The organism is Chryseobacterium sp. UNC8MFCol, assembly GCF_000482305.1.
GTDB lineage: Bacteria > Bacteroidota > Bacteroidia > Flavobacteriales > Weeksellaceae > Chryseobacterium > Chryseobacterium indologenes.
In genome coordinates this window covers 173,014-257,395 of the sequence record NZ_AXUZ01000013.1, presented here as the reverse complement: position 1 = coordinate 257,395, position 84,382 = coordinate 173,014, and the positions used below count along the sequence as shown (strand labels likewise).

Annotated in this window: 74 protein-coding genes, 2 pseudogenes and 2 riboswitches (1 of these 78 cut by a window edge); of the genes and pseudogenes, 25 read left to right on the top strand and 51 right to left on the bottom strand. The window is 37.8% G+C overall.

Annotated elements, in window-relative coordinates; all coding sequences use genetic code 11:
* Positions 1 to 189 (top strand): annotated as a pseudogene (locus tag M030_RS25875) (DUF2062 domain-containing protein); the annotation flags it as partial.
* A gap of 48 nt (positions 190 to 237) precedes the next feature.
* Here M030_RS25875 and M030_RS0108235 read toward each other — a convergent pair.
* From M030_RS0108235 to hutH, 8 genes and pseudogenes are all read right to left on the bottom strand, one after another.
* Complete coding sequence (locus M030_RS0108235) at positions 238 to 603, bottom strand: hypothetical protein (RefSeq protein WP_027373074.1); 366 nt, start codon at positions 601 to 603, stop codon at positions 238 to 240.
* Complete coding sequence (locus M030_RS0108230; protein WP_081806306.1) at positions 600 to 2,285, bottom strand: C45 family autoproteolytic acyltransferase/hydolase; 1,686 nt, start codon at positions 2,283 to 2,285, stop codon at positions 600 to 602. The genes M030_RS0108235 and M030_RS0108230 overlap by 4 nt, the downstream gene beginning before the upstream one ends.
* Before the next feature lie 12 nt (positions 2,286 to 2,297).
* Complete coding sequence (locus M030_RS0108225; RefSeq protein ID WP_027373072.1) at positions 2,298 to 3,815, bottom strand: phytoene desaturase family protein; 1,518 nt, start codon at positions 3,813 to 3,815, stop codon at positions 2,298 to 2,300.
* A 154-nt stretch (positions 3,816 to 3,969) separates the two neighbouring features.
* Complete coding sequence (locus tag M030_RS0108220; RefSeq protein ID WP_027373071.1) at positions 3,970 to 4,854, bottom strand: lipid A biosynthesis acyltransferase; 885 nt, start codon at positions 4,852 to 4,854, stop codon at positions 3,970 to 3,972.
* A 111-nt stretch (positions 4,855 to 4,965) separates the two neighbouring features.
* Entirely contained in the window at positions 4,966 to 5,220 is a 255-nt protein-coding gene (locus M030_RS0108215) for an acyl carrier protein (protein ID WP_027373070.1), read from the bottom strand.
* Positions 5,221 to 5,224: 4 nt separating this feature from the next.
* Positions 5,225 to 6,445 (bottom strand): beta-ketoacyl-[acyl-carrier-protein] synthase family protein, encoded by a 1,221-nt coding sequence (locus tag M030_RS0108210; RefSeq protein WP_027373069.1) that lies wholly within the window; start codon positions 6,443 to 6,445, stop codon positions 5,225 to 5,227.
* A 2-nt stretch (positions 6,446 to 6,447) separates the two neighbouring features.
* Positions 6,448 to 7,179: a 3-oxoacyl-ACP reductase FabG gene (gene fabG / locus M030_RS0108205; RefSeq protein WP_027373068.1), complete on the bottom strand. Its 732-nt coding sequence runs from the start codon at positions 7,177 to 7,179 to the stop codon at positions 6,448 to 6,450.
* Between the two features lie 83 nt (positions 7,180 to 7,262).
* A pseudogene (gene hutH, locus M030_RS23870) lies at positions 7,263 to 8,783 on the bottom strand (HAL/PAL/TAL family ammonia-lyase).
* Between the two features lie 98 nt (positions 8,784 to 8,881).
* Here hutH and M030_RS0108195 point away from each other — a divergent pair.
* Positions 8,882 to 10,135 (top strand): NAD(P)/FAD-dependent oxidoreductase, encoded by a 1,254-nt coding sequence (locus M030_RS0108195; RefSeq protein WP_027373067.1) that lies wholly within the window; start codon positions 8,882 to 8,884, stop codon positions 10,133 to 10,135.
* A 31-nt stretch (positions 10,136 to 10,166) separates the two neighbouring features.
* On the opposite strand, the gene M030_RS0108190 is transcribed toward M030_RS0108195, so the two are convergent.
* The 4 genes from M030_RS0108190 to M030_RS26005 form a co-directional block, all read right to left on the bottom strand.
* Positions 10,167 to 10,769, bottom strand: a complete 603-nt coding sequence (locus tag M030_RS0108190; protein ID WP_123861772.1) for a hypothetical protein — start codon at positions 10,767 to 10,769, stop codon at positions 10,167 to 10,169.
* A 33-nt stretch (positions 10,770 to 10,802) separates the two neighbouring features.
* Positions 10,803 to 11,402, bottom strand: coding sequence for a hypothetical protein (locus M030_RS0108185; protein WP_027373065.1), 600 nt, complete (start codon positions 11,400 to 11,402; stop codon positions 10,803 to 10,805).
* 14 nt (positions 11,403 to 11,416) lie between these two features.
* The gene (locus tag M030_RS0108180) at positions 11,417 to 12,709 is read right to left on the bottom strand and encodes a phenylacetate--CoA ligase family protein (protein ID WP_027373064.1); all 1,293 of its coding nucleotides are present in this window, start codon (positions 12,707 to 12,709) and stop codon (positions 11,417 to 11,419) included.
* Between the two features lie 74 nt (positions 12,710 to 12,783).
* Positions 12,784 to 14,469 (bottom strand): M23 family metallopeptidase, encoded by a 1,686-nt coding sequence (locus tag M030_RS26005; protein ID WP_027373063.1) that lies wholly within the window; start codon positions 14,467 to 14,469, stop codon positions 12,784 to 12,786.
* Between the two features lie 316 nt (positions 14,470 to 14,785).
* On the opposite strand from M030_RS26005, the gene ileS reads away from it, so the two are divergent.
* From ileS to trpS, 7 genes are all read left to right on the top strand, one after another.
* Positions 14,786 to 18,181 carry an isoleucine--tRNA ligase gene (gene ileS, locus M030_RS0108170; RefSeq protein ID WP_027373062.1) on the top strand — a complete coding sequence of 1,132 codons (3,396 nt, stop codon included), beginning with the start codon at positions 14,786 to 14,788 and terminating at the stop codon, positions 18,179 to 18,181.
* Positions 18,182 to 18,240: 59 nt separating this feature from the next.
* A complete protein-coding gene (locus tag M030_RS0108165) occupies positions 18,241 to 18,621 on the top strand; it encodes a TraR/DksA family transcriptional regulator (protein ID WP_027373061.1) in 381 nt (126 codons plus the stop codon).
* A 79-nt stretch (positions 18,622 to 18,700) separates the two neighbouring features.
* Positions 18,701 to 18,946 carry a DUF6576 domain-containing protein gene (locus M030_RS0108160; RefSeq protein ID WP_027373060.1) on the top strand — a complete coding sequence of 82 codons (246 nt, stop codon included), beginning with the start codon at positions 18,701 to 18,703 and terminating at the stop codon, positions 18,944 to 18,946.
* A gap of 17 nt (positions 18,947 to 18,963) precedes the next feature.
* Positions 18,964 to 19,158: a DUF2683 family protein gene (locus M030_RS0108155; protein ID WP_027373059.1), complete on the top strand. Its 195-nt coding sequence runs from the start codon at positions 18,964 to 18,966 to the stop codon at positions 19,156 to 19,158.
* The gene (locus tag M030_RS0108150) at positions 19,158 to 19,796 is read left to right on the top strand and encodes a lipoprotein signal peptidase (protein ID WP_027373058.1); all 639 of its coding nucleotides are present in this window, start codon (positions 19,158 to 19,160) and stop codon (positions 19,794 to 19,796) included. The genes M030_RS0108155 and M030_RS0108150 overlap by 1 nt, the downstream gene beginning before the upstream one ends.
* Positions 19,797 to 19,812: 16 nt before the next feature.
* The gene (locus M030_RS0108145; RefSeq protein WP_027373057.1) at positions 19,813 to 20,457 is read left to right on the top strand and encodes a vancomycin high temperature exclusion protein; all 645 of its coding nucleotides are present in this window, start codon (positions 19,813 to 19,815) and stop codon (positions 20,455 to 20,457) included.
* Between the two features lie 245 nt (positions 20,458 to 20,702).
* On the top strand, positions 20,703 to 21,671 hold the full coding sequence (trpS, locus tag M030_RS0108140) for a tryptophan--tRNA ligase (protein WP_027373056.1): 969 nt from the start codon (positions 20,703 to 20,705) through the stop codon (positions 21,669 to 21,671).
* Positions 21,672 to 21,768: 97 nt separating this feature from the next.
* Here trpS and M030_RS0108135 read toward each other — a convergent pair whose 3' ends face one another.
* From M030_RS0108135 to M030_RS0108090, 9 genes are all read right to left on the bottom strand, one after another.
* Positions 21,769 to 23,052: a sensor histidine kinase gene (locus M030_RS0108135; RefSeq protein ID WP_027373055.1), complete on the bottom strand. Its 1,284-nt coding sequence runs from the start codon at positions 23,050 to 23,052 to the stop codon at positions 21,769 to 21,771.
* Positions 23,052 to 23,723, bottom strand: coding sequence for a response regulator transcription factor (locus M030_RS0108130; protein WP_027373054.1), 672 nt, complete (start codon positions 23,721 to 23,723; stop codon positions 23,052 to 23,054). Before M030_RS0108130 ends, M030_RS0108135 begins: the two co-directional genes overlap by 1 nt.
* Before the next feature lie 181 nt (positions 23,724 to 23,904).
* Positions 23,905 to 24,111 (bottom strand): PepSY-like domain-containing protein, encoded by a 207-nt coding sequence (locus M030_RS0108125; RefSeq protein WP_027373053.1) that lies wholly within the window; start codon positions 24,109 to 24,111, stop codon positions 23,905 to 23,907.
* A gap of 34 nt (positions 24,112 to 24,145) precedes the next feature.
* Complete coding sequence (locus M030_RS0108120; RefSeq protein ID WP_027373052.1) at positions 24,146 to 24,595, bottom strand: PepSY-like domain-containing protein; 450 nt, start codon at positions 24,593 to 24,595, stop codon at positions 24,146 to 24,148.
* A gap of 223 nt (positions 24,596 to 24,818) precedes the next feature.
* Positions 24,819 to 25,514 carry a YjjG family noncanonical pyrimidine nucleotidase gene (locus M030_RS0108115; protein WP_027373051.1) on the bottom strand — a complete coding sequence of 232 codons (696 nt, stop codon included), beginning with the start codon at positions 25,512 to 25,514 and terminating at the stop codon, positions 24,819 to 24,821.
* Positions 25,515 to 25,716: 202 nt separating this feature from the next.
* On the bottom strand, positions 25,717 to 26,307 hold the full coding sequence (locus M030_RS0108105) for an RNA polymerase sigma factor (protein ID WP_027373050.1): 591 nt from the start codon (positions 26,305 to 26,307) through the stop codon (positions 25,717 to 25,719).
* A 196-nt stretch (positions 26,308 to 26,503) separates the two neighbouring features.
* A complete protein-coding gene (locus M030_RS0108100) occupies positions 26,504 to 26,995 on the bottom strand; it encodes a hypothetical protein (RefSeq protein WP_027373049.1) in 492 nt (163 codons plus the stop codon).
* 80 nt (positions 26,996 to 27,075) lie between these two features.
* Positions 27,076 to 28,356 carry a methionine adenosyltransferase gene (gene metK / locus M030_RS0108095; RefSeq protein WP_027373048.1) on the bottom strand — a complete coding sequence of 427 codons (1,281 nt, stop codon included), beginning with the start codon at positions 28,354 to 28,356 and terminating at the stop codon, positions 27,076 to 27,078.
* A 233-nt stretch (positions 28,357 to 28,589) separates the two neighbouring features.
* Positions 28,590 to 29,540 (bottom strand): LysR substrate-binding domain-containing protein, encoded by a 951-nt coding sequence (locus M030_RS0108090; protein WP_027373047.1) that lies wholly within the window; start codon positions 29,538 to 29,540, stop codon positions 28,590 to 28,592.
* A 131-nt stretch (positions 29,541 to 29,671) separates the two neighbouring features.
* Between M030_RS0108090 and M030_RS0108085 the strand changes: the two genes are divergently transcribed.
* The 5 genes from M030_RS0108085 to M030_RS0108065 all read left to right on the top strand — a co-directional run bounded on the left by M030_RS0108085 (position 29,672) and on the right by M030_RS0108065 (position 33,942).
* Positions 29,672 to 31,159, top strand: coding sequence for a catalase (locus M030_RS0108085; RefSeq protein WP_027373046.1), 1,488 nt, complete (start codon positions 29,672 to 29,674; stop codon positions 31,157 to 31,159).
* A 105-nt stretch (positions 31,160 to 31,264) separates the two neighbouring features.
* Positions 31,265 to 32,032, top strand: a complete 768-nt coding sequence (locus tag M030_RS0108080; protein WP_027373045.1) for an enoyl-CoA hydratase-related protein — start codon at positions 31,265 to 31,267, stop codon at positions 32,030 to 32,032.
* A 50-nt stretch (positions 32,033 to 32,082) separates the two neighbouring features.
* Complete coding sequence (locus M030_RS0108075) at positions 32,083 to 32,505, top strand: deoxycytidylate deaminase (protein ID WP_027373044.1); 423 nt, start codon at positions 32,083 to 32,085, stop codon at positions 32,503 to 32,505.
* A 6-nt stretch (positions 32,506 to 32,511) separates the two neighbouring features.
* Positions 32,512 to 33,426 carry a site-specific tyrosine recombinase XerD gene (gene xerD / locus M030_RS0108070; protein WP_027373043.1) on the top strand — a complete coding sequence of 305 codons (915 nt, stop codon included), beginning with the start codon at positions 32,512 to 32,514 and terminating at the stop codon, positions 33,424 to 33,426.
* Positions 33,427 to 33,429: 3 nt separating this feature from the next.
* Complete coding sequence (locus M030_RS0108065) at positions 33,430 to 33,942, top strand: NUDIX hydrolase (RefSeq protein WP_027373042.1); 513 nt, start codon at positions 33,430 to 33,432, stop codon at positions 33,940 to 33,942.
* Positions 33,943 to 34,115: 173 nt separating this feature from the next.
* Here the strand turns inward: M030_RS0108065 and M030_RS0108060 are convergent, their stop codons facing one another.
* From M030_RS0108060 to M030_RS0108025, 8 genes are all read right to left on the bottom strand, one after another.
* On the bottom strand, positions 34,116 to 34,574 hold the full coding sequence (locus tag M030_RS0108060) for a heme-binding domain-containing protein (protein ID WP_027373041.1): 459 nt from the start codon (positions 34,572 to 34,574) through the stop codon (positions 34,116 to 34,118).
* Positions 34,575 to 34,577: 3 nt separating this feature from the next.
* Entirely contained in the window at positions 34,578 to 36,356 is a 1,779-nt protein-coding gene (locus M030_RS0108055) for an Ig-like domain-containing protein (protein ID WP_027373040.1), read from the bottom strand.
* 25 nt (positions 36,357 to 36,381) lie between these two features.
* A complete protein-coding gene (locus tag M030_RS0108050) occupies positions 36,382 to 37,644 on the bottom strand; it encodes a serine hydrolase domain-containing protein (RefSeq protein WP_027373039.1) in 1,263 nt (420 codons plus the stop codon).
* Positions 37,645 to 37,872: 228 nt separating this feature from the next.
* Positions 37,873 to 38,802 carry a 2-hydroxyacid dehydrogenase gene (locus tag M030_RS0108045; protein ID WP_027373038.1) on the bottom strand — a complete coding sequence of 310 codons (930 nt, stop codon included), beginning with the start codon at positions 38,800 to 38,802 and terminating at the stop codon, positions 37,873 to 37,875.
* Positions 38,803 to 38,948: 146 nt separating this feature from the next.
* Positions 38,949 to 39,500, bottom strand: coding sequence for an acyl-CoA thioesterase (locus M030_RS0108040; RefSeq protein ID WP_027373037.1), 552 nt, complete (start codon positions 39,498 to 39,500; stop codon positions 38,949 to 38,951).
* A complete protein-coding gene (locus M030_RS0108035) occupies positions 39,488 to 40,240 on the bottom strand; it encodes a hypothetical protein (protein ID WP_027373036.1) in 753 nt (250 codons plus the stop codon). Before M030_RS0108035 ends, M030_RS0108040 begins: the two co-directional genes overlap by 13 nt.
* Before the next feature lie 173 nt (positions 40,241 to 40,413).
* The gene (locus M030_RS0108030; protein WP_027373035.1) at positions 40,414 to 42,549 is read right to left on the bottom strand and encodes a TonB-dependent receptor; all 2,136 of its coding nucleotides are present in this window, start codon (positions 42,547 to 42,549) and stop codon (positions 40,414 to 40,416) included.
* A 220-nt stretch (positions 42,550 to 42,769) separates the two neighbouring features.
* Positions 42,770 to 43,540, bottom strand: coding sequence for a WG repeat-containing protein (locus tag M030_RS0108025; RefSeq protein WP_027373034.1), 771 nt, complete (start codon positions 43,538 to 43,540; stop codon positions 42,770 to 42,772).
* Between the two features lie 315 nt (positions 43,541 to 43,855).
* On the opposite strand from M030_RS0108025, the gene M030_RS0108020 reads away from it, so the two are divergent.
* On the top strand, positions 43,856 to 46,636 hold the full coding sequence (locus tag M030_RS0108020) for a bifunctional aconitate hydratase 2/2-methylisocitrate dehydratase (RefSeq protein ID WP_027373033.1): 2,781 nt from the start codon (positions 43,856 to 43,858) through the stop codon (positions 46,634 to 46,636).
* Between the two features lie 314 nt (positions 46,637 to 46,950).
* Positions 46,951 to 49,218: an aconitate hydratase gene (locus M030_RS0108015; RefSeq protein WP_027373032.1), complete on the top strand. Its 2,268-nt coding sequence runs from the start codon at positions 46,951 to 46,953 to the stop codon at positions 49,216 to 49,218.
* A 73-nt stretch (positions 49,219 to 49,291) separates the two neighbouring features.
* Here the strand turns inward: M030_RS0108015 and M030_RS0108010 are convergent, their stop codons facing one another.
* Positions 49,292 to 52,042, bottom strand: coding sequence for a TonB-dependent receptor plug domain-containing protein (locus M030_RS0108010; protein ID WP_027373031.1), 2,751 nt, complete (start codon positions 52,040 to 52,042; stop codon positions 49,292 to 49,294).
* A 283-nt stretch (positions 52,043 to 52,325) separates the two neighbouring features.
* Positions 52,326 to 52,423, bottom strand: a riboswitch (SAM-I-IV-variant riboswitch).
* Between the two features lie 118 nt (positions 52,424 to 52,541).
* Here M030_RS0108010 and M030_RS0108005 point away from each other — a divergent pair.
* Positions 52,542 to 54,758: an outer membrane beta-barrel family protein gene (locus tag M030_RS0108005; RefSeq protein WP_027373030.1), complete on the top strand. Its 2,217-nt coding sequence runs from the start codon at positions 52,542 to 52,544 to the stop codon at positions 54,756 to 54,758.
* Between the two features lie 150 nt (positions 54,759 to 54,908).
* Here M030_RS0108005 and M030_RS0108000 read toward each other — a convergent pair whose 3' ends face one another.
* The 11 genes from M030_RS0108000 to M030_RS0107945 all read right to left on the bottom strand — a co-directional run bounded on the left by M030_RS0108000 (position 54,909) and on the right by M030_RS0107945 (position 64,110).
* Positions 54,909 to 55,619 (bottom strand): HesA/MoeB/ThiF family protein, encoded by a 711-nt coding sequence (locus tag M030_RS0108000; RefSeq protein WP_027373029.1) that lies wholly within the window; start codon positions 55,617 to 55,619, stop codon positions 54,909 to 54,911.
* Between the two features lie 15 nt (positions 55,620 to 55,634).
* Positions 55,635 to 56,753, bottom strand: coding sequence for a 2-iminoacetate synthase ThiH (gene thiH / locus M030_RS0107995; RefSeq protein ID WP_027373028.1), 1,119 nt, complete (start codon positions 56,751 to 56,753; stop codon positions 55,635 to 55,637).
* A gap of 90 nt (positions 56,754 to 56,843) precedes the next feature.
* On the bottom strand, positions 56,844 to 57,623 hold the full coding sequence (locus M030_RS0107990) for a thiazole synthase (protein ID WP_027373027.1): 780 nt from the start codon (positions 57,621 to 57,623) through the stop codon (positions 56,844 to 56,846).
* The gene (locus tag M030_RS0107985) at positions 57,620 to 58,234 is read right to left on the bottom strand and encodes a thiamine phosphate synthase (RefSeq protein WP_027373026.1); all 615 of its coding nucleotides are present in this window, start codon (positions 58,232 to 58,234) and stop codon (positions 57,620 to 57,622) included. The genes M030_RS0107990 and M030_RS0107985 overlap by 4 nt, the downstream gene beginning before the upstream one ends.
* Before the next feature lie 15 nt (positions 58,235 to 58,249).
* Entirely contained in the window at positions 58,250 to 58,837 is a 588-nt protein-coding gene (locus tag M030_RS0107980; protein WP_027373025.1) for a thiamine phosphate synthase, read from the bottom strand.
* Positions 58,834 to 60,645: a phosphomethylpyrimidine synthase ThiC gene (gene thiC, locus M030_RS0107975; RefSeq protein ID WP_027373024.1), complete on the bottom strand. Its 1,812-nt coding sequence runs from the start codon at positions 60,643 to 60,645 to the stop codon at positions 58,834 to 58,836. Before thiC ends, M030_RS0107980 begins: the two co-directional genes overlap by 4 nt.
* A gap of 23 nt (positions 60,646 to 60,668) precedes the next feature.
* The gene (gene thiS, locus M030_RS0107970; RefSeq protein WP_027373023.1) at positions 60,669 to 60,875 is read right to left on the bottom strand and encodes a sulfur carrier protein ThiS; all 207 of its coding nucleotides are present in this window, start codon (positions 60,873 to 60,875) and stop codon (positions 60,669 to 60,671) included.
* Positions 60,876 to 60,931: 56 nt separating this feature from the next.
* A riboswitch (TPP riboswitch) is annotated at positions 60,932 to 61,028 on the bottom strand.
* A 228-nt stretch (positions 61,029 to 61,256) separates the two neighbouring features.
* The gene (locus M030_RS0107960) at positions 61,257 to 61,937 is read right to left on the bottom strand and encodes an RluA family pseudouridine synthase (RefSeq protein ID WP_027373022.1); all 681 of its coding nucleotides are present in this window, start codon (positions 61,935 to 61,937) and stop codon (positions 61,257 to 61,259) included.
* A 5-nt stretch (positions 61,938 to 61,942) separates the two neighbouring features.
* Positions 61,943 to 62,260 (bottom strand): hypothetical protein, encoded by a 318-nt coding sequence (locus M030_RS0107955; protein WP_027373021.1) that lies wholly within the window; start codon positions 62,258 to 62,260, stop codon positions 61,943 to 61,945.
* Between the two features lie 3 nt (positions 62,261 to 62,263).
* Positions 62,264 to 63,079 (bottom strand): 3-methyl-2-oxobutanoate hydroxymethyltransferase, encoded by an 816-nt coding sequence (gene panB / locus M030_RS0107950; RefSeq protein WP_027373020.1) that lies wholly within the window; start codon positions 63,077 to 63,079, stop codon positions 62,264 to 62,266.
* A gap of 317 nt (positions 63,080 to 63,396) precedes the next feature.
* A complete protein-coding gene (locus M030_RS0107945; RefSeq protein WP_027373019.1) occupies positions 63,397 to 64,110 on the bottom strand; it encodes a Crp/Fnr family transcriptional regulator in 714 nt (237 codons plus the stop codon).
* A gap of 89 nt (positions 64,111 to 64,199) precedes the next feature.
* Here M030_RS0107945 and M030_RS0107940 point away from each other — a divergent pair, with 89 nt between their 5' ends.
* The 8 genes from M030_RS0107940 to M030_RS0107905 all read left to right on the top strand — a co-directional run bounded on the left by M030_RS0107940 (position 64,200) and on the right by M030_RS0107905 (position 73,054).
* Positions 64,200 to 66,578, top strand: a complete 2,379-nt coding sequence (locus M030_RS0107940) for a heavy metal translocating P-type ATPase (RefSeq protein ID WP_027373018.1) — start codon at positions 64,200 to 64,202, stop codon at positions 66,576 to 66,578.
* A gap of 109 nt (positions 66,579 to 66,687) precedes the next feature.
* Positions 66,688 to 66,897, top strand: coding sequence for a cbb3-type cytochrome oxidase assembly protein CcoS (gene ccoS / locus M030_RS0107935; protein WP_027373017.1), 210 nt, complete (start codon positions 66,688 to 66,690; stop codon positions 66,895 to 66,897).
* 21 nt (positions 66,898 to 66,918) lie between these two features.
* A complete protein-coding gene (ccoN, locus tag M030_RS0107930; protein WP_027373016.1) occupies positions 66,919 to 69,180 on the top strand; it encodes a cytochrome-c oxidase, cbb3-type subunit I in 2,262 nt (753 codons plus the stop codon).
* A 20-nt stretch (positions 69,181 to 69,200) separates the two neighbouring features.
* Positions 69,201 to 69,401, top strand: a complete 201-nt coding sequence (locus tag M030_RS0107925; RefSeq protein ID WP_027373015.1) for a cbb3-type cytochrome oxidase subunit 3 — start codon at positions 69,201 to 69,203, stop codon at positions 69,399 to 69,401.
* A gap of 9 nt (positions 69,402 to 69,410) precedes the next feature.
* Complete coding sequence (locus M030_RS0107920; RefSeq protein WP_027373014.1) at positions 69,411 to 70,292, top strand: cbb3-type cytochrome c oxidase N-terminal domain-containing protein; 882 nt, start codon at positions 69,411 to 69,413, stop codon at positions 70,290 to 70,292.
* A 96-nt stretch (positions 70,293 to 70,388) separates the two neighbouring features.
* The gene (ccoG, locus tag M030_RS0107915; protein ID WP_027373013.1) at positions 70,389 to 71,843 is read left to right on the top strand and encodes a cytochrome c oxidase accessory protein CcoG; all 1,455 of its coding nucleotides are present in this window, start codon (positions 70,389 to 70,391) and stop codon (positions 71,841 to 71,843) included.
* A 9-nt stretch (positions 71,844 to 71,852) separates the two neighbouring features.
* Positions 71,853 to 72,305, top strand: a complete 453-nt coding sequence (locus tag M030_RS0107910; RefSeq protein ID WP_027373012.1) for a FixH family protein — start codon at positions 71,853 to 71,855, stop codon at positions 72,303 to 72,305.
* Positions 72,296 to 73,054, top strand: coding sequence for a sulfite exporter TauE/SafE family protein (locus M030_RS0107905; RefSeq protein ID WP_027373011.1), 759 nt, complete (start codon positions 72,296 to 72,298; stop codon positions 73,052 to 73,054). The genes M030_RS0107910 and M030_RS0107905 overlap by 10 nt, the downstream gene beginning before the upstream one ends.
* A gap of 120 nt (positions 73,055 to 73,174) precedes the next feature.
* On the opposite strand, the gene serS is transcribed toward M030_RS0107905, so the two are convergent.
* The 10 genes from serS to M030_RS0107855 all read right to left on the bottom strand — a co-directional run.
* Positions 73,175 to 74,443 carry a serine--tRNA ligase gene (gene serS, locus M030_RS0107900; RefSeq protein WP_027373010.1) on the bottom strand — a complete coding sequence of 423 codons (1,269 nt, stop codon included), beginning with the start codon at positions 74,441 to 74,443 and terminating at the stop codon, positions 73,175 to 73,177.
* A 65-nt stretch (positions 74,444 to 74,508) separates the two neighbouring features.
* A complete protein-coding gene (locus tag M030_RS0107895; protein WP_027373009.1) occupies positions 74,509 to 75,027 on the bottom strand; it encodes a hypothetical protein in 519 nt (172 codons plus the stop codon).
* A gap of 38 nt (positions 75,028 to 75,065) precedes the next feature.
* Positions 75,066 to 76,964: an asparagine synthase (glutamine-hydrolyzing) gene (asnB, locus tag M030_RS0107890; RefSeq protein WP_027373008.1), complete on the bottom strand. Its 1,899-nt coding sequence runs from the start codon at positions 76,962 to 76,964 to the stop codon at positions 75,066 to 75,068.
* A 62-nt stretch (positions 76,965 to 77,026) separates the two neighbouring features.
* Complete coding sequence (locus tag M030_RS0107885; RefSeq protein WP_027373007.1) at positions 77,027 to 78,280, bottom strand: polysaccharide biosynthesis C-terminal domain-containing protein; 1,254 nt, start codon at positions 78,278 to 78,280, stop codon at positions 77,027 to 77,029.
* Positions 78,281 to 78,285: 5 nt separating this feature from the next.
* The gene (locus M030_RS0107880) at positions 78,286 to 79,419 is read right to left on the bottom strand and encodes a glycosyltransferase (protein ID WP_027373006.1); all 1,134 of its coding nucleotides are present in this window, start codon (positions 79,417 to 79,419) and stop codon (positions 78,286 to 78,288) included.
* A 95-nt stretch (positions 79,420 to 79,514) separates the two neighbouring features.
* The gene (locus M030_RS0107875) at positions 79,515 to 80,003 is read right to left on the bottom strand and encodes a hypothetical protein (RefSeq protein WP_027373005.1); all 489 of its coding nucleotides are present in this window, start codon (positions 80,001 to 80,003) and stop codon (positions 79,515 to 79,517) included.
* A gap of 188 nt (positions 80,004 to 80,191) precedes the next feature.
* Complete coding sequence (locus M030_RS0107870; RefSeq protein ID WP_027373004.1) at positions 80,192 to 80,977, bottom strand: (Fe-S)-binding protein; 786 nt, start codon at positions 80,975 to 80,977, stop codon at positions 80,192 to 80,194.
* Between the two features lie 78 nt (positions 80,978 to 81,055).
* On the bottom strand, positions 81,056 to 82,387 hold the full coding sequence (locus tag M030_RS0107865) for a (Fe-S)-binding protein (protein ID WP_027373003.1): 1,332 nt from the start codon (positions 82,385 to 82,387) through the stop codon (positions 81,056 to 81,058).
* A 9-nt stretch (positions 82,388 to 82,396) separates the two neighbouring features.
* Positions 82,397 to 83,347, bottom strand: a complete 951-nt coding sequence (locus M030_RS0107860) for an MlaD family protein (RefSeq protein WP_027373002.1) — start codon at positions 83,345 to 83,347, stop codon at positions 82,397 to 82,399.
* 129 nt (positions 83,348 to 83,476) lie between these two features.
* Positions 83,477 to 84,382, bottom strand: the end of a protein-coding gene (locus M030_RS0107855; RefSeq protein ID WP_027373001.1) for a peptidylprolyl isomerase. It continues 1,245 nt past the right edge of the window; only the last 906 of its 2,151 coding nucleotides appear in the window; its start codon lies off the right edge, out of view — the gene reads right to left on this strand; the stop codon is at positions 83,477 to 83,479.

Here is an 84,382-nt window from a genome sequence, read left to right as displayed (position 1 = left end):
CTGTTTCTGGGCGCACCATTTGTAAGTGGCGACAGCGATATTCTCAGCCAGGATTTAAATTTTGATTTGATCAGGAATAATCTTCTCCAGTACGTTATTGGAAGTTTGATCCTAAGCACTTCACTGTCTGCTATTTGTGGGATCGCAACGTTTCTATTTTTGAATAAGCTAAATCCAGAGAATAACTAAGCTCCTATATCAATAAGATAAAAGGATTTGAAGGATTGTATCAGTAACTTATTTAAAAACAACATCTGCAAATGATAAAGGCCCCATCATTACTGTCACAAAAATAGCAAGAATCACCATTGCCAGTTGGGTAGTATGATAAACCTTTCCGTACTCCGTTTCTTTTATTTCAAATGTAAATTTGATCTTATCCGGCCTTCTGATGATCCGCCAGATGAATAGGAGAATAATAAGGTTTAAAAAGATAGGTAGAAAGAGAAATAACTTACTTCCGTAACTGTCTTTATTGTTTCCGAAACTGTGAATAGGTATTGTATCAGGTACAGACTTGTATACGGAACACAGGTATAACAAATAACAAGTGATGATAACAAACGGAACCGCAAACAGGATCTTTATGTACTTGGGAATCATTTTAATTTCTTTAAAGTTTTATGCAAATATTTTTCGACATTTTTCTTATCCGGAATGGTGGTAATTTCTTTTGTAAGTGCCATTTCAAATTCCGTTTTTGCCTTTGAAAATTCTTTTTTGTAAAAATAATACTTCCCGGCCAGAAAATATCCTTTCCAAAAATCAGGATTTAAAGATAGATACCGGCTTAGAAAATCATCCGTCAATATTCCTCTACCACGGATAGCATCACTCACTTTTATATTTATCTGCCGGTATGTTTCATAATTCCTGAATTCTTCTGAGTTTACGAATGGGTCTGTGGCAATATTTAAACCTGATTTTGCCAAATTATCTTTTTGAAGACCATGATCTGAAAAAATTTCATTGAGATCGTAGCATACGAATTCTCCCAATTGATAAGGATTAGAAGAAACCCAGACCAACCTCTTCTCAGGAGAGAAAATCACCGAATGATGGGCCAGAAGCTGGTTAAGAGCTTTTTCATTGCCATATCCTATTTTTTTATCCTTTAGACCGGACCTGTTTCTTAGAATAGCAGCTATTTTTTCCGGGTTAAGCTTTTTTTCTTCCTGCAAAAGCTCCTGAAGCTTTTCATACCGGTATGCTGAATGGCTTTCTTCGATATGTTTCTGGTTTTTCAGGTCATTTTTATAGGCATCAGACTGAAAGTGGTTGGTACAAATCACCTGGCTTGTATTCTGTACTTTATATACACCGAAATTTTTAGGGGAAACTTCAATGATCACCGCATTTTTATCTGCGGCACTTCCTACAAGAATAGATTCTGAAACGAAAACCTTTCTCTTTCCGGCAATCGCTATGGCTTCTTCTATCGTTCCGGCATATTGCAATATCTCTCGTGTTACCAGCGAAATAGGCGTTTTTGCGGTGAGTGGAATCTTAGATTTTCCGGCATTGATGGTCACTGTAATTCCCTTTTTATTCATTCCCGAGACCACTCCAATCATTCCCGGCCAGCTTACGGACATATAGGGAATTCCCGTATCGGGTTCCACAAATTCCACCACTTTGTTTTTTGCAAAATCATCGCCTACGTAAAAATCAAAATTTCTACCGATCAGCAGATCTCCGTCTTCCGTATTTTCGTTCCATACTGCCAGTGAGGTACAGCCGACCATCGCAAGATCCTGCATTGCATGTCCGATATCATGAGCGCCATGCAGATAAAGGTTTCTTAAGTATTTTGGAGCAATAAAATTATACTGATCTGAAGAATATTGTGATAAACCGAATAATTCGGCCTGATAATCTTCCCTGACATTAAGATACATTTTTCTGTTATACCATTTCAGGAAGCCTCTCAATAGTTTTTGTCGGAATTTTGACGGCACAAAACCTTCCACTTTTGAAAAGAAAATTCCTTCCTGCTTCTGCATGAGATCTTGAGTCAAGGCTCCGTTATTATATCCTAGTTGCAAAGGATTTCCATGGATATAAAGTTCCCACAGCTGCTGCTTGTTTTTGGTCAGAAAATTTTGGTTAAAACTGAATGTGGTATCGTTAACCTTAGTTACCTTAGGAATTTCCAGCGGATATTGTTTGACATCAGGGATATGGTGAACAGACTTAGAGATCCCGCATGAAATGAGGATAAAAGCAAAAAGAGAGTACAAAAACAATCTTTTATAAGGCAGATTATGGAGATTAGTTTTTTTCACATTCAGTTTGTATTAAATACCTTTGGTGAGCCGGTTATCAATTGTTTCTTTTCCCACAATTTCAGCACAGGTATTAAAGGCCCCGATGGTTACTCCCAAAATCCCGTGCATATTGACGGATTGCCCGGTGAGAAAAAGATTATCGATTTTGGTACGGGGTGAAACCATCGTTTTGAGGGGATTGTCCGAACTTTTCATGTATCCGTACATATTTCCTTCAAAACCGCCTATATAATCCCGGTAAGATAATGGTGATGAGGTATAGATCTTATGAATTGCATGTCTCAGATTCGGAATTCTCTTTTCTAAGGCATCAAGCATCTTCTCCGTCTTTTCAAGCTTAAACATCATGTACTTCTCTCCTCTCTCATGCTCATCAGCTACTGTATTAAAGGTATTTTCCCATTGTTTTACCTCATCAAAATCCATATAAGAGATTGCTGTGATACTTTCTGAAAACCCCGGATAATCTTTGGATGGTGTTGAAGAGAGCATATAAGTTTCCGGCCATGCTTCCTTATGATAACGGAATGCATTCCAGACAAGGTCTTCAGATGAATAATGATAGATATTATAATTGAAACCCGGCAAATATTGAGGTTTCAAAACCAGATATATACTGAAGCATGACGATACCGGTTTCCAGCTTAAAACACGGTTTAAAAAAGATCTTTTCAGTCTCTCCTCTCCAATCAGTTTAATAGTAGAGCGAATCTCAATATTTGAAATAAACTGTTTTGCGGCATATTGCTTTCCAGCCGTGGTTTTCACTGATTTCAGGATATTATTTTCGTTAAAAACAAATTCTGAAACTTCAGCATGTTTATGAATTTCCACTCCGTACTGACGCAGTTTTCTTATCAATAATTTGGAAATCTGGCTACCGCCTTTTACACATTTGTAGGCACTCTGAATGTATGAATTAACCGTTAAAGCATGTACATAGAAGGGAGCATTTTCAGAATCTCCGGCATACAGAAAGTTGGAGCCCAATAAAACTGACTGCAGCTTTTTGTTCTGGGTAACAGATTCTATAAACCTTTTGGTATTCAAATGCAGGATTTCTTCGTTATAAGTGTCATTTCCTACCACATTATATCTGAGAAACTGGCTGCAGACATACTGAATTTCTTCACAGTAATTTTCGAGATTCTCTTTTTCTTCAGGAAAATACTTTGTCAGCTGCTCAACAAAATTCTGATAGCCCTGTGCATGGGGATACTCTATCGGGTCATCATCAAATGAAATCCTGTCGTAACCATCTTCGTCCATTTTCTGAAGTTTCAGGTCATTCATAATTTCAAGATAAGAAAAGAATCGATGGAGATTCTGCCCTTTTGATAGTCCTCCCAAATAATGAACTCCGGTATCGAAAATGAGCTTATCTCTTGAAAAGGTTTGAAGATTACCTCCATACTGGTTATTCTTCTCCAGCACACAGACACTGAGTCCTTCCTTCGCCAAAACAAGAGCCGAAACAAGACCTCCCAATCCGCTGCCGATCACAAGTATGTCATATTCTTTTACCAAAGGAGGAATGTGTTTTTAAATTAAGAAATTAAGAAGGTTGCTCAGATCTTTGTGTTTATTACAGCGAATGTAATATTTCTACAATCTGAAATTCTCAATACATCTTAAAGGTTTTTAGTTTTTCTGTTAGCTTTCATGGGTAAAAATAGAAAAATTAATCAATATCATCCCAAAAATCGAAATAATTAAACCATTGAAGAGGGTATTTTTTAATCATGGTTTCCAGATTCCGGACATAAGAATGTAAAAGGCCTTGTGAATCCCGGTTTTTAATATTCTGTGCTACTCTTGCGTATAAGTGGTAATGAAGATTCTTTTCCTTCATTACATACACGTAGACTACGGGCACCCCAAGCCGTGAAGCAATCAGGAAAGGACCTGCCGGAAATTTAGCGCTTTTTCCCAATAGATCAGCCTCAAGATACTTTGATCCTTCAAAATACCGGTCGCCCGTGAAACAAATCAACTCATTGTTGGATAAAGCCTGATTGATCTCAAAAATATGAGACATATCTTCTTTAACGTAGATGAATTTAATATTGCTTTTTTTCACCGAAACAGTCTCCAGATATTCCTTGATCGCTGTTACTTCCTGATCTGTCGTTACCAGGTTGATCTGACAATCAAAATCAATATCTGCAAAGAAGTGTTCTGCAATCTCAAAATTCCCGATATGGGCACTGATCAGAACGCCGCCTTTTTTGGCTGCTAATAGGTTCCGGAGATTTTCGATACCATCAAATTCATACGTATATTTTTCTCTTAATCCTGCAGAAATGGCTGTTTTATCAATCAAAACCTTTCCAAAGGTAAAGTAGCTTTTAAAGATAGAACGCCTGGCTTTCCAATATCCGTAACTGAGCCTTTTTTGAAAATAATAGAGAATGTACTGATTGCTTTTTTTCTGAAAAAGAAAATAGTAAGCAGCCACAAAGTACAGTACAACATATGAACTCCTGATTCCGATATTTCTAATACACCAGACGAATATTCTGTATCCTGCTACTGTTCCTTTAGATTTACCTTTCCATTTGTTCATAAAGTGTAATTTATATAAGACTATACCAATGTAATAATATGACTAAGTATGGCCTGCACACCGTTCTATCATTACATTGGTATATTTTAATAATATAGATTGGCCTATCAACTAGGCGTTTTTCTCGGCAATCTTATTTTCAATCGTTGTATAAAAGTCGTCGAATGTTATCATTTTTTTGAAATCGGCTTCGCCTAATTTCACACCGAAATTAGATTCAATTACGACAACCATATCAATATAATCCAGGCTGTCTAAGCCTAATGTAGTTTTAAGATTTGCCTCGTTGCTGATTTCGTCTCCGTCTACTTCAAATTCGTTTACCAAAAAATCATTAACGATAGCAACAATTTTTCCCCTTTCCATGTTTTTACTCAAATTTTTTAACTATTAGTGCAGAATTGGTTCCCCCAAACCCAAAAGAATTCGACAAAAATACATCAATTTTTTGATTTTTTGTTTTTGAGACCAAATTTATCTTTTGCGCTTCATTATCAGGGTTTTCCAGATTGATATTAGGAGCTACAAAATCGTTCTGCATCATCAGAATAGAGTAGATGACTTCACTTGCTCCTGCCATCCAGCACTCATGTCCTGTCATCGACTTTGTAGAGCTTACCGGAACCTTATTTCCAAAGATTTCATAGATCGCCCGTGCTTCATTGGCATCTCCAATGGGAGTTGAGGTAGCGTGAGCATTGATATAATCGATATCTGAGGCTTTTAAACCGGACTGTTTTAAAGCTCTTTCCATTGCCAGGGCAGGGCCGTCAACATTGGGTGTTGAAATATGACCTCCGTTTGAAGAGAATCCATAGCCGATAATTTCAGCGATAATTGGAGCGCCTCTTCTTTGGGCGGATTCCAGACTTTCCACAATCAGGCTAGCTGCACCACCGCTGGGAATAAGGCCATCTCTTCTGGCATCAAAAGGTCTCGACGCTTTGGCAGGCTCATCTTCTCTTGCTGAAAAAACACCCAGTCCGTCAAAACTTGCCATGGAATATTTATTCGTTTCCTGAGCGCCTCCACAAATGATCATCTCCTGAAATCCGTTTTTGATCATCATGTAAGCCAGTCCCAAAGAATGAGAGCCGCTTGCACAGGCTGCACTGATTGTCAGATTGATCCCTTTCAGTTTGAAAATAGTAGAAAGGTTCATCGTTACGGTTGAGTTCATCGATTTAAAGATTGCCCCCGATCCCATCAATGTGGTATCTTTTTTTTCTCTTGCAATATCGATAGATTCCACAACAGCTTGAGAAACGCTGTCATTTCCGTATAAAATACCTACTTCGTGGGACTCTAAAAAAGCTTCATCAAGATTTGCCTGCTTTAATGCATCTACAGTAGCCAGATAAGCATATTCGCTTTCTTCCCCCATACTGACACGCTGGCGTCTGTTCAGAAGATTTTTAAGGTCCGGTTTTGGGACAACACCCGTCAATCCTGATCTGAAACCGAATTCTTTTCTTTCTTTGTCTAAAACAATACCCGATTTTCCGTGGAATAGGGATTCCCTGACCTCTTCTAAAGACGTCCCGATGCAGGAATAAATTCCCATTCCGGTAATTACAACCCTATTTTCCATATTTATGAATAAATTCCTCCGTTAATATTTATAACTTCTCCCGTGATATAAGAGGCTTTTTTTGAGGCTAAAAATGCGACAAGGTCAGCTACTTCTTCTGCTTCTCCAAATCTGTTTGCGGGAATCATTGCCTTCAGTTCATCTTCATTAAATTCCTGGGTCATATCTGTTTTAATGAATCCCGGAGCTACTGCATTTACGGTAATATTTCTTTTGGCAACTTCCTGCGCAAGAGCTTTTGTAGCGCCAACCAGCGCTCCTTTTGCAGCAGAATAATTGGTCTGCCCTGCTGTTCCTTTTACTCCTGAAACTGAAACCATGTTAATAATCCTTCCGTATTTGTTACGAAGTAATTTTTGAATAAAGAAGTTGGTCACATTGAAAAAGCCGTCTAAACTTGTATTGATTACAGAGTTCCAGTCTTCCTTTTGCATCCACATAAACAGACCGTCTCTTGTGATTCCGGCGTTATTTACGATCACTTCTACCACGGCATCAGAGTTTCTTTCCTGCCAGTCAGTCAGAATATGTTGCGTTTCATCTGTATTTCCTACATCAAATTTAAGAATTTCTCCTGTGGCACCCAATTCTTCTATTTTTGCCAATGTTTCTTTTGCAGCAGCTTCGTTGGAAGTGTAGTTGATCAGTATATGATAGTTTTTCTCTTCAGCCAGTTTTATACAGATGGCTCTTCCGATTCCGCGGGAGCCTCCTGTTACAATTGCACATTTCATGCGTTAGTGTTTATTTCGTTTTTAGTTTTTTTAAGTTAGCCTGTTTTCCTTATTCTTTAGAGACAATTCACTATAGCCAATAGTTACATGGTCTTTAAATATTTCTTCACTTCTTCCAGATACGGGTACATCACCATATCGTCGGAAAATGCAGGAATAATCTTTCTGATATCATCATACAATCCTTTGGTGGAAGATGATACCTTATCCTGAAAACCAAGATATTCAATAGCCTGAATAATGGTAATTGCTTCGATCGCCAATACCTCAAAAGCATTTTCAATAACTTTTCTACAGATCACTGCAGCATTGGTACCCATACTAACGATATCCTGATTGTCATTATTATTCGGAATACTGTGAACATACATAGGATTCGACAACATCTGGCTTTCTGCCGTAGTGGAAGTTGCCGTAAACTGTACACCCTGCATCCCGAAATTGAAACCTAATTTACCTAAATTTACAAAAGGAGGCAAGATTTCATTGATTTTAGCATTCAACAGGTAGTTCAGCTGTCTTTCTGCGAGCATTGTCAGCTTGGTCACCACGATTTTAAGCTTATCCATTTCCAGAGAAATGTAATCCCCGTGAAAGTTTCCTCCGTGGTAAACATGCTGATCTTCAACATTGATAATCGGATTGTCATTGGCAGAATTAATTTCATTCTCCAATACCTTCTCCGTGTATTCCAGGGTATCCAGCACGGGTCCTAAAATCTGTGGAACACATCGTAATGAATAATATTCCTGAACTTTTTCTTTAAAAACTTTCTCCTGTTCCTCAAAGTGGGTATACAAATGATCAGCTCTTTTTCTGATCAGTTTACTGTCAGCCAGGTGGGCACGCATTCTTTCTGCAACCTTCTGCTGACCGTAATGTCTTTTGGTTCCGTTTAACGCTTCTGATAAATGGTCATCATAGGCCTGAACAATCTCATTGATTGCACAAGAAAGCTTAATGGATATATCTGTTAATAAATTAGCTTTGTAAGCATTTACAATACCGATTCCGGACATCACGGAAGTTCCGTTCATCAGAGCAAGTCCTTCGCGGATTTCTACCTGTATAGGTTCCAGGCTCTCTATCTTAAAAACCTCCTGAGTAGATTTTCTTTCACCTTTGTAGAAAACTTCTCCTTCCCCAATTAATACCAATGCCAGGTGAGCCAGCTGAACAAGGTCACCACTTGCACCGACTCCTCCATGTTCAAAGATAAGAGGGGTAATATCTCTGTTAATCAATTCCTGAAGAAGATAAATAACCGACTGATGTACTCCGGAATTCCCCAATGACAGGGTATTCAACCTTGCGAGCATACAGGCTTTAACTTCTTCTGCCGGTAAAGGTATTCCGATTCCCGACGAATGGCTTCATATCAGGTTATACTGAAGCTGAAGAGTGTCTTCATCACTGATTTTAAACTGGGCCATTGGTCCGAAACCTGTGTTCACACCATATATTACTTTATTTTTTGAAAATTCCTTTAGAAACTGATAGCTCCTATCTACTTTTGATAAAAGGGATTCATCCAGTTCTATTTTTTCATTTTCAATGATTATTTTTTGAAAATCTTTCAGTTCTAAAAAGTTATTTATTTTCATCAATTAAAAGTAATAGTTGATAATTTTGTAAAATATTAATTAATTGTCACTAATTTTGCGGCAAAGATAAAAGTTATTATTAAAATAAAAAATCAAAGATGAGCAAAGAATCTGTTGACGTTCTTGTAATCGGAGCCGGGCCCTCCGGATGCGTGTCTTCTTCCTACTTAAAGAAGAACGGCGTCAACGTAAAAGTTGTTGAAAAAACAAAATTTCCAAGACTGGTAGTAGGGGAAAGCTTAATTCCAAGGGTCATGGACCACTTTGATGAGGCGGGGCTTTTTCCTGCATTAGACAAAATGGGTTTTGAAAAAAAGCTTGGGGCACGTTTCCTTCGAGGGGATGAAGTCTGCATTTTTGATTTCAGTAATAAATTTGGTGAAGGTTGGGACTGGACCTGGCAGGTTCCGAGAGCTGATTTTGATAATACCCTGGCTCAGGAGGTTATTAATAAGGGTATCGATCTTGAATTTGAAACAGAAGTTATAGATATTAAGTTTAACGGAACAGATTCTATAACTACAGTAAGAAATAATAACGGAGAAACCAAAGAGATTCATGCCAGGTTTGTAATTGACTCCAGCGGATATGGAAGGGTTTTACCACGATTATTAGATCTTGAAAAGCCGTCAAAGCTTTCTCCTCACTCGGCAATTTTCTCTCATGTGAAAGATATCAACCGGGAAGAGGGGGAAGAAGGAACTCTAATTTCTTTTGACATTATTGAAACTGAAGTATGGCTTTGGGTTATTCCTTTTTCCAATGGAAATACAAGCGTAGGAATTGTAGGACCTACCGATTATATTGAAAAACTATCTGACAACGGAGATGCTGCCGAAGCGTTAAGAAAAGCGATCTCTCTTTCCGACTATTATGTAAAACGATTTGGAGACATAGATTTCCTTTTTGAACCAAGGCATTTAAAAGATTATTCATGTTCTGTCAAAAGTCTTTTCGGAGAAGGTTTTGCCTTAACGGGTAATGCCTCTGAGTTCCTTGACCCTGTTTTCTCTTCGGGAATGGCTTTTGCCACAGAATCAGGAATGCAGGCTGCGAAACTGGCCCTCAGGCAATTAAACGGCGAAAAGATAAACTGGCAGACGGAATATGCAGATTATATTTTATATGGTGTAGATGTTTTCACTACGTATGTGAAAGAATGGTACACCGGAAATCTCCAGGAGCTGTTCTTCCATCAACCGGAAAATCCCGATGTCAAGAAAAAGATCTGTGCCGTACTGGCAGGATATGTCTGGAACAAAGACAATCCTTTTGTAAAGAAGCATGACACGGTTATTAAAAACCTCGCAAACCTCATCAAATCAGAAAAGCAAGAGCATAATCAATCATAAAAAACGGTCTGAAATTCAAACCGTTTTTGTTTTATTTTATCATTTTATTAATTTCTTTTGTCAGCTGCCTGCCTGTTTTTTCATAAGCTGCAGCTATTCTGCCATATTCCATGATATAATCTCCTTTAACTCCTATTCCTTCAATTTTATCGGTTTGAATTTTGGTGACTGCCTGAGACGGATTTTCATGATCAACAAAGGTTATCACGGTGGATAGTTTGGCTGGTTGTACCATCATTCCACCGGCCCAACCGGCATAAATCCATTTTGTTTCAACAACTAATGTGTATTTTGTTTTTAGATCTTTTCCGAATCTGATTTTCTTAGTTTTAGCATTTAATCCATCAATAAATTTATTAAAAAAAACAGATTCTCTGTACCGGTTCCACTCTCCTATCCATTTTTGCCAGGCTAGTTCATCTTTTTTGGTCAACGTCTCTGCTTTTCTCCTCTCCAGATACTGCGCTTCGGTGTAATTCTCAACTTGAAAAGCTGGGTTTTCAAATTTGAACTGAACATTTACTTCAGTTTGATCTCTAAGTAAATCGAAATTTCCAAATTCATAATTCAGTTTACTTTGGGCAAAGGAAAAATTTACAATCGCCATCAGTAATAGCAATAAGAGTTTTTTCATATTTAATTTAAAAGGTTAAAGGTTATTAATTTTTTATTTTCTGGTATAATAATCTACTTTTAAAGCGAGCATCTTTGAGGTTTTTGCAAAACACTCGGCGATACGGTCATTGTTGTTGGGAATTCCGATGACATTATCTCCAGTAGCCTTTATTCCTTCAACGACCATCACAACATGATCAGGATTATTGGTTTCTACGAAAGAAATTTTAGAATTCATTTGTGCCGGAATATTTCCCAACCCGATAAAAGCACCCTGAGATATCCAGGTAGGTTCAACAATTAAAGTATATTTGGTTATTTCAAAATTGGTAGAGGCTTCAATATCAGTGTTTTTATTCCACGAAGCCAGGAATTTATCCTGAAAAGTTTTACTTTTTGAATATTCCCAATCCTGCTTCCATTTTTCAGCATTCTCTTTACTGCTTCCCTTTTCTATCTCAGTCATTCTCTGCGTGATATATTCTTGTTCGGAAATTTTTTTCCTAGTAAAGGTTAGTCCTCCATATTTAAAAACTACTTTTATGAACTTCTGATCTTTTAAAAAGTCGTAGTTTCCGGAAATAACTTTCACTCTTTGAGCCATCAGAAAAGATGAGAAAGCGAAAAGAATCACTAACAGTATTTTTTTCATCGTTGTTTTTGTTTTTATCTTAAATCAATGAATGTAACAGGCTTTCTGCTGTTGGGATTAAACACTACTTTAGAAAGAATATCAAAATCAATGATCTCTATTTTCGGGCTCACCCTGAGCTTTGCCCTGAAATGATCTCTAACATCATTGACAAAATTCTCACTGATATCTTCCGTGCTTATTTTGATTATAATTTCATCAAGTCCAATTTCACTTGCCTGAATAACGATCTGATAGCATAAAATAGTATTAAAATCATTCAAAATATCATTGAGCGCAGGCGGATACAATGTGGTGCCTTTATACTTGATCATTTGCTGCATTCTCCCAATGACCGGGCCCAATCTCATGGTATTTCTTCCACATTGACATGGCTCATAATGCGCCTTTACAATGTCACCTGTTTTGAACCTTAATAAAGGAATTGCCTCAACGCCAAGGGTAGTAATGGTAAGCTCCCCGCTTTCACCTTCTTTCACGGGGGTTCCCAGATCATCAAGAATTTCTGTAATGATCAGCTCCGGATGATGATGCCCGCCAATCTGATACTTACATTCAGTAAAAGCAGTACTCATTTCCGTAGAAGCATAGGTTGAAAAAAGTTTAATATTCCACTTTTCCTTAATTTTCCGGGAAAGGATATTATCTGTAAAATCCTGGTTTTTGATGCTCTCTCCGATACATACCGCCCCATAAACACTGGAGTTTTTATAATCCAGACCATTCTTTTCCGCATAGTCAATCATTTTCAGTAAGAATGAAGGAACGGTAATCAGATATTTAGGCTGGTATCTGAAAATAGAATCCCATTGAAGCTCAGGTATTCCAGGGCCCATTCTCACTACACTGGCTCCCATTTTCCTTAGTCCCAGGAAATAGGCCAGCCCGGCCATAAACCGTTTGTCAATGGTTGTGATCATCTGTACGACATCTCCTTTCTGAATCCCTGCGCAGGCGAAAGATATCGCCTCGTTGTAAGCCAGTCTTTCAAGGTCATTATCAGACAATCCGAAAGTCACGGGATCGCCTAAGGTTCCTGACGTAGTACTGTAATCAACAATTTTATCCGGACTGATACAGAAAAAATCATGATTATTCTGCTGCAGATCATTTTTTGTTGTTGTAGGAATTTTCTGCAGGTCTTCCAAAGTACTGATGTCCCTGATGTCAATATGATGTTCCCGAAACAGTTTTTGATAGAACGGCGAATGATTTTCAAGATAACTCAAAAGTTCCCTAAGCTTCTCTTCCTGAAACTTTTTGATCTCCTGAATGCTAGATTTTTCGATTGACGGATGAAATTCCAATGATTTTAATTTTGAGCAAATGTATTTAATTAAATTAAAAGATTGAAGGATTAAAGCATTTAAAGACAATTCCCCTATCTCTGAAATGTAAAAGTCTGGGTATTGGTATTGCCTGCTGTGTTGATTGTGGTAACTTTCAAAGTATGGGATCCTGAACCTTTCGGGCATTTTTCATCAAAAACATATACAAAATCGTTTTTAACCCGGGCAAATCTGAGCCATTTTCCATCCATCTCAGCACGGAAGAATACAATATCGCCTATTTTTGTGCTTCCTTTCAAACGCAAAGAACCGCTATTGATAAGCCCACCTTCTTTCCATCCAGGAAAAACGGATGGCAAAGTTTTATCCAGCACAAGTTTTACTGTTCCCAGTCTGTTAAATTGTCCTTCAACTTTATCCCCGTTCCATTTTCCTTTCACGGCATCTTTATCACTGCTATAGTCAAACAAAAGAACCACCTTATCTTTTTCTTCCTTATTCAGCGGCCTGTTCGGTTTTATTTTTATGGTATAATTGTCGTGCACCGGCACATACGTACTGTGAAGACTGATGATATTGGAAATCACATCGGAATCTGCATCCGGCTTTTCATTTGCAGTAAAATTAACAGCATCGTAAACTGCATATTTACTGAAACTGACATCAGCATTTTGAGTGTTGATGGTCTTTGCCTCATTGGGATTTAAAACGGTACCTGAAGGATTAATTTTATTTCCGATGCCATCAAGCTGAACTTTCGTTGCCAACCTGCTGATATTTCCTTTGATATCTTTTAGAATAATTTCAATATTGTGAACTTCATTATCCTGCAGATTGATGATTCCTGATAAACCCGGAACGCTATAATTCTGTAATTTCATTCCCGGTAAAACGGATAAATGCTGAACGCTCATCTTATCCCTTGCAAATTTGGTATAATCTATAGAGCCATTCTCATAACGGGTATCATCATAGCTCACTTTATCTATAGAAAAACTATAGATCAATTTACCATCCATCAGTAATTCTGCATGATAAATCCCCAGATTGAACCCTTGATTGGCTTTATCCACGGCTTTTATCGCAAAGCTTACAACCGGAGAGTTTACTCTTACCACATCCGCCGTGTATATGTTTCCAATCTTTTTTACTGATACACCATTTGCTCCCGGTTCATAGGTACTAAAACGTCTGTCATACCAGTACAATCCACTGATGATGGGTGCTACACTATCAGGAATTGTAAAACCAAAAAGAAGTGGATTAAGGCACTCTTCTGTTTTGGTATCACGTATCTCAAAATGCAGATGAGGTCCTGCCGACCCTCCTGTATTTCCGCTTAAGGCTATCAATTGACCTTTGGTTACAGGAAACTGTCCCGGCTGAAAACTAATATCCTGCTCCCATTTTTCCTCTTTATATTGTCTTTCTTTTACATAGGCATCAAGTGCATCAAAATACTTATTCAGGTGAGCATATACTGTGGTGTAGCCATTCGGATGGGTTATGTATACGGCATTTCCAAAGCCATACCGTTCTACTTTTATTCTGCTTACATATCCGTCTGCTGCTGCAAGAACCGAGAGGTTTTCCTGGCTGTTGGTTCTTAAGTCCAGCCCCATATGAAAATGATTGGAACGGATAGCCCCAAAATTGGCGGCCAATTGCATGGGAATATTCAACGGATTCCGGAAATAGTTCTGTGGATAGTTTTGGGCCTTGGATATGATACCATTGATTAAACAAACAATAAGCATCAGTTTATAAAATATTTTCATGACATCATTTGGGATTAGGTTCATTTGAATATACAAAATTTCAAGCAATGATCGTGCTATTTTAATCTTACCGATATTTTTTGATATTAATTTTTATCAGCTTTTTCGTAGAAGATTCCATTAGAAAGTCCGGTCAAAATTTTGCGAAAATTCCAATTACCAATGATGTCAGATTCGCTCTTATGCGCTTCCAGTATTTATATTTCTGAAATTGAAGTTTTTAATAGAAGATATCGAAATAAAACATATATTATAAACCGACAAAATTCACTAAATTTGCAAACTTATTAATCAACGAAATATTGAGATATTTACAATGAGCCAATTTAAAGAATATAAAAACCTCAACCTTATTGACATAGCCGAGAATGTAGCGGAATTTTGGAAACTGAATAAAACTTTCAGCAAGAGTGTTGAGATTCGCGAGGGTAATCCTGAGTTTGTATTTTACGAAGGTCCGCCTTCAGCAAACGGTATGCCTGGAATTCACCACGTAATGGCAAGAGCATTGAAAGATATTTTCTGCCGTTACCAGACGCAGAACGGGAAGCAGGTTTTCCGTAAGGCAGGCTGGGATACGCATGGTCTTCCTGTGGAGCTGGGTGTGGAGAAAGAATTAGGAATCACTAAAGAAGATATTGGTAAAAAAATCTCGATTGAAGATTACAACAAAGCTTGTCGTGAAGCAGTAATGCGTTATACCGACGTTTGGAATAACCTTACCGAGAAAATCGGATATTGGGTAGACCTTAATGACCCGTATATTACCTACAAGTCAAAATATATGGAAACGGTTTGGTGGCTGTTAAAGCAATTGTATGACAAAAGCTTGTTGTACAAAGGATACACGATCCAGCCTTATTCTCCGAAAGCAGGGACAGGTCTTTCTTCACACGAACTGAACCAGCCGGGAACGTACCGTGATGTTTCGGATACTACCGTTGTTGCCCAATTTAAAGTAAAGAAGGATTCGTCTGCATTATTCAGTGATGTTGACGGAGATGTGCATATCCTGGCGTGGACGACCACTCCATGGACGTTACCATCCAATACGGCTCTTACCGTAGGAAGAGATATTGAATATGTTTTGGTTAAAACTTTCAATCAATACACTTTTGAACCGGTAACTGTCGTTTTATCCAGAGTTCTTTTACCTAAGGTTTTCGGTAAGAAATATACAGAAGGAACGGATGAGGATTTTGCAAATTACACTCCAGAGGCTAAGGTGATTCCATTTAAGGTTTTAAAAGAGTTTACCGGAGAGCAGCTTGTTGATACAAGATATGAGCAACTGGTTCCATGGTTTACACCGAATGACAATCCTGAAAACGCATTCAGAGTGATCCTGGGTGATTTCGTAACAACAGAAGATGGTACAGGTATCGTACATACCGCTCCTACTTTTGGTGCTGATGATGCAAGAGTAGCAAAAATGGCTCAGCCTGAGATCCCGCCCATGTTGGTAAAAGATGAAAATGACAATCTCGTTCCACTGGTAGATTTACAAGGGAGGTTCATCAAAGGAGAAAATGTTCCTAAAGTATTTTCAGGAAAGTATATCAAAAACGAATATTACGATGAAGGAACTGCTCCTGAGAAATCATGGGATGTAGAGCTTGCGATCTTATTGAAAACAGAGAATAAAGCCTTCAAAGTAGAAAAATATGTCCACTCGTATCCACACTGCTGGAGAACTGACAAACCGGTACTCTATTATCCGCTGGACTCATGGTTTGTGAAAATGACTGCCGTAAAAGACAGACTGGTTAATTTAAACAAAGAAATCAACTGGAAGCCTAAAGCCACCGGAGAGGGACGTTTTGCCAACTGGCTGGAGAATGTGAACGACTGGAACTTGTCCCGTTCGAGGTATTGGGGAATTCCGTTACCGATCTGGAGAACTGACGACTTAAAAGAAGAAAAGATCATTGGTTCTGTTGAAGAACTGTACAACGAGATCGAAAAGTCTGTTGCAGCAGGATTGATGACTGAAAACCCATTCAAAGGTTTCGAAATCGGAAATATGTCTGAATCGAACTATGAACTGGTTGATCTTCACAAAAATGTAGTAGACAAAGTAATTTTAGTTTCTGATTCGGGAAGAGCAATGAAGCGCGAAAGCGACCTGATCGACGTTTGGTTTGACTCAGGCTCTATGCCGTATGCTCAGCTGCACTATCCTTTTGAAAATAAAGAATTAATTGACAACCATAAAGCATTCCCGGCTGACTTCATCGCAGAAGGTGTTGATCAGACCCGTGGATGGTTCTATACGCTGCATGCCATCGGAACAGCTGTTTTTGATTCAGTAGCTTATAAAAATGTTATGAGTAACGGTCTTGTTCTGGATAAAAACGGGCAGAAAATGTCAAAACGTTTAGGAAATGCCGTGGATCCGTTTGAAACGCTTTCAGTATACGGACCGGATGCCACACGCTGGTACATGATCTCCAATGCAAATCCTTGGGAAAACCTGAAGTTTGATATCGAAGGTATTGATGAAGTAAGAAGAAAGTTCTTCGGAACATTGTACAACACCTATTCATTCTTCGCGTTATATGCAAACGTGGATGGATTTAATTACTCAGAGAAAGAAGTGGAAAACCGTCCGGAGATTGACAGATGGATCCTTTCCGAGCTGAACCTGCTGATCAAAGAAGTAAAAGCATTCTACGAGGATTACGAACCAACAAGAGTAGCAAGGGCGATCAGCACATTTGTAAATGATAATTTGAGTAACTGGTATGTAAGATTGTGCAGAAGACGTTTCTGGAAAGGAGACTATTCAGATGATAAGATCTCTGCTTACCAGACTTTGTACACTTGTCTTGAAGTGGTAGCCAAGTTATCAGCTCCTATTGCCCCGTTCTTTATGGATCAATTGTATCAGGATTTAAATAAAGTAACCGGAAAAGAGAATTGTGAATCTGTACATTTAACAGACTTCCCGGTAGCAGATGAGAGTTTAATCGATCAGGATCTGGTTGAAAAAACGCATTTGGCCCAAAACATTACCAGTATGGTGTTCTCTCTTAGAAAGAAAGAGAACGTAAAAGTGCGTCAGCCTTTACAAAAAGTATTGGTTCCTGTATTGGATTCTAAAACGGAAGAGCAGATTCTTGCTGTAGCCGACCTGATCAAACAGGAAGTCAACGTAAAAGAACTGCAGTTGATCAATGCGGAAGAAGCTTCCCATTTAATTGTAAAACAGATAAAACCTAACTTCAAAGCTCTTGGTCCTAAATTAGGAAAAGATATGAAGGTGGTAGGTGCCGAAATCAGCAATCTTACGACAGAACAAATTGCGGCTCTTGAAAAAGAAGGAAAACTTGATATCCAAGGATATGAAATCACACCGGATGATGTGGAAATTTCGACAAAAGATATCCCGGGATGGACAGTAACTTCTGACGGAAAAACAACTGTGGCATTAGATTTGACGTTAACAGATGAATTAAAATCTGAAGGTATCGCAAGAGAATTTATCAACAGAATTCAAAACCTGCGAAAAGATAAAGACTTTAACCTGACAGACAGAATTAATATCTCGATTGAGGAAACTTCTCCATTCCTTGAAGATATTAAGAAAAATGAGGAATATATTTCTTCAGAGGTCTTGTCAAGTAAAATAGAAATTGTATCTTCACTTTCAAATTTTAACGAAATCGAAATAGATGAGGTTAATTTTAAGATAAATGTCGAAAAAAATTAACATGTAGTTATTGTATTTCAAATTCCATTTCATAATTTTATTAAAAAAGAGAAAAGAATATGTCAGACGAAAGAGTTAGATACAGCGATGCTGATTTACAGGAATTTAAAGCGATCATAAAAGACAAAATAGAAAAAGCAGAAAAAGATCTTCAGCTGATCAGAGAAAGTTTCATTAATGACCAGAACAATGGTACAGATGATACTTCACCTACATTCAAAGCCTTTGAGGAGGGTGCTGAAACACTAAGCAAAGAGCAGAATTCTATTTTAGCAGGAAGACAGGAAAAATTCGTGCGTGATCTTAAGAATGCATTAATCAGAATCGAAAATAAAACGTACGGTGTTTGCCGAGTAACAGGGAAATTAATTCCTAAGGAAAGACTTTTAGCCGTTCCTCACGCGACACTAAGCATCGAAGCGAAAAATATGCAGAAATAGCCGTAAGGTTTGTAAAATAATATTGGGTTTATATCGTATTCAAAGGATACTTTATAAACCTAATTTTTAATGTATACTCATGAGCGAAGTAGTCATTTTAATAGGAATCGTCGCTGTAATTTTATTGTTTTTCAACAGGGAATGGATCAAAAACCGATTCTTTGCTGATAAACAAAAAAATTATACGATTGATGACCGATTTAATTCCGCCAAACGTGAGCGGGAGAAAGAAATTGACAGACTTTTGGGTAAGATGGGCAAAAACGGCATCAATGATCTCTCGGCAACCGACAGAAAAAGACTTGACGAATTGTCCAAAATGTAAAAAATTAAATATTAGAAATGGAATCAATCATAGTACATCCAAAAAATTCTATGGAGCTTAGCGCCCTGAAAAGTGTTTTGAAAGAAATGAACATTAAGTTTGAAAAAGCTCATGTCAAAAGTTCATTCAACGGACAAAAGGTGATTAAGAAAGCGAGTGATCATAAAACTGCAAAGCCGGGAGCAAAACCTTCAAAACCTAAAGGAGAATAATGAAAAAGATATTAGCGATAACATTTTTAGTGTTGTTAATTGATCAGGCTTCAAAAATTTATATTAAAACACATTTCAACCTCGATGACAGTATCTCTGTTTTTCCTGGATTCAAACTGACTTTTGTAGAAAACCCGGGAATGGCTTACGGTTTCCATTTCGGAGGAATCATCGGGAAATATTTTCTGGTAATTTTAAGGGTTTTCCTAATCGGTGGAATGATTTATATGTTCAAAAAGTGGTTAAAAGAAGGAGCCTCCAACTATCTTCTTATTCCCATGTCTATTATTTTTGCCGGAGCTATCGGAAATCTTATCGACGGAATGTTCTATGGGATGATCTTCGACAGCGGAACTGTTTATGATCCGAGTATCGACCGATGGATTGGCTATGGAGGAATTTCCAAGATGGTTCCTTTTGGCCATGGTTATTCTACCTTTATGAAAGGATGTGTAGTAGATATGCTCCACTTCCCGCTGGTAGACTGGTATGTTCCTGAAAGCTGGCCCGTAATCGGAGGAAAACATATTGAATTTTTCAAATATATTTTCAATGTTGCCGATTCGGCAATTACTGTAGGAGCAGCCTTCCTGCTGATCTTCAGAAAAAAAGCTTTCCCGAACGGTCTTGAATTTTAAATAACTTATTTTTCGAATGAAAAAAATCATCAACAATATTCTTACATTTTTCCTGCTTCTATTCGTTGCAGGAATTATTTTTATTGCCTGGGCCAATTACAGCATCAAAAAAGACAGTGTGGCTTTTGTTTTTTACAATATAACGGATGTGCCGGAAACCAAAACAGCATTGTTGCTCGGCACCGGAAAAACCTTAAGCAACGGAATGCCTAATGCCTATTTCTACAACAGGATAAAAGCAGCGACAGAGTTGTATAAAAGCGGAAAAATAAAGTATATTATTGTAAGTGGTGATAATAGTACAAAGGATTATAATGAACCTGAAGATATGCAGGTTGCTCTCGTTCAGGCAGGAGTTTCAAGGGATCATATTATTTTAGACCATGCAGGATTCAGAACATTGGATTCTGTGGTGAGGGCTAAGGACATTTTCAGCCAGACCAGACTGGTGATTATTTCTCAGAAATTCCATAATGAAAGAGCCGTTTTTCTGGCCAGAAAAAATGGAATGGAAGCCTTCGGTTATAATGCAGCGGATGTGAATAAATATGCGGGCTTAAAAACAAATCTGAGAGAATATCTTGCTAAAGCCAAAGTGTATTGGGATCTTCTTTTTGGAGTGGAACCGAAATTCGGAGGTGAGAAGATTGTTATTCCTTAATTCGTTTTACCACGGATTGCAAGGATATTCACAGACGATTGTGGAAAGATAGATTGATTATTTTGGATAGATTGATTTTGGCTGAAGCCAATGGATGGATGCTGAATTTTAAGCTGGCCGGACTAAAGCCACCCCTATTGATTTTTAATAGCAACATCTTTTATCTTTTATCTTTTATCTTTCGTTATTCCCCGCAAACCTCGTAAATTTGCAATTCATTAATTTTAAATATAAATTTTAAATAAATGTCAAGAATTCTTACCGGCATTCAAGCCACCGGAACACCCCATCTTGGAAATTTGCTTGGGGCAATCATTCCTGCGATCGAACTTTCCAAGCAGGAAGGAAATGAATCATTTTTATTTATTGCGAATCTTCATACGCTGACGCAGATCAAAGATGCGCAGACGTTAAGACAAAATACCTACGAGATTGCTGCGGCTTGGCTTGCTTGTGGACTAGATACTGAAAAAACATTCTTCTACAGACAAAGTGATATCGCTGAAACCTGTGAACTATCTTGGCATTTATCATGTTTTTTCCCTTATCAAAGATTAACATTGGCTCATTCATTTAAGGATAAAGCTGACCGCCTTCAGGATGTGAATGCCGGTCTGTTCACTTATCCTATTCTGATGGCTGCGGATATTTTATTATACGATGCGGAAATTGTTCCTGTAGGAAAAGATCAGCTTCAGCATCTGGAAATTGCAAGAGATGTAGCTTCCAGATTTAATAACCAAATGGGAGAAGTGCTGGTATTACCACAGGCAGAGCTTCAACAGGACACAAAATATGTACCGGGAACAGACGGGCGTAAAATGTCTAAGTCTATGGGAAATATCATCAATATTTTCTTACCTGAAAAGGAATTAAAAAAGCAGGTAATGAGTATTGAATCAGACTCCAAGTCTTTGGAAGAGCCTAAAGATCCTGAAACGGATAAGACCTTCCAGATCTATGAGCTGATTGCAACACCTGAACAAACGGAGGAGCTGAGAGCAAAATACCTTGCCGGAAACTTCGGATACGGACATGCTAAAAAAGAACTATTGGATTTGATCCTGGTTCGTTTTGCCAAAGAAAGAGAAATATTCTCCTATTACATGACACACCTGGACGAGCTGGAAGCAAAATTGCAGCAGGGAGCAGAAAAAACAAGACCAATTGCAATGGAAACTCTCAAAAGAGTAAGAACAAGCTTAGGATTTTAATTCTATGTTTTAATATAATAAATGAGGCTGTTTCAACATGAGACAGCCTCTTATTGTATCTGCTAACGGTAGTTTTATAGTAGTTCACCCCCCTGAATTACCTCTTGTTTTTTTCAAGAATAAAGTAATGCATTGCGTCTTCAAATTCGTATGAAATACTCCAGCCCGGATATTGTTTGATGATCGTCTTTATAATAGAAAGACCCAGCCCGGTAGAGCCATGATCACTACCCTGCTTATAGAAACGGTTAAATATTTTTGATGCATCTAAAGCGATTCCGGCTCCGCTGTTTTGAAAGATAATCCTGTTATCTTCAATGATGATATTGAGAATACCGTTTTCGTTATTATACTTTATTCCGTTTTTAAGAAGATTGGACAACAAAATATCTGCAAGATCCCGGTTAAAATCCGCAATAAAAAATCCTTTTCCTATAATATTGACATTCACTTTCTTAAAGGCTATGAAGTCTTCATAGTTTTCAACCAGTTTGGTGATCAAATCATTAAAATCTACCCCTGAGGTTTTATTAAACTGGCTGTTTTCTATTTTGGAAAGCATGAGTAAAGATTTATTCAGCCCCACCATTCTTCTGAGGTCATTTTTCACTTCAGAAAGAAGGTTCATGTTTTTTTCATCAAGATTTTCGTTTTGAATCTGCAGATCTATCTTATTAATAACAATTGCCAGCGGAGTCTGAAGTTCGTGGGAAGCATTTTCTATGAATTGTTTCTGCTGATAAAAAACGAGTTCGTTTCGTTCAATCATTTCATCAATTTCTACGTTCAGTTCTTCAAATTCCTTAATCGAATAACTTTGCGGATTCTGGAGGGAAGGCACCCCAAACTGATATTTTTTAAGCTTATCTAAAATTGAGTAGAAGGGCCTCATTGCTTTATTGAGGAGATAGCCATTGACAACGACAATGCTTATGACTAAAAGAATATACAACACAATAAGAGCCGTCGTGAGGTCATAGATCAATTCATCTTCCTCTACGGTCGAAGTTCTGATGACAAGTCGCTGGTGATTTTTATACTGATCAATAAAATCTGCTTCGAGCACACGATAGGGCTGGTCCTTGTCATCGTACTCCATATAATACATTTTATTATAGAGCCTGCTTTTATTTTGATAATCTCCGGAACCAATAGGATTGATTTTAAATTCATTAAATCCAAATTCATTATTCTTCAAGAGTTGGGGGTTAAGGTACACCGCTTTAATGATCTGTATTTTCCTGTCTCTCAATCCATCATCTACATTATCATGTACTTCGTCCAGGATATAAGCATAAAATAACCCTGCCCATACTGCAATGATCAGCAACAGGATCATGATAAGGTATTTTATCGTGTAGTATTTTAGTGAAACTTTCATCAGACAAATTTATATCCTATTCCGTACACGGCCTGAAAATCTGCTTCCGCATTGGATGCTTTCAGTTTTTTGCGAAGGTTTTTAATCTGTGAATAGATAAAATCAAGGCTATCTGCCTGATCGATGTAATCTCCCCAAATCGCCTCTGCAAGGGTAGTTTTCTGCAATGTTTTTTCCGGGTGAATTACAAAGTAATACAACAGATCATATTCTTTACGGTTTACAAGAAGTTCTTCGCCTGCTACCATTACTTTTCTGTTGTCCGGGTCTATGCTTATGTTTTTATAGGAAATGATATTTTCGCCATCCTGATGGTTCCTTCTGATCACAGATTTGATCCTTGCCATTAATTCTGCAAGATGGAAAGGTTTGGCAAGATAGTCATCCGCTCCAATTTCCAATCCGGCTACTTTATCATCTACTGAATCTTTTGCAGATAAGATGATCACCGGATCTTTCTTATGCATTTTTTTAATCTCTTTCAACAGGTCGATACCGTTACCATCAGGAAGCATAATGTCTAACAAAATGCAGTCATATTCATAGGAAATAATCTTTTCCAACCCGGCATGATAGGTATCGGCGTACTCCACAATGAAATGTTCCGCTTCCAGAAATTTCTGTACAACATTCTTCAATTCCGGTTCATCTTCTACTATTAAAATCTTCATAGGTAATTTGCGCCACTGAGACAGGGTTAAATTTATATCAAATATATAAAATTATAGAGCAAAGCCGGGATCATTACGAAAGCATCGTCAGAATAAGACTAGCATGGTACACTACCCATAAAATATCTAATATTCGTAAGTGATCACCGGCATTCGTCTTTAAGCCTTCTTTCATGAACAGTTAGTTTGATTTTACAAAACGTCCGTTAGCATCGAAAAACAGGCTTACTCCACTTATTAATTCGATTTTATAGGCATTATATTTTTTTTCAACGGACTGAACCACACTGCACGGATGGTGCTTTGTCATAAAAGACACAATACTTTTTCTAATCTTAGCGGAAGACAGTTTTCTTCCGTTACTTTTTATTAAGCTCCAGTTGACCATAATGCTAAATTTTTATTGTTATACGTTATCTTACTCAGTCATCAATTTTTTTAAAATTTCCGCTTCTGTCAAATTCCAGTTCTAATCCGTTGGAAAGTTCAGCCTTATAAGACCATCTCTTTTTTTCAACCTTAGTAATATAAGTATTGGGGAAATTCTTTACAGAATAATTTCTGATGGAAGCAGGAATAAAACCGTAAGGTATTTTCTGGTGTTTTCCATCAACTTCTTTCCAGTTCCCGCTACTATCGAATTCCATTTTCATTCCATTGTTCAGGTATACCTTATATTCATCAACCCCATAAATTTCTCTGTCTTCCACAGCAGAGCTTACGGGAATCCCTTTAAAATGGGCATATAAAAAGTTTTTGGCGGTCTTTGGCAACTGATTCGGCGAGATTGCTCTATCCTGTGCGGACATAGACCCTCCCATTAGTAAAAACATAAAAACAAATACTGCCGTAATTTTCTTTAAATTTTTCATAACATTAATTTTTCCGTTCTTATTATAGAGCAAAGTTCAGAATCAATTTGGGAAAGAATTAGGAAAAAAAATTCGGTAAAAGATTAAAACGGATTAAATTTAATATGATCCAAGATTTGTACAGGTGGCCGGACTTATCTGTCTTTATTTTAAAAATATATGAAGAAAAGAAAAGCCACTAAGTTGAACTTAATGGCTTCTCTATATTATCAATGTCTTACCCTTACAGGTAATCTTTAATTTGCTGCAAATGGGTAACAGCCTTTATCCCCGGCTCTTTTTTATCTTCTTTATAAACATCAAAAAAGATAGCGTCCATCCCAAAATCTGTAGCTCCCATGGCATCGGCAATCCAGTCGTCACCGATCAGAATACTCTCTTCTTTTCTGGCCTCTGAAAGTCCCAGGGAATATTCAAAAATCCTGGGATTAGGTTTTCTTACACCAATGGCATCTGCACTGGTAATCGTTTTAAAATAATGGGCAATGCCTGATAATGTACACTTTCTTTCTGTCACTTCCTGGAAGCCGTTGGAAATGATATGTAAAGTATAGTTTTTAGCTTTTAAATAATCAAGGATATCTTCTGCTCCGTCTACCAATTCATTGTGGCTTACAATATTATCCAGAAAATGTTCCTCAAAATAAAGAGAAAGTTCTTTATTTTCTACACCGAAATGTTTGAATGAGTCATAAAACCGATGTTCTCTCAAATACTCTTTGCCTATAATTCCATCTCTTATCTTTTCCCAAAGGTCTTCATTGATATCGTGGTAAACAGCGTGAAACTCTTCAAAATCGATATTATATTTTGAAGTTATTTCCTGTTTTTCGAAAAGGTCTTTGATCGTCAGATAGGCGTTTCTGCGATGATCCCAGAGCGTATTGTCCAGGTCAAAATAAACATGCTGCATTTTCATACAGCACAAAGTTAATCATTTTAATTTTTTTGAATCGGGTAATTTTTGCTCTTGCTCTTCACAATTTCAATACTTTTAGAAAAATTGAGCAAAAAATCGATGGTTTGTTTTTTAGGTTTCAAAGTTTTCACTTTTAAGGAGTCATTTTTTTTCATAAGCGAAGCATGTTTTCCTTAAAACGCGAAATTTTTCAAAATATTATTTATCTGGTTAATATTATATTATTTTCATCCATGATTTTTCTCAGGTTGATGAGTGCATATCTAACCCGGCCAAGGGTGGTATTAATACTCATATCCGTATGATCTGCAATTTCTTTAAAACTTAGTCCGTCAAAAAACCTTAATTTGATCACTTCCTGCTGATTGAGTGGAAGAAATTGCAGCATTTTCATCAAATCCTCCTGGATCTGGTTAGTAACCATCTGATCTTCAATATTTTCAGAAGGCTCCCTGATCAGGTCAAAAATAGAATACTCATCGGTTTCAAAAGTAGTTTCTGAGACTTTGATATTTTTGGCTTTTGACCGGAAATGATCGATGATTAAATTGTGAGAAATTCTTTTGGCCCAAAGAATAAATTTGCCTTCTTCGTTATAGCGTCCTTCTTTAAGCATTACAATAATTTTCATGAATGTATCCTGAAAAATATCGTTGGCTAAATCTTCATCATTAATTTTATAAAAAATGAATGTAAAAAGTTCTCTCTGATGGCGATGAATAAGGGTTGACAATGCCTCTTCGTCACCTTTCTGGTAAAGTGAAATTAGTAAACTATCCGATTTTGATTTCATAACTCTTCTCAATATAACATTTGTAGACAGGTATCCTTCCAGATATCTCATCTGGTTCTAGCTGTAAATACAAAACAGTTTTTAGAGTAGAGTCTCTTCGATAGGCTGGTACAAATTATATTATGACGTAAATATAATAATTTTTTAATAACTGTTAACCTTTTATTAATTTTTCACGATAAAAATTTAAAAAAAATCACTTAAACATATCATGAATGAAGACTGTAGGGATATTTAGTGTAAAATTAATATTTATCCCTTTCATTTCTTTACCGTTTAAACGGGTATCTCCAATGGGAAATGCATAGCCACCGGTAAGGTCCAGCATCCCGAATAATGTTACTCCGATCTTGGGAGCTATATATTTATTGGTTCCTTCCGCTCCTACCAAAAAATAGTAAGAATGGTAGAAATCCACATTCTTCTCAAAGTTAAGCAGTACGTCTGCCTGCAGCTTGGGCATGATGGCAAATTTAGAGTCTGCCACTCCCATCAGGGCAGAACCTCCCAACCTGTAAATTACATCGTCATTTTTCAGAAAAAGCAATTTACCCCCGACTTCCCCGAAACTCTGGTTCTGATAGGTATATCCTACACTTATCATTTTATGCATGGTATACTGGGCTTTTACCAATGTAGTCAGAAAAAACAGGGAAAGAATTGTAACCGCAGTTCGAAAATTCATCATCGTTCAATTAATTAAAGTGTAAAAATAAAAAAAACTGCCTTATCAGAAGATAAAGCAGCTCATTTATTCTAAAGAAAAAATTAAATTCCGAAAACAGCCTTAATTTCTTCTACTTTGTCTAGCTTTTCCCAGGTAAAGAACTCAAGGTCCTTCAAGGTAATTTCATTTTTATGGCCTTTATTGAAAGTTTTATCAGCAACATAATGATCTTTACCCATATGCCCGTAAGAAGCCGTTTCCTGATAGATCGGGTTTCTTAATTTCAGATTCTGCTCAATAGCATAAGGTCTTAAATCAAAAATAGCAGAAACTTTCTTGGCAATTTCTCCATCGTGAAGATCAACTTTTGAAGTTCCGTACGTATTAATATACAGACCACATGGCTCAGCAACCCCGATTGCATAAGAAACCTGCACTAAAACTTCGTCAGCAACTCCAGCTGCTACCAGATTCTTGGCAATATGTCTTGTTGCGTACGCAGCACTTCTGTCAACTTTTGAAGGGTCTTTTCCTGAGAAAGCACCACCACCGTGAGCCCCTTTTCCTCCATAGGTATCAACAATGATTTTTCTGCCTGTAAGACCGGTATCCCCGTGAGGACCACCGATTACAAATTTACCGGTAGGATTGATGTGATATTTGATCTGCTCGTTGAATAATGCTTTGATTTCTTCAGTCTGCTGTGCAACAACTCTTGGAACCAGAATGTTTTTGATATCCTCACGGATCTTGTTCAGCATTTCTTCTTCTGTTCCGAAGTCATCATGTTGTGTAGATACTACGATGGAATCAATTCTGATTGGTTTGTGATCATCAGAATATTCAATAGTTACCTGGCTTTTTGCATCAGGACGAAGATAAGTGATTTCTTTATTTTCTCTTCTGATCGCAGAAAGTTCCCTAAGAATAGTATGAGCCAGATCCAGTGCAAGAGGCATGTAGTTTGCCGTCTCATTAGTAGCATAACCGAACATCATTCCCTGGTCACCAGCTCCCTGTGCATTAGCTTTCGCTTCAAAAGATTCATCTGTCACAGCTCTGTCAACTCCTTGGTTGATATCAGGAGACTGCTCGTGAATCGCTGAGATCACTCCACAAGAATCTCCGTTGAACATATATTCCCCTTTTGTATATCCGATCCCATTGATTACCTCTCTTGCAATCGTCTGTACATCAAGATAAGCATCTGACTTTACTTCTCCTGCCAATACAACCTGTCCCGTAGTAACAAGCGTCTCGCATGCTACTTTAGAATCTTTATCATAGGCTAAAAAATGGTCGATTAATGCATCGGAAATCTGATCTGCAATTTTATCCGGATGTCCTTCTGAAACTGATTCAGACGTAAATAAATAAGACATATTATTCTTTGTTTTTTAGATTAAAAATATTGTCGAAGAAAAATAAGAATAAATGGCCCGAAAAAAAGAATACTGTTTTAGCATTTTTTTATAGAGGTTGCAATCAGGTCAAATTTTTCCTCGTTAATAAACGTCAGCAAATTTAAGCACTATTTTCGTAATACTCAAAAATTTTGTTTATTAATTATAATTTTCTTTAAATTAATGATTTATCTCACTTTAAAGCCTTGCGATTACTGAGGCTTTATGCTGACAAATTCTTTTGGGCTTACATGATAATTCAGTTTAAGCTCCAGAGAATTTTTGATAGAATGTGACAATTCATCAATGATTTTCTGTTTAAATGTCGGCTTATAATAAATAATACTGATCTCTCTGTAAGGGAAAGGCTTCTTGAATCTGAAAACATTCTTTTTCTGCTCTTCGGAAAGCTGGCTCAATGCCAGTTCAGGCAGAATACTGATTCCTCCTACTTTATCAACCATATGCACCAAAGTCTGAATATTGGAAGCCAGGAAATCAAGATTCTTAGGCTTTAAGGTATTTTCTTTCAGATGACAGATATTTTCAAATTGATTTCTCAGGCAATTTCCTTCTTCAAGCAACCATACTTTTTCTACATTAAGCTCTTCCGGAATGATGTAAGAATTCTTTTTATTAGCTTCTGTATTAGAGCTATAGATCATCAATTCCTCATTGAAAAGGAAATCCTGGTAAAATTCATCAGCCGTATCATATGGCGTTGAGATAATACCGGCATCCAGCTCTCCTGCTTTTAGTGCTTTAATAATATTATCTGTCGTCATTTCTTTTACATTCATCTGGATCTTCGGATTTTGTTCAAGGAACTTAAAGATCTCAGTCGGCAGAATAAAAGAGGAAACGGTAGGGATAATACCCAAATTAATCGTTCCTCCTAAAATGTTATTCAAAAGGTTGGCTTTATTTTTCAGCTCATTGACAGACTCTATGATCACCTTGGCCTGATCAATGATCTGCAAACCTACATCTGTGGTGCGGATAGGGTGTGTCGTTCTGTCGAAAACCTTCACATCCAGTTCGTCCTCAAATTTCTGTATCATGGCACTTAAAGTAGGCTGAGTAATGAAGCATGCCTGAGCTGCTTTACCAAAATGTTTATACTTATCAACAGCGATAAGATATTCCAGTTGCTGAATGTTCATCTGATTAATATTATCTATTACAAAGATATAATGTTTTTGCTATAAGCAATTAAAAATTCAAGTAAATTTGATAATCACTACCTTTACACTTATATTAAAAAGAAGAAACAATTATTCAAATCATCAATTATATGGATTCTAAAAAATTAACGTTAAGTAGCGGCGCACCTTATTTTGAACATCAGGATTCCCAGACGGTAGGTCCAAGAGGCCCGGTATTGCTGCAAGACTTTGTTCTTCAGGAGAACCTAGCCCATTTCGTTAGGGAAAGAATACCTGAAAGAATTGTGCACGCGAAAGGAAGCGGAGCGTACGGAACATTTACCGTAACGCATGATATCAGCCAATATACCAAGGCAAAATTATTCTCAAAAGTAGGAAACTCATGCAGAATGTTTGCGAGATTTTCTACAGTGGGAGGAGAAAAAGGAAGTGCGGATACGGCGAGAGACCCAAGAGGTTTTGCTTTAAAATTTTATACCGAAGACGGAAACTGGGATCTGGTTGGAAACAATACGCCAGTCTTCTTTATTAAAGACGCGAAAAAATTCCCGGACTTTATCCATACTCAAAAAAGAGTACCCAAAACTAACTTAAAAAGTGCCACCATGATGTGGGATTTCTGGAGCTTAAATCCCGAATCTCTTCATCAGGTACTTATTTTAATGTCAGACAGAGGAACTCCACATGGCTACAGACATATGCACGGTTTCGGATCTCATACTTTCTCGATGATCAATGATAAAAACGAAAGGGTATGGGTAAAATTCCATTTCAAAACGAAACAGGGTGTAAAAAACTTTACGGATGAAGATGCCGTAAAAATGGCAGGAGAGAATCCTGACTTCGCACAGGAAGATCTTTGTAATGCTATTGAAAACGGAGATTTTCCAAAATGGACAATGTATATCCAGGTAATGACCGAGGAGCAGGCAAAAGATTTCAGATGGAATCCTTTTGACGTGACCAAAGTATGGTTCCACGATGATTTCCCACTGATTGAAGTAGGGGAAATGGAACTTAATGAAGTTCCTGTAAATTACTTTGCGCACGTAGAACAATCTACCTTCTCACCAAGCAATCTTATTAACGGAATCAGCTTTTCACCGGATAAAATGCTTCAGGGAAGGCTGTTCTCTTATCCGGATGCTCACCGATACAGAGTTGGTGTGAATGCCCATCAGCTTGAAGTAAACAGATGTCCTTTTGCCGTCAATAATTACCAGAGAGACGGGTTTATGGCAGATTCAAGCCATTATCAGGACAAACCGAATTATTTCCCAAATAGTTTTGATGATACAGAGGCAGACGTATCTTACAAAAATTACGAATATGAGTTAGACAGTGCCCATGTTGCCAACTACAACAGAAACGATAATGACAGTGATCATTATACGCAACCGGGATTATTATATACAAAGGCAATGAGTGCAGAAGACAGGGATCATCTTGTTAAAAATATTATCGGAAGCATGAAAGGTATCACGGGACCTAAAAAAGATGAGATTATCAACAGACAATTATGTCATTTTTTCCGCGCCAACATTGAGCTTGGCATGAAAGTGGCTTCTCAACTAAACGTCAATATTGATGCAAATATGATGAATCACTCTAAATAATCAGATTGAACAATAAAATAAAAAAAAGGAAAAAAAAATAATATTTTTTCCTTTTTTTTGTAAAAAATTCATAATTTGCAAAGGATGATATTTTAAAGTGGAAAAATGAGTTACGAAAATATATTATTAAAAAAGGAAGATAAATTATCTATCATTACCATAAATAGACCTGAAAGTTTAAATGCATTAAATGCAAAAACAATTCAGGAGATCAGTACCGCTCTTGATGAGCTTTCTTCAGACAGTTCATGTAGAGTAATTATCCTTACAGGAAGTGGAGAAAAATCTTTTGTAGCAGGTGCTGATATCAAAGAATTCAGTGATTTCGGACAGGAAAGAGCTGAAGAATTGGCTAGAAACGGACAAAACACTTTGTTCAACAAAATAGAAAACATGCCCAAACCTGTCATTGCAGCCGTAAACGGTTTTGCACTGGGAGGAGGTTTAGAGCTTGCCATGGCATGCCACATCAGATATGCATCGGAAAACGCCAGATTGGGGCTTCCTGAAGTTACCCTGGGATTGATCCCCGGATATGGAGGAACTCAGAGGCTACCGAAGCTTGTAGGAAAAGGTATTGCCAACGAAATGATCTTCTCAGCCAAAATGATCACTGCCCAAAAAGCAAAAGAGATCGGATTGGTCAATGAAGTATACCCTATTGAAGAATTATTAACCAAAACGAAAGAATTAGCGAACATTATTGCCTACAATTCACCAATGGCAATATCCAAGGCGATAAACGCCGTGAATCTATCGGACACGGATAAAGGTTTTGAAACTGAAATCAAATATTTCGGAGAACTTTTTGAAATGAACGATAAGAAAGAAGGAGTCACAGCTTTCCTAGAGAAAAGAAAGCCGAACTTCTAAACTTTCAAAACTTTTAATCCAAATTATTTCGAAAAAACTGATGCTGCGGTATGAATAAGTTTGACAAGGCTTATCTAAAAATGGCCCAGGAATGGGCAAAACTCTCCTACTGTAAGAGAAAACAGGTAGGGGCTCTTATCGTAAAAGATAGGATGATTATTTCAGATGGTTACAACGGAACTCCTTCGGGATTCGAAAACTGCTGTGAAGATGAAGAGGGAAAAACACACTGGTATGTATTGCATGCAGAAGCTAATGCTATTTTAAAGCTGGCTGCTTCTACTCAATCTGCAAAAGGAGCAACGTTATATCTGACGCTGTCACCTTGCAAAGAATGTAGCAAGCTGATCCTGCAGGCAGGTATTACAAGACTGGTGTATATCAATGAGTATTCGGATGACGATGGGATATCGTTCCTGAGAGGCCATAATATTGAAATAGAACAAATATCGGACTGTGAACTAAAAAAATAAGCACAAATGACTTGGGATGAAAAGATCAAAGATTTTGAAATATTTCTTCGTTTCGAAAGAAATTTTTCAGACAATACTCTCGACGCTTATGTTCGGGATATTAAAAAACTAAAAGATTACGCAGAAGAAGATCTGGCAAACGTCGGCCCAGATACTATTGGTTATGAAAACCTGCAGGAGTACATTTTCAATCTTTCTAAACAGAAATTCAGTGAAAGATCTCAGGCAAGATGGATATCTTCCATAAAAGCCTTTTTCAAATTTCTGCTCGAAGATGAATTTCGTGAAGACAATCCGGCAGCGTTACTTGAAGGCCCGAAATTGGGATTGTATCTACCTGATACTTTAAGCCTACCTGATATCAACAGAATTATTGCTGCTATTGAAGTCAATACTGATCTTGGTAAGAGAAACCATTGCATCATTGAGGTATTGTATGGCTGCGGACTCCGTGTTTCTGAACTGATTGATTTGAAAATATCAAACATCAACTTTAAAGAACAGTATATTAAAATCCATGGAAAAGGAAACAAGACCCGTTTCGTTCCTTTGGCTGATTATACTGCAGAAATGCTTGAAAGTTATATCAAAGAGGTAAGATCAAAAGGTAAAATCAATAAAAAATACGAAGACACTTTATTTTTGAACAGCCGTGGAACTTCCATGTCCAGAGTGATCGTATTCCTTATTATCAAGGAACTTACAGATAAGGCAGGGGTCAACAAGAAGATATCTCCCCATACATTCAGGCATTCGTTTGCAACCCATTTATTGCAAAATGGAGCTGATTTGCGTTATATACAGGAAATGCTGGGACACTCCAGTATCACGACTACGGAAATCTACACCCACCTGAAGACTGAAGAATTGAGAGATGTTATTTTGAGTTATCACCCGAGAAATATTAACGTTACTCAATAACCTATGAAATTATTGAAATATTGCCCAAGCTGTGGCAAAGAATCTCTGCATTGGGATGGAGAAAAGAAATGGAGCTGTCCCGAATGCGGTTTTACACTTTATAATAATGTAGCAGGTGCTGTGGCCGTGGTCATCAGATGTGGCGAAGAAATCTACCTTACCAGAAGGAATAGAGACCCAAAAAAAGGAAAACTGGATCTGGCCGGAGGATTTGTAGACCCTAAAGAAAGTGCCGAAGAAACGTGTAAAAGAGAGCTTTTTGAGGAGCTTCAGCTTGATATCGATATTTCAAAACTGAAATACCTTACCAGCCTTCCTAACATTTATCAATACAAAGAAATTGATTACAATACTATTGATCTCTTTTATGAATATAATGTTTCGGAAAAGTTTGAGGTAAACCTCGAAATTTCAGAGATTTCAGAAGCGGTATGGGTTCCTCTCAGGGAACTGAACCTTGAGGATATTGCTTTCGATTCTCAAAAGAAGTTTTTTGAGGTCTACATTAAGAAATAATTTTTTCTCAATATACTCTCGCAGATTTTGCAAATGCAGCAGATCATTGGTAATTTCCAACTGCTTATTCTGTAAAATCTGCGAGTTTTTTATGTTGAATACACAAGTTATTGCAGAATGTTATACAAAACGCATCTGTGCAATTCGTGTACTCTGTGGGAAATATATTGTAATTAATAGGTTTTGGATTTCAGCATTTCTTCAAAATACTGAATAAGTAAAGTTCTTTCAGCTTCCGAAAGATTGGCCTCTTTGTGATAAACAATATATCCGGGCAGCGGCATTGTTTTGTGCTTAAGGGCCTCAACAGACCTATCCAGCATATTTTCTTTAAGCTCCTTGTTATAAGTATCCCAAACAGAGAAATTAAGGTGCTGGCGCCCATCGTTCACATGGCTTTTGACAGACCAGGAAATGGGCGCTATGTAGGCATATTTAGGATATACTGTTTCATTCGAATGACAGTCATAGCATGCATTTTTGAGCAATGCTCTTACTTTTTCCGGAGCAGCTTTTGTTTCTACAAAATTCACTCTAGAATCCACAGGTTGATTCACCCTGTCGATGGGTACAAACTGAATCAGCGCAAAAGCGACCAAAGTCCAGAAGAATATTTTTTTTGCCGTCTTCATTATTTATTTTGCTGGAGTCAAAATCGCGCTATTGGATTTTAATTCTTTTTTTACTTCTTGTTTTACGGTTTCTTTCTCGTCGGTAGCCGTAGGCGGAACAGGGTTTTCAGTGGCTGGCGGAGGCGTCGTTCCTTTCGGATTATCCAATGTCCTTGTGTCTTTCAGATCCCAGTCTTCCCTTGTTTCCCATAACCCTCTGACAATGGCTTTTTTATAGAAAACATATGCATCTTCAGCAAATGTTTCACTGGCAAAATCAGCATTGTCCCAATATTTGTTTTCATTATTGTCAACTAATATTCTTACAAAATATTCGCCGGGTTTAAGGATATCAAATTTTACCTTATCTCCCTTTATATATTTCTGGTACGCAACTTTTTCTGAAGAATCCAACAGCTGAATCCAATAGCTGGAAGCCGGTGCATTGGTAAGCGCAAATTCAAGACTTCCGAACTGATCAATTTTCTCAACATCGAAATCAAAACGTTTTGATTGTGCGTTCTTAGCATAAAAAGATGACACGGTTTCCTTTGGAACAGTAAGCTGGTATTTCTTTCCATTGACAAAATCTGATTTAACCTCTATCAGATAAGGATTGGTTTCGGAAATCTTCGCTGTAAATTCCTGAGTGGTTAAGCTATCACTTTTCAGTACCCATTTCGAAGGATCAATTTTATCAACAATATAGTTAGACAGAATTCTAAAGTCAGATTTTGGGGCTAATGAACCGCCGCCATTATCACTGTTGATATCCATCGCATTTTTCTTATTGTATTTATAAAATAAAGAAACGGTGTACAGACTATCTTTTTTCGGGCCAAGATTATGGGTAAACATAAGCTTTTCAGCGGTCTCCTGCCCTATATTATCTTTCACGGCATCAAACCAGATTCTTACAGAATCTGACTTTGGACGGTGAGTAACTTTTAAGTCTTTAAGTTTATCCGTAGCAGACTGTACTTTTACCTCATCGGGATGACCTTCGAATGTCATCAGAACTCCTCCTGCAATTTCTTTCATTTCTGCATATTTTACAGGCTTTCTGGACGGGTAAACACTTAAATTCAGTCCGGATATCGATTTTTCGATATCTATAGCTTCTTTTTTAAATCCGATTTTTTCTTTTCCGGGATCGTAAATGGAATTTCCGTTTTCGTCATCAAAAGCTATAATTCTATATTTTCCGGGTGAAAGATAATTCAGCTCATAATATCCGTCCTCATCAACTTTCGTGATATAATAAGGTTTTTGTTTGTAGTTCATGGTATCTTTTACCTGATATAATCCTACAACCAATTTATTCTCATTAGTACCGGTTTTTTTCTTTATTTCCATCGCATCTTTCACCTCACCACTCACATACAAATCATCCAATTTGTCTCCGGTGGAGAAAGCAAAGTTGAAATAGCGTAAAATGTTAGATTCGTTGTTATCTACAATAGAATTTCCGAAGTTAAAATTATAAGTAGTATTCGCTTGCAAAGTATCTGCCCACTGGATCAGGACAAATTTATTGGCGATATTCGACGGAAGTATTCTTTTAATGTTTTTAATAGGTGGGGAGATGATCAGGTTTTTATTGATATCTTTCAAGGTCACATATTCATCAAAATCGAGACGAAGTTCGTGGATATCTCTTTTTACATTGATCCTTGTCGTATCAATATTTGAGCTTAAAAATCTGGGAGCTAAAGTATCTTTAGGCCCACCTACAGGAGATCCCACCCTTGCACATGAATGTACAAGAAAACAGATAACTAATAATAAAAGAAACCTTCTCATGAAAATGTTTGAGCAAAAATAAACATTATTCTCCAAAAACTTCGTGTCCGGAGTTCAAAGTATCTTTGCTGTCATTCATAACGGTCTGAAGTTTATCTTTCTGTAAAGGGAAATCTTCAAATAATCCGGATAGTGCCAACGCAGTGTATACTTTGTTTGAATACTTATTTCCGATCGCGATAATGGTTACTTTAGATTTTAAAAGATGGGCAAACACGGAATTCGTCCCATGCCACCATCCGTTGTGATAAGTAAGTTTCTCACCGTTTTCGAATATTTTCATTCTGAAACCAAGTCCATAATTATTCATTCCTGCCTTTTCGTTGCTGTACGGTGTGAATACCATTTGCATAAGATCGGGCTTTAAGAAATCCTTTGAAAACATTGCTTTTGAGAAATTGTACAAATCTCTTGGTGTTGTGTACACATTTTTATCACCATAAATCAGATCCAATCGATCTAGAGGATACAATTTGTTACCGCCGTAATAAAAAGACTGCGAAGCGGTTGGAATATCCTTTTCCTGGAAGATATAGGTATTCTTCATTTTCAACGGTGTAAAGACCATCTCCTGCATAGCCTGAGGAAAAGGTGTTTTCGTTATTTTTTCTATCAGCAATGCCAACATTGCAAAGTTGGTATTACAGTACATAAATCCTGTATCTGTATCTCTTGCCAAATCAGGTTTGTATTTGATGATCATATTCAAAATATCCTGATTGGTAAGAAACTGCTTGGAAAGCTCTGCCGGGGCGGGCTGTATCTTGGTGATAAAATATTCGTATTTCGGAAGACCACTTCTTTGGTCTAATAAGGTCTGAACAGTTACGTTAGGATAAGGAAATCCCGGAAAATACTGAGTAAGAGGATCAGAAAGTTTTATTTTTCCTGCTTCTACCAGTTTCATCATTGCCATTGCTGTCAACGTTTTAGAGACAGAAGCAACATGCAGAGGTGTATTTTTATCGATGGGCATCTGGTTGCCCTGTCTTCCGAAACCTCTGTAATTTTCATATAGAATCTCGTCTCCTTTAGCTACCAGCACACCTCCGCTCAAATCACTCCCTTCCCACACTTTTTTATAATACTGGTCAATATACCCCACTAAAAATTGTTTATTGGAAAGAAGACCGTCAGCCTTGGTAAAGACTGTATTTAAATCAACGTTTCCGTAGTTGGGTAAGTTAGTTGTATTTTCAACCGATGCTTCTTTAGCTTCGGATTTGTTTTTACAGGAAAATAGGGATAAAAAAACAGTTACAAGGAGTACAAAGTTACACGTCTTCATGAGATTCAAAAATGAGCGGCAATTTAATAAAACTCAAAAATAAATAATAAATATGGAGGGAATATTATGAATTATTTAACACAAATAGAGGGAAAAACAGAATTCTAAGTAAGGGAAAACAGGGTGTCAGAGCTTCTCAGACCGAAAAAGAAGGCTAATATCAATAATTTTGCGTTACCGACATTAGCCTTCTTTTGTTTTATATTAAATATTTTCAGTTCTTTCTGCTTAACAGTACGAAGCAACTATCTTATCGACAATAAACTGCGCCAGCTTTTCTTTACTCTGGTGTGTCCAGCCTGCAATATGGGGAGTCACAATAGCTTTTTCTGATTCCAGAAGGTATTTTAAATCTTCATTTTCTGTTTCCAGATTTTCGAAGGATGACTTTTCATACTCCAGGACATCTAAGCATGCTCCTTTTACTTTTCCTGACTTTAAGCCTTTCACAAGATCTTTTGTTGTTACGTTCTTTCCTCTGGCCGTATTGACAAAATAAAAGTCATTTTTCATTTCTGCAATAAATTCCTCATCAATAAGACCATTTGTTTCCTGTGTAAGAGGAATATGTAAACTCAAAATCTCCGCAGACTGCTTGAGCTCTTCCAGGCTAACCTGTGTTGCGAATTCGTCGGCAAGTCCCGGAAGAATATCGTGAAAAATAACTTTGCATCCGAATCCTGAAAGTCTCTTGGCCGTGGCTTTCCCCATATTTCCATATCCGATCAGGCCAACCGTTTTTCCAAGCAGTTCGTCGCCTCTGTTTTCCTCCCGCTTCCAAATTCCTTTTTTTACTTCCTGGGAGGCAATAAACAGCCTGTTCATGATCACCAACAGCATTCCCACAACATGTTCAGCTACGGAATCCCTGTTTCCTTCCGGAGAGTTGATCAGCTGAATTCCCAATTCTTCGGCTACAGGAATATCAATATTTTCCATCCCGGCACCTACTCTGGCAATAAATTTCAAATTTTTCCCGTTTTCCAGAAATTTTTTATCCAAAGGAATACGGCTTCTGATGATAATACCGTCATAATTTTTGATTTTATCACAAACCTCCTCGTACGAAGAAGTAAAATCCTCTTCTAAAATAAAGTTCTTTGCTAAAAGCTGCTCGGTGATAAGGGGATGATTTTTATCTAAAAGAAGTACTTTCATAGTATTTAAAAACAAATGACACTAATGGTTTCACAAATAACACCACCATTCTGTTTTGAGATAAAGAGGGCCGTGTTTTTTATAATATGATTAAAAAATAAAAATGCTTTTAATTTGGAAGTCCGGCATTAAAAGCATTTATATTTTTATTTTTTATCTTTTTTAGAAGTTTGAGTTTCTGTCGGTTCCTGGAATAATTTCTTAAGTTCTACAGACTCCAATGGTTTCATTCTTCCGGAAAGGATCAAAGAAAGCTCTTTTCTGCGGAAAGCTGCCGCATATCTTTCTTTTTCCTCTTCAGTCTCCGGGATCATTTCAGGGATGGGGATAGGACGATTGAATTCATCTACCGCAACGAAGGTATAGATCCCTGAATTGGTGTGAATTTTTTTCTGATTAATCGGGTCATCTGACCATACATCAACATATACTTCCATAGACGTTGAAAATGCTCTTGAAACTTTTGATTCCAAAACCACTACACCACCCTCGGGAATCGGATGATTGAAAGAAACGTGGTTTACAGAAGCAGTTACAACTCTTCTTTCGCAGTGTCTTGCAGCAGAAATAGATGCACATCGATCCATTTTTGCTAAGAGCTCACCGCCAAAAAGATTTCTTAAAGAGTTGGTTTCGTTCGGAAGAACGATATTAGTCATAATAGTCAGAGATTCTGACGCTTTTTTTATTTTTGCCATTTATTCTTAGTGTTGTTTCGGGCAGCCGGAACCGTTTTCGATCCTTTTACGGCGGGTTGTATTAATGAATCTTTCTTCAGTGAATCAGAAACAGGAGTTCCTGGTGTATGCACCAATACTTTAACGGTATCTTTTACAATTCTGTGCGTAGACGTTTGTACTGAAACTTTATTAAAAGATTTTTTCCCAAAAATAAGTTCCTGTTGAGTAAACATCAGGTAGAGAATACCTAAAACAGGAATAATTAATAAGAAAATCCACAGAATGGATTTATTGAATTTGTAATCCTTCTCCCGTTTTTCTGAGGTTTTTACTTTTTCGCCATTATTGATATCTGAAAAGCGGATTTCTTCCAATCCGTAAAAATCAGGATGACCTGCTTCTACACGGTTTCCCTTAAAATGAGTATGCCCCTCTTCTGTAAAGATTGTACCAAGGTTCTGAATTTCAAGAACCTGCTCTGCCTGAAGTTTTTTCTTCCAAAAGTCAGTCTGGATTTTCAGATCGCTTTTTGAAGCTTCGAGAGACATCTGCTTTTGAGTGGCAATAAAAGAAGCCAGTTCATCAGCCTTTACTTCATAATCAATTGCAAATTTGATCTCACTTGCGGGAGGCAGGATGCTTCCGTTTTCAGAATTGATAATCGCCTTAGAATTTTTCAGAGAAAACACTCCAAAGCCTGGAACCGTGGCAGTTCCATATTGTTTCAAATATTCTAAAATATATGCTGAAATATTCATTTGCTGGCAAATTTATAACTTTTTCACGACTTTTGAAGACATTTCATCTGATATAAAAAAAGACTGCCGAAACAGTCTTTTGATTATTCTACAGTAAAATGGGGTTCCCATTCATTATCCTCAATCTCTTTGAAGGCAAATTTGTCAATTTCTTTATGCGTTCTGGTATGAACCTATTGAATTTTCCAGCTGATGCCAAACATAAAATTGGTTCCGGCCTGTGCAAAATAATAGGGCTCACCACCATAAACAGCTCCGTTGTTTACATATTTTTTATTGAACAGATTGTTCACCAGTAATTTCAGGGTCACATCATTATGAGCAATTTTAAACTGGTATTGTGCATTAAAATCGGTCAGGATATAATCTTTAAGCTGTACGTTTTGATTCTCCGTATTATCAAGATACTGTTTTCCGACATACTGGTTCATTAAAGCCAGCTGGAAGTTCTTGGCAGCTTTGAAGGTTAGTCCCAGGTTGGCAACGACATCCGGAGAAAATGAAATCTGTGTATTTCCCAGATTTTTAACCTCTTTCTTATTCTTCATATTAAAATCAAGGTTTCTGTTCTGGCTTAAACTTAAATTTCCTGAAACCTCCCATTGTTTAGATAGTTTGGCGAGTAATCCTATTTCTATTCCTCTTCTGTAGCTCTTTCCTGAATTTGTTCTGATAAATGCTCCCACATTATTCAGTTGCCCGTTGAGTACCAACTGATTGACATAGTACATATAATACAGGTTGGCCGTTACCGATAGGAAACCAAACTGTTTTTCCATTCCCGCTTCAAAATCATGGAGCTTTTCAGCTTTTACGGTATTATCTGCAGTCAGATCATCCCTGTTGGGTTCACGGTGTGCGTGAGCATAGGATAAAAATATTTTTCCGTTTCCGATTTTATAATTTACTCCTGCTTTAGGATTGAAAAACAACCAGTTTTTATTGATATTTCCTCCTTCCCCGTCACCGTCCAGGATGATCTTTGTATCGTAATTAATTCTTCTAAGCTGCAGATCTCCAAAGAATTCAAAATCACTTACCCTTACCAAAGCCTTAGCAAACCCGGCCACTTCAGTTTTTACCGAACGTCCCCTGTAATATTCATACTCATCAATCTGTGGAAAATACACTCCGGTTACATTGCCAAAATGTTTCCCGTAATACTGGTTGGCTACTATTCCGAAATTAAGATCCAGATTTTCAAACTTTCCGTATAATGTAGAAACTAAACCATAGAAATGATTATCCAGCCATTTTTTTCTGATAAAGTCAGTTTTCTCTACAGGAGCGCCGTTTACGATCGGAACAGTCAGATTATAATTAGAATAGTGCGTTGCATCTTCATCAGTTTCATCTACCCTGGTATAGTTTTCATAATAGCCTTTTCCCCTCGTATAGTGTAAAGTAGTTTCCAAATTCCATGTGTCATTGAACTTTTGTTCCCAAAGAAACTGGTAATGATTCTGGCGGTAGTTGTCAGTTTCACCATCATAAAATTTCTTTTCTCCGGTAAAAAGATCAGTATATTCTCCGGCAGAATTGTAAGTAGGATCCGTTTCCCATGTTTTTCTGCTGATTCCGTTCCATGCCTGATAAGTTCTTTCTTTTCCGCCGAAAGCCATTAACCGTAATCTCGTGTTTCCTTCTTCAAATAAGGCCGTGAAATTGTAGGAATGAAGATTGGTAGAAGCTCTGTCAATATACCCGTCGGAGTGAATATGAGAGTATCTACCCATGATAGAGAGCCTGTTTTTCCAGAATTTTCCTGTTCCAACTTCTGCAGAATATTTATAGGTATTGAACGATCCGTAGCTGTCGTCTGTTTTAAAATAAAATTTATCCTCCGGATCCTTTGAAATCACATTAATGCTGGCTCCAAAAGAAGAAACTCCGTTATTGGAAGTTCCCACTCCCCTCTGGATAACAATCTGAGATGCGGAACTCGTTAAGTCCGGCACATTTACGAAAAAAGCCCCCTGGCTTTCAGCATCATTGAACGGCACTCCATTCATCATGACATTTACTCCTCTTCCGGCTACCCCACGAATTCTGATCCCCGTGTATCCTACTCCGTTTCCGGCATCAGATGTAGAAATAACCGAAGTTTGGTTTTTCAAAAGGATAGGAAGATCCTGTCCCATGTTTTTACCGTCTAAATCTTTCTGAACATTGATGATTTCCTTAGCAACAGGAAGCCTTTTGGTAAAGTTGACCGCTTCAATTTCTCTGACTTTCAGAGAATCTTTGTTTTGAGCCTGGATAAAAGCTACAGAGCCTACACTAAGCCCTAAAAAAAATAAACCTTTCATTCTATAAATCTTTGACATTTAATGAATAAAAGGGGATCGATAAGATATTATACAATTCGACTCACCGTCGTCGATGTGTCCCTAAACAGCATTACCTGTTCCAGGTTCATTGGGTATCATCTCAGCCTGTTAAAGCACCCCTTTATTTCAGCTGCAAAAGTACAAAAAATTATGCGCAATACCATCATTAATCTTGGTATGCAGCCATCGCTTACTTTATCTAGTATGTTTTATTACGTGCATCGATATAATAATAATTTTTTCCGTCTTTGGTTACTTCAAACATTCGTCCCAGTTTCCAGCTGAAATTTCTTTTAATATTGGAGTATTCAAAAGGAATGATAATCTTGTTATTCACATCAATCACTCCAAATTTATCATTGTTGGAAGCTACAATCATCGGGTCTGACACATCATCTCCTTCCATGATGTATAAATATTGATATTGCGGATAAATCTGGTATTGTCTGTAATCTGCTTCATTAAAAAATTTTGACTTTTCAATGACTCCGTAAAAGCCGTTCAAAACATAGGCCTGAAACAATTGTTGCTTATACTCTTCAAATTTACATTTCCCGAAGTCTGAGTCTTTAAACTGATACACTCTTTTTCCGGATTGATCAATACGATAGGAAATCATATCTTTTTCCACCGTAGCATAATCACTTGTTCCGAACTTTCGAACTTTCTCATTGGGAGAGTTTAAAAGATTACAATCTTCAAAAAAGAACACGGCGATATGATACTCAGGCTGAATGATGAATTTCCCGTTTTGATTGACATAGCCAAATTTTCCGTCTTTCTTTTTCGGAATTAAAACCGGAAGATCTTTATGGATCAGTACGAGATCAGGATTAGGCTTCGTTATTAAATTGCCTTTTTTAATACTGGTTTTAGGCGTATTTTTCACTGTTATTTTCTTCACAGATTTGGTCTGCGAGAAAACGAAAACCGAAATAAAAATACACAAAACATTCAGGATATTTTTCATATTCACCATTTGCATGCAAAATTACGGCCAAAAATAGAAAATATCAAATTCATATTTATAAAGAATCTAAATAATTTCATCTTTATAAAATAGTAAAATTTCGTATTTTTGGGAACATTTTGAATTGTTTAATAAATTTTAAAAACTTTTAAAAAAAGACGTAGATCATACTGCCTTTAACCCGGTTCAATCAACGTATCAAAGTACGGAAACTCAAAATGTTATTTAAATTGTATTTTATACCAACCGGCAAAGGAGCAATAACAGAGTGATACCTGTTGTTTACATCTGCCTTAAAAGTGAAAGACTTCTATTATGAATTATAAGGATTACATCAAAGAGATTGAAGAAAGAAAAGACCAGGGGCTTCATCCAAAGCCAATTGATGGTGCTGAATTATTAAGCGAGATCATCGCACAAATTAAAGATTCAGGTAATGCAGATCGATCGGATTCTCTTAAATTTTTCATCTACAACACTCTGCCGGGAACAACAAGCGCTGCAGGAGTTAAAGCTAAATTTTTAAAAGAAATCATTCTCGGTGAATCCGTAGTAGAAGAAATATCTCCGGCTTTTGCCTTTGAATTATTATCCCACATGAAAGGGGGGCCTTCTATCGAAGTATTGTTGGATCTTGCCTTAGGAAACGATCCGGCCATTGCTAAAGAAGCGGCTGAAGTCCTTAAAACACAGGTTTTCCTTTATGAAGCGGACACCAACCGTTTGAAGGAAGCCTTCAACAATGGTAACGAAATCGCTCAGCAGATTATCGAAAGCTACGCAAAAGCTGAATTCTTCACCAAACTTCCTGAAGTGGCTGAAGAAATCAAAGTGGTTACTTATATTGCAGGTGAGGGAGATATTTCAACAGATTTACTTTCTCCGGGAAACCAGGCGCACTCCAGATCAGACCGTGAACTTCACGGAAAATGTATGATCACGCCTCAGGCACAGGAAGAGATCAAAGCTTTACAAGCTCAGCATCCTGATGCGAGCGTAATGCTTATTGCTGAAAAAGGAACAATGGGAGTGGGTTCTTCAAGAATGTCAGGAGTAAATAACGTTGCTCTCTGGACAGGAAAACAAGCAAGCCCATATGTACCATTCGTGAATTTTGCTCCGATAGTAGGAGGTACCAACGGTATCTCTCCAATTTTCCTAACCACGGTAGATGTTACAGGTGGTATCGGAATTGACCTTAAAAACTGGGTTAAAAAAGTTGATGAAAACGGAAACGTTGTTCGTAATGAAAATGGTGAGGTAGTTCTTGAAGAAGCGTATTCTGTAGCTACAGGAACTGTTTTAACAATCAATACAAAAACAAAAAAATTATACAATGGCGATCAGGAATTAATTGATATTTCCAGATCTTTCACGCCACAGAAAATGGAATTCATTAAAGCTGGCGGATCTTATGCAATTGTATTTGGTAAAAAACTTCAGACATTTGCTGCTGACCTTTTAGGAGTAGAAGCTCCTCAGGTTTTTGCTCCGTCAAAAGAAATTTCTAATGAAGGACAAGGACTAACGGCTGTTGAAAAAATATTCAACAGAAATGCCGTGGGTTCTACACCAGGTAAGGTACTACATGCAGGATCAGACGTTCGTGTAAAAGTGAATATCGTAGGTTCTCAGGATACGACAGGTCTTATGACCTCTCAGGAGCTTGAATCTATGGCTGCCACTGTAATTTCTCCAATCGTTGACGGTGCTTACCAATCCGGTTGTCACACTGCTTCAGTATGGGACAAAAAAGCTCAGGCCAACATACCTAAGCTGATGAAATTCATGAACGATTTCGGCTTGATCACTGCCCGTGACCCGAAAGGTGAATATCACGCCATGACAGACGTAATTCACAAAGTTCTTAACGATATTACCGTAGACGAGTGGGCGATCATCATTGGTGGTGACTCGCACACAAGAATGTCTAAAGGAGTAGCCTTTGGAGCTGACTCAGGAACCGTTGCCCTTGCATTGGCTACCGGAGAAGCATCCATGCCAATTCCTGAATCTGTAAAAGTAACTTTCAAAGGTGAAATGAAGCCTCACATGGATTTCCGTGATGTGGTTCATGCGACTCAGGCTCAGATGCTGAAGCAATTCGGAGGGGAGAACGTATTCCAGGGAAGAATCATTGAAGTTCACATCGGAACACTTCCTGCTGACCAGGCCTTTACCTTTACAGACTGGACTGCTGAAATGAAGGCTAAAGCTTCTATCAACATTTCTGAAGATAATACCTTGATCGAATCACTGGAAATCGCAAAAGGAAGAATCCAGATCATGATCGATAAAGGAATGGACAACCACAATAAGGTTCTTCAGGGATTAATTGACAAAGCAAACAAGAGAATTGAAGAAATAAGATCCGGTGAAAAACCAGCTCTTACTCCGGATTCTAATGCTAAATATTATGCTGAAGTAGTGGTAGACCTTGATGTAATCGTTGAACCGATGATTGCGGACCCGGATGTAAACAACGACGATGTTTCTAAAAGATATACTCACGATACCATCAGAGACCTTTCGTATTATGGAGGTGAGAAAAAAGTAGATCTTGGGTTCGTTGGATCTTGTATGGTTCACAAAGGAGACCTTAAGATCGTTTCTCAAATGTTGAGAAACCTTGAAAAGCAGCAAGGAAAAGTAGAATTCAATGCTCCACTTGTGGTAGCAGCACCTACGTACAACATCATTGATGAGTTAAAAGCTGAAGGAGACTGGGAATTATTAGAAAAATACTCAGGATTTGAATTCAATGATAATGCTCCGAAGGGAGAAGCCCGTACGGAATACGAAAATGTAATGTATCTTGAGCGTCCGGGATGTAACCTTTGTATGGGTAACCAGGAAAAGGCAGCAAAAGGAGATACGGTATTGGCAACTTCTACCCGTTTATTCCAGGGAAGAGTCGTTGAAGATTCTGAACGTAAAAAAGGTGAATCTTTACTGGCCTCTACTCCGGTTGTTGTTTTATCTGCAATCATTGGTAGAATTCCAAGTATTGAGGAGTACAAAGCAGCAGTTGAAGGTATTGACCTTACTACGTTTGTACCTTCTATCAAAGAATTGACTAGCACACACGCTCACTAAACAGAGCTTACCCTATAAGTCGAAAGACTTTTGAATATTTTAAATGAAAGATTTTACTTCTTCGGAAGCTAAAATCTTTCATTTTTTTGTTTAGAACGTTTCTATTTTAAGGGACATACCATTTTTTTTGTGATAAATCAAGAAAATAAATTCTATTTTTTCTTAAATTGAAAGTGATAAAATCAGTCGGTTTTATGATCATAATTATCCCTGTTTAAGGATTATAGGAACGTTTTTTGATATAAATAAAACGTCTTTTCTATCCTAAACAGGGAAGAGAAGTAATGAAAAAGAAATAAAAATTACAATTAGATATGACTTTTGATATTGATATGATCAAAAAGGTGTACGAGCGTTACCCTGAAAGAATTGCTGCGGCAAGACAAATTGTTGGAAAACCTCTTACCCTTTCAGAAAAAATCCTTTACACCCACCTTTGGGAAGGAAATGCTACACAGGAATATGAAAGAGGAAACTCTTATGTAGATTTTGCACCGGACAGAGTAGCCATGCAGGATGCCACTGCACAGATGGCACTTTTACAGTTTATGCAGGCAGGAAAAGCCAAAGTAGCCGTTCCTTCAACCGCTCACGCAGACCACCTGATCCAGGCAAAAGTGGGAGCTGATAAAGATTTGCAGGAAGGTATCAACAAAAACTCAGAGGTATTCAACTTCTTAAGTTCTGTATGTGATAAATACGGAATCGGATTCTGGAAACCGGGAGCTGGTATCATTCACCAGGTGGTATTGGAAAACTACGCTTTCCCCGGAGGAATGATGATCGGTACGGACTCGCATACGGTAAATGCCGGAGGACTTGGAATGGTCGCCATCGGTGTAGGTGGTGCTGATGCAGTAGATGTAATGGCCGGAATGGCATGGGAACTTAAAATGCCCAAGCTTATCGGGGTTAAATTAACCGGTAAAATGAGCGGATGGACTTCTGCTAAAGATGTAATTCTAAAAGTAGCAGGAATTCTTACCGTAAAAGGAGGTACAGGATGTATCGTAGAGTACTTTGGAGAAGGTGCGGAATCTCTTTCTGCAACAGGTAAAGGTACCATCTGTAACATGGGTGCTGAAATCGGAGCTACCACTTCGACTTTCGGATACGATGACTCAATGAGAAGATATTTATCTGCAACCGGAAGACAGGATGTTGTAGATGCAGCTGATAAAATTGCAGAGCACTTAACAGGTGATGCTGAAGTATATGCCAATCCGGAAAAATATTTCGATCAGTTAATTGAAATCAACCTTTCCGAGTTGACTCCGCACCTGAACGGACCTTTCACTCCGGACCTGGCAACACCTGTTTCTGAATTCAAGGCGAAAGCTGAGGCAAACGGATGGCCGCTGGAAGTTGAATGGGCTCTTATCGGGTCTTGTACCAACTCTTCTTATGAAGATTTATCACGAGCTGCTTCTATCGTAGAAGATGCTGTAGCAAAAGGAGTAAAACCGAAAGCCATCTTAGGAATCAATCCAGGTTCTGAGCAGGTGAAATTTACTGCGGAAAGAGACGGGTTCCTGAATTCATTCAGAAAATTTGAAAACGCAAGAATCTTTACCAATGCGTGCGGTCCATGTATCGGACAATGGGACAGAGAAGGTGCTGAAAAAGGAGAGAAAAACTCTATTATCCACTCTTTCAACAGAAACTTCGCAAAAAGAGCTGATGGTAACCCAAATACCCACGCTTTTGTTGCCTCACCGGAAATGGTAGCTGCTGTAGCAATTTCAGGAAGATTAGATTTCAACCCGATTTCAGATACACTTACCAATGAAGCCGGCGAGCAGGTAAAGCTGGACGAACCTAAAGGTTATGAACTTCCTGCTAAAGGTTTTGCCGTAGATGACAACGGATATCAGGCACCATCTGCAGACGGTTCTAATGTTGTGGTGAATGTAAGTCCGACTTCAGACCGACTTCAGTTGTTAGAAGAATTCCCGGCTTGGGATGGTAAAAATATTACCGGGGCTAAGGTGTTGATCAAAGCTTTCGGTAAATGTACTACTGACCACATTTCTATGGCGGGACCTTGGTTGAAATACAGAGGTCACCTTGATAATATTTCAAACAACATGTTGATCGGAGCTGTTAATGCTTACAACATGGAAACAAATAAGGTTAAAAATGAATTAACCGGTGAGTACGGTGAAGTTCCGGCTGTACAAAGAGCTTATAAAGCTGCAGGGATCCCAACCATTGTAGTAGGAGATCAAAACTACGGGGAAGGTTCTTCAAGAGAACATGCAGCTATGGAACCAAGGCACCTTGGGGTAAAAGCTGTATTGGTAAAATCATTTGCAAGAATTCACGAAACAAACCTTAAAAAACAAGGAATGTTGGGAATTACTTTTGCCAATGAAGCAGATTATGACAAAATCCAGGAAGATGACACGGTTAATTTCTTAGATCTTGACCAGTTTGCTCCGGGAAAACAATTGACTTTAGAATTCGTTCACAAAGACGGAACTAAAAATATTATCATGGCCAACCATACTTACAACGATCAGCAAATTGATTGGTTCAAAGCTGGTTCTGCCCTGAACCTGATTAAGCAACAGGAAAAATAAAAATTAATTGTTAGATCGATTAATGACAAAAGACGGCTTCTCTTGAAGCCGTCTTTTTATTTATAATAGTATTTTAGAATTTAAACTCTATTCTTGCAAAAACAAATCTTCCTCCAATACCATATTGTGATACCTGTCTGGAGTAGACAAACTGATTATCAGCAGTTAAAGAACTTATATTGGGACTCTTTGAAGGGAGTATATTGAATATATTATTACTTCCTATTGTTGCTGAAATATTTTTAGTAAAGTCATATCCAACTGATAGATCGGTAATCAGGCGGTTATTCAATACAAAATGCTCTCTGCTCCCTGTTACTCCATCAAAATTGGCATCAATAACGTCGGCATCAGTTACTTTACCAAAGAAGGAATTTCTGAGTAGAATATTCAGCCCGGCTATCTTCAGATTATTGGAAAGGGTAGCTTTCACCCGGGGAACAGCTTCTTCAAAGTAGATTCTGTTAGGCTCTGAAAAGTAATTATCAATTTGACTTACTAATTTTGGAGAAGCATGAATCTCTCCTACTCTTTTGGTTTTATTAAAATTCAGTCCTAAGTTATTTTCCAATGAAATTCCGGATGAGATTTTAGAAGTCTGAGAGATTGTAATGTCCAAACCTTTCGTTTCCGAATCTACAGCATTAGCAAAGAAATTCGCAGCACTTGCCCTTGCCAGGTCAAAGGCGCTCTGAAGAACAGCCTGGTCAGACCCGGGTGTAAAGGTTCCTGAAGGCCGGAAAAACAAATCAGTAAGCACCACTCTATCTTTAATTTTAATAAGATATGCATCAGCGGTAAACACTAAATTGATTCCAGGAACTTTAAAGGTAATTCCCGTACTGAAAGATTTTGATGTTTCCTGTTTTAATTTCGGAATACCGAGCGCCTGGGCAGCGTCTGAGTTATTTCTAAAGGTTCCTACCTGTGTTGTTTTTCCCTGTTGGATTAATGTAGATGTAGAGCTATAGTAAATCTGAGCTAATGACGGAGCCCTGAACCCTGTAGAAATAGCTCCTCTCCAGTTAAGATTAGGTGCCAGTTTCACGTTTGTTGCCAATTTATAATTAAAGGTAGAACCAAAATCAGAATAATTTTCGTAACGCAAAGCACCTTCTACCAACCATCCTTTCGTTACTTCAAGCTCAAGATCAGCATAGGCAGCGATACTGTTTCTATTTCCTGAAACAGCATTATCAGGACTAAAACCAGGAAAAACCTGTGCTCCTGCCGGCCTTATATTTCCAAAAAAATCTGTTACTTTTTCATTTTCAGGAGTCCCGGCCGTCACAAGATTCCCAAAAATATCATAGGAAGCATATGAATTCTCCTTTCCCTGATTCACTTTATAGTTTTCATGCCTGTATTCTCCTCCAAATGCCACATTTAAACCTTCTAAAACATCATATTTTCTTGAAAAATCCAGGTTAAGGGTATTCTGGGAAAATTCGGAGCCACCGGCGTCAAAATTTCTTGGTGAACGATCTGTAAGAGATGCATTGAAGGTATTGACAACACCAAATTTAAAAGCATTTTTTCCGAACGTATTACTTAAGTCAACGTTCCATCCATTCCATTTTCCTTTGACTCCGGCAGCAAGAGAATAATCATTCACAGTTGCTTCAATCTGCGGCAAATATCCGTTAGGAGTTATTGCATTGATATTCCTTTCATTATTAGGAAGCCTGTAAAAGCCGCCTGCATTTCCCAATCTGTAGCTGTATCCTCCGAAAGAATATATTTTCCAGTCATCATTCAATGGTACCTCTGAGTTGAAAAAAAGCTGGGCAGACTGTAATTTGGACTGCCCTGCTCTAAGGCTGAAATCTTTTCTTTCAAGCCCTCTGTACGCAAGTTCCTGATTTGTAAAATCTTTATTCAACAACCCTTGCAGACTGGAAATAGTATTGGCACCGGAAATCTGAGATTGGAAATCCTGTGAAAAATAATTAACTTTTGTCGCATATTGTTTAATCGTATTAATGATCTGCTGGGTATTGGAGGTATTGGTAATATTTTTATATAATCCGTCAATATCTACTCCATCCTGCAAAGCTCTGTAATTAACAGCATTGTATGCATTAAAAATATCACCTTCTCTCACTCCGGCTCTGGAATAAGGATCACGGTATTGTGCAGATGTTGTAATATTAAAAAATCCAGATTTTCCAATTTTAATCCCATAGTTAAGATCCACAGAAATTGTTTGTCCGTCAACACCACCGGAAAAATTTTTAGCAACTGATGAAGCGTATCCTCCCAAAAAGACCTGACCGGAAAGGCCTAATCTTCTTTTCAGATCCAGGTTCACAACTCCCGCAATAGCATCAGAACCATATTGAGCTGAAGCTCCGTCTCTTAACACCTCAATTTTATCCAATGCAAAAGCAGGAATGGCATTAAGGTCAGTTCCCACCGAACCTCTCCCCGGAGTTAGAGTTACATTAATCAGTGATGACTGATAACGCCTTTTACTATTGAGCAAAACCAAAACCTGATCCGGACCGAGTCCTCTTAACAGGGCAGGATCAACAAAATCTGTTCCGTCATTTACTGTATGTGATGTGGACGAAAATGAAGGGACAATATAATTTAAAGCCTGACTGATATTGTTAACAGGACTTTGTTTTAAAATTTTTGAAATGTTAATAATGTCTACAGGAACCGGTGTCTCAGTTAATGATCTTCCGGATCCTCTTGATCCAAGTATGACAATATCATCAATCTTTTTAGAAGAAATGGTATCTGATTGTGATTGCGCAAAATAGAATGTCGAAATAAATGTTGCAGAAGTGATGATACTTCTTTTTGTAAAGTTATGCATGTGTTTTTATATTATTTATTAATGAGAATATAAGACAAAGCGATCCCGGTAACCTTAAATTTAAGGTTAGCACTGAGACGTTAAAAAATGTAATGATTATTTAAAAATAAACGCTAGAAACAGCAACACATGCACATGTAGAAATGGCATGAAGAGTTATCAGTATAATGAAGAGCACCTTCACCATCTGTCGAATAAAAATTCAAATTTGTAATGTGATTTCCCTTTTCTTTAAACATTTATTTAAAATTTAAAACAAAAATTCAAGAAGGGAGATAAGAAAGATATAAACATTTTTTCCGGAAGATCCGGCTTATCTATTGTAGCACCTTGCTTGTTTTTGCAGGTTGCTATCCCCTCTGGAGATTCTTGATAATTATTTGGCAAAGATATAATTATTTCGTAAATAAAAAAATTTTTGACTTATTTTTTTGATTTTCTAAATCTTATCGTAACAAATTGACTTTTTATTCGTCTAACTAAGCAGTAGTAAAACATTATGAAAAAAACTATATTCGCTTTATCACTTGTAAGTTCTGTGTTTGTTTTTGCACAGGAAAAAAGCAATAATCAACCAAAAGAAAAACAAATTGACGGAGTTGTCATCACTAAAACTAAAAAAGCCGTTGAACAAAAAGCTGATCGTACCATTTTCGATTTTTCTGAACAGCCTCAGCTTAATAACGGAAATGTTCTGGAAGGGATTAAAAAACTTCCGGGTCTCGTAGCCACAGATATTGCAGGAATGATGTATCAGGGTAAAATGCTTGAAGTTTATCTCAACGGAAGACCTTTGAACATCACCTCTAATGAACTGAATTCTTTTCTTGAAAGCATGCCTGCCAATTCTATAGAGAGAATTGAAGTGGTAACGCAGCCGGGAGCAGAATTTCCTGCGACATCGGGAGGAGCCATTATGAATATTATTACGAATAAAAATGCTAATAAATATCTAAGCGCAACCTATTCCGGGAATTATACCTTCACCAATTACGATAAGTACAGAAGCAGAACCACCAACTCGGTAAATTTGAATGCCAGAAATAAATATTTCGGATGGCAGCTTAATGTGGGGCAAAATTATCGTGAAAGTATGATGAACAGCCAGCAGGATGTTTTATTAAACAGTAATACAGATCGATTCGCGCGAGGGTATTTTGCAAAATCCGGATTAACTTTCGATCTTGGGCAGGATAAGTTATTATTAAACTATGATATTTACCATAATAATAATGACAACTATACTGCAAGTAACGGGCTTGGAGATATTTATTACAAACCTACCGATGCATTCCGGGAAGCACAATTTGAATCTTCCGATGCTGCAAGAAGTAATACATTGAGACAGGAAGCGGTAGTAACCTATCAAAAGCGTTTTGCCGAGAAGTCCCAAAAACTTGATTTTCAATTTGGGTTTACTAAAGCGGATAGTAAGTTTTCTCAGGATAATTTCTACCGAAAAGGCAACTTTACAGATAATGGTCAGGCATTTGCAAATCCGGGACTTAATGATATTCTCAACAATAAGTCGGATATGAGGGTGGCTAATTTCAAAGTTGATTATGCCCAGCCCATCAAATTGCTGGACGGAGGAAAAGTAAGCGCCGGAGGTTTGTATGAAAGACAGGATTATAATACGGAAAGTAAAGGCCTTACAAACCTTGAATATCACAGACAAACGGCCTCCACTTATCTTGAATTCCAGGCTAAACTGAAAAAGTTTGATTTCACGTTAGGGGCAAGAGCTGAAAATTATGACATTTATGGAATTACCAGAAAGGATAGTTTGGGAACTGTTGTTCAGAAAGATCTGACACCATTTAAGAAGTTTAAACTGTTTCCTAATGCAAGTATTCAGTACAACCTGATGAACCAGGTATATATTGCGGCCAATTATAACAGAAAAATCAATCTGCCGAGTATTTCTGCCCTTAACCCGAATAACACCACATTCTCCGGGCCGAATACACAGATCAACGGTAATCCGAATCTTCAGCCGACCATTTTTGATAATTACGAATTGAAAATTTCGGCTTTTGATTATGCCTTCATCGGATACAGCGTAAGTTCGGCAAGCAATCAGGTAGCACAGATCATCAGAAAAAACGGTAAGAACCTCTACAATGAGCAGATCAACATCTCTTCTATGAAAATTCATAATTTCAATATTGGGCTTCCTGTTCCTTTCCAGATTTTCACGAAGTCGCTGGGTGAGATCATGAAATCAAACTTCAATCCTGACAAAATGAATTTCATGTACCTTTACGCAGGCTACCAGAAGCATGACATCGATAACCTCAACAATAAAGGATTCTGGATTTTCAACGTGATGACACAGCTGATTCTTCCAAAGGACATCAAGCTGACCGCAAATTACAGCTACCTTACTCCCAAAGCAGGATATTTTTACTTTACCGCAGAGAAACCATTCAATAATAATTTAGATATTACCCTGACGAAAAAGTTTATGAACAATCGCCTTACAGTCTCGGTTTTTGCGAATGATATTTTCAATGGCCAGGTAATGCAGGTTCGTTCCAATCCGCCTTCAGGAGAAAGTGTAATGCTTAGGACAAAATATGATTCAAGGAACTTCGGGATTTCCATCAACTATAAAATTCCTACTAAAAACAAGTTGGCTAAAGAGGATGCCAATATCTTAAACCAAACTAAAAAAGAAGATAACGGAGGAGTAATGCAACAGCAGGGGCAATAATCCAGCGCAACCTTAATTTTAAAAAGGCCGTAATTGAATGTTACGGTCTTTTTTGTGAAATGTTTTTAGGTTTTGGCAAAAGCCAATGGAATATATATTTAAAACGTAAACGGGCTATAGCCCGTTTCTATTGATATTTAACATTTTTCGTTAAAAATCCAAGGTCTGAAATCTCCAGTTCATTGTATCCACCAATGTTATCTGATTGATATTCACCGTTAAATCTGTAATAATTTTTAAAGCCTGAAGTGCCATCATACTACCAATGATTCCCGGCAAAGCACCCAAAACACCGAGACTGTCACAATCCGGTATATGTTCATCCAAGGGAGACTCAGGGAATATATCCCTCAGGTTTTTGCTTCCCTGACAATTAAAAACAGCGACCTGACCGGTAAATCCTAAAATACTTCCATACACCAATGTTTTACCAAGCTGTACACAGGTATCATTCACGAGATATCGTGTGGAAAAATTATCAGACCCGTCCACAACCAGATCGTACTGGGAAACAATTTCTCTCACATTTTTTTCATTAATTTTCTGATCAATAGCAACGAATTTTATCTGATGATTTAGGTTTCTTACAAAATGTCCGGCACTTTCCACCTTTTTTGACCCTACCCTATTTTCATCGTGAATCACCTGTCGGTTCAGGTTATGCAGCTCGACATGATCAAAATCTGCCACAGCCAGAGTACCTACTCCTGCAGCCGCCAGATACTGGATCACCGAGCTTCCCAAGCCCCCTGCACCGACGACAAGAACTTTTGAGGCCAAGATTTTCCTTTGTCCCTCCAGCCCTATTTCTTCAATAAAAATCTGCCGGCTGTATCTTTTAAAAGTATCGTCACTTTGCATATAAAACTACTATAATTAAACTCCGCTGTAAACAGCATCCCAGTCTTTCATTACGGGATCATATCCGGCATTTCTGATCATTTTCCTGATCTCTTCCATGCTTCTTTCATCACTGGTTTCAAATTGTTCCAGGGATTCCTTATCCACAGAATATCCACCGGGATTTGTTTTGGATCCTGCGCTCATCGCAGTAGCTCCCAACGACACAATATGATTTCTGAAGTTTTCATTTTCTCTTGTAGATATGGAGATTTCAAGGTCTTCGTTCCAGATTCTGTAGGCACAGATCAACTGAAGCAGATCTTTATCTTCCATGATAAAATTCGGTTCAATAATTCCCTCTGCCGGCCTCAATCTTGGGAAAGAAACAGAAAATTTAGTCTTCCAGTACTGTTTTTGAAGATAATCGATGTGAAGCGCATTGAAGAAGCTATCGATACGCCAATCTTCCAATCCAAGCAGTACACCCAGCCCTATTTTATGGATTCCTGCCCTGCCGATTCTGTCCGGTGTGTCCAGGCGAAAATGAAAATTCGATTTTTTACCTTTCGGATGGTATTCTTTGTACACTTCCTGGTGATAGGTTTCCTGATACACGAGTACTGAATGTACCCCTTCTTCCTTAAGAATACTGTATTCATCCTCCATTAAGGGCTGAACTTCAATAGAAATGTTCGAAAAATGTGGTTTTAATAACCGGACAGCATTTTGAAAATACGGCACTCCCACTATTTTATTCGCTTCCCCGCTTACCAACAGCACGTGGTTTACTCCCATAGATTTCAGCACTGAAGCTTCCACCATCAATTCAGTGTCAGAGAGGGTTTTTCGCTTTAAATGATTATCCAAGCTAAAACCACAATAGGTACAGATATTCTGGCATTCATTGCTCAGGTACAACGGAGCATATAGCTGAATGGTTTTTCCGAAACGTTTTTGGGTAAGAGAACGGGTCATTTTTGCCATCAGTTCCAGCTCCTGCGAAGCCACAGGGGAAAGCAGAACCAGAAAATCATCAACAGTTTTATGTTTTTTCTGAAGACTGTTTCTTACATCAGACAGACTTATCTTTTCGATTTTAGCTTTTACCTCATCCCATTGATACTGCTCAAAAATATCTTTAAAGCTATTCATGATCTTATTTTCTCAATATAAATTATAATACAAAGAATTCATTAAACTACAATAGTTAAAACTTATCGTTTAGATTTAAAAGCTAATTTGCTATTCTTCAAATAAAAAAGAAGTTAAAGGACTCGAAGCCTCTGCATGATTACCAACTGCTCCTAATCCCGCTTCGAAAGCTCTTCTTCCGGCAATAACGCCTTCTTTAAAAGCAACAGCCATATTGACAGGATTTCCTGCTACAGCAATTGCGGTATTCACAAGAACTGCATCGGCACCCATCTCCATTGCTTTTGCCGCATCAGAAGGCGCTCCGATTCCGGCGTCCACCACAACGGGAACATTGCTTTGACTGATGATAATTTCCAGGAAATCTAATGTCCGTAATCCTTTATTGGTACCGATGGGTGCCCCTAATGGCATGACCACAGCTGTGCCTGCATCTTCAAGACGTTTGCATAAAACAGGATCGGCATGAATGTAAGGCATTACAATAAATCCTAATCTGGCAAGTTCTTCGGTTGCATATAATGTTTCAATAGGATCCGGCAGCAAGTATTTCGGATCCGGATGGATTTCAAGCTTTACCCAGTTTGTTTGCAGAGCCTCTCTTGCCAGTTGGGCTGCCAATACCGCTTCTTTTGCTGTTCTCGCTCCTGAAGTGTTTGGTAGAAGATGTACGTTGGTCTCTCTCAATGAGTCCAATAAGTCATCTTCAGCCGATTGTGCATCGATTCTTTTTAACGCCATCGTCACCATATTGGTTTCTGAAGCCGTTACCGATGCTGCCATATCTCTGAGACTTCCGAATTTTCCGGTTCCCAGAAATAGTCTGGATTCAAAAGTTCGGTCTGCTATTATTAATTTTTGATTGTTCATATCATTACTTTTTTAAATTCATTGATCAGCTTAGGTTCTCTGGTAATCAGCCCTGAAACAGAGACTCCATAAATTCCGATCTGTTGTAGTGGTAAAAAATCTTCAAGGGTTACGCCACCAATCGCAAAGATCTTCGGAACTGCTATTGATCTTTGTCTCAGGCTTTCAACAACTTGCCTGTAGCCTTCGAAGCCAAGGATCGGACTTAGTTTTTCCTTGGTAGAAGTAAACCTTAAGGGTCCAAGACCGATATAATCACAAGACTCATCTATTCTTTGAATGACGTCTGAGATGGTATTGGCTGTACCTCCAATAATTTTATGTTTTCCCAGCAATAATCTTGCTTCCTCAACAGATCCGTCTGTAAGGCCTAAGTGAACTCCGTCTGCATCTGCTTCTTTCGCTACATGAACATTATCATTAATGATCAGGACAGACTGGTATTCAGAACAAAGGTGTTTGGACGTTTCACAAAGTGACAGTAATTCTTTTTCGTTACCACTTTTCCATCGGACCTGGATCCATTGTATCCCGTTATCAAGGGCCTTTCGAATGTTTAGTTCCTGCTCCTGAGCAGTATTTCCCTGTGATATATATTGTAATTTTTCCATAGGTAAGGTTTGATATTATTCGGAAATTGCTTTTCTGCATGATAAAAATGCTTCTACAGGATCGTCTGCCTGCCAAACTGATCCTAATAAGGCAATCCCATCCACTCCGGTTTCAAAAGCCCTTTGAATAGTACGATGATGAATTCCGCCTAAAGCAATAATTTTTACGTTGGGGTTATCTCTACTCTTCACCTCTTCTATCACTGTTGAGTCTTCTCCATATCCTTTTTTAGATATACTGGGGAAGAACGGGCTTATGAAAGCATATTCCCATTCTTTTCCCAGGTCATTAAAAGTGGTGATGTTGTGTACTGAGGTCGAAATACGATTTCCATTGATAAAAGATCGGTGTATATCCTCCTTTCGGTCTGCTTCCCTGAAATGGAATCTCGAAATCCTGAAATTTTCTCCCACTTCATAATGTTGATGCAGAACCAATTGAGGATAAAAAGATTGATCTATCTTTTCAATAAAATCGATCATTTTCTCTCTGCTGATTCCCGGTTTCCGGATATGCAGGAGATCAAGACCTTTTCGAAACAATTCGTTAATAATTCCGGTTTCGTTTACGAAAGATAATTCAGAAGTGATAACAAGGATCATATATAGATTTCTTTTCCTTTTTCTATAAATTCCTGAGATTTATCCAGCATTCCTTTTTCTGCAGATTCACGGATTTCCTGAGTAATTTTCATGGAACAGAATTTGGGTCCGCACATAGAGCAGAAATGGGCAATTTTAGCTCCTTCTGCCGGAAGTGTTTCATCATGATAAGCTCTTGCGGTTTCAGGATCGAGGGAAAGATTGAACTGATCTTCCCATCTGAATTCAAATCTTGCTTTACTTAGGGCATTATCCCTGTATTGAGCTCCGGGATGTCCTTTAGCCAAATCGGCAGCATGTGCTGCTAACTTATAGGTAATTACACCTACTTTTACATCATCCTTATTCGGAAGACCCAAATGTTCTTTTGGAGTTACGTAGCAAAGCATGGCACACCCAAACCACCCGATCATGGCAGCACCGATCCCTGAAGTAATATGATCATATCCCGGCGCAATATCTGTAGTTAAAGGTCCAAGCGTATAAAAAGGTGCCTCGTGGCATTCTTTGAGCTGCTTGTCCATATTTTCTTTGATCATGTGCATCGGAACGTGACCAGGTCCTTCAATCATCACCTGTACATTATGTTTCCAGGCAATTTTTGTCAGTTCACCTAAAGTTTCCAGTTCGGCAAACTGTGCAGCATCATTGGCATCTGCAATAGAACCCGGACGAAGACCGTCTCCCAACGAAAAAGCAACGTCATACTTTTTCATAATCTCACAAATCTCTTTGAAATGTGTATATAGAAAGCTTTCTTTATGATGAAACAGGCACCATTTTGCCATGATGGACCCTCCTCTTGATACGATTCCGGTTACCCTGTTGGCTGTCAGATGAATGTATCTTAATAAAACTCCGGCATGAATCGTAAAATAAGAAACTCCCTGTTCAGCCTGTTCAATCAAAGTATCCCTGAAAATCTCCCATGTAAGGTCTTCCGGCACTCCTTTTACTTTTTCCAATGCCTGATAAATAGGAACTGTCCCAATAGGAACCGGACTGTTTCTGATGATCCATTCTCTCGTTTCATGAATATTTTTTCCCGTAGAAAGATCCATAATGGTATCTGCTCCCCATCTGCATGCCCATACTGCCTTTTCTACTTCTTCTTCAATACCCGATGATACCGCACTGTTTCCGATGTTTGCATTGATTTTCACTAAAAAGTTTCTTCCGATGATCATCGGCTCACTTTCCGGGTGGTTGATATTGTTTGGAATAATAGCTCTACCGGCAGCAATTTCATCTCTTACAAATTCCGGAGTGATCTTACTTTTAGGAGTATTGGCTCCAAAACTATGTCCGGCATGTTGAAAGGCCATTTCTTTAGAGACGGAATCAAGCTGTTCTATCCTTTGATTTTCCCTGATCGCGACATATTCCATTTCAGGAGTGATAATTCCCTGTTTTGCATAGTAAAGTTGGGTCAATTCTTTTCCTTCTTGTGCCACTTTCGGCTGATGATCATAGGCAAAACGTAATTCATCAAGACGGGGATCCGCCAGACGGGCTTTCCCGTATTCTGAAGTAATTCCTTCAAGAACCGTCACATCTTCCCTGTCGAGGATCCATTGTTCCCTGATTCTTGGAAGTCCTTTCTGAATATCAATGGTTGCATTTTCATCAGTATAGGGACCTGAAGTATCATAAATGGTGATGGGAGCATTTTCTTCAAAGCCTCCATTGGTAAGTTTGGTAGGGCTAAGCTGTATTTCCCGCATTGCGACATTGATAGGATGTATTTTTCCTTCAACATAGATCTTTTTTGAGTTCGGAAATGGCGAACATGTAATGGAGTGAGCCATAATTTTTTGGTATTAATATGAAATTAACCGCCCTGAGTGGCAGTAATGATTAAAACTGAATCCTGATCTTTGAGAAATGTTTCTGCCCAGGCGGACAGCGGGATAATTCGATTGTTTACCGCTACGGCAATACCCTTTTTCTTTCCGGGTAGTTCCATAGCCAGAAGTGCTTCCAGGTTCTCAGGAAGTACATCAAATGTTTTTCGGGTGTGGTTGATTATAAGTTCCATTCCTAATTATTTAATACACTTTAGGAATGGCTATCATTGTACAATAGAATGTACAGCAAAAGTCACCTACTTTTCCCTACGCTGGTATGATCCAGATCAGGTTCAAAGGGTAAAGTCTCAGTCTGTTGATAACAGACACCCCTAAAGTATGGGACGAAGTTAGTTATTTTTTCAGAATGGGCAAAATTTTTGTAAGCGGGATGACGGAAGCAGGAATTTTAAAACGGTGAAACATTTTTATAGATTCCCGATGGCTTCGGATCAGGAAAATTAGTATAAAGGCCGAAAGGAAGAAGTTGAAGAATCCTTCTGTTCCTTTATTACTTCCAGCTTCAGGCAATGATTAAGTCCAATATGTATACGAAACAGATCTTATTTAAATTATTCTTCACAAGCTCTCCAGACCGCATCATTCTGTGGAACCGGAGCAATAATCTCAATTTTTTCTTTGGTAACAGGATGAATGAACTCCAGTTTTCTGGCATGCAGGTTAATTCCTCCATCCGGATTGGAACGTGGAGATCCGTATTTCAAATCCCCTTTAATCGGAACTCCTGATTTAGATAACTGAGCTCTGATCTGATGATGTCTTCCTGTTTCAAGATCAATTTCCAGAAGCAGGTAATTGTCTAATGTTTTGATGACATGATACGTTAAAATGGCTTCTTTGGCTCCTTCAGTAGCTTTCGGAAAAACGATAGCTTTATTATTCTTTTCATTTTTCTTCAGATAATGTACGAGCCTTTGACTTTGGGGAATCATTTCTTTCCCCACTACGGCCCAATATGTTTTTTTGACCTCACGATTTTTTACCATCTGAGTAAGTCGTGAAAGTGCCTTGGAAGTTTTTGCATAGATCACTAACCCCGATGTGGGACGGTCTATCCGATGAACCAAGCCGAGAAAAACATTTCCCGGCTTAGCATCTCTTATTTTGATAAAATTCTTGATAGATTCCAATAGTGACTCATCGCCGGTTTTATCGCCTTGTACAAGCTGTCCGACTTTTTTGTTCACCACCAGAAGATGGTTGTCTTCATATACAATCTGCTCCTTCATGATAGATTCTATCTTCTTCTGTTTGATAATGAAAGGATAATACCTCCCAGAAGACCAATGGTTTTAATAGCTGAAAGGCTTGACGTTTCAGGGATAAATGCTCCCACCACGCATACTGCAGCGGCGGCATACATGGCATACACAAAGTTCTTATTGGTAAGTAATGGAGCCTGAATAAAGAAACTTGCTCCGATCAGCACATAAAAAACTTTTCTGGAAAGTAAGTGATTGATTTCAGGGGAAAATAAATTGAACCATCCCACAGCAAGACAAATCAATGCTGCAATGGATAAAATTCCCTGGATAGATTGTTGTTGATTTTGCATTAATTAATAACTTTCGTTTTCGTTTGGAAACTCTACACTTTTCACGTCTTTTACGTATTGAGCTACAGCTCCGGTGATTTCTGTGTAAAGATCAAGGTATCTTCTTAAAAATTTCGGACTAAAGCCTTTGTTCATTCCTACCATGTCATGATATACCAAAACCTGCCCGTCACAATCTGCTCCGGCCCCGATTCCAATGGTTGGAATGGAAATACTTTCTGTAACTTTTTTAGCTAAATCAGCAGGAATTTTTTCCAATACAACTGAAAAACATCCTAATTCTTCTAAAAGCTGTGCATCGGCAATCAGTTTTTCAGCTTCAGCTTCTTCTTTTGCTCTTACTTTATAAGTTCCGAATTTATAGATAGATTGTGGAGTTAGTCCCAAATGTCCCATTACCGGAATTCCGGCATTGATGATTTTTTTTATTGATTTTGAAATTTCTTTTCCCCCTTCAATTTTTACTGCATGAGCTCCTCCTTCTTTCATCATTCTTACTGCAGATTCCAGTGCTTTTTCAGGATTACTCTGATACGTTCCGAAAGGTAAATCTGCAATCACCAGAGCCCTGTCGGTTCCTCTTACCACACTTTGAGCGTGATAGATCATTTGATCCAGCGTAATAGGCAATGTAGTTTCAAAACCAGCCATTACATTCGCTGCAGAGTCTCCAATCAAAATAGCATCTACTCCGCCTGCGTCTACCATCTTTGCAGTGGTAAAGTCATAGGCCGTAAGCATTGTTATCTTTTCCTTGTCGAATTTCATTTTACGCAAGGTTTCAGTCGTAACTTTTTTAATTTCAGAGTGAACAGACATAATTTATCTTTTTACGTTTTATTTACTATGTTAGAAATCTATATTATAGTATTCCCTTGAAGAATATTTTTTATAATTATAAACTTAAAAAATCAGAATTTGTGGTGTGCAAGATACGAACAATAAAACAGTAAGCATGATATATAGAAACTATTTTCATTATAATTATACTCTTACTTCACGGGTTTCGTGAGTGCCTATATTGGATTTGTGACTTTGGTACAGTCAAAAAATACAGAAGTTGGAGTACCTTTTCTTTCTATCTTTTGATATTTTTCAAAGTTTACTCCAACTTCCATAGAATTTGTATTTTAAACTTATAGAACTACATGACCGAGTTTCATAAGCTTATCGTGGTTGAGAATTTTAATATTTCGTCCATCCACTTCAATCAGACTGTCCTGTTTGAATTCGGATATCAGACGGATGGCGCTTTCTGTGGCCGTACCAATGATATTGGCAATTTCTTCTCTTGTCAATGAGATTTTGATAAATCCTTCAGGATCTACGCCAAGTTTCTGCTCCAACAGCAGTAAGATCTCGGCAAGCCTTTCCCTCACCGTCTTTTGGGCAAGGAAGGTAATGGTATTGGAAGATTCTCCTAATTCGTAAGAAATTTTCTGAAGCATTACGAAAGACAACTGTGGGTCTACCTCCAAAAGATACATGAAAATATCTGCTGGTAAAAAGACACATTCGATATCTGTCATTGCTTCTGCTTTGGCCTGGAAATTTTCCCCGCAAAGCAAAGAACGATAGCCGATAATGTCCCCTTCTTTGATAAATCTTAAAATCTGATCTTTCCCGAATGCTCCCGACTTGGATAATTTAGCGGCTCCTTTTTCAAGAACATAGACTCCTTTGGGAGTTTCTCCATCCTCAAAAATAGTATCGTGTTTCTGAAAACTCAATCTTTTTTTACCGTTAATATATTTTTCAAAATCTGCGCTAGAAAGTCTTTCCTTAAATGATTTATCATTAAAAACTTTGGCGAACCTCTCTTCAATTGCTATCTGTTGTTCCTGCGGCATTTTATATGATATTTATCACAAAAATAGAACTTTTTAAATCGATAAACAAAAAAAATTGTTATAATTTTGTAGTTCAATATATTAGGGTGGTGAGCGAGAACTGTTTTCATTGTGGTCAAGGTATAGAAAAAGAGAGAATTTTGTTTGATGAAAAGACTTTCTGTTGTAACGGATGTAAGTCTGTCTATGAAATTCTGAATACGAATAATTTAAGTAATTTCTACGAACTTAATAAAGGGGCAGGAATTCGTCCGAATGATGAAAATTCTACCCAATTTGATTACCTGGACACCCCCGAAATCTTCGAAAAGGTTACTGATTTCTCTGAAGGGAAAACCAGTCTGGTTACCTTCAAAATTCCCGTAATTCACTGTTCTTCCTGTATATGGCTGCTGGAAAGCCTTCACACATTAAACAAGCATATTAAATACTCGCAGGTCAACTTCACAAGGAAGACCCTGCAGATCTCATTCAACCATAACGACCTGAAATTAAGCGAACTCGCTAATTTTCTGACCAATTTAGGATACAAGCCTGTGATCAGTCTTGAGACCGCTGAAAAGAATGTTGATCATCTCGACAAATCACTTCTTGTTAAGTTTGCCATTGCCGGTTTTGCATTCGGAAACGGAATGTTCCTGGCTTTTCCGGAATACGTAGGAGGTGAAGACTACTGGATGGAACATTACAAAGGGCTTTTCAGAGTGCTGATGTTTTTACTTGCATGCCCGGTTGTCTTTTATTCCGCGTCAGATTATTACAAATCCGCATGGTATGGTCTGAAAAATAAAATCGTCAATATTGATGTTCCTATCGTACTGGGAATATTTGTTCTTTTCGGAAGAAGTATCTATGAAGTGGCAACAGGTTATGGCCCCGGATATTTTGATACACTTTGTGGTCTGTTGTTCTTTATGCTGATGGGAAAACTTTTCCAGAAAAGAACCTACAGTGCCCTTTCGTATGACAGGGATTATAAATCCTTTTACCCTATTGCCGTAACTAAAGTAGACTTTGAGGGACACCAGGAAAACATCCTTCTTTCTGAAGTAAAAGTGGGTGACCGGATTTTAGTTAGAAACCAGGAAATCATCCCTGTAGACGCCATTCTGATCAACGGAGAAGGAAATATAGACAACAGCTTCATTACCGGAGAAAGTGAAAGCATCAGCAAACAACCCGGAGATAAAATTTTTGCCGGAGGGAAACAGATCGGGTCATCTCTTGAACTGGAAGTTATAAAAAATGTCGACCAGAGCTACCTTACCCAGCTCTGGAATAAAGAAGCCTTTAAGAAACATGAAACCGGTCTTGATACGCTTACGAATAATGTCAGCAAATATTTCACATTCATTATTTTAGGGATTGCGTTAATTTCGGGAATCTACTGGGCATTTATCGATCTTGAGAAAATGTTTCAGGTCATTTCAGCTATTTTGATCATTGCCTGCCCTTGCGCACTTGCGCTTTCTGCTCCATTCACTTTTGGACACATTATGAGAATCCTGGGTAGAAACAAATTCTACGTTAAAGATACGTTAACTATTGAGAAAATCGCAAAACTAGACACCATTGTTTTTGATAAAACAGGAACAATTACTCACAGAAAGAAGTCGAATATCAAATATGAAGGTACTGAAATCAGTGAGTTCGATGCACTGAACATCAAAACATTATTAAAGAACTCTAACCACCCTCTGTCAAAATCTTTATATGAATTTATTGAGGTGAAAGACGACTATTTCCCGGTTGAAAACTTTGTGGAAATTTCAGGAAAAGGGTATGAAGCTAATGTAAGAGGAAATCTTTACAAAATAGGATCGGCCCGATACAACAATCAGGAACCCAAAAATCTGGAAACGGCAGTATACATCAGCAAAAATGATCAGTTTTTAGGTAAATTCATCTTCAAAAATGAATACCGTCCGAAACTAAAAGATCTGTTCAATAAACTTACCCACTACAAAATATTCATTCTGAGTGGTGATAATTCATCGGAAGAAAACCAATTGAAAGAACTTATTCCGAATTACAAAGGAATGGCCTTCAATCAAAGTCCGGAAGACAAACTGAACTACATCAAAGGACTTCAGGATCAGCACATGAAAGTAGCGATGCTCGGTGACGGACTAAATGATGCAGGGGCACTAAAACAAAGTAATGTCGGGATAGCCATTGCTGATGACACCAATAGTTTTACGCCCTCTTCGGATGTGATTATGAACGGAGAAAAGGTAGTGACTCTGGACAATTACCTGAATGTTTGTAAGGGTTCAATAACAATTGTGAAAATGACATTTATAATCAGTTTCCTTTACAATATTGTTGGTTTAAGTTACGCAGTTACAGGCCATATGCATCCGCTTTTTGCGGCAATCATCATGCCAATCAGTTCCATCACGGTGGTGACATTTACCACAATTTCGACGTGGATATTAGGTCGGAAATACTTCAAAAACCAGGCGTAAACGCTGTTATTTAGACTGATTTTAAATTAGCTGAAATCGGCATTTCGTGATGAATGTCATTATTTTTCACTAAATTTGAACCCCGAAAATAGGTTAATTTTGTTGTCTGATGGATATTCTATATTTAATGATCGTCTGCAGTGTTTCTTTAGCTGCGATCTTCCTGGTCGTATTTATAGTGTATGCCAAGAAAGGGCAGTTTGAAGATGATGAATCTCCGGCTGTCAGGATTCTTTTCGATGATGAAGTCAAAGAAAAAGATGAAACTGGCGACAAGGATAAAGACGAGAAAGAAATAGGAGAAAATAATAAAAATTGAGAAAAATAGTGAATAGTTGATATGGAAACACAAAAGTTTAGTTATGACAACAGTATTGTCCGTGCGTTCCTCTATGCAACCATTATCTTTGGTTTCATAGGATTTACGTTTGGGCTTACGGCGGCATTAATGCTTTTCTACCCTGAATTACCTGAGTTCTTTTTCGGGACAGATGATACAACCATCAGAAGTTTATCATCCGGTAATATTCAAGGTTTAATAAACACTCATGGTGCATTTGGTTTTGGTAGAATCAGAATGTTGCACACCAATACCGTAATTTTCGCGTTCGTATGTAACATTGTTTACGTTGGGGTATATTACTCTACGCAGAGATTATTAAAGACAAGAATGTACAGTGATACATTATCCTGGATTCATTTCTGGACTTGGCAGTTTATGATCGTTGCGACGTTCATTACATTCTTTATGGGGATTAATACTTCAAAAGAATATGCTGAGCACGAATGGCCAATTGATATCCTGATTGCATTCTCTTGGATCATCTTCGGTGCCAATATGATTCTGACTATTTCGAAGAGAAGAGTAAGACACCTTTATGTAGCCATCTGGTTCTATTTAGGTACTTGGGTTGCAGTAGCAATGCTTCACATCTTCAACAACCTTGAGGTTCCATTATCATTCTCAGGCTGGAAATCTTATTCTGCATACGCAGGAGCTAAAGACGCTATTGTACAATGGTGGTATGGTCATAATGCAGTAGCATTCGTTTTGACAACTCCGGTTCTGGGTTTAATGTATTATTTCTTACCAAAAGCTGCAGACAGACCGGTATTTTCCTATAAACTGTCTATTATTCACTTTTGGTCACTGATCTTCGTATATATCTGGGCTGGTCCTCACCACCTTCAGTATACAGCACTTCCGGCATGGGCTCAGGCAGTAGGAACAGGTTTCTCTATTATGCTTATTGCACCATCTTGGGGAGGTATGTTAAATGGTCTTCTTACGTTAAGAGGAGCTTGGGATAAAGTAAGAGAAAACCCTATCCTTAAGTTCTTTGTAGTAGCTGTTACTTGTTATGGTATGGCAACGTTTGAAGGACCTCTATTGGCAACTAAAAACATCAACAAAATTGGTCACTTTACAGACTGGGTTATCGGTCACGTACACTTGGGAGCTCTTGGATGGAATGGTTTCATGGCATTCGGGGTTATCTATTATCTGGTACCAATTATGTGGAGAACAAAACTTTGGTCTGTAAAATTAGCTAACTGGCATTTCTGGTTAGGAACATTAGGAATCATTTTCTATGCAGTACCAATGTATATTTCAGGATTCACACAAGGATTAATGTGGAAGCAATTCAACCCGGACGGAACATTATTATGGAAAAACTGGTTGGATACTGTAACGGCTATTATTCCTTACTTTAAAATGAGATTTGTAGGAGGTTTATTCTACATTTCGGGAGCGATCCTAATGATTGTAAATGTTATTGCAACGGTAAGAAAAGGATCATTCCAGAAAGAAGTTCCTGCTGAAGCACCAGCATTGGCAAATATCGGTAACAAACGTAAAGAAGGAGAAGGATTCCACCTTTGGTTGGAAAGAATGCCTTTACTTTTAACCGTATTATCATTATTTACTATTTCAATAGGAAGTATGGTAGAGATTATTCCTACCCTTACTCTTAAGAAAAGCGTACCTACTATTTCTGCGGTAAAACCTTATTCACCGCTTGAGCTTGAAGGTAGAGATATTTATATCCGTGAAGGATGTAATGCTTGTCACTCTCAGATGATCAGACCATTCAGAGATGAGATTACGAGATTTAACGGTAAAAACGGACAATACTCTAAAGCCGGAGAATTTGTTTACGACAGACCATTCTTATGGGGATCTAAGAGAACAGGTCCGGATTTGCACAGAGAAGGAGGTAAAAACCCAAGTTCTTGGCACTACAAGCACATGTACAACCCGAGATCTACTTCTGCAGGTTCAATTATGCCTCGTTATCCTTGGTTAATTGCTACCAACTTAGACAGATCTAAAATGGTAGACAAGATGAAGCTAATGAAGAATACATTTGATGTACCTTACACAAAAGCTGAAATCGATTCTGCAGACAAATGGGCAAACAACCAATCGGCAAAAATTGTTAAAGATATCTTCTCCGAAGCTAATGACCTGAAAGAGGCTTATGCTAAGAGACCTCAGGGAGAATTAGAGAAAAAAGAAATTATTGCTCTTATTTCTTACCTTCAAAGATTAGGAACAGATATCAAGACAACTGAAATCAAAACAGCAAGTAATAACTAAAACATTAAAAGGTTCATCATATGATTCCTCAGAATTTTAAAGATATATTATCCAATACAGAAAATGCTGGTTTCTACCAGACGCTGGCTCTGATTTTCTTTATGCTGTTCTTCGTAGCTTTGATTATATACGTTTTTAGCAAGCCTAAAAAATATTACAAAGAAGAAGAAGAGGCTCCACTTGGGGATGATGAGGATGATGATTTTAATTTAAAAAATTAAACTATTTTTATGAAACAAAGAACACCTGTTGTTATAAACATCTTAATAATAATCGGACTTTTAATAGTTTTTTATTATCTGTTTGTACAGAGCTACGCATTCTTGGGTTCACCATACTTCTGGGGTACTGTTGTGATTGCCGGGATTCTGGCTTACATCCACAGTGCTATTGGAGATTTAATTGAAAACAACAAATTCAAAAAATTATCTCCGGAAGAAAAAGCGGCTTATTTAGCTGAGAAGAAAGTTCCTTTCTTCAAAAGAATGTATGCTGCTGCATTCAAAAAGCAATCTGAAACTGAGGAAAAAGATATCCTTATCGACCACGGTTTCGACGGAATCATGGAATTGGATAACCAATTACCAAAATGGTGGGTAGGTTTATTCTATTTTGGGACTGCTTTTTGTATTGTATATATTGCGGCCTATACATTTACAGATTTCGCTCACCCGTTAAGCGAATATGAAAAAGAGTATAAAGAGCAATTGGCAAGTATTGCAGCGTATGAAGCAACCCAGCCTCCTGTAACCATTGAAACGGCTAAATATTCAGCTGACAATATCGCAGATGGTAAAGAATTATTCAAAACAAACTGTGCATCTTGTCACAAAGAAGACGGTAGTGGAGGTATCGGTCCAAACCTTACGGATAACTATTGGATCAACCAGCCTGAGAAGACGTTATTTAAAAACGTATTCCATATGGACTGGAATGGTTCTCCTACCAACCCTGCGATGAGAGCATTCGGTAAAAACGGAGAAGTTTCAGGAGCTGAAATTGAAAAGATTGCAGCTTATGTATATCACATCAACCAGGAACTTCCACCGGTAACTCAGGCACAGGGAGGAGCTGCTCCTCAGGGAACTGAAGCGCATTGGGAAAAAGAATAATTTAGAAAAATTAGAAACATATGAAAAAAACATAATTTGTTATTAGATTAAAAATAGTAACGAATTATGTTTTTTCTTTTTTAAACATATTACAACATGTCAGACATAGAAGAAATAGAAGTACGAGGCGGACAGGGACAGGTTCTGGACCCTGAAACTTACAGAGATTCTATCGGGACAATGGAGCAATCCGGTAAGAGAAAATGGGTATTCCCGAGAAAACCTAAAGGGAAATACACCAACTACAGAAATCTTGTAAGCTATGCATTATTAATTATTTATTTTTCATTACCGTTCATCAAGATCAATGGTAACCCATTATTGATGTTCAATGTAATAGACAGAGAGTTTTTTATCTTCGGACAACCTTTCTATCCCCAAGACTTTTTTATCCTTACTTTAGGTGCTATCGCATCTTTGATTTTTATTATCGTTTTTACGATTGCATTCGGAAGAATTTTCTGCGGGTGGATATGCCCTCAGACAATTTTTATGGAATCTATCTTCCGTAAAATCGAATATTTGATTGAAGGTGACCGAAACAAGCAAATGAAGCTGGACAGACAGGAGTGGAACAGCGAGAAAATCTGGAAAAGAACCCTAAAATGGTCTGTATACATTGTGATCTCACTGATCATCACTCACTTTATGTTTATGTATATTGTGGGGTACGAAGAAGTATTTAAAATCGTATCTGAAGGGCCTTTTGCCCATCCTACCAATTTTATCGTAATGATTCTTCTTACTGCTGCATTCTATTTTGTATTTGCATGGTTCAGAGAGCAGGTGTGTACCCTGGTTTGTCCTTACGGAAGACTTCAGGGAGTACTGATTGATAAAGATACCATCAATGTTTTTTATGATTTTAAAAGAGGGGAAAACAGAGCAAAATGGAGAAAAGGAGAAGACAGAAAAGCAGCCGGAAAAGGTGATTGTATCGACTGTCACCAGTGTGTGGTTGTTTGTCCTACAGGAATAGATATCAGAGACGGGCAACAGCTGGAATGTATCAACTGTACAGCTTGTATTGATGCCTGTGACGAAGTAATGGAGAAGGTAGGCCTTCCGAAAGGATTGATCCGATACGCCTCTGAAAATGAAATTGAAAAACAAACTCCGTTTAAATTCACGGGAAGAATGAAAGGTTTTGCAGTATTCTTACTCCTGTTAGTAGGATTCCTGGGATACCTTCTGTACAGCCGTGGCGAAATGGAAGCTAAATTCATTAAACCTGCAGGAAGTACATTCTTTGTGAAAGAAGGGAAAATTATCAATACCTATAATTATACGTTCCTGAATAAAACGAACGATAAAAAACTTGTGACCATAAAAGTAATTGCTCCGGAGCATGGAGAAATCACCTATAGTGCCTCAAGTAAAATCCAGGTAGACCGCGACAAAATCTCTAAAGGGACAATCAATATCAGTTTCCCTGAAGAGGAAATGAAGCTTTCTAAACAAAACATTACCATCGGCGTTTACGACATGAAAGGTAAACTGATCGATTCATATCAAACTTATTTTGAAGGACCATTCAAATTACAATTTTAATTAAAAAAGATGAAGAACTTTAGTTGGGGACACGGTGTTGTACTTGCATTATTTGCATTTATAGTTTTTATACTTTCAATGATGTTTCTTTTCCCAAACGGGCAGAAAAACTCTGAAATGGTAACTGATAACTATTATGAGGAAGAACTGAAGTACCAGGATGTCATTGATGCTAAAAAAAGAGCAGATGACCTTCAGGAAAAACCTGTGTACAGCCAGAATACGAACGGAATTAAAATCACTTTTCCAAAAGAATATAATAACTCAAATACTACGGTAAAATTTGTTTTAAACAGAACCGACGACCAGAATTTAGATATCAAAAAATCTGTACAGCTTGATGCACAGCAGTCTTTTACCATTCCCGCACAGGTATTAAAAATGGGGAATTATACTTTGAGACTGAACTGGACAAAAGATAAAACAGAATACAGAATAGACTATGATGTGATATGGAAATAGGACTTGTGGTATCGGCTATTGCCTTGGGCTTCGCTTCCGGTTTTCACTGTATCGGAATGTGTGGTCCTATTGCTTTATCGATGGGATTAACCAAGAAACAGGCGGCTAATTTCTACCTTCAGAACCTGACCTATCAATTGGGAAGAATTTTCACCTATTCTTTGCTAGGTGCATTGTTGGGTATCATCGGACAGGGATTTGAAATGGCAGGATTTCAAAAATACCTGACCATTACTGCAGGTGTTCTGCTTATTATTATGGCGGTATTTTCATTTGGAGGAAAAGATTTTGCTTCAAAAATTCCTTTTCTTTCTAAATTTTTATATTCAGTAAAATCGAATTTAGGCAGATTACTTCAAAAAGCAGATTACCGTTCAAGGTTCTCGACAGGTATTCTGAACGGATTTCTTCCATGTGGTATGGTTTATATGGCACTTACTGCCAGCCTTGCGAGCGGAGGAATATGGCAGGGAGCTCTATATATGGCTTTATTTGGGTTAGGAACCCTTCCGTTCATGTTTGCTGTTGTTTTGGTCGGAAACCTCATGAATCAGGCTTTTAGAATCAAGGTTTTAAAAGCAGTTCCTGTGATCATGATTATCCTGGGAGGATTGTTTATTCTCCGGGGCCTGGAACTAGGGATTCCTTATGTTTCTCCAAGAGCAGAAGCTATGACCATCTCCAAGGATCATAATGGAGCCAACTGCCACATTGAAGGCCACGATCATACCTCTACAAACTGCCACTAAACCTTGCTTCACTATTTTAATATCGCGAGATACACTTTAAATGATCATCATAACGGAATACAATAAAACCTCCTATCAGAAGATAAGAGGTTTTTACTTATTTTAAATCGTTGATTCTGTTTAGTTGATCACGTCAAATCTTGCATATTCTGCAATTTTCTTTGGAAGCTTAATTCCTTCCTCCGTCTGATTGTTTTCAAGCAATGCAGCCATGATTCTCGGTAATGCCATGGCAGAACCGTTCAAGGTATGAACCAGCTGAGATTTCCCATCAGCTTTGTAACGGCACTTCAGCCTGTTGGCCTGGAAAGTTTCAAAATTGGAAACAGAACTTACTTCCAGCCACATTTCCTGAGCAGCACTCCATACTTCAAAATCATAAGTCATTGCTGATGCAAAACCTGTATCTCCGCCACAAAGTCTCAATACTCTGAAGGGAAGTTCAAGATCTGTAAGAATTTCTTTGATATGCTCTACCATTTCTTCCAGAACAGCATAAGAGTTTTCCGGTTTTTCGATCCTTACAATTTCTACCTTTTCAAACTGATGAAGACGGTTTAATCCTCTTACGTGGGCACCGTAGCTTCCCGCTTCCCTTCTGTAACACTGAGAGAATGCCGTATTTTTAATAGGAAGGTCTCTTTCATCCAGCAAAACATCACGGTAAAGGTTGGTTACAGGAACTTCTGCAGTAGGGATCAGGTATAATTTATCTTCGTTGATATAATACATCTGACCTTCTTTGTCAGGCAATTGACCGGTACCAAATCCGGATGCCTCATTCACAACGTGAGGAGGATTTACTTCTGTATACCCTTTATCAACATTTTTATCAAGGAAATACTGCACCAGGGCTCTTTGTAATCTTGCTCCTTTCCCCAAGTAAACAGGGAAACCGGCTCCTGCAATTTTTACCCCTAATTCAAAATCGATAAGGTTGTACTTTTTTGCCAGTTCCCAGTGAGGAATTGCTCCTTCACCAAGCCCTTCTACGGTATGAGACTGGAAAATGATTTCATTGTCATCAGCTGAAGCACCGCTTTTTACCAATTCATTAGGAATATTAGGAAGCTGATACAGAATATCAAGCAAAGCAGTTTCTTTTACCTCCAACTGAGATTTCAATTCTGAACTCGACTCTTTATATTGTGCTGTTTTAGATTTTGCCGATTCCGCTTCTTCTTTCTTTCCTTCCTTCATCAAAAGTCCGATTTCTTTGGAGATTTTGTTGATCTCGGAAAGCTGGGAATCTAATTCAAACTGGATTCTTTTTCTTTCATCGTCAGCAGCGATAGCCTCGTCTACCAACTCAAGATTCTTGAATTGTCTTTTTTTAAGACCTTCTAAAACGCGCTCCTTATTGTCGCGTAAAAAATTGACTTGTAACATTTTATTTAGATGTTAAATATTAGATGTTTAGCTTAAAATAAGCTAACAATTGTACAAATTTAAAATTATTTTGTGATAGTAAAGGTATTTATTGAAGTTGGGGCATCAGCATTTTTAGAAAATACTTCTGTTCCGTCGTATAATACCTTGGAAACCTGGAACAGTGTGGGCGTATTACGATATTGAACTTCCAGTATTCCTGTAACGTTATCATTTACATTCGTACTTTTTGTAAAGGTAATCTGCATTCTGGAAAAGTATGAATTGCCTGTTCCCGGATTATCAGGGCTTATAGAATCCATTCTTCTTCTTTTCGCTCCTGCCAGATATTCCATATAAAACAAAGAATCCGCGGTCATTCGTAGCGGAATTGTTACCGGAGAAATATCTCTGGTTCCAAAAATATCATTGACAGCATATCCGGTATAGGATCCCGGCTTTTTTTGATTCAGAAGATCCTGTCCGGCAGCGTTTTTCATATAGATATTAAGTACCTGATCTATTCTCTGCAGAGAATCATCATCACTTTTACAACTTACAAGTGCAAAGATCGCAACAAGTATACCTACAAAATATTTCATCATAATTACAAAGGTAAAATATTAATCTTTAGACTGCTGCTTTATTTTTCAAAATATTTCTGATACCAAAGCTCAAAAGTAACCAGCTGCCAGATTTTTACAAAATCATAATCGTCTTTGAGATTATACCACCATTCATCAATGACATCCGGATTAAAAAAATTTCTCTTCTTTAGACGTTCAAGATTTTCTGATGCAAAATCCCTGACTGATTGCTCGTTTTTAAGATAATGATGGAGGGGAAAAGAGAACCCTGTCTTGGGCATATTCAGTATTTCTTCCGGAAGATACTTTTTCGCGGTTTTCCGCAGTAAAGGCTTATTCTGTTTCCCGGTAAACCGTATGTTTTCGGGTAATGAAGCCACATAATCAATTAAACTGTTACTTAAGTACGGATAGCGAAATTCAACCCCATACTTCATAGCGCTCAGATCATCACGGAAAACATGGTGTGAGGATAAAGAATATTTCATATCATATTCAAAATATCCTGAATAATTATTTGATTCTGATAAATGATAACGGCAAAGATTGGTCGTTATACCTTTATAAATTTCCGGACGAAAAATATGCTTTGCCTCTGCCGGTCTCATTCCGGTTTGACTCTGACGGAAAAAATCGAACATACAATTCTGGGAAAAATAATTTTTAACCCTCCCGGAAAATTTTCCTTTCGTAACAATCAATGGACTGATAAAATTAAAATTTTTCATCATAAGCCATCTGCTAAGCTTCAATGTGTGGGAGTAGCCTCCGAAAAGTTCATCTGCGCCGTTTCCGCTCAATACGACCTTACATCCATTTTCATGGGCATATTTTGCAGCATTCATCAGTACTTCAAGACTACTGTAGGGCTCTTCAAAATGCTGGATATTTTCTTTAAGCTGCTCCAGTATTTCTTTGTCACTTACTTTTTCTACATGATGAATAAGCTCAAAATGTTTTGCTGCCAATGAGGCATTCTTAACTTCTTCTTCAGAAAACTGGTATGAAATGGTGTATGCAGTAATATCTTCGTTAAAAGGTTTTGATTTTGAAGCAATTAACGTTGAATCTATTCCTCCACTCATCATAACGGTAACCGGTACATCTGCATACAGCTGTTCCGAAATACTTTTTGATAATAATGTGTCGACTTTTTTTATCGCTTCTTCCTCTGTGATACTTTCATTAACTTTCAGCGGTAAACTCCAGAACTTTTCCGTGGCGAAGGTTCTATCATTTAAATCAACAGTCATGAAAGCTCCAGGTTCCAATGAAAATATATGTTGAAAACAGGTTTCCGGGGCTAAAGTAGTCTGAAAAAGGAAATTGGTATATACTCCGTTCCAGTTGATTTCCGCCCTTACAAATTCATGTTTTACAATGGCCTTTATTTCTGAAGCCCATACTAATCCGTGCTCACCCTGATGATAGAAAAGGGGTTTCATTCCTACCCTGTCCCGCGCCAGAACCAGTTTTTTACGGATAAGGTCTGTGATACATAGCGCAAACATTCCGTCGAGCCTTATCAGCATTTCAATTCCCCATTCCTGATAAGCTTTGATGAGAACCTCGGTGTCGGACTTACTTTTAAAAGAATATCCTAAAATTTCAAGCTCTTCCCTGAGCTTTTTAAAATTATAAATCTCACCGTTAAAGGTAATGATGATTTGTTCATCGTCTGAAAGCATCGGTTGGTGACCCTTTTCAGAAAGGTCCACAATAGACAGTCTTCTGAAACCCAGAGCAAGATCAGACATTTCTTCACCAAGAATCGGAAATTGTCTTTTAATTCCGGATGTAGAATCTTCTCCGGAAAAAGATTTTCCAAAGCCGTTTTTACAGATCCAGAATCCTTCATCGTCAGGACCGCGATGTTGAATTGCCTGATTCATCTGCAGAATATTTTCAGAAGAAATATTTTGATAGAATGAATAATAGCCGCAGATTCCGCACATAATAAAAGCTTATAAGAATGTAAAAATAAGGAAATGTCTTTATGTGTAACCTTTACGAATGTTTATTTCTTCAAAAGTTTATTCTTCAAAAGCATTATTTCCTTTCTTGAAATCATATAATCTCTCCATCGAAAGGGTGTAGAGTGGTAAAATTTTCTGAATAAAACAAATGAGGAAACCAGATAAGAGGCTGTAGTAGCAAAGCAGGCTCCAAGAATTCCCCATCTTGGTATGGCAATGAAAGAGAAAACTACCGTTACGACCAAACCTACAATGGATTTGATATTCAGGATTTTTAACTCTCTGATTCCTGAAAAGTAATGCCCCACCATATCACTTACAGCAATACCTAAAATGCCCGGCGTCAAAAAGAAAATAATCTCTTTTGTATCCCGGAATTCTTTCCCGAAGATGAACAGATACACTTCTGAAGGAACTATAATAACACCTGCCACAAAAACAAGCATCAAAGTAAATGTCAGTTTTAGAGAACCTTTAGTTTTAGCAATGGATTCTTCCCTGCTTTTACTGTTGACCACATCTGAATATAAAACCACTGCAATACTTCTGGTAATGGTCCAGATGGCCTCTGAAAAGGTCACTCCGATTGAAAAAACACCTACACTGGCAATTCCTTCAAAATATTCTAAAAAATAAAATGACAACCTGTAATTTAAAAACTGTACGAAAGCACTCAACTGGGTTTTCCAGCCATATTCAAACATATTTCTGGACACTACTTTTGAAAATGAGACTTCAGAGAGTTTACATTTTCTGATGATCTGAAAAAAACTTGTTACAAATAAAAGAACCAGGCAACCGATCTGTGCCATAAAATATACGGATACATCCTTGTACCCAAATCCATATACTAACAGCATGATAAAAACAACGTGTACCAGTTGCTGTAACACAGTGTAAGTATTGAACTTCCTGATATTCTGAGTGCCTATAAACAGACCGATATTGGTTGACAGTAAAGAGGAGAATACTGAAATTCCTATAAGATACATCAGATATTCGCTCTGAATAGAGGTAAAACTAAATAAAAACGGAACGAAAAGACCAATAAATAAAGACCACAGATAAGCATACAGCAGAATTTTTTCCACCTTAAACCTTGAAGCAAAATAAGATGTACTGCTTCCTGAGAAAATACTGCTGAAAAAGCTTACCGCAGCAGCATTGGCAATCACAATAGAAATGGTACCTTTCCCTTCACTTCCCCACATATTGGTAGAAAAAATCACCAGTCCGAAACTTAGAAACAAGATCAGGAAGCGTGAAATGAAAGTTTTAATGATGGTAAGCTGCATGGCAATTATTGATCAATAGCTCTTTTCACAAAATCAAGAAAAGAATGATTGATTATTTTCCAGTTATATTTTTCTCTAAAATCCTTTTTTGCATTCAATGCATGTGTTTCGTAAAGGTGAGGATTTTTAACATATTTTATGATAATATCTGAAATTATTTTTTCATTTCCCGGATCTACCAGATACCCAAAGGAAAGTTTACCAATATGTTTCCGTATTCCCTTTAGGTTTGAATAGATCACCGGCTTCCCCGCTGCCATAAAATAAAACAGTTTTATCGGTAACGAATGATGATTCTCAAAGTTAAACTCCCGGAGATCAAAACAAAGATCAGCGTCACTAAATGCTTCGGTAAAATGTTCAAAAAAAGTTGGTTTCCTCACTTCAACACCATCAAAATTGTATTCGTTCAGTAATCCTGCAAAATAGTCTTCATCACTTTGTTGACGTGTCCCTCCGATTATTAAAACCTTGATTTTCAATGACGGCAGTTGTCGGCGTACTTGAGCAACGGCCTTAAAAAAGTTTCCAATTCCTTTATCTTTTGAAATATGACCGGTATAGCACAGGGTAATCATCCCGGGGTCAAGTTTTTTGATATTTTCACTGGTATAAGCCGGGTCAGGATAATACGGAAGAATGATGTGCTTTTTAAACCAAAAAAACCAGGCCAGAGGGAACTTTTTTGTCTGTTCCCCAAAAATAAAATGGGTGCTTAAGAATCCGGCATAAAGGTTAATGAGAAAGAATTTTACCGCATGAACAATATTTACAGGAAAGCGATAGCCTTCAAGCATTGACATTGCAGGATACCATTCTGTAACGTCATAGAGGCAACTTACCTTGTGTTCCTTGACAAACTTTTTCACAGCAATGACCGCCAAAGGTTCAGAACAGATTATACAATCAGGTTGAAAGGCATCACAGACCCTCTGAAAAACCTGCTTTTTTATTGCAATACTTTCTTGTAAAACGGAATAAGCTTCTATTGAAACCCCATCAATAACACCCTGATAATCTGAGCACAAACTACAAATCCTGACTTCATATCCCTGCCTGCTAAGTTCTCTTGCCTGATGATAAAAAATTCTATCATCTTTATAGCTATGGGAAGTCGTCAAAAATAGTACCTTAAGCATTAGTTTTTCTGAGATGTATGCAAATATACATTAAAACAAAAAAGTGGAAAACACGTTTCCACTTTATGATTTATAAGCAAAATAAGCTTATCTACTTATTTTATAGAAGCTGCCCAGCTTTTTTCCAGAGGCAATACAAAATGGCTTAGAAAGTCAAGATAGGTATTTTTAGAAAAGTCAAAAACCTGGATATCTTGTGCCAGTTCTCCGTTTCGCAGTTTATTTTTGAAATCCTGAAGCTTTAATGTTTTTACTTCTCCGTTTTCGATAAAACTTGCCTTCATCCTGTCGAAAAGTCCCAATTGGTACTCTTCATCAATTTCTCTCATTATTTTCCCTAATGCATCTATACTACATCCTGAAGCCATTTCCTTTTCCTCGTCTACACATACTATGATAAACTGGTTCTTTTCGATTTTAAAAGAAGAAGAAAGGGGTTTCCCGTGCGCAGCCCATGTAGCCAGGAAATCGAATAATTTCTCGGTGATAGCCTTTGCTTCTTTTGTTTCAAAAGGCCTTGAAGCCGGGTATATAATAACTCTGTAGTCGTTGGTTTCTACAATATTAGATTCTTCGATTTTCATATCCAAACATTTATTTTTGTTACAAACCACCAGTTTTCACGTCCCTTTCGGATCGGAAAATCTTGCTAACGGTGATTCCGCATCGTATTAAATTAAAGTATAAAATTAAGAAATATTCCTGACTTTGTAATACATAAAAAACCCAGACAAAAGCCTGAGTTTTTATTTGTATTTTTAAATGCTGTTCTCTACAAATCGTCAGCTTCGGCAAGAAGCTCTACGATGTCTTTTACAGCTACTTCTGTATTTTTATTAAAGTGTTTTACCCCGTCCGTCATCATGGTATTGCAGAATGGACATCCGGTAGCAATTACTTTAGGTTCAAATGATAAAGCTTCTTCAGTTCTTTCAATATTGATGTCTTTATTCCCTTTTTCAGGTTCTTTAAACATCTGTGCTCCTCCTGCCCCGCAACAAAGACCATTGGTTTTGCAACGCTTCATTTCTACAAGTTCTGCATCGAGTTTTTCCAACAATAGTCTTGGTGCCTCATACTCGTCATTGGCACGGCCAAGATAACAAGGATCATGGAAGGTAATTTTCTTTCCTTTGAAAGCCCCACCCTCAATTTTTAATCTTCCTTCTTCCATTAAGGTTTTTAGGAACTGGGTATGGTGTACCACTTCAAAGTGCCCTCCAAGGCTTGGATATTCATTTTTAAGGGTGTTGAAACAATGCGGACATGCCGTCACAATTTTCTTCACCTCATAAGCATTCAGAACCTCAATATTCGTCAATGCCATCATCTGGAATACGAATTCATTTCCTGCTCTTTTTGCAGGATCTCCTGTACAGCTTTCTTCCTGTCCCAGAACAGCGAATTCAACGCCTATTTTATTTAATATCTTGCAAAATGCCTTCGTAATTTTTTTAGCACGGTCATCGAAACTTCCGGCACATCCAACCCAAAATAAAACTTCGGGAGCTTTTCCTTCGGCAGCATATTCTGCCATTGTTTTTATATTGAAATCCATTCTAAATCAAATTTATCAATATATCAATGTAACAGTTTACCCATGATTTTAGATTGTTACATCGTTACATTATTTACATTAGTTTTCTGTTGCCCAATTCAGACGGTCAGCCTGGTTATACTGCCAAGGTGCAGCATTGTTTTCCACATTTGTCATCATCAGATTCAGTTCCTGCGGAGCCGCAGACTGTTCCATTACGAGGAATCTTCTCATTTCAAAAATAATAGAAAGCGGATCAAGCAGCACCGGACAAGCTTCTGTACATGCATTACATGTTGTACAAGCCCAAAGTTCTTCTTTTGTGATATAATCGTTCAATAACTTTTTACCGTCATCAACGAATTTTCCGTTCTTATCAATATTTCTTCCTACTTCTTCCAATCTGTCCCTAGTTTTCATCAGGATTAATCTCGGAGAAAGTTTTTTGCCGGTAATATTTGCCGGGCAGACAGAAGTACAACGTCCGCATTCTGTACATGAGTACGCGTTAAGTAATTGTACCTGATTCAGGTCAAAAATATCTTCTGCTCCAAATTTAGAAGGTGCTGCCTCTGCTTCCCCTTCGGCCGGAGCGGCATAAGGATCTGCATTAGGATCCATCATCAACTTAATTTCTTTTGTTACAGAATCAAGGTTGTTGAATTTGCCTTTTTTATCAAGATTAGCATACCATGTGCTTGGGAAAGCAAGGATAATATGTAAGTGCTTTGAATAATATAAATAATTCATGAAGAACAGAATCCCTACAAAGTGGAACCACCATGCTCCTTTTTCTGTGAAGAATAAGAATCCGTCACTAAAATTATTGAATATAGGGCCCAGTATAGCAGAACTGATCGGAAAACTTCCCAGCTCATGAAGAAGACCTCTTTGTTGCAATACCCAATCGGCAGCATTCATTTTAAAGAAAGCCATCATTAAGGCAAATTCGATGATAAGAATCCAGTTTGCATCATGTTTTGGCCATCCGAAAAGTTCTTTCATAGTCAATCTCTTGACACCATAAAAGTTTCTTCTGATGAAAAATACGACTACACCGATAACGACAAGAAGTGCTAAAACTTCTAATGTTGCGGTAAAGAAACTATAAAAGCTCTCACCGAAAACGGAGGCAAGAAAACGATGTGTTCCAAACAATCCGTCTACAATGATTTCTACCAGTTCAATATTAATAATAATAAAACCTACGTACACAAAAACGTGTAAAATCCCTGCAACAGGACGTTTTACCATTTTGCTCTGTCCCATAGCTACTCTTGCCATGGTACTCCAGCGCTCAGATTGTCTGTCGTTTCTTTTGATTTCGTGACCTAATCTTATATTTCTATAGATCTTCTGAAGGCTTTTGGCAAACAATCCAAATCCGGCCACTAATAAAATAAGGAAAATAATGTTATCGATGTACTGCATAAGGGCGTATTAGTCTTTATTGTTTTTACCGAAAACTGAGAAATTAATATATCTCTTAGGGTGTGCTTTCATATCTTCAATCAGTGAGTTCAGATTGGAAGACGCTGTATTAAGATTATTATAAAGTTGCTCATCCTTCATCAGTTTACCTAAACTTCCCTCACCTCTATCTATACCACCAACTACCTGATTCAGTTTTCCGACTGTAGCATCTAAATTGGCAATGGTAGCATTCAATTGTTTCGTATCGATACTTTGAGCAAGATTTCCGTATTTATCCAGTGTTACCTTTCCGCTTTGCATTGTAAGGCTTGCGTCGTCCAATACTTTCTGAAGTTTAGGATCATTGTGTCCTACCAGATTATTTACGTTTCCGGCAGTAGTCTGCAACGCACCCACTGTTTTGTTAAGGTTTGATAATAAAGCTTTGACTTCGGCTCTATTTTGTGCATCTACCAACAGGTTGGCATTTGCCATCAGAGAGTCTACTCTGTGCAAAACAACTTGTAACTGGTCTTTTACAGGACCTACCTGAGAAGAAAGGCTTCCCAGTGTTCCTAGTTTGAAAGCTCCTTTCAGAGTATCCCCATCCTTTGCCGTTGCTCCGCCATACATCAGGTTTACCCTCATTTCTTTCCCGGACATTAATCCCGGTTCGAAAATTTCCAATGTTGAATTTTTGGAAAATTCAAATTTGTTATCGACAGTAATTTTCACCACAAAACTGATTTTACCGTCTTTTGCGGTCTGAGGAATGATCTTATCAACCTGCCCCACCTTCAATCCATTGATTGATACGGCTGAAGACTGTGCGAGACCCTCCACATTATCATATTTTGCGTAAAATATATTATCGGTAGTAAAAAGGCTTTTCCCTTTCATAAATTGAAACAACACTACAAAGCCTACAATAGCTAAAAGTGCGATCACACCAGCTTTTAATTCTTTACTGAACTTCACTTGCTAATTTTTTTCTAATAAGCAAATATAGTACATTTTAAATAAATCTTTCCCGATATTGTTCTGCGTTAAATACAAAAAAGCGACAAAATAATTTGTCGCTTTTATATTATTGAAATAAATTTCTGATTATTGTTGATTTCCAACTTTATTCCAGATCTCAATTCTGTAGTCCTGGATGTCTGCATTGTCTTGAAGACTCTTCATCCAAGCCTGTCCGAACATACCCGCATTTCTTTGAGTAATAGATTCCGTAAACTGCTTAAGGTCACCAGGCTGTTTGTTTATAGTTTCTGATTTTTTGATCAGAACATATACTCCTGTTCCTCCTTCAACCGGATTGGAAAGTTTACCTTTCGCTACTCCGAATGCAGCTCCTGCAACCTTAGGTTCCATAGCTCCTGCAACTGAAGGATTCAATAGATTTACCTGAGCACTTTGTTTTGTAGCAGCAAATAGTTTAGCAATCTGATCTAAGTTGGAAGCTTTTGCTCCTGCAATCTTATCAGAGATTTGTTTTGCAGCTAATTTATTTTTAACAATAACTTCAATCTGATCTCTTACAGATTCCGGATCAGCAAGACCTGCGTCCTGTTTTCCATTAAGGTATACTATAATTTTATCACCTGTTCCGTCTACTGTGAAGAACTCGGTATCACCTTTAGATCTTTTCTTATCGAAAGCCCAGGCTAAAATATCTCCGTCTTTTTCTGTTCCTAAACCTTGAAGCTGACCGTCAAATCTCTTTGCCATCTTCGGATTAGAGAATTGGTAATTTCCTTTCTTAGCAATATTCACAAAATCGTTGAAAGATTTACCTTGAACCTGCTGAATGAATTTTCTTGCATTCTTATCCGTTTCAGCTTCTGTAGCATCAGAAGGTTTGATTTCTTTGATAAGATTTGCCACCTTATAACCCATTGATCCGGATTTTTTATCCTCAATATTGATGATATGATAACCAAACTGAGTTTCCACTACTCCGGTAGCACCTTTAGGGTTGTTGGCAAGGTAAGTTAGGAACTCAGGAACAAA

Bases quoted from the DNA above. Each gene is read 5' to 3' on its own strand.
- M030_RS0108235 (WP_027373074.1), bottom strand. From the start codon at position 603: ATGATTCCCAAGTACATAAAGATCCTGTTTGCGGTTCCGTTTGTTATC.
- M030_RS0108220 (WP_027373071.1), bottom strand. From the start codon at position 4,854: ATGAACAAATGGAAAGGTAAATCTAAAGGAACAGTAGCAGGATACAGA.
- M030_RS0108215 (WP_027373070.1), bottom strand. From the start codon at position 5,220: ATGGAAAGGGGAAAAATTGTTGCTATCGTTAATGATTTTTTGGTAAAC.
- M030_RS0108210 (WP_027373069.1), bottom strand. From the start codon at position 6,445: ATGGAAAATAGGGTTGTAATTACCGGAATGGGAATTTATTCCTGCATC.
- fabG (WP_027373068.1), bottom strand. From the start codon at position 7,179: ATGAAATGTGCAATTGTAACAGGAGGCTCCCGCGGAATCGGAAGAGCC.
- M030_RS0108195 (WP_027373067.1), top strand. From the start codon at position 8,882: ATGAGCAAAGAATCTGTTGACGTTCTTGTAATCGGAGCCGGGCCCTCC.
- M030_RS0108190 (WP_123861772.1), bottom strand. From the start codon at position 10,769: ATGAAAAAACTCTTATTGCTATTACTGATGGCGATTGTAAATTTTTCC.
- M030_RS0108185 (WP_027373065.1), bottom strand. From the start codon at position 11,402: ATGAAAAAAATACTGTTAGTGATTCTTTTCGCTTTCTCATCTTTTCTG.
- M030_RS26005 (WP_027373063.1), bottom strand. From the start codon at position 14,469: ATGAAAATATTTTATAAACTGATGCTTATTGTTTGTTTAATCAATGGT.
- ileS (WP_027373062.1), top strand. From the start codon at position 14,786: ATGAGCCAATTTAAAGAATATAAAAACCTCAACCTTATTGACATAGCC.
- M030_RS0108165 (WP_027373061.1), top strand. From the start codon at position 18,241: ATGTCAGACGAAAGAGTTAGATACAGCGATGCTGATTTACAGGAATTT.
- M030_RS0108160 (WP_027373060.1), top strand. From the start codon at position 18,701: ATGAGCGAAGTAGTCATTTTAATAGGAATCGTCGCTGTAATTTTATTG.
- M030_RS0108155 (WP_027373059.1), top strand. From the start codon at position 18,964: ATGGAATCAATCATAGTACATCCAAAAAATTCTATGGAGCTTAGCGCC.
- M030_RS0108150 (WP_027373058.1), top strand. From the start codon at position 19,158: ATGAAAAAGATATTAGCGATAACATTTTTAGTGTTGTTAATTGATCAG.
- M030_RS0108145 (WP_027373057.1), top strand. From the start codon at position 19,813: ATGAAAAAAATCATCAACAATATTCTTACATTTTTCCTGCTTCTATTC.
- trpS (WP_027373056.1), top strand. From the start codon at position 20,703: ATGTCAAGAATTCTTACCGGCATTCAAGCCACCGGAACACCCCATCTT.
- M030_RS0108135 (WP_027373055.1), bottom strand. From the start codon at position 23,052: ATGAAAGTTTCACTAAAATACTACACGATAAAATACCTTATCATGATC.
- M030_RS0108130 (WP_027373054.1), bottom strand. From the start codon at position 23,723: ATGAAGATTTTAATAGTAGAAGATGAACCGGAATTGAAGAATGTTGTA.
- M030_RS0108125 (WP_027373053.1), bottom strand. From the start codon at position 24,111: ATGGTCAACTGGAGCTTAATAAAAAGTAACGGAAGAAAACTGTCTTCC.
- M030_RS0108120 (WP_027373052.1), bottom strand. From the start codon at position 24,595: ATGAAAAATTTAAAGAAAATTACGGCAGTATTTGTTTTTATGTTTTTA.
- M030_RS0108115 (WP_027373051.1), bottom strand. From the start codon at position 25,514: ATGAAAATGCAGCATGTTTATTTTGACCTGGACAATACGCTCTGGGAT.
- M030_RS0108105 (WP_027373050.1), bottom strand. From the start codon at position 26,307: ATGAAATCAAAATCGGATAGTTTACTAATTTCACTTTACCAGAAAGGT.
- M030_RS0108100 (WP_027373049.1), bottom strand. From the start codon at position 26,995: ATGATGAATTTTCGAACTGCGGTTACAATTCTTTCCCTGTTTTTTCTG.
- metK (WP_027373048.1), bottom strand. From the start codon at position 28,356: ATGTCTTATTTATTTACGTCTGAATCAGTTTCAGAAGGACATCCGGAT.
- M030_RS0108090 (WP_027373047.1), bottom strand. From the start codon at position 29,540: ATGAACATTCAGCAACTGGAATATCTTATCGCTGTTGATAAGTATAAA.
- M030_RS0108085 (WP_027373046.1), top strand. From the start codon at position 29,672: ATGGATTCTAAAAAATTAACGTTAAGTAGCGGCGCACCTTATTTTGAA.
- M030_RS0108080 (WP_027373045.1), top strand. From the start codon at position 31,265: ATGAGTTACGAAAATATATTATTAAAAAAGGAAGATAAATTATCTATC.
- M030_RS0108075 (WP_027373044.1), top strand. From the start codon at position 32,083: ATGAATAAGTTTGACAAGGCTTATCTAAAAATGGCCCAGGAATGGGCA.
- xerD (WP_027373043.1), top strand. From the start codon at position 32,512: ATGACTTGGGATGAAAAGATCAAAGATTTTGAAATATTTCTTCGTTTC.
- M030_RS0108065 (WP_027373042.1), top strand. From the start codon at position 33,430: ATGAAATTATTGAAATATTGCCCAAGCTGTGGCAAAGAATCTCTGCAT.
- M030_RS0108060 (WP_027373041.1), bottom strand. From the start codon at position 34,574: ATGAAGACGGCAAAAAAAATATTCTTCTGGACTTTGGTCGCTTTTGCG.
- M030_RS0108055 (WP_027373040.1), bottom strand. From the start codon at position 36,356: ATGAGAAGGTTTCTTTTATTATTAGTTATCTGTTTTCTTGTACATTCA.
- M030_RS0108050 (WP_027373039.1), bottom strand. From the start codon at position 37,644: ATGAAGACGTGTAACTTTGTACTCCTTGTAACTGTTTTTTTATCCCTA.
- M030_RS0108045 (WP_027373038.1), bottom strand. From the start codon at position 38,802: ATGAAAGTACTTCTTTTAGATAAAAATCATCCCCTTATCACCGAGCAG.
- M030_RS0108040 (WP_027373037.1), bottom strand. From the start codon at position 39,500: ATGGCAAAAATAAAAAAAGCGTCAGAATCTCTGACTATTATGACTAAT.
- M030_RS0108035 (WP_027373036.1), bottom strand. From the start codon at position 40,240: ATGAATATTTCAGCATATATTTTAGAATATTTGAAACAATATGGAACT.
- M030_RS0108030 (WP_027373035.1), bottom strand. From the start codon at position 42,549: ATGAAAGGTTTATTTTTTTTAGGGCTTAGTGTAGGCTCTGTAGCTTTT.
- M030_RS0108025 (WP_027373034.1), bottom strand. From the start codon at position 43,540: ATGAAAAATATCCTGAATGTTTTGTGTATTTTTATTTCGGTTTTCGTT.
- M030_RS0108020 (WP_027373033.1), top strand. From the start codon at position 43,856: ATGAATTATAAGGATTACATCAAAGAGATTGAAGAAAGAAAAGACCAG.
- M030_RS0108015 (WP_027373032.1), top strand. From the start codon at position 46,951: ATGACTTTTGATATTGATATGATCAAAAAGGTGTACGAGCGTTACCCT.
- M030_RS0108010 (WP_027373031.1), bottom strand. From the start codon at position 52,042: ATGCATAACTTTACAAAAAGAAGTATCATCACTTCTGCAACATTTATT.
- M030_RS0108005 (WP_027373030.1), top strand. From the start codon at position 52,542: ATGAAAAAAACTATATTCGCTTTATCACTTGTAAGTTCTGTGTTTGTT.
- M030_RS0108000 (WP_027373029.1), bottom strand. From the start codon at position 55,619: ATGCAAAGTGACGATACTTTTAAAAGATACAGCCGGCAGATTTTTATT.
- thiH (WP_027373028.1), bottom strand. From the start codon at position 56,753: ATGAATAGCTTTAAAGATATTTTTGAGCAGTATCAATGGGATGAGGTA.
- M030_RS0107990 (WP_027373027.1), bottom strand. From the start codon at position 57,623: ATGAACAATCAAAAATTAATAATAGCAGACCGAACTTTTGAATCCAGA.
- M030_RS0107985 (WP_027373026.1), bottom strand. From the start codon at position 58,234: ATGGAAAAATTACAATATATATCACAGGGAAATACTGCTCAGGAGCAG.
- M030_RS0107980 (WP_027373025.1), bottom strand. From the start codon at position 58,837: ATGATCCTTGTTATCACTTCTGAATTATCTTTCGTAAACGAAACCGGA.
- thiC (WP_027373024.1), bottom strand. From the start codon at position 60,645: ATGGCTCACTCCATTACATGTTCGCCATTTCCGAACTCAAAAAAGATC.
- thiS (WP_027373023.1), bottom strand. From the start codon at position 60,875: ATGGAACTTATAATCAACCACACCCGAAAAACATTTGATGTACTTCCT.
- M030_RS0107955 (WP_027373021.1), bottom strand. From the start codon at position 62,260: ATGCAAAATCAACAACAATCTATCCAGGGAATTTTATCCATTGCAGCA.
- panB (WP_027373020.1), bottom strand. From the start codon at position 63,079: ATGTCTGTTCACTCTGAAATTAAAAAAGTTACGACTGAAACCTTGCGT.
- M030_RS0107945 (WP_027373019.1), bottom strand. From the start codon at position 64,110: ATGCCGCAGGAACAACAGATAGCAATTGAAGAGAGGTTCGCCAAAGTT.
- ccoS (WP_027373017.1), top strand. From the start codon at position 66,688: ATGGATATTCTATATTTAATGATCGTCTGCAGTGTTTCTTTAGCTGCG.
- ccoN (WP_027373016.1), top strand. From the start codon at position 66,919: ATGGAAACACAAAAGTTTAGTTATGACAACAGTATTGTCCGTGCGTTC.
- M030_RS0107925 (WP_027373015.1), top strand. From the start codon at position 69,201: ATGATTCCTCAGAATTTTAAAGATATATTATCCAATACAGAAAATGCT.
- M030_RS0107920 (WP_027373014.1), top strand. From the start codon at position 69,411: ATGAAACAAAGAACACCTGTTGTTATAAACATCTTAATAATAATCGGA.
- ccoG (WP_027373013.1), top strand. From the start codon at position 70,389: ATGTCAGACATAGAAGAAATAGAAGTACGAGGCGGACAGGGACAGGTT.
- M030_RS0107910 (WP_027373012.1), top strand. From the start codon at position 71,853: ATGAAGAACTTTAGTTGGGGACACGGTGTTGTACTTGCATTATTTGCA.
- M030_RS0107905 (WP_027373011.1), top strand. From the start codon at position 72,296: ATGGAAATAGGACTTGTGGTATCGGCTATTGCCTTGGGCTTCGCTTCC.
- serS (WP_027373010.1), bottom strand. From the start codon at position 74,443: ATGTTACAAGTCAATTTTTTACGCGACAATAAGGAGCGCGTTTTAGAA.
- M030_RS0107895 (WP_027373009.1), bottom strand. From the start codon at position 75,027: ATGATGAAATATTTTGTAGGTATACTTGTTGCGATCTTTGCACTTGTA.
- asnB (WP_027373008.1), bottom strand. From the start codon at position 76,964: ATGTGCGGAATCTGCGGCTATTATTCATTCTATCAAAATATTTCTTCT.
- M030_RS0107885 (WP_027373007.1), bottom strand. From the start codon at position 78,280: ATGCAGCTTACCATCATTAAAACTTTCATTTCACGCTTCCTGATCTTG.
- M030_RS0107880 (WP_027373006.1), bottom strand. From the start codon at position 79,419: ATGCTTAAGGTACTATTTTTGACGACTTCCCATAGCTATAAAGATGAT.
- M030_RS0107875 (WP_027373005.1), bottom strand. From the start codon at position 80,003: ATGAAAATCGAAGAATCTAATATTGTAGAAACCAACGACTACAGAGTT.
- M030_RS0107870 (WP_027373004.1), bottom strand. From the start codon at position 80,977: ATGGATTTCAATATAAAAACAATGGCAGAATATGCTGCCGAAGGAAAA.
- M030_RS0107865 (WP_027373003.1), bottom strand. From the start codon at position 82,387: ATGCAGTACATCGATAACATTATTTTCCTTATTTTATTAGTGGCCGGA.